General features: G+C 42.5%; 82 protein-coding genes (1 of these 82 cut by a window edge). 39 read left to right on the top strand and 43 right to left on the bottom strand.

What is annotated here, in order from left to right:
• Positions 1–10 precede the first annotated feature (10 nt).
• The 4 genes from icmH to IPZ60_RS06495 form a co-directional block, all read right to left on the bottom strand.
• The gene (gene icmH / locus IPZ60_RS06510; protein ID WP_194197033.1) at positions 11–823 is read right to left on the bottom strand and encodes a type IVB secretion system protein IcmH/DotU; all 813 of its coding nucleotides are present in this window, start codon (positions 821–823) and stop codon (positions 11–13) included.
• 228 nt (positions 824–1,051) lie between these two features.
• Positions 1,052–2,398 (bottom strand): type VI secretion system baseplate subunit TssK, encoded by a 1,347-nt coding sequence (tssK, locus tag IPZ60_RS06505; RefSeq protein WP_194197032.1) that lies wholly within the window; start codon positions 2,396–2,398, stop codon positions 1,052–1,054.
• Positions 2,399–2,407: 9 nt separating this feature from the next.
• On the bottom strand, positions 2,408–3,076 hold the full coding sequence (locus tag IPZ60_RS06500; protein ID WP_110922440.1) for a hypothetical protein: 669 nt from the start codon (positions 3,074–3,076) through the stop codon (positions 2,408–2,410).
• A gap of 43 nt (positions 3,077–3,119) precedes the next feature.
• Positions 3,120–4,154, bottom strand: a complete 1,035-nt coding sequence (locus IPZ60_RS06495) for a M15 family metallopeptidase (RefSeq protein ID WP_320108721.1) — start codon at positions 4,152–4,154, stop codon at positions 3,120–3,122.
• 429 nt (positions 4,155–4,583) lie between these two features.
• On the opposite strand from IPZ60_RS06495, the gene IPZ60_RS06490 reads away from it, so the two are divergent.
• The 12 genes from IPZ60_RS06490 (at position 4,584) to IPZ60_RS06430 (ending at position 21,376) form a co-directional block, all read left to right on the top strand.
• On the top strand, positions 4,584–6,278 hold the full coding sequence (locus IPZ60_RS06490) for a hypothetical protein (protein ID WP_194197031.1): 1,695 nt from the start codon (positions 4,584–4,586) through the stop codon (positions 6,276–6,278).
• A 67-nt stretch (positions 6,279–6,345) separates the two neighbouring features.
• Positions 6,346–10,395, top strand: coding sequence for a type VI secretion system membrane subunit TssM (gene tssM, locus IPZ60_RS06485; RefSeq protein ID WP_194197030.1), 4,050 nt, complete (start codon positions 6,346–6,348; stop codon positions 10,393–10,395).
• Positions 10,392–11,372 carry a type VI secretion system-associated protein TagF gene (gene tagF, locus IPZ60_RS06480; protein ID WP_194197029.1) on the top strand — a complete coding sequence of 327 codons (981 nt, stop codon included), beginning with the start codon at positions 10,392–10,394 and terminating at the stop codon, positions 11,370–11,372. The genes tssM and tagF overlap by 4 nt, the downstream gene beginning before the upstream one ends.
• A gap of 85 nt (positions 11,373–11,457) precedes the next feature.
• Entirely contained in the window at positions 11,458–12,282 is an 825-nt protein-coding gene (locus IPZ60_RS06475; RefSeq protein ID WP_194197028.1) for an OmpA family protein, read from the top strand.
• Positions 12,283–12,379: 97 nt separating this feature from the next.
• Complete coding sequence (locus IPZ60_RS06470; RefSeq protein WP_194197027.1) at positions 12,380–15,055, top strand: DUF2345 domain-containing protein; 2,676 nt, start codon at positions 12,380–12,382, stop codon at positions 15,053–15,055.
• Positions 15,056–15,076: 21 nt separating this feature from the next.
• A complete protein-coding gene (locus tag IPZ60_RS06465) occupies positions 15,077–16,114 on the top strand; it encodes a hypothetical protein (RefSeq protein WP_194197026.1) in 1,038 nt (345 codons plus the stop codon).
• A gap of 98 nt (positions 16,115–16,212) precedes the next feature.
• Positions 16,213–17,322 carry a hypothetical protein gene (locus IPZ60_RS06460; protein WP_194197025.1) on the top strand — a complete coding sequence of 370 codons (1,110 nt, stop codon included), beginning with the start codon at positions 16,213–16,215 and terminating at the stop codon, positions 17,320–17,322.
• Positions 17,323–17,568: 246 nt separating this feature from the next.
• The gene (locus IPZ60_RS06455; protein ID WP_194197024.1) at positions 17,569–18,249 is read left to right on the top strand and encodes a hypothetical protein; all 681 of its coding nucleotides are present in this window, start codon (positions 17,569–17,571) and stop codon (positions 18,247–18,249) included.
• Positions 18,250–18,317: 68 nt separating this feature from the next.
• A complete protein-coding gene (locus IPZ60_RS06450) occupies positions 18,318–18,800 on the top strand; it encodes a hypothetical protein (RefSeq protein WP_194197023.1) in 483 nt (160 codons plus the stop codon).
• A 358-nt stretch (positions 18,801–19,158) separates the two neighbouring features.
• Positions 19,159–19,884, top strand: a complete 726-nt coding sequence (locus tag IPZ60_RS06440; protein WP_320108723.1) for a WG repeat-containing protein — start codon at positions 19,159–19,161, stop codon at positions 19,882–19,884.
• 83 nt (positions 19,885–19,967) lie between these two features.
• Positions 19,968–20,675, top strand: a complete 708-nt coding sequence (locus IPZ60_RS06435; protein ID WP_194197021.1) for a hypothetical protein — start codon at positions 19,968–19,970, stop codon at positions 20,673–20,675.
• 92 nt (positions 20,676–20,767) lie between these two features.
• Complete coding sequence (locus IPZ60_RS06430; protein WP_194197020.1) at positions 20,768–21,376, top strand: hypothetical protein; 609 nt, start codon at positions 20,768–20,770, stop codon at positions 21,374–21,376.
• 67 nt (positions 21,377–21,443) lie between these two features.
• Here IPZ60_RS06430 and IPZ60_RS06425 read toward each other — a convergent pair whose 3' ends face one another.
• Positions 21,444–24,302, bottom strand: coding sequence for a heavy metal translocating P-type ATPase (locus IPZ60_RS06425; RefSeq protein WP_194197019.1), 2,859 nt, complete (start codon positions 24,300–24,302; stop codon positions 21,444–21,446).
• 640 nt (positions 24,303–24,942) lie between these two features.
• On the opposite strand from IPZ60_RS06425, the gene mrcB reads away from it, so the two are divergent.
• The 6 genes from mrcB to purH all read left to right on the top strand — a co-directional run bounded on the left by mrcB (position 24,943) and on the right by purH (position 32,917).
• Positions 24,943–27,411 carry a penicillin-binding protein 1B gene (gene mrcB, locus IPZ60_RS06420; RefSeq protein ID WP_194197018.1) on the top strand — a complete coding sequence of 823 codons (2,469 nt, stop codon included), beginning with the start codon at positions 24,943–24,945 and terminating at the stop codon, positions 27,409–27,411.
• Positions 27,412–27,443: 32 nt separating this feature from the next.
• On the top strand, positions 27,444–28,238 hold the full coding sequence (locus tag IPZ60_RS06415) for a tetratricopeptide repeat protein (protein ID WP_194197017.1): 795 nt from the start codon (positions 27,444–27,446) through the stop codon (positions 28,236–28,238).
• 122 nt (positions 28,239–28,360) lie between these two features.
• The gene (prmA, locus tag IPZ60_RS06410) at positions 28,361–29,287 is read left to right on the top strand and encodes a 50S ribosomal protein L11 methyltransferase (RefSeq protein WP_194197016.1); all 927 of its coding nucleotides are present in this window, start codon (positions 28,361–28,363) and stop codon (positions 29,285–29,287) included.
• Between the two features lie 143 nt (positions 29,288–29,430).
• Complete coding sequence (locus IPZ60_RS06405; protein WP_194197015.1) at positions 29,431–30,615, top strand: DUF3426 domain-containing protein; 1,185 nt, start codon at positions 29,431–29,433, stop codon at positions 30,613–30,615.
• A gap of 205 nt (positions 30,616–30,820) precedes the next feature.
• Positions 30,821–31,183, top strand: a complete 363-nt coding sequence (fis, locus tag IPZ60_RS06400; RefSeq protein ID WP_194197014.1) for a DNA-binding transcriptional regulator Fis — start codon at positions 30,821–30,823, stop codon at positions 31,181–31,183.
• 153 nt (positions 31,184–31,336) lie between these two features.
• The gene (gene purH / locus IPZ60_RS06395) at positions 31,337–32,917 is read left to right on the top strand and encodes a bifunctional phosphoribosylaminoimidazolecarboxamide formyltransferase/IMP cyclohydrolase (RefSeq protein WP_194197013.1); all 1,581 of its coding nucleotides are present in this window, start codon (positions 31,337–31,339) and stop codon (positions 32,915–32,917) included.
• Positions 32,918–33,118: 201 nt separating this feature from the next.
• Here the strand turns inward: purH and IPZ60_RS06390 are convergent, their stop codons facing one another.
• Both IPZ60_RS06390 and IPZ60_RS06385 read right to left on the bottom strand, forming a co-directional pair.
• Positions 33,119–34,993, bottom strand: coding sequence for a SurA N-terminal domain-containing protein (locus IPZ60_RS06390; RefSeq protein WP_194197012.1), 1,875 nt, complete (start codon positions 34,991–34,993; stop codon positions 33,119–33,121).
• A 384-nt stretch (positions 34,994–35,377) separates the two neighbouring features.
• Positions 35,378–35,650 carry an HU family DNA-binding protein gene (locus IPZ60_RS06385; protein WP_045445077.1) on the bottom strand — a complete coding sequence of 91 codons (273 nt, stop codon included), beginning with the start codon at positions 35,648–35,650 and terminating at the stop codon, positions 35,378–35,380.
• A 518-nt stretch (positions 35,651–36,168) separates the two neighbouring features.
• Here IPZ60_RS06385 and IPZ60_RS06380 point away from each other — a divergent pair.
• From IPZ60_RS06380 to fdx, 8 genes are all read left to right on the top strand, one after another.
• A complete protein-coding gene (locus IPZ60_RS06380; RefSeq protein WP_194197011.1) occupies positions 36,169–36,813 on the top strand; it encodes a hypothetical protein in 645 nt (214 codons plus the stop codon).
• Positions 36,814–37,334: 521 nt separating this feature from the next.
• Positions 37,335–37,844 (top strand): Rrf2 family transcriptional regulator, encoded by a 510-nt coding sequence (locus IPZ60_RS06375; protein ID WP_110922417.1) that lies wholly within the window; start codon positions 37,335–37,337, stop codon positions 37,842–37,844.
• Positions 37,841–39,067 carry an IscS subfamily cysteine desulfurase gene (locus tag IPZ60_RS06370; protein WP_194197010.1) on the top strand — a complete coding sequence of 409 codons (1,227 nt, stop codon included), beginning with the start codon at positions 37,841–37,843 and terminating at the stop codon, positions 39,065–39,067. Before IPZ60_RS06375 ends, IPZ60_RS06370 begins: the two co-directional genes overlap by 4 nt.
• 149 nt (positions 39,068–39,216) lie before the next feature.
• Positions 39,217–39,627, top strand: coding sequence for a Fe-S cluster assembly scaffold IscU (iscU, locus tag IPZ60_RS06365; protein ID WP_110922415.1), 411 nt, complete (start codon positions 39,217–39,219; stop codon positions 39,625–39,627).
• A 225-nt stretch (positions 39,628–39,852) separates the two neighbouring features.
• Positions 39,853–40,173, top strand: a complete 321-nt coding sequence (gene iscA / locus IPZ60_RS06360; RefSeq protein ID WP_110922414.1) for an iron-sulfur cluster assembly protein IscA — start codon at positions 39,853–39,855, stop codon at positions 40,171–40,173.
• A gap of 129 nt (positions 40,174–40,302) precedes the next feature.
• Positions 40,303–40,884, top strand: a complete 582-nt coding sequence (hscB, locus tag IPZ60_RS06355) for a Fe-S protein assembly co-chaperone HscB (protein WP_194197009.1) — start codon at positions 40,303–40,305, stop codon at positions 40,882–40,884.
• Between the two features lie 328 nt (positions 40,885–41,212).
• On the top strand, positions 41,213–43,093 hold the full coding sequence (hscA, locus tag IPZ60_RS06350) for a Fe-S protein assembly chaperone HscA (protein WP_194197008.1): 1,881 nt from the start codon (positions 41,213–41,215) through the stop codon (positions 43,091–43,093).
• Between the two features lie 70 nt (positions 43,094–43,163).
• Positions 43,164–43,502, top strand: coding sequence for an ISC system 2Fe-2S type ferredoxin (fdx, locus tag IPZ60_RS06345; protein ID WP_194197007.1), 339 nt, complete (start codon positions 43,164–43,166; stop codon positions 43,500–43,502).
• Positions 43,503–43,608: 106 nt separating this feature from the next.
• Here fdx and IPZ60_RS06340 read toward each other — a convergent pair whose 3' ends face one another.
• From IPZ60_RS06340 to IPZ60_RS06320, 5 genes are all read right to left on the bottom strand, one after another.
• Complete coding sequence (locus IPZ60_RS06340; RefSeq protein ID WP_227669257.1) at positions 43,609–45,030, bottom strand: adenylate/guanylate cyclase domain-containing protein; 1,422 nt, start codon at positions 45,028–45,030, stop codon at positions 43,609–43,611.
• Between the two features lie 334 nt (positions 45,031–45,364).
• On the bottom strand, positions 45,365–45,799 hold the full coding sequence (locus IPZ60_RS06335) for an HIT domain-containing protein (protein WP_110922409.1): 435 nt from the start codon (positions 45,797–45,799) through the stop codon (positions 45,365–45,367).
• Between the two features lie 219 nt (positions 45,800–46,018).
• A complete protein-coding gene (mfd, locus tag IPZ60_RS06330; protein WP_194197006.1) occupies positions 46,019–49,720 on the bottom strand; it encodes a transcription-repair coupling factor in 3,702 nt (1,233 codons plus the stop codon).
• A 218-nt stretch (positions 49,721–49,938) separates the two neighbouring features.
• Positions 49,939–50,472 carry a ribonuclease E activity regulator RraA gene (gene rraA / locus IPZ60_RS06325; protein ID WP_194197005.1) on the bottom strand — a complete coding sequence of 178 codons (534 nt, stop codon included), beginning with the start codon at positions 50,470–50,472 and terminating at the stop codon, positions 49,939–49,941.
• Positions 50,473–50,592: 120 nt separating this feature from the next.
• Positions 50,593–51,300, bottom strand: a complete 708-nt coding sequence (locus IPZ60_RS06320) for an NAD-dependent epimerase/dehydratase family protein (protein WP_194197004.1) — start codon at positions 51,298–51,300, stop codon at positions 50,593–50,595.
• A gap of 503 nt (positions 51,301–51,803) precedes the next feature.
• On the opposite strand from IPZ60_RS06320, the gene rpsT reads away from it, so the two are divergent.
• Complete coding sequence (gene rpsT / locus IPZ60_RS06315) at positions 51,804–52,070, top strand: 30S ribosomal protein S20 (protein WP_110922405.1); 267 nt, start codon at positions 51,804–51,806, stop codon at positions 52,068–52,070.
• Positions 52,071–52,302: 232 nt separating this feature from the next.
• Here the strand turns inward: rpsT and IPZ60_RS06310 are convergent, their stop codons facing one another.
• From IPZ60_RS06310 to IPZ60_RS06220, 19 genes are all read right to left on the bottom strand, one after another.
• Positions 52,303–53,139 carry a histidine phosphatase family protein gene (locus IPZ60_RS06310; protein WP_194197003.1) on the bottom strand — a complete coding sequence of 279 codons (837 nt, stop codon included), beginning with the start codon at positions 53,137–53,139 and terminating at the stop codon, positions 52,303–52,305.
• A gap of 164 nt (positions 53,140–53,303) precedes the next feature.
• Complete coding sequence (locus tag IPZ60_RS06305; protein WP_227669256.1) at positions 53,304–54,101, bottom strand: metallophosphoesterase; 798 nt, start codon at positions 54,099–54,101, stop codon at positions 53,304–53,306.
• Positions 54,102–54,227: 126 nt separating this feature from the next.
• A complete protein-coding gene (gene pyrF, locus IPZ60_RS06300; protein WP_194197001.1) occupies positions 54,228–54,926 on the bottom strand; it encodes an orotidine-5'-phosphate decarboxylase in 699 nt (232 codons plus the stop codon).
• Between the two features lie 73 nt (positions 54,927–54,999).
• Complete coding sequence (locus tag IPZ60_RS06295) at positions 55,000–55,407, bottom strand: lipopolysaccharide assembly protein LapA domain-containing protein (RefSeq protein WP_194197000.1); 408 nt, start codon at positions 55,405–55,407, stop codon at positions 55,000–55,002.
• A 117-nt stretch (positions 55,408–55,524) separates the two neighbouring features.
• Positions 55,525–55,830: an integration host factor subunit beta gene (locus IPZ60_RS06290; RefSeq protein ID WP_194196999.1), complete on the bottom strand. Its 306-nt coding sequence runs from the start codon at positions 55,828–55,830 to the stop codon at positions 55,525–55,527.
• Between the two features lie 353 nt (positions 55,831–56,183).
• On the bottom strand, positions 56,184–57,872 hold the full coding sequence (gene rpsA / locus IPZ60_RS06285; protein ID WP_110922399.1) for a 30S ribosomal protein S1: 1,689 nt from the start codon (positions 57,870–57,872) through the stop codon (positions 56,184–56,186).
• A gap of 300 nt (positions 57,873–58,172) precedes the next feature.
• Complete coding sequence (gene cmk / locus IPZ60_RS06280) at positions 58,173–58,940, bottom strand: (d)CMP kinase (protein WP_194196998.1); 768 nt, start codon at positions 58,938–58,940, stop codon at positions 58,173–58,175.
• A 120-nt stretch (positions 58,941–59,060) separates the two neighbouring features.
• The gene (gene tadA, locus IPZ60_RS06275) at positions 59,061–59,627 is read right to left on the bottom strand and encodes a tRNA adenosine(34) deaminase TadA (protein ID WP_194196997.1); all 567 of its coding nucleotides are present in this window, start codon (positions 59,625–59,627) and stop codon (positions 59,061–59,063) included.
• Positions 59,628–60,365 carry a uracil-DNA glycosylase gene (locus tag IPZ60_RS06270; RefSeq protein ID WP_194196996.1) on the bottom strand — a complete coding sequence of 246 codons (738 nt, stop codon included), beginning with the start codon at positions 60,363–60,365 and terminating at the stop codon, positions 59,628–59,630.
• A gap of 177 nt (positions 60,366–60,542) precedes the next feature.
• Positions 60,543–63,107 (bottom strand): ATP-dependent Clp protease ATP-binding subunit ClpA, encoded by a 2,565-nt coding sequence (gene clpA / locus IPZ60_RS06265; RefSeq protein ID WP_194196995.1) that lies wholly within the window; start codon positions 63,105–63,107, stop codon positions 60,543–60,545.
• Between the two features lie 500 nt (positions 63,108–63,607).
• Complete coding sequence (locus IPZ60_RS06260) at positions 63,608–64,015, bottom strand: ATP-dependent Clp protease adaptor ClpS (protein ID WP_194196994.1); 408 nt, start codon at positions 64,013–64,015, stop codon at positions 63,608–63,610.
• A 169-nt stretch (positions 64,016–64,184) separates the two neighbouring features.
• Positions 64,185–65,018 (bottom strand): hypothetical protein, encoded by an 834-nt coding sequence (locus IPZ60_RS06255; protein ID WP_194196993.1) that lies wholly within the window; start codon positions 65,016–65,018, stop codon positions 64,185–64,187.
• Between the two features lie 101 nt (positions 65,019–65,119).
• Complete coding sequence (gene argC / locus IPZ60_RS06250; protein WP_194196992.1) at positions 65,120–66,187, bottom strand: N-acetyl-gamma-glutamyl-phosphate reductase; 1,068 nt, start codon at positions 66,185–66,187, stop codon at positions 65,120–65,122.
• Positions 66,188–66,272: 85 nt separating this feature from the next.
• Positions 66,273–67,409, bottom strand: a complete 1,137-nt coding sequence (hemE, locus tag IPZ60_RS06245) for a uroporphyrinogen decarboxylase (RefSeq protein WP_194196991.1) — start codon at positions 67,407–67,409, stop codon at positions 66,273–66,275.
• A 186-nt stretch (positions 67,410–67,595) separates the two neighbouring features.
• A complete protein-coding gene (gene proB, locus IPZ60_RS06240; protein WP_194196990.1) occupies positions 67,596–68,768 on the bottom strand; it encodes a glutamate 5-kinase in 1,173 nt (390 codons plus the stop codon).
• A gap of 81 nt (positions 68,769–68,849) precedes the next feature.
• A complete protein-coding gene (gene cgtA / locus IPZ60_RS06235) occupies positions 68,850–70,061 on the bottom strand; it encodes an Obg family GTPase CgtA (RefSeq protein ID WP_194196989.1) in 1,212 nt (403 codons plus the stop codon).
• A 300-nt stretch (positions 70,062–70,361) separates the two neighbouring features.
• Positions 70,362–71,804 carry a glyceraldehyde-3-phosphate dehydrogenase gene (locus IPZ60_RS06230; RefSeq protein ID WP_194196988.1) on the bottom strand — a complete coding sequence of 481 codons (1,443 nt, stop codon included), beginning with the start codon at positions 71,802–71,804 and terminating at the stop codon, positions 70,362–70,364.
• A 399-nt stretch (positions 71,805–72,203) separates the two neighbouring features.
• Positions 72,204–73,370, bottom strand: a complete 1,167-nt coding sequence (locus IPZ60_RS06225; protein ID WP_194196987.1) for a lipocalin family protein — start codon at positions 73,368–73,370, stop codon at positions 72,204–72,206.
• A 427-nt stretch (positions 73,371–73,797) separates the two neighbouring features.
• Positions 73,798–74,934: an NUDIX domain-containing protein gene (locus IPZ60_RS06220; RefSeq protein ID WP_194196986.1), complete on the bottom strand. Its 1,137-nt coding sequence runs from the start codon at positions 74,932–74,934 to the stop codon at positions 73,798–73,800.
• Between the two features lie 295 nt (positions 74,935–75,229).
• Here IPZ60_RS06220 and hemP point away from each other — a divergent pair, with 295 nt between their 5' ends.
• Positions 75,230–75,388: a hemin uptake protein HemP gene (hemP, locus tag IPZ60_RS06215; RefSeq protein WP_227672156.1), complete on the top strand. Its 159-nt coding sequence runs from the start codon at positions 75,230–75,232 to the stop codon at positions 75,386–75,388.
• Between the two features lie 237 nt (positions 75,389–75,625).
• On the opposite strand, the gene IPZ60_RS06210 is transcribed toward hemP, so the two are convergent.
• Positions 75,626–80,620, bottom strand: a complete 4,995-nt coding sequence (locus tag IPZ60_RS06210; protein WP_194196985.1) for a translocation/assembly module TamB domain-containing protein — start codon at positions 80,618–80,620, stop codon at positions 75,626–75,628.
• A 72-nt stretch (positions 80,621–80,692) separates the two neighbouring features.
• Positions 80,693–84,055 (bottom strand): autotransporter assembly complex family protein, encoded by a 3,363-nt coding sequence (locus IPZ60_RS06205; protein WP_194196984.1) that lies wholly within the window; start codon positions 84,053–84,055, stop codon positions 80,693–80,695.
• A 457-nt stretch (positions 84,056–84,512) separates the two neighbouring features.
• Here IPZ60_RS06205 and IPZ60_RS06200 point away from each other — a divergent pair, with 457 nt between their 5' ends.
• The 7 genes from IPZ60_RS06200 (at position 84,513) to IPZ60_RS14375 (ending at position 94,109) form a co-directional block, all read left to right on the top strand.
• Positions 84,513–85,844 (top strand): MFS transporter, encoded by a 1,332-nt coding sequence (locus IPZ60_RS06200; protein WP_194196983.1) that lies wholly within the window; start codon positions 84,513–84,515, stop codon positions 85,842–85,844.
• A gap of 271 nt (positions 85,845–86,115) precedes the next feature.
• Positions 86,116–86,760 (top strand): 2-polyprenyl-3-methyl-6-methoxy-1,4-benzoquinone monooxygenase, encoded by a 645-nt coding sequence (coq7, locus tag IPZ60_RS06195; protein WP_194196982.1) that lies wholly within the window; start codon positions 86,116–86,118, stop codon positions 86,758–86,760.
• A 224-nt stretch (positions 86,761–86,984) separates the two neighbouring features.
• Positions 86,985–88,082: a hypothetical protein gene (locus IPZ60_RS06190; RefSeq protein ID WP_194196981.1), complete on the top strand. Its 1,098-nt coding sequence runs from the start codon at positions 86,985–86,987 to the stop codon at positions 88,080–88,082.
• A gap of 373 nt (positions 88,083–88,455) precedes the next feature.
• Entirely contained in the window at positions 88,456–90,933 is a 2,478-nt protein-coding gene (locus IPZ60_RS06185) for a triacylglycerol lipase (protein WP_194196980.1), read from the top strand.
• Between the two features lie 427 nt (positions 90,934–91,360).
• Positions 91,361–92,857 (top strand): cytochrome ubiquinol oxidase subunit I, encoded by a 1,497-nt coding sequence (locus IPZ60_RS06180; protein ID WP_194196979.1) that lies wholly within the window; start codon positions 91,361–91,363, stop codon positions 92,855–92,857.
• Entirely contained in the window at positions 92,857–93,873 is a 1,017-nt protein-coding gene (cydB, locus tag IPZ60_RS06175; RefSeq protein WP_110922378.1) for a cytochrome d ubiquinol oxidase subunit II, read from the top strand. The genes IPZ60_RS06180 and cydB overlap by 1 nt, the downstream gene beginning before the upstream one ends.
• Positions 93,874–93,992: 119 nt before the next feature.
• Positions 93,993–94,109, top strand: a complete 117-nt coding sequence (locus tag IPZ60_RS14375; RefSeq protein ID WP_370463019.1) for a DUF2474 domain-containing protein — start codon at positions 93,993–93,995, stop codon at positions 94,107–94,109.
• 87 nt (positions 94,110–94,196) lie between these two features.
• On the opposite strand, the gene murU is transcribed toward IPZ60_RS14375, so the two are convergent.
• Positions 94,197–94,931 (bottom strand): N-acetylmuramate alpha-1-phosphate uridylyltransferase MurU, encoded by a 735-nt coding sequence (murU, locus tag IPZ60_RS06170; protein WP_194196978.1) that lies wholly within the window; start codon positions 94,929–94,931, stop codon positions 94,197–94,199.
• Positions 94,932–94,989: 58 nt separating this feature from the next.
• Positions 94,990–96,102, bottom strand: coding sequence for an aminoglycoside phosphotransferase family protein (locus IPZ60_RS06165; protein ID WP_194196977.1), 1,113 nt, complete (start codon positions 96,100–96,102; stop codon positions 94,990–94,992).
• Positions 96,103–96,491: 389 nt separating this feature from the next.
• On the opposite strand from IPZ60_RS06165, the gene lptD reads away from it, so the two are divergent.
• Positions 96,492–99,653, top strand: coding sequence for an LPS assembly protein LptD (gene lptD / locus IPZ60_RS06160; protein WP_194196976.1), 3,162 nt, complete (start codon positions 96,492–96,494; stop codon positions 99,651–99,653).
• 245 nt (positions 99,654–99,898) lie between these two features.
• The gene (locus tag IPZ60_RS06155; protein ID WP_194196975.1) at positions 99,899–101,299 is read left to right on the top strand and encodes a peptidylprolyl isomerase; all 1,401 of its coding nucleotides are present in this window, start codon (positions 99,899–99,901) and stop codon (positions 101,297–101,299) included.
• A 605-nt stretch (positions 101,300–101,904) separates the two neighbouring features.
• On the opposite strand, the gene IPZ60_RS06150 is transcribed toward IPZ60_RS06155, so the two are convergent.
• Complete coding sequence (locus IPZ60_RS06150; protein WP_194196974.1) at positions 101,905–103,020, bottom strand: endonuclease/exonuclease/phosphatase family protein; 1,116 nt, start codon at positions 103,018–103,020, stop codon at positions 101,905–101,907.
• A 430-nt stretch (positions 103,021–103,450) separates the two neighbouring features.
• On the opposite strand from IPZ60_RS06150, the gene asd reads away from it, so the two are divergent.
• Entirely contained in the window at positions 103,451–104,584 is a 1,134-nt protein-coding gene (gene asd / locus IPZ60_RS06145) for an aspartate-semialdehyde dehydrogenase (RefSeq protein ID WP_194196973.1), read from the top strand.
• Between the two features lie 139 nt (positions 104,585–104,723).
• On the opposite strand, the gene IPZ60_RS06140 is transcribed toward asd, so the two are convergent.
• Positions 104,724–105,383, bottom strand: a complete 660-nt coding sequence (locus IPZ60_RS06140) for a heme-binding protein (protein ID WP_194196972.1) — start codon at positions 105,381–105,383, stop codon at positions 104,724–104,726.
• Between the two features lie 371 nt (positions 105,384–105,754).
• On the opposite strand from IPZ60_RS06140, the gene tgt reads away from it, so the two are divergent.
• Positions 105,755–106,906, top strand: coding sequence for a tRNA guanosine(34) transglycosylase Tgt (tgt, locus tag IPZ60_RS06135; RefSeq protein WP_194196971.1), 1,152 nt, complete (start codon positions 105,755–105,757; stop codon positions 106,904–106,906).
• Positions 106,907–107,048: 142 nt separating this feature from the next.
• On the opposite strand, the gene IPZ60_RS06130 is transcribed toward tgt, so the two are convergent.
• The 6 genes from IPZ60_RS06130 to rseP form a co-directional block, all read right to left on the bottom strand.
• Positions 107,049–108,401, bottom strand: a complete 1,353-nt coding sequence (locus IPZ60_RS06130) for a sodium-dependent transporter (protein ID WP_194196970.1) — start codon at positions 108,399–108,401, stop codon at positions 107,049–107,051.
• Positions 108,402–108,708: 307 nt separating this feature from the next.
• Positions 108,709–109,488: an acyl-ACP--UDP-N-acetylglucosamine O-acyltransferase gene (lpxA, locus tag IPZ60_RS06125; RefSeq protein ID WP_194196969.1), complete on the bottom strand. Its 780-nt coding sequence runs from the start codon at positions 109,486–109,488 to the stop codon at positions 108,709–108,711.
• Between the two features lie 179 nt (positions 109,489–109,667).
• Positions 109,668–110,183 carry a 3-hydroxyacyl-ACP dehydratase FabZ gene (fabZ, locus tag IPZ60_RS06120; protein ID WP_194196968.1) on the bottom strand — a complete coding sequence of 172 codons (516 nt, stop codon included), beginning with the start codon at positions 110,181–110,183 and terminating at the stop codon, positions 109,668–109,670.
• A gap of 52 nt (positions 110,184–110,235) precedes the next feature.
• Positions 110,236–111,252: a UDP-3-O-(3-hydroxymyristoyl)glucosamine N-acyltransferase gene (lpxD, locus tag IPZ60_RS06115; RefSeq protein WP_194196967.1), complete on the bottom strand. Its 1,017-nt coding sequence runs from the start codon at positions 111,250–111,252 to the stop codon at positions 110,236–110,238.
• An 86-nt stretch (positions 111,253–111,338) separates the two neighbouring features.
• On the bottom strand, positions 111,339–113,732 hold the full coding sequence (gene bamA / locus IPZ60_RS06110; RefSeq protein ID WP_194196966.1) for an outer membrane protein assembly factor BamA: 2,394 nt from the start codon (positions 113,730–113,732) through the stop codon (positions 111,339–111,341).
• Between the two features lie 264 nt (positions 113,733–113,996).
• Positions 113,997–115,343: the 3' portion of an RIP metalloprotease RseP gene (gene rseP / locus IPZ60_RS06105; RefSeq protein ID WP_194196965.1), read on the bottom strand. Its footprint extends 30 nt past the window's final position; only the last 1,347 of its 1,377 coding nucleotides appear in the window; its start codon lies off the right edge, out of view; its stop codon occupies positions 113,997–113,999.

The following is a 115,343-nucleotide window of genomic DNA, read 5'->3' as shown; positions in this document are numbered from 1 at the left end:
ATAACTGTCATTAAGGTAAGAAAATCGAAATATGAGCCTGCTCTTTGTTCTCTTGAATCACATTATCATAGGCGGACAGCTGCTCGTTAGAGAAACTATTGGTAAATTGCCACATGGTTGCAAATATCACTGTCAATAATACCGCCATCACCGCCAAAATAATCCATAATGGCGTTTCGCTCGTAAGCGTATGTTTGATCTGATCAGGAATCGCCCAAAATGGTGAAAACTCGTTTTTGTTACCGCGTAGATGTTCAATCTCATCACCCAGTCGTGAGATAAGATAGCGGATTTTTTCAGGGGCTTCTAAACGATACTTTCCTTGAAAACCAAGCAGCATTGCGTAGTGGTAAACTTCTAGGGCTGGCAGACGTTTCTCCCCCTGCTCTCGCAGCCCATCTAGACGGTCGAAGAACTCATTACCAGCGACTTGTGAGCCGAACAAATCCAATTGCAACGGATTGAGCTCCCAAGAATCTTTTAGAGTTTGAAACTCTGGCTCTTGCGACGTCATGATGGTTTCATCAATCAGCGCACAATACGCGTACTTGGCTTCATGGATATCCTCTGACAGAAATCCTTTTTTGCGCGCATTCATCTCGAACTTATCTAAAAAATCATATATTTTTTGACGAAATTTGCGTGGCTCTGTACTGAAATAGTGATTCCGCAGTAAAAACACCAAATAAAAGCCGTCATACATGATATCAACCAGCGACTGGCTGCTAATACGTTTATCAAGGCCCGTTGCTGAGACTTTTGAGGCTACCTCACCTGAATCTAATAGCGAAGGCGCAGAACCCATTGAATTATTCCCTGACATGATTGTTCCTAATGCTTATTATTTTGCGAATACTAATTTGCAAATGCTGGTTTTCGAATACTAATTTAAAAGCACTGACGAATAGAAATCCTTAACGACTATTAATATATAGACTAATAGATACATTGGTATATAAATACATTGATAGATAGTCGTTAAGTAGAATCACTTTGCCTGTTTATATAAAGCTGCACTCAAAATTGAAAACGATAATAGTGATTAAAGAGACTACTGTACGATAGCCATCAGTTCAATTTTTAAGTCATCAAAGCCATTCGGCACATAGATACAGATAGATTCAGACTTTAACATCTCGTCATACAGCTCACCTACCGGCTCAATAGTGAAGTAGCTGAATCCAGGTCTCACAGGTATCGCACTAGGCACTTGAGTGACGTGTGACACAGGTGAGCCTGGAAGCGCGGATAAGACTCGTTTCTCTACTGAATCAGGGGTCGCAATCTTAAAGCGGCGCGGTACGATATCGATGAGCTCATGCATTGGTAGCGATGAGCTAATAGACAGATACAGCTGTGAGCCACGCGTAATCTTGTCACTGCCCAGCTCACCAGTATAGTAAGACGGCTTATTCTGACGCAATGGAATCGATATAAAGTTGCTCGCAATGACCGTATTGAGCAGCTCACGAATGATCAGAATAATACTCACAAATGACTCATTGGCATTATCATGGTGATAAGCAGGCAAATCGCCTACTTTATATAATGAGCTAAAAGTCGCTAACTGACTGGCCACATTCAGCAGGGCTTCATAGAGGCGCTCTGGATGCAATTTAGCGTTGTTATATAGATGACTCAACTGAGAATATGCCGTATTCAGCGTGTGTAATAACCAAAAAGAAGCAATATCTGAAGAGCGGAATTCTAGTAAGTCATTGTTGGATTGACGATGATGATCGTACAGCGAAGTAGACTTGGTACTAATCATGGTCATCAAACGATAGACCTGACTCACAAGCGCGGCATTACTCGTAATATGTACGCTCGGCACGATGTAATCATCATCCACTTGATAAACACCTTGGGTCGTACGTACCAGCTTAGCAACCAGTAGAGATACAGTATCTTGACTAGGCGCTTGCACGGAATGACTTAGCTGTAAGCTAGGTGATAACTTAACAACATCAATAACAGCTTCAGCAGCTTGGCTGTACAAATCCTGCGCCTCAACAGCACCTCTGACATAGCGAGCGGGGTTGTCACTGTGGTCGGTCTGTATATTGCTACCACCACTGTGGACAATCTCTAAGCTCAAAAATACAAAAACTTCATCGCCATTGTCTTGAGTATCGAGCGTAATGGCTTTCGGCAACGCATCGGTACGGGGAGCCTGATATATCGTGCCATCTGGCAGTACAGCATAAATACTCTGAAAGCTTAATAGATTGCTTTCCAAAAGTTGCTTGTCAATCTGCACATCCGATACGCCATAAGCATAGGGATGCATCAGCATCATGCTCAATGCTCGCTGCGAGTCATGATAGGTGTCTTGAATCTGAAAATGCTGAGGTCGTAAGAATAGCCCCTCGCCCCATAGTACTTTGTGTTTACTCAAGACAATCTCCTACGAACAGCTGACGAGCGGCTGCTGATAATATTTAAGTTTGGTGGTAAATGTGGGTGCCTGCTCTGGGCTGATACCTTCTACGATACTTACATCGCATGCACCAATATTTAGAGTAAGTGGGGTATCAAAATTGAGACTGGTAATAGGAATAAGGAACTGTGAGCGCTTTTTGGTATATCTCAATCCCACTTTTACTGCGATAAAGCGTGCATCTTGTGGAATATTCAATGTCAGATTACTCTCACGATTAGGCACGACACTGACCTCTTTCGCTGCTAGCGATTCGATATCAGTGAACTCGCTTTCTTCTTCCAAAAACGCAATATAAGCAGTACTCGCTGTACCCTGCTTTGCACGTCCCGCATTGGCATTGGCCGATGGTTTGATCGTCAATGTGACCTGCTGACGCTTTAGCTGTTGCTGCAACGCCTGCTGTTCGGCAAGCATTGTCTCTAGCTGTTGCTGCTGCTTCTCTAGCTGGCCTTTGAGATTCTGTAAATCATCATTGTCACTGCTAATGATGTCTTTTATTTTATCACCAATACCAGACTCGCCAGCCAGCTCAGAGGCTTTATCAGTTGATTGACTAAATCTGTCCGTGCTACATCCTGTGAGCACGCCACTTAACAAACAGGCAGTGGCTATTAACGCTGTCGGCAATGTCATACATCTGTCCATATTTTCAATTTACCTTGAAATATTATTATCATTATTGACTGGTCAAAATCTCTGCCATTTCTGGGCGACCGAGTACGCCTTTTTTACGCAGCTCAACATGTCCGAGATCCATCATTCGCCAGTCACCACCCCACACAAGTCCGGCAGACTTGGCTACTTTACCATATAATTTGTAGCCCCGCATCGCCCAAGGATCCTTTTCAGTTATGACAATCTTGCCGTTTCTGATAAAGGCACTATCACCTGCCAAACCAAACTGATGATAGCTCTTATATGAGCCTGCTTTTGTCACATGCGTTCCTTTTTTGAGCAGTCTACCTTGCCTTTCAGGGCTACGATACCCTTCTAAAAGCACCATGTCATAACCATATTGATCACTCATCACCTTATACACAGTCAACAGCCGTTGAACAAATTCCGAGTTCATTTTTTTCCAATTACGGTCAGCATTCTTGATGTTGATATGACCTCCACTCAAATGTGAAGCCAACATGTCACCTGAATAGCCAGTACTATGATCTAACGCATTTAAGTTAGACAAGTCAGGCTCAGGCATCATCAGCGGTCTATCTATCTGACTCACATCCGTCTGAGCATCCGGCCAATAGTCCACATCCGCTTTACTGGCTTGATAACTCGCAATCTCAGCATCGAGCTCATCGAATAGCTCTTCTGGTGGCGTTGGTGGCGGACGCAATCGCTCTCCTATCAGTAATTGGCTGATTTGTGTGCTGGCAGTGCTGGGTACGGTATCTTTCGCATGGTATACCGCCAACGAGTGATCGTTAATCAGTGCATAGCAAAGACCAGCGGTTGCCATGACAATCAATACCGACAATGCTGATATGACTGGGACACGAGAGACATCGATACGCGAAGCCATACTACTCAGCTGCCGGATACGAGAACGGAATGGTTTTGCTTGTGGTTTGATAGATAAGCGCTTAATTTTGAATCTGAATAATCGCTGAAAACGAACAGCTACTTTATTAAACAGTCGCGCGCACAGCTGCCTATCAAACAGCATGATAATCATGATGATAGAGACAATAGTAAATGCAGACACAGTCCAGTAAATCATAAAGAAGCAGCAACGACAGTTAAGGCGATGAAAACAAAAACAAACAGGCGTTTATTATTGTTGTTACGCAAGTATTATATAGACAAATGACCATCGTTTAAAATAAAGCTGACTTAATTACGTTAATTTTCTTATCTTTCCGTTTAATTTTTTATCTATAAGTCATTTTATATTCAGATAATCTTATAAAATATCACTTATAACCCTTTATCTATCTTATTTTTATAGATATTTTTTGTTTGAGCAGACAGCTATCGAGTACGCACTCCCTCTATAAGCAAACGACATATAAGTAGAATAAAGTCATTAAATATAGTAGAAAGTAGTCTATGAATGCCCTAAAATACTGCCTAGAAAGTCTATCTACATAGTAACAATGATAATAACAACCCAACAAATAGGGAGTTTAAATAAGTGGCTGCAAAAAAAATACTGTCGTACAGTCGCTTTATTTTAGGAGCGTTTTTAGGCATTTATCTCATTTTGGTCTGGATGTACTTCAAAGACAATGCCCGACAGCTGACTTCATCTGGATTATTACTGTGGTTCGTTGCCATTCCTTTATTGTTACTTGGCACTATCATGGCACTCCTATGGTGGCAAAAAAAGTTAGATAAGCAAGTCAGCAAAAACTCAGATTCCCTTGATGACATATCAAATAAAACAGAAAGTGCCAAGCAGCCCGATACTTATCAAGTATTTATATTTAGCCGTGTTTGCCTGCCTGAAGGAGACAGCTGGTCTGAAGTTATTGACAACGACGAAGACCTGACACTATTAAGTGATGAGCTGACAGATTTCGATGGCCTGCCGATACTAGTAAAACCGATTACCAGACTTACCGATGCAGCATCGCTACCATATCAGTATATATCTAAGGATTTGGAAGACGCCGACTGGGATGTTGATACCTCCGATGAAGGCGAATCGAGATCAGAGCGTATAGCCGCATTGAATGATACAACTTTGCGCTTGTGCTCATTGATTCATGAGCAGCTTACTTTGAGCGATGAGATATGGTCCGTACTCGCTGAACATTTTTATCAGCATCATCAGCAAGACAATATGCAGTCCAACTCGGCTGCCCATATTCATCCCGAATGGCAGCAGCATTACTTAGTTAGCGCCAAAGAAGGCAATAGCGATGAGACAATGGCGACCACCCCTACTGTCCGTCTGTCCAATTTGCCTATCTATTTGTGCTTGCCTGTCAGCGCTGACTCAGCATCTCTTATCTCAGTAGTAACAGAACAGTTAGCGACCTACGGTATTCCTGAAGCCGCACTCTCTTTTACCACTATCGCGACTGACGATACCGATGCAACAAGTGACAGAGTAAGTGAGGCAACAACGGCCAATCCTGCCGAGTTTATCAATAGACATATCATCTCCTTGTCGCAATCAGCTGCCCCTGACATTTGCTTGATGCTCATTGCAGATTCGCAGATTAGTGAGGAGTGGTTGGACTCTCATCTGTATTCTAATCAAACGGCCAATGTCATTCCTACTGAGGCTGGCGCTCTGCTGGTATTTTTTAATAAAGCAGCACAGGATCTACTGAATATAGATACCAGTACCCGTGTTCTATTAACTGAGATAGATGCCCCCAAAGCCAATGATAGAGATAAGGAAGGTCATACCTCTAATCGTCTAAGTAATAACCGCCGCTACCTTAATCATCTAACGACGATCCAAAAATTATTAATCGATAATACGCTGTCACTATCACCGACCAATACGGCAGCACTAAATACTGTCAACAAACCGACAACAAAAGCAGATGATGCTGATTCCAAAACTAATGTTGTACTATCAGACCTCAATATTACGGCCATATCAGACATTAATCCATCAAACCAACCTTATGACATGTCGGTATACATGAACTTTCTTGACGCATTTATAGCGCAAGGCGCTCTAGTAAACGAACGTCATTTAGGGCATTATATGCCATTGAATCACTGGTTAAAGCCATTTATTAGCTTATCGCTATTCGTAGACTTAGTCGAAAATGACCAACAAGAGTCAGACAGCGTATTTTTGATTACTCAACATAAGAATTGCACCATGCTTTGGTTAGCAGATACCTCTCAGCAGTCTGAATCATAGCTTTGGGTGACACTTTATAATTGAAAATACTCATTTTATTATCTTAAGACCACACTAGGTAGCACGCATGTTTTCAAGGTTTTTTCATCTTATCTATAACCCAAGAGTGCTATTGGCCTTGGGTATCATAGTCGCCTTAGTCTTGCTATACGACTACGTCCCTATCAAAACCTTTTTCCTTATTATTGGCGTCCTAATCACCTGTACGGTGCTAGGAGCGCTTGCCTACTATCTGTGGAAAAAGCGCAAAAAAGCCTCAGATGATCTGGCAAATTTGGTAGAAGATAATGGTAGTGAGGGTGCCAATGAAAATGGCACTCCTATGGCCAAAGATGAAAACACCCAAGAAGTACAAGCGCTACGTCAGCAAATGCAAGATGCGATCAAGACTATTCGCAAATCAAAGATTGGTGATCAAACGGGCAAAGCAGCATTATATGAATTGCCTTGGTATATGGTTATTGGTAATCCAGCAGCAGGTAAAAGCTCAGCCGTACTGCACTCTGGCTTAAAATTCCCATTTATGGAGCAAACCAACAAACTGTCTGTTAAAGGGGTCGGCGGTACACGTAACTGTGATTGGTTTTTTTCAACTGAAGGCATCTTACTTGATACGGCAGGGCGCTATTCTGTTTATGAAGAAGATCGCTCAGAATGGCTGTCGTTTTTAAGCCTACTCAAAAAGAACCGTCCTAAAGCACCGATTAACGGCATTATTATCGCTGTTAGTATCGCTGAATTGACCAAAAACGATCCAAACTATGCATTGGATTTGGCCAAAAACTTACGCAGCCGTGTCCAAGATTTAACTGAGCAGCTAGAAGTCTATGCGCCGGTTTACGTCGTCTTTACCAAGATGGATTTAATCTCAGGCTTTCGTGACTTCTTTAATGACTATGAGCAAGAGGAGCGTAATCAAGTATGGGGTGCGACCATCCCTTACCCTGAAGATCCAGATAACATCAACATGACCGATATATTCGAAGAGCATTTTGGAATATTGGTAAATGGTCTAAAGGATTTGAGCACGACGAAACTGTCTTTACGCCATCAGCGGACCGTATCTCCTAGCTTGATGACATTCCCTATGGAGTTTCAATCATTACGTCCGATGATACGAACGTTGATGCATGCTCTGTTTGAGGACAACCCTTTTCAGTTTAAGCCTATCCTTCGCGGGTTTTACTTTACGAGCGCATTGCAAGAGGGACAAGTTAGCAGTCAAATGACGCTGCAAATGATGCAGAATTACGACTTGCGTCCACCTACTATCCCGCTTAATGCGCAGCAAGAGGCCGCAGACAAGCCTTATTTTTTACAAGACCTATTTTCAAAAGTCATTTTAAAAGACAAGCATTTGGTCAAGCAGCACAAAAACCGTAATAGACGCAGTCACCGTGCGATTGCAACCTTAGCAGCTGTCGTAACACTATGCGCGGCAGCTGGTCTATGGACGTGGTCTTATGCCAACAACAAACAGCTCACTGAACGCGTCGTGGCTGACTTACAACAAGTCGCAGCGTTACAAAAGAACGCTAATGGCGACCTACAGTCTCAGCTTGAGTCACTTAATATCTTACAAAGTAGAATAGAGCAACTTGAGGGTTATGAAGAAGACAAGCCATTGTCTTTAAGATTTGGTCTGTATCAAGGTGACAAACTCAAAGACAAACTGCTAGCAGAATACTACAACGGTATCAGCATCATCGTGTTGGCACCCACCAAACAGAACATAGAACAGTTTTTGACTGAAGTGAACACCAATACTGACCAGCTAGAAGTGCGTACAGAGGGCTCAACCGCGGACGATGCAGCTGAATCCGCGACTAATGATGCCTATATTCAGTCAGATCCTACGGATGTTGAAGATGCTTATAATGCGCTCAAAGCCTACCTCATGCTTGGCAATCATGACAACTTAGAGACCAGTCACTTGAGTGATCAGATGACACGGTTTTGGCGTAATTGGCTTGAAGCCAATCGTGCAGATATGCCACGTGACAAAATGATTCGCCAAGCTGAGCGTATCTTGAGTTTCACACTGTCTCATGCCGACGACCCTACTTTTCCACTCATCCAAAATGATTTGGGATTGGTAGACAAAACACGTACCAATCTATCGAAAGTCAGCAAAGGTCAACCTGCTCGTGATCGCGTCTACTCTGAAATTAAGATGCGCTCCTCTGCCCGCTTCCCATCGGTTACCGTTGCCCAAATTACGCAAGACACCAACAGTGAAGCGCTACTGGGCAGCTATGTGATTTCAGGTACTTTTACCAAGCAAGCATGGGACTCTTTTGTCAGTGATGAGATAGACAAAGCCGCCACTACTAGAGTGGTAGCAGATGACTGGGTGCTAGCAACCAGCAGCCAGAATGACCTTACATTGACAGGCAGTCCTGAACAAATTCGACAGTACTTGGTCAACCGCTACAAACAAGAATATATCAGCGAGTGGAAACGGTTTTTATCGCAAGTATATGTTCGTGATAGCAAAGGATTCGATGACCATGCTGTGCTGTTGAATCAGCTGTCTAACCCCACAGAGTCACCATTAAAGACACTGTTTGAGACCGTCGATCGCCAGACACAGTGGGATAACCAAGCGGCCAATCCAGCAGCAGCCAATGGTGGCCAATCTCGTAGCTCATTTGTCAATTGGTTCAAGCAAACCATACTGCGTCAAAGCCCTGCGGAGCTGCGACAGGCAGAAGCAGCGCTAGGCAACAATGGTAGCACCAGTGACACAGCGACCCCTACAGCACAAGCACCATCAGGGGTAATTGCTCAAGAATTTTCATCTATACATGCCTTGGTAACACCAAGAGAAGACAATCAAGACCTGTCGCTACTGGACAACTATTTGGCAAGTTTAGGTGATGTTAGAACGCGCTTTAATAATATTGCTCGTAGTGATGATATCGGTCCTGATGCTCTGTTATTTGCTTCGCAGACCCTCAGCCCTGACGGCTCAGAGTTGACCAAATCTCTACAGATTTTGGACGAGCAGATACTAAGCCAAGCCAACTCTGAAATCAAACAACTCGTTCGACCGTTATTAAGTGAGCCGCTAACTCGCTCATTTAATATGCTATTGACTCCCACTAAAGCAGAGATTAATAAAGTCTGGAAAGCACAAGTACGTAAGCCTTTTCTCGATAATTTAGAAAAGAAATATCCATTTACTGCCAATGCAAATTTAGAGGCAACACCCGCAGAGATTGGTCAGTTCTTTGGTGAGGATGGCTATGTGGCAAAATTCGTCAATGAGACGTTGTCGCCCTTTATCATTCGCCGTGGTGATCAAATCTCTAGTAAGATTTGGAATGGTGCAGGCCTAGGCCTTAACCCAAAATTTGTCGCTGATTTTGGCCGTTACTTTACTAACTATACGGGTAGCAATACTGCTGGAACGACAGGTGCCGCTGGCAATGGTGGCTCTACCAATCAAACTACTTTCCAAATCATGCCACTACCCGTTAGCGGCTTGACCGAGTATACGATTGTGGTTGATGGTCAGCAACTACGCTATCGTATGGGCACCCAAGCTTGGACGACTTTTGTATGGCCGAACCCAAGCAGCCAACCTGGTGCGAGCATTCGAGCTAAGGACTATGATGGCAGAGACTTTACCGTCTTTGAAGAAGCTGGTAGCTTCGGTGTAGAGCGCCTCATCAATAGTGCAAGGCGTACTGAGCTTGGCGACGATATCTTTGAGATGGCTTGGTCAGGTGACGGCATCACTATCTCTGTACGCTTTAGAATCATCAGTGGTAATAGCAGCAATGCTACTCAGGGTCGCTCTACCAATCCATTTAATGGTATGAAGTTACCCGATGAGATTATCGCTCTGGGCGTCACACGTACGGCAGCCCCTATTGCTGATAGCAATGCTGCCAATAATAGTACGCCTACCAATGGTTCAACAACCAACACGACAACGCCAAGTGGTGGGCAGAACAATACCCCCCCTACGACGCCATCCAACACCTTGAACTTGACGCCTACTACTGATACCAATGATGCTAGTAATGCGCAAACTGATAGCCCTATTGCGAATAATACCTCTACGGATAATGACTCAACCGAAGCAGAAACTCAGGAGCCAACGCCGTGACTCCTGAATCTTTACCTTTAGTATATTTTGGCAAGCTGCCTGCACGCGGAGACTTTGTGCGGGCACGTGCTCATATCTCAGAGACCAACGCGATTGACGAATGGGTCAGTAAAGCCCTAGCAAGCTCGGAAACACTATTCAGTGACAGATTAGTAGATAAAACGACGACCAATAAAACGGCTTTTTTAAACTTTAGTCATGTGGATACCAGAACCAATGAAATTATCACTGGCGTCCTGATTCCCAGTCATGACAGTAGTGAGAGAAACTATCCGCTGATAGGTTTTGGTGTCCTATATATCGACAAACCCAAGAGTTGGATGAATTATTTGCCCATTAAGTCTGCTAGCATTTGGAATGAGACTTACGAAATTATAAGCATAGCCAAATCTAAGACAGACAACACTGATTTGATGGAGTACCTCGGTCATAGCCAGCTCACGATTGATAATAATGCCAGTACGCACTATTACGATTTTATCAATACCACGACTCTACACGATATCGCCATATTGATGAATATCGATAAGTCGCAATTGATACAGCAAATTATCGCGACTGGACTGTTGTTTTTACCGACATTCACGAAAGGCTTTCATGGTCTAAACAAAGCCATCTGTTGGTCACTCACTTCCGATAGAGCTGCTGCAATACATATGGCTACTTTTTGGCATGATTTGATCAGTGGGTTTTATCAACCACATCAGCTCTATCTGAACACCTATCTCTACCGTGCCTCTAATTGCTATCGCCTGCTACTGAGCTTTACGAAACCTGACGGACATATACTCAGTCAAATATCGGAGAGTGAGGACAACTACCCTGAAGGCTGGGTTGTCATCGCTGATAGTGACTGGACACAAGGATATATTGAAGAAGATATCGGGCTGACCCGCTTCAATAAAGTCTTGTTACAAGACAGTCTCTACCTGTATGATACTAGGCAATTGTTTAAAAAAACCTTTTTGGCACAATGATGATTCATGATTAACTGATGACAATATATATCAGGCCTCTGTATTTAATAACTGCTCAATAATATAAAGATTAAAAGGCACTTCAATGAAAGTCCTCTCCAAAATATTACCATCTAAGCTTGCTGGTCACTCCAAGAAACTACTATTAGTATCCGCGATGATACTTCCTCTCAGTGCGGTTGTATTTGCAGCACAAGATGACGGTCTATCACGCAACGTACCAGTTGTCATCAAAGGTGTGGTCGCGACCAGCTCAGATAAGCAACAGCTTCTCGAAAAACTAAAAGCACAATATCCTAATAAAACGGTCAGAGACGAGATCGAAGTGCGCTCGAACATTAGTATACCGACCAATTGGCAACAGGTAGCCACTGCCATTATCGATAGCGACATATCCAATATTAGCCAAGGCCGTATCGACATCCATGGTACGACCATTAGCTTACATGGCAAAGTAAGCAGCCTTGAACAAAAACAAGCAATTCAAAATCGCATTCATACCCGTCTAACCGACCTCTATCAGTTGGACAATCAACTGGTCGTCGTAGAGGGGGAGCAACGTCTCCTCGACGACACATTAGGCAATCGTATCGTTGAGTTTGAATCAGGTAGCACCACACTAACCCCCATGGGGCTTGGTATTTTAGACGATATGGCAGGCGTGTTGCAGCGGGTCGGTGATAAGCCCGTGACCATCACTGGACATACGGATAATGTCGGCAACCCTAGTTCGAACTTGGTGTTATCAAATAAGCGTGCAGAAGCGGTCAAGCAATACCTCATCGGTCGAAACATCAGTGCAGCACGTCTCAGCACTACAGGTAAAGGGGACGCAGACCCCATCGCCAGTAATGACAATGAAGAGGGGCGTACTCGTAATCGCCGTATCGAATTTACCCTCGCTGAATAACACGGCTGTACGCGTGACAATGGCAGACAAGCAGTTATATTTTGATGCCAGCGCTCAAAAAACATGATGCCATTGCGCAAAGAATAGGGACATAACTATGTTACGCTTGACCAATACTGTACTTCCCATGCATCCTGACAGGCTCTATGCCAGTGAGGGCAGTACACAAGCTCCCTATGCGAGTGCTCATCAAGACATCAATGACCATAAAGCGTGGCAGAATAAGCTGATTCAAGCATCTTCTGAAGATGATATCGTTGCCCAGCTAAACCCCAATGGGAATGAGCAATATCAGCAGCACGGTATCGACACTTACCTGCTTCATGTCTATATTCATGAACGTCACCATCCGCCTTTTACATCGCTCACCTACTTAATCGGCACTCCGCTTACCTTGAGCTTCGATACCCCGAGCGGTCTAAGCTATCGTCATTTATACCTAACGGCCGTACATCAAATGGATCACGATGGCAGCTATGGTTATTATCGTCTGCTCGCACAGCCCATTACTTATCGCCTGCATCAACACCAACGCTGTCATATAGATACTGACCTATCAGTACAATCAATGGTGGCAGAACGCACTGCTACCTTAGAGATAGAGACCGTCGATGATAGCAGCAGTGAAGACGCTAGCTGGACACCTGCACGCATGACCCAATGGCAAATCAGTGACTGGACGCATATTTGTGAGCGGCTTGCACGTCAAGGACTGACAGCCTATCTGCGTCATGAGCAAACGGACGAACATACACCGCCAAAACTCATTATCACTACAGCGAATCCAAGCGATAGCGAGGGCATCAGCGCAAACATTGGTGCGATACGCTACCAGCAAGTATTACACGACCGCGTACATGCGCCAGTATTGGCACTGAGTGAGCAAATCATCACTCAGCCAAGCTCCGTGACAATGCAGCGTTTTAATAGTGCCAGTGTCGCACATCCCACTCAGTCCGCTGACGTTACCATAAACACCAGCACTGATGAAAATAGCGCTGACGAGGACAATCAAGCAAATAGCAAATCACTCACGTTAGACACCCCTGCCGCATTTGCGCCCGTGACAGATACCGAGACCATCGATGAAGCGACTGTCGTAGCAAACAGTCATCAAAGCCATCACAGCGTCTATCATGCACTTGCTCATGCCACTGATTTGAATGTTGCCGATACCTTTATACTGGTCGATCACAACCATCTCAATCAGCACTATCGTGCCACTCATATCGTTCACTTGGCGCGCAACAGTCTGGCACACGTGACAGGACTGACCATCAGTCGTCGGCATCATGAACGCCATGCCTCACAGTTAGAGGCAGGCATTCACTTGACCCAGCTGCGTCTGATTACCGCAGACACGCCGTGGGTGGGTAGTTTATATAGCAAACGCGTGCTACCGCCAATGACTGGTATCACAGATGATCAAAGCGATACCGACAGTCGCAATCACATGACCCCAACCAAAAGCTATCTGCTTGACAGTCCTGCCCAACCTATCAATCGATTAGAAGCCCAAGCAGGTGCCAACTATGGCAGTCACTTCACTCATAGAACTGATGACCAAACCCTGATGCAGTCTATCGGTGATGGCGAGCACTTAATCAATACTGGTAGCTTATTGTCTAACACACGCCCTAGCCTATTCACCACGGACAATGAGCAAGCTGTTGAGAGTGGCTATCGCAATACAGACAATGGACTATCAGAATGGATCAGCGATCATAGAGATGAGCAAGCGTACTCACAGCTGAACGTCGATGATGGTCAAGTAGCTGCCACACTCAAGATGGGGATTATCAATGCTGAAGGTAATGGCGCCAGTAGTAAACGTCAAGGCATCAATGCCAATACTAATGCTCAAATCAATATGAAGTCTGGCGAAGCCCTCGTCCTCACAACCCAGCTGCAAACTCATGCGCAATCTGGACAGCATAACTATCAACAGCATACCCCGACTCTGACTCAAACAGCTTTGGGTGGTCAACATCTGGCTGAACGCTTAACACAATTGGCAACGGGACTGGGACGTCATGTCAACGACCACAAAGCGATTAAAAATCAGTTAGAAAACATCACAGAGGAGCAGCAATCCAAAACCCATCAACAAGTGCCCTACACGCTGATCGATGGCGCTGCTGATACGAGCTATGTCAGTGACGATACGCTGATTCAGCGATCTATGGGTGAGATGGTTACCACTACTCAGCAAGATATGATGGTGAGTAGTGGTGATGATCATCATCAGATCAGTAGTGAGTCTTTGACGATAGTCGCTGATGGTCAGTTCAGTATGACAAATGCGAAAGACCATATTATGCTGTCTGCGCATACAGGGAAGTTTGAAGCGACGGCGAAGCAAGAGGTGAATATGTCATCCTCGACCAAGGAGGTTGAGATAGTGGCAACGAATAAAATTACGCTGACGGCGGGCGGTGCAAGTATCACATTAGATGGCGGTGATATTACGATTGCGGCGATGCAGTTTACGGAGAAGGCTGGTAAGCATAGTCGTGATGGCGGCGGGATGGATGGTAATTACTTATCACGTCTACCTTTCGATAAACTGATGGAAAAAGAGTTTTTTGATGAGCAGATACAATTGATAGACCCCATGGGTAATCCGCTACCAGATATGAAATACCTATTAACGGGAAAAAATACGAATATAAGGTCAGAATCCGATATTGAAGGTAAAACTCCTAGAATAGACTCAGGTGATAAAGAAGATGAATTGCAGGTAAAGGTAGACTTAAAGTACTACGGTAAATAAAAGAATATAGGGAATACAAAGATGGTTAGTAAAATAGGAACCTATAACGCCCCACTTTATTCAGAACTATTAGATAAAGCGAAAACTAACACAACTAGAAACAGCTCTAGAGCTGTAACAGTAACATGCCCTGACTTATGGACTCATGTACAAGAATTTTGTCTTTCTAGGTCTAGATTCGACTCGACAAGAGAAGTTGATCCTAATAGAACTACGAATCACTCAGACCATACCATAATACCGTCCTCTCGAAGGCAGGCCTATGTTAATCGGGCGAGACGTATTGCCGCTACTTATGCTCGGTTTTATTTAGAAACAGAAATAAGCGGCAACCATAGATATAAAGGACGCTACTTTTGGATGGCGCTGGGAGCTTTTGCCAGTAAAGAAGTTAGTTTTGCACTTGATGGCTTTAGAGCACAGCTTGGTGATAGCATTTCAATGACAAGTACGATGAACTGGCTTGGTAGAGGGAACTTTTGGTTATTCCAAGATATTGCTGGTTGGCATTATTATAATAATCGTTATGGCTATTCAAGCTTTACGGCCTGTGAGCCACTACGTAATTGGTCAACCCTTAATGCGAATACAAGAATTAAAGTCAATAATGCAGACGTATGGGCAGCAGAAGCCTTGCCAAAAATAAAAAGCTTACAGACTAATAATTTTATTAAAGTGGCGTTTGCAGCTGCAGAGTCTTGTACGAAAGAAAGCAACCCTGCAAAAAAACAACAATACCAACATATGAACTTATTATCTCTTGCCGATCATGAACAGCGTATGATTCTACAGCCTCTAATCTATGAAACAGAGGAAGCTAAAGCAGATATTGCTTCTCAACGGACATTTTCTGCTGTTGCCCCAGGTTTAAAGCTAACCCTAAGCGCCAATGATCATGGTGATTACGAGTCAAAAGCTCATAAAGGTATTGTACTTGAAAACGTCGAAGACCGAATGAAATGGATTTATGGTATAGCGGATCTTTTTGAAAGTTATATGTTTGGTAAAGAAAAAAGCTATATTCACAAACAGCTTAAAATAATGGCAGGTTGGTTATGATGAAGCATCTAACAAATAAAAGAATCATAGTTCTTATACTAACTTTAATGGGTCTAACTACCTATGTGACCTGCCATAGCAATAACAAGGATTATGTAATGCCTTCTCCAGATCAGTTTTTAGAATTAACGCTACATGTAACTGCCGAGGAGCTATACGACAAAAATGTAGACTTTAAGAACTTCCAAAAGCTGACTAAAGGGCCAATCGGACGTGATCAAAAAGGCTTCGATTTTCCTACAGGCAGTCAAGTTACCGCTCAGTTCAACTATCCAAACGGGCAGCTAATACTGAACAATGTCAGCTTTGTTAACGTAATGGATGATACACGTGTCAAAGAATATCGCCTACCGGACTTTACAATAGCGACCTTTCTTCGAGGTAAAGACCCAAAGAATATTACTGATAAAGAAGCATATGAGCAAGTACAGACTATTTTTAAGCAATTAGAGAAACAAGGTTGGGAGTATAACTTTGATTTTATTGCACCGCGTATTACTCCTAAAACTGCACTTGACTACGCACTAGCGGGTGGTGATGCCTCTTATCTCGATTATCGCTATCCACTGAGTTTTGAGCAATTTAATCAAATCACTTCTTACATTCATCGTTGGTACCTGCGACATGGTACGGATATTTTCTTAAAAATAGAGATGTGGCGAAATGTTGAAGACAGTGGTGATACGACCATTTTGTTCGCTTATGATTTTCATGATCAACTTCATGAAATTTATAGGCACGTTGAACCAGAAAATCATGATAGAGCACTAGAGTCTTTCGCTAAACAATACTCTAACCCACCATTTGTTGCAAAACTGTCTTCTGAATCAAAAGTAGTCGCGAAAGGCTTGACGATTGATAAGTATTTAACCAGCTATACCTTTCCACTCGTAAAACAAAAAACAGGCTTTGATACTCAAAAAATAATCAATACAGATCCTTATAAATTAACTTATGATGAATTTCTTGAGAAAATAGATGCTGGTGAAGACTTAACGCCCTATCTAGAAGAACAACCTGAACCTGAAATCACTAGTCAAGCAAAGGGGCGCTGTCTACCGAACCAGCCCTGCCCAAAATCAGGCTACTGGTTCACACAAGCAAAATATGACAGTCGTGCTTACTTTAAGCAAGGCGAGCGCATGCCAGACTATTCAAACAACAACTGGGGTGAAGTGATTTGGCAGTTTGATGGTGAGCAAGGTTAGTCTTTTATTATTTTACTTAAGCCACCTTCGGGTGGTTTTCTATTATTGTCTTCTCCACCCAGCCGCAAACTCATGTGCAATCTAGACAACATAACTATCAACAGCACACTCCGACTCTCACCCAAACAGCATTGGGTGGTCAACATCTAGCTGAGCGTTTAACACAATTGGCAACGGGACTGGGACGTCAGGTCAATGACCACAAAGTGACTAAGACTCAATATACACAGACTACAAGAGGTCTATATGAAGGTAATGAAACTAACACTTACTCTAGTGATTACTACAATATTTGTCGCCTGTGACTCTACCTCTTCAGACTCACTTACTCCAGATTCAGCTAAAGCAATAAAAACCACTAAAACACCGGATAAAAATAGCCGTGATGAGAGCGTATCGCCCTCTAATACTAAACCTCAAATACAACAGGCGTTCAATACAACAGACCCGACTCCATTTATTACTAGAACACCCGCCAAACAAGCTCATAAACCATTTTTTTTGCCTGAAGAAAATGTAAGGAAGATTAGAAATTCCTTTAGTAAAAACCAAAATGAAAAACAAATAAAAAACAAACAATTTGACGAAACTGAATATGGATTTTTTGCGGTCATTCAATATTATGATGATGCTATTTTAGATTACTCTTTGGATAAAGTGAATAATAAATACTTTGTTAAGATGTCTAACTTAAGAGGTAACTATCAACCACTTGAACCTTTTAATAACATACATAAAGATGCCGTATATAAAATGTTAGATATAAGCGGAGCAGATAACCCTAAAGTGTTTTTTCAGGAGCTCATCAGTAGCCCTAAGATTACTAAATATAAAGGCTGCACTGTTCAACAAAAACAATCAAAGTATGCGATGGTGGATTTAACATCATGTGAGTTTGATAATAGAACAGATTTGTCTTTATATTAATCTCAAGATTAGATAGTAATAGAAGTGTATATCAATATCAGTAATCAAATCAAACAGTGGGCTTTGTTATGTATTTAAAACACCTTCAAGCAATCAGTACTATCATTTTGTTGAGCCTATCGACTCAAAGTAAAGCGCAACCCATAGAACCAGTGTTTGACTCAAAATTTGACGCCTATAGAGATATTTATTTAGATCGTCCTGATTTTACAAACCTAGCCCCCTGCGTCGAATATAAACGTAGTCGCTATGCTAAAGAAAAAGTAAAAGTTATCGATACTGGTGTGCAAAGAGACAAATTTATCGACGTGATGGACAAAGACTTATTTTTAGAGCGGTTTGAGAAATCGCCGTTATATACTCAGCTAACTCATAGAAATCATTTTGATCGGCGTATTGAACTGGGAAAAATAAATGGAGATCTACATTTACTAGATATAGGTGGTAATAATCAACTTAATAGTATTTCTTACCATTTTAACAGCGTGCATGCCAGAAAACAGTATGGTCATGAGCTCATAGCACTCGATAGATTTGGTATGAGCTCATGACCCTCAACCTAGTTTTAGATGACCGCGAAAAATCTGAAGAGATATTAAATGAGTTGTATAGTGACTACAGTGAAAAAGTTAAAAATGATATTAAGTTAAAAGATACTGATATCTATTTCTCTTATATTCGATTTGATGGCTTACTCTTTGAGATGTGGGGGCGAAATACTATTCATGAATTTGAACACTGTAGGTTTGATATGTTGAGTAGCCTAAAAATTCATTAGTTGTATTTTTTACATAACAAAGCGCGTTGTAACTGTGCATAATTTACTATGAAAAATTTGATCTTATTAACCTCCACGTTTATCTTCTGTGGCTGCACAATAGATGATACAAAAATAAATACTAATAATTCATTGGACGCAAACCAAGTTTTAAGTATAGAAAAAATAGCCATGAGGGAACACCGAGCAATGAATCAATCTATCTATACAAATCTCTATCGGTCCCATCTACAATAGATGATTATGATTTCAGACCCTTTGAATCTGAAGGTAAATGGGGCTATAAATATAAGGGAGAAGTTGTCATTGCGCCTGAGTACTCATTTGCAGGAGATTTTATTGAAGGTTATTCCAGAGTGCAAAAAAATGGCAAAATGGGCTATATAGATCGCCAAGGAAACGTCATTATAGATTTTTTATATGAACGCTCCTCTCACTTTTATGAGGGATTGGCAAACGTTCAATTAAATAATAAATGGGGACTCATAAATACAAAAGGTGATGTTCTACTACCTTTTGAGTATGACAATATAGATATGTTCAATGAAGGGTTCGCATCAGTTCAAAGGAATGGTAAACGCGGCTTTATCAATAAGCAATTTGTAGAAGTGATTGAGTGTCAATACGATGAAGGCTATGATTTCCATGAAGGCTTAGCGAACGTTAAGCTAAATAACAAATGGGGATTTATTAATAAAAAAGGAGAAGTCGTTATTCCATTTATATATGATGACGCTGATAGATTCAGAGATGGAGAATCTCAGGTTATCAAAGATGATGAAACCTTTTTAATAACTATGAGTGGAAAACGTCTGGATACTCCAGTTACTACTGATTATTTATATCAGCTTGAATAACAAAAGGTTTGACCTCTGCCGTCAAATCCGTACAGATAAACTTAACTCTTTTAACAGGCTTGACAATTAATTAGGTGTGTTTCGTGGTTAAACTTATTTTTATAGCAATGTCACTGTCATTAGCAAGTTGTACAAGCTTGAGTACTTCAAAAGTCATGGCTAGTGAGCCAGCACTACTGCAAGATGATGAACAGGCAGTAATAAATAAACCTGTAAATAATAAAAAACCAGTAAGATGCTATGAACCCTCAGAATACGACATTAAGCCTGAACTACCTGATACAGGAGTGCGCAGAGAGACTCCCATTGATGTCGTACCGAAAGAGCTATTTATTGAAAGATTAGAAGCATCTCCTTTATGGGAAAAAATAAGTTATTCTAATCACTTTGAACGCGACTTTTTATTAAGTGAGATTAATGGCTTTCTTAAGATCAAAGGTGATGGTAGTTTTTCGAAATCAGAAAAAATAACTAAAGTTACTTACTCTCCCTTAAATGTAAATAAGAGAAAGAAATATGGACATCAGCTATTAGATCAAGAAAAGTTCGGCATGACAGCAACTGTTAATTTAGTAATTAACGATCACGAAAAAGCTGCTGCAATACTGGATCAGCTTTATCAAAAATATTCAGTTAAAGTTGAAAATAATGACGTATTGAGTGATGGAGAAACGCTGCATAGCTATGTTCGCTATAACGATATATTGTTCGAGATTTGGGGCATAAACAGAACCAATCACCCTATTAAAGAGTGCAAATTTTCTTTTTTAACAATCTTATCAATCAGTTAGATACTGAACATGATTAAACTTATTTTTATAGCAATGTCACTGTCATTAGCAGGCTGTACAAACTCACTTAGGTCTGCAACTGCGGATAAACTATGAAAAACTTAATATTAATACTATCAGTGCTATTACTCGGTTGCGATACGACCGACGCTATAGATAAAACACTGAGCATCGAACAAAATAGCCGTAATGTAGCTACTGACTCTAACGTTGAAAATTCTTATCCTTCATCGAATAATTTAGGTAACATTTCACCTGATAGCTTACAAAGAACTCATCAAAATAATAGTAACGCTGGAATATTAGAAACCTCAGACACCCTAGAGTATAATGCACAGAGTTCTCTGAATAATATTTTAAGATTGACTGATCCTAGGAAAGTAGTTTATTTAGTTCATCCAACTAAAGAGATATTAGTTTACTGTTATCATGACGTAAGGTCTGAATGCTATATTGAAGGAGTACATAATAGTCAGTTCTTTAAATACGACATTTCTCAAGTTGAAGGCCAAAACAAAGGCAAACTAACTTCTCCAGGAAATCCTATTGATTCAGCTAAAACGACGCCAATAGAGTGGATGACTGTAAATAATGAATACGCTCAGGTACTCATGACTTCAAAAATAATGTTGAACTCACAACAATATACCTTGCATGAGCCTCTTGTTATTTATTATGAAACTGGAATGATGGTTAGATAGTATGTCATGTTGATTTAAATTGCCCTAGCGCCTTTTGTTAACCATAGTACAGTTTCTATAATCACTCCTAAGCACGCTTCAAGCGTAAAGCATTCAATACCACAAACAATGAGCTGAGTGACATACCAATAGCAGCGAGCCATGGTGGCACGTAACCCAAAGCGGCTGGTATCAACACAATACTGTTATATAACAGTGCCCAGCGAAAGTTTTGCTTGATGATACGCTCTGTTTTATCAGCGATACGTTTGGCAGCAGTAATAGCCTCTATTTGACCATTTAAGATAATACTATCGCTCGATACTTGCGCCAAATCTGCCGCGCCAGCAATCGAGGTCGAGACATCTGCCGCTGCCAGTACAGGTGCATCATTGATACCATCACCAACCATCAGTACTACTGCACCTTCAGACTGCAATTTTTGAATATGGTTAACCTTATCGGTTGGCGATAGACCATTATAGGCAGACTCCATACCCAAACCTTTCGCCATTACTAACGCTTGCGGACTTGGATCACCAGTCAGCATCACAGACTCAATGCCTAGCGCTTTCAGTGTATCAAGCATCGACTTAGCACTGTCACGCACCTTATCATTAAAGTAAAAACACGCCAGCGCCTGCCAATCGTCTGAATCGTCATTTTGACGAGACAAGACTACCGCTGAGCTAGCACGCTGAGCTACTAAATCAATGGTTATATCATTATTTGCACTAGAACCATTGGTGTTGTCTAAGGCAAAATCTACATGACCAATTCGATATAACACACCGTCGATCATTGCTTCTACCCCACCCGCTGGATAATGCTGTAATGCTTGCGTGGCTGGCAGGTGCAATTGATAAGCCGCAGTCAACAATGCATGGGCAATTGGATGGCGACTACCCACTTCTAGAGCAGCGGCGATGGCTAAGACTTTATCTTTTTGGTCTGATAATGCTGAACCTTCTATATCTGTTTGATTCAGAGCATCAGTTAATTCGATATTGAGTAAGTTTGGCTTACCATAAGTCAGCGTACCCGTTTTATCAAAAGCCACATGGGTTATTTCAGCGAGCGTCTGCAGCGTATGTCCACGCGTCGTCAAAAACCCATAGCTCGCCAACCGATTCGTCGATACCGTCAGGGCAATAGGTGTCGCCAAAGACAACGCACAAGGACAAGTTGCAACCAATACTGCGACGGTAGCCCAAATGGCTTGGCTTGGATCAACGATATACCAACCGATAAACACCAAGACGGATAATACTAAAATCCGCGCCACGAACCAGCGTGCCAGCTTATCTGCTTGCTGTGCCAGTTTTGGCTTTTCACTCATGGCGCGGTTCATAAGTCTATCTATCAAGCCTATCTGACTGTCTTCTGGTAGTGCGGTGACTAGCATCTCAAACGGTTGACTGTCATTTTGCGCACCACCAACGATATAGTCGCCTTGGGTCTTGATAATCAAGTCGCCCTCACCCGTCAGTAGACTTTGCGAGACTGTGGCGGTTGGACTGAGTAAGACACCATCACTGATAATTTCAGATCCAGCTTCTACCATGATGATGTCACCCACTTGCAAGCTGTGAGCGGTCACCATTTTTTTGTCTGGTGTACTATTTTTATCTTCGACGCTGATGTTTGTTGTTGGCTCTGGTTTTGATTCTTGTTTTGATAAAGAAAATCGCTGATTGCGTGATTGCTGCCAGTCTTGGGCAATACGTACGGTCAACTCATGAACATTATCGTCTATGCTCTTCATAAAATTGGGCATAGCACTTGATAAATTTTGGTTGCTTATAGCGTCCACATTATCACGTGAAATATCAGCCGTGCCATCTTCTTCACTGCTAGCCGTTTCATTGAGCATATTCTGCGAAATCTGTTGCAAAATACGCTCGGCAGCTTCTTTATCTTCCGCAACTTTTTGAACCAATACTGGTTCAACCACCACCAAATCATTGGCCATAGTCGCAGCTTTTAGGCGAGCATTATGCTCGATGTAACGCCCCGCTAATAAGAAGAAAATAAACATGCTAACTGAATCGTAATACGTTTCCCCTTGCCCAGTAATCGTGGCATAGAGACTGGCGAAAAAAGTCACAATTAGCGCAATACTGACAGGCACGTCCATATTGACTTGGCGGGCACGAACCGCTGACCATGCTGATGTAAAAAATGGTAGTCCAGCATAAAAGAATACTGGCGTACTGACGAACAATGAGACCCAACGTAGAAAATCACGCTGCAATATCAGCATATCGCTATATTCACCAAAATAGAGCGCCACGGCGTACATCATTGCTTGCATCGAACCCAGCGCAGCGATGCCAAGGCGCAATAGCATTTGATTAGTATGGCGTGCCAGCATGGCCTCATGCGTGTCTTGACGATAAGGCTTGGCTTCATAGCCGATCTCATTGATAACGGCCAGAATACGGCTAATCGGTAGCTTATCTTCGTTCCAAATCACCCTCATACGTTGATTCGTCAGATTTACCTGACATTTACTGATACCATCCAACTCGTCGAGACGTGATTCAATCAACCACGTACACGCCGCACAACGTAGATTATTGACAGATAATTCTGCCACCGACATACCATCCTGCGCATACACAAACTGCTGCTTTATCTCGTCATGATCATAAGCCTCAAGGCGTGTCATTTGAGTAGGCAAGCTTGCCGTACGACTAATCTCCGAGCGATCCAGATAATACTGCTCCAGTCCTGCCTCTACGATACTCTGCGCTGCCAATTGACAACCCATACAGCACATCTCACGTGATTGACCCAATATCTCAGCATAGAATGGCGGCTGCGGTACAGGATCACCGCAATGGAAGCAATCGCCCGCAAGTGGCAGCACTAGACCTTCAATGATCGAGTTGTCTTCATAATGATGGTTTGGGGTAGAGGCTATTGATGGAGGGACACTAGACATAATCGCGCTTACTTCCTTTAGACAGATTTGCTCGAACCTTATTCGTTTCGAGTTCGTTTCAAGTAAATTCGCTTCGCGTGCAGCTTGCTATCATTAACGGTACTCAATGCTTATATTATAAAACCAAATAAAACAGCAATTTTAGCTAGGGCGTGTCATCAATTTGATTGTGAGGCTTAAAATGAGAAAAATTGTAGATAAACAAGGAAGAAATTGCCGTTAATATGAACATATTGGCAAAATTTCTGACGATGTTTAGCAAAATTTAGCCATTTTAAGGCCACCAAATGTATTAATGTGCTAATTGATGACACTCCGTAGCTCTTAGCTTTACTAGCATAAAGTAACACGCAACAATAACAGCGGATAATTCATAAAAAACACATCTTTGTAGCAAGATTAAATTGCTATTGTGAACGACTATTCTATATGGCATCCATAAAAGCAATTAAAAGCTCTTGATGCGTTTATATTAATGTGAATATTTTAATAAAGATTATACTATAAGCAAGTAAGGTAAGCAGTCTCAATGCTCATAGTTTAATACCAATGAATGCCGACTTTGACGATGATAGATTGAAAAATTTGTCATTTTGCGTCATTATGAAGCAGTTTTTTATCCCAAAATGGTGCGATATCAGTGCAAAAATCCAATTCCAAGCTACCAAATACCCAGTTGCCACAGTCTGCTAGACCTATTGTAAGCACGCTACCTTCACAGCAGCGCGGCTTGGTATTTAGTAGTCTTATATTAATTGTCATTATCGCGGGTATGGTGCTGCTCGCGCTATACTTAATCAAACTTGATCGTACCATTACCCATAAGTTCGAGGGTAAGCGTTGGGACATTCCTGCCAAAGTATATTCACAGCCACTTGAATTATATCAAGGTGCTAGTGTCGATACAGATACGATGAAAACTTGGCTAGAATTGCTCAATTATCAAAACAATAAAGCTTATGATCGAACTGGCACTTATCACAAGTCAGGCAATACCTACTTTATCCATACGCGTGGCTTTACTTATAGCGCCAATGATGTGGACAAAGAGCAAGTCATCAAAATGACTATTAATGGTAATAAGATTTCATCGGTACAGAGCACTTTACCTGCCAAGAGCGGCATCATTCGCTTAGAACCTGTCAATATTGGTGGTATCTACCCAGACAGTAATGAAGATCGTATGGTCGTCTCATTAGATGACGTGCCACAGCCGCTCATCGACGCGTTGATCGCCACGGAAGACCGTGGGTTTTACGAGCACAAAGGGGTATCTGTACGCGGTATCGCACGCGCCGTAATAAATAACTTCTCTGGTGGCTCTAGACAGGGTGGCTCGACCATTACTCAGCAGTTGATCAAAAACTTCTATCTCAACTCAGACCGTACGCTAAAACGCAAAGCCAACGAAGCATTGATGGCTGTATTACTTGAATTGCATTACAGCAAAGACGAGATTCTACAGACGTATCTAAACGAGATTTATTTAGGTCAGAATGGTAAGCGCTCTATCAATGGTTTTGGCTTGGCCTCACAGTTTTATTTTGGCAAACCACTTAAAGAGCTGCGTTTAGATCAGCAAGCCATGCTTGTAGGTATGGCAAAAGGCCCAAGTATCTATAATCCACGTCGCAATCCAAATGACTCAAAAGAACGCCGTAATATTGTCTTAGGCAATATGCTGGCCGTAGAGTCACTTAGCCAAGAAGACTATGATAAAGCGATAGAGCGACCGCTTGATATTGTGGAAAAACCTGTTGAGGGTAAGAGCCAATTTCCTGACTTTTTGGATATCGTTAAACGTGAACTGAATACTGTTTATTATTCTGATGACCTCAAAAACGAAGGTTTAACTATTATCAGTACGTTAGACCCTATTGCGCAGTTGGCAGCAGACAAAGCCGTTGATAAAAAACTGGGTGAGTTACGTCGCAAGAGCAGCAAAACCAAAGATTTACAAGGTGCTCTAGTGAGTGCCAATCCTGAAACTGGTGAACTGGTATCTGTGGTCGGTAGTGGCAGTGAGTTTACAGGCTTTAACCGTGCCGTCGATGCCAAACGTCAAGTCGGCTCATTATTAAAGCCTGTCATTTATATGACAGCGCTTGAAAGCGGTCGCTACAATCTCGCAAGCTCGGTAGATGACTCACCAATTACGGTCAATCTAAGCGATGGGACTAAATGGAACCCGAAGAACTACGACAATCGTGATCATGGTTATATACCGCTTACCACTGCGCTATCACAATCATATAACCAAGCGGCGGTACGCTTAGGTATGGAGTTTGGGATTGATACTTTTGCCAAACAATTAAAGCGTATGGGTGTCAAAGAGGATATACCACCTTACCCTTCAGCATTGCTAGGCTCTGTCAATCTCAGCCCAATGGATATGCTTGGCGTATACCAAGTCTTTGCGACTGGTGGCTTTCGCACCCCTATTCATAGTATTCGTACGGTGATAGATGATCGCGGCCGTATCTTGCAACGTACCGGACTCAATACTCAGCGCAGCATCCCGCCTGAGACCAACTACCTAACGAATTACGCGCTACAGCAAGTGGTCGCAACTGGTTCTGCTAAACGTGCAAAATCACTTGGTAGTAATTTAAACTTGGCGGGTAAAACAGGTACTACGAACGACTTTCGAGATGCTTGGTTTGCTGGTTATAGTGGCAACTACGTCAGTGTCGTTTGGGTTGGTCGTGATGATAACAAACCTATCGGTCTAAGCGGTGGTACTGGCGCATTACCAGTTTGGGTTGATTATATGGACCGTCTCAAGCTGACGCCTGTGTCATTACCAGAGCCTGAAGGCATTGAATGGTTATGGTTGGAGAATAACTCAGGTAAGCTCTCTAATGAGCGTTGTACTGATGCTCGTTATCTGCCAGTACTGTCAGCACATCTACCAGAAGAGGCTAGTAGCTGTGCGCTTGGTCTATATCAGCAAGACCGTGCACGCGAACAATCACAATTGCAAAACCAGCAAGGTAACTTTGAGATTCCAAATGGTGAAGCCGTTGATAGCGATAATCAAGCTGACAGTGATGAGCAAGATGAAAACGGTGCTGATACTTGGTATGAACGTGCCGTTGAATGGTTCTAACATTGCTTTTAAATATTACAAAAGGTCTCAACATGTTGTTATCTCAGAAGCACGCTATCTCAGTCAAGCCAGCCGTTATTGGTAGTCCCAAAAAGCCTACCTCAGCTAATGCTGTACTGGTAACCAGCGCACTTATCAGCATGTTGGGTTTGAGCGCTTGTCAAACTGCGCCGACTACGATGACGACTGCACCTTCTCAAACTGTCCCATCGTCGCAAATACCTAACACATCTGTGACCCCTGTGACTCAAGCTCCTATCTATGAAGAGGATGATAGCAACGATTATCCAATCGAGCCTGATAGTCCAATTGAATCGACAAACCCATTGACGCAAGAGTCTCCGGTGTTTGTACCATCCAACCCTATACCGACTCAGCCTGATACTGTCTTCGTTATTCCTTCGCGTGAAGAATACGTAGTCCCTGAGCCCTCTATACCGTCACATAGCGAACTGTTAGAACGTGCTAGAAGCAACTCGCAGCAACGAACGCAACAAGCGACCAGTAACAATAGCAACTTGCCAGCTTTTCGCAGTTTAATGCAGACAGGTGTCAATCAGCTCAAAACAGGTCAATTGACCAATGCTGAAAGCAGCTTTACCCGTGCACAGCGCCTAGCACCCAAATCCTCGGCGGTGTATTTTTATTTAGCACAAGTAGCATTGAAAAAGAACCAACCTCGTAAAGCAGAAGCAATGGCACGCCGTGGTCTTAGTGTCTCTCAAGACGCTAATCGCAGACGCGCGTTATGGCAAATTATTTTGCAATCAGGACAGGCACAAGGTAACTCACGTGTCGTCAGTGAGGCAAAACAAGCATTACGTTAATATCAAAACATATCTAAGTGAATAGATGCCAAGTTTATAACTTTGTAATCTATTCACTTTTTATATTCTACACCCCATCATTTATCCAAAATATACATTTAATTTAGCTTAAGGTTATCGTTATGGCATGGCAACAACTACATTTACAATGTGAAAAAGCAAACGTCGATTTGGCTGAGGCACTACTACTAGAGGCAGGCGCACTGTCTATTGCCTTAGATGATGCAGGTGACCAGCCTTTGTTTGAGCCATTACCTGGTGAGTCGCCTCTATGGGACGAAGTTATCCTAACAGGGCTGTTTGATGCAACTACTGATGCTGGCAACCGTCAGGCTGTCGAGCAGTTGAGTCATGAAATCGCCGCTCAAGTACAAGCCACCCGTGTTTGGCTGAGTGCTGTCGATGACAAAGACTGGGAACGCGAATGGATGAGTAACTACCACCCTATCGAATGTGCCAATAATCTATGGATCGTACCCAATTGGCTAACACCACCGAACCCTGACGCGACCAATATTATTATGGATCCTGGACTGGCATTTGGTACTGGCTATCATGCGACCACGCGCTTATGTCTCGATTGGCTAACAGAGCAAGACTTAAAAGATAAAGTGGTCATTGATTATGGTTGTGGCTCAGGTATTTTGGGCATTGCTGCATTACTATTGGGTGCACGCCAAGTATATGCGGTCGATATCGATCCACAAGCGGTATTGGCAACCAATCAAAATGCTGAACGCAATGATGTTGGTGACCGTCTACAAGCATTCTTACCAGAAGAATTTACGGATTACTGTTCACAAAACACTGTATTGCCAGTAGACGTTATCGTCGCAAATATCTTGGCAAAACCATTAATTGGCCTAGCCCCTTATTTTGCGACTTTAATCACGCAAAAAGGTAGAATCGTACTAGCAGGTTTGATAGAGTCGCAAACTGACCAAGTCACTGATGCTTATCAGCCTTATTTTGCCCTTGATGCAAAACATGCTTTTACAGCGCAAGAAGACCAACATTGGCAACGTCTATCTGGTACATTTACAGGCTAGCAACATTTAATTACATCTGTTACGATAGAGGGCAGTCAGATACCCTGTGTTTGACGCCACTCTATGATGGCATTAGCATCATAGGCAGCCTTTATTGAGTGGCTAAGCGGTATTGATAACCATATTTTTTTGGATTCGACCCTATGACTACGCCAATACAGACCCAGTGCCCTCATTGCAAAAATTGCTTGAAAATACAGCAGGATCAACTCAATAAAGACAATGCAACAGTCATCTGCGATCAGTGCCACCAAAGCTTTTTAGTCAACAAACATCTTGTCGTAAACTCTGATGTTTCTAAGATATCAGCTTCTCCAGTAGAGACAGCAACGACCCAAAAAAAGGATATGTCGACTCCACATAACCACTCTGCACAAACATCTAAAATCAATAATAAAAACAGCTCAGATAACACTAAATCAGCATTTAAAAAACCACCTTCAAAAAAAATCTCCTCTGACATATTAATCCATGATGACATGGATACCGATGAGCCAGATGACACCTCTTCAGAATATGATTCTCTAGACAGTATGGATGCGTGGTTGGATCAAATAAACGAAACCAATTATACTTCAACAGTATCTGATGAACCGTCAAACACCACCTCTAAAACAACCAGTAAAAGCATCAGTTCAGCCGTCTCTAATGATATTCACGCCAATATCGATAATACGACTGACAACTCATGGCTCGAAAAGCTTCTTAAAGATCAAAACAAAAGCGAAGACATACTACAAGACGAAACAGACTTATCACGACTGTTACTCGATATGGGCGTGCCACTTAAAGACGAAGACAAATCCATTGATGAGCGTGTGAGAAAGTCTCAAGAGCAATTTATACCAACGCCGAGGAAACGTTCAGCAGCATCGTTACTATGGATACTCGGGTGTTTAGTGTTGGCACTATTACTCTTTGCACAATATGTTATTTTTAACTTAGAAACTTTGGTAAAAAACCCTGCTCATGCTGAAAAACTCCAAGCAATATGTTCAGCTATTTCTTGTAGCTTGCCCAGTGCCGATATAAATGCGCTGACGCTCACCAACGCCAATCATAGATCCAGCAAAATAAAAATGACGGGTAAATTTAGCGATATAAGCGCTACATTAAATAATCAAAGTGCAAGCACGCAGCTATATCCCAATGTTAAAGTCAGCGTCTATGGTGCTGAAACTTTGATTGGCGAGTTTATTGCTACACCAGCTGACTATCTATTAAGTAAGCAAAGCCAACTGGCTGCAGACAGCAACCGTCAGATACTCTTTACTATACCCGTTGCCAATACACAAATCCGCGATGTTAGCATCAGCCCCTTGTACTAAGTTTTGAGCTAAGTTGAAGCTTATAATATTGAGTTAATGTTTATCAGTCAGAAAGGTTTGTATTCATACTATTGAGAATAAGCTTTCGTGAATAGCACCAATGCTAAGATAACTGCCAATATATCAGCGCTAGACGACATTAATTTGATATAATACCTACAATATCTTATGGTTTGATTCTCCCTAATCCCAAGGACATTATCTTATGGCGCCTCATGCACAGCATTATGCTAATCATTTTGCTACAAGCTCTGAGCATCCTGCCGATTATAATAAAGAAAACTACCCTCAGTCGACTCACCACTTTAATGCGTCAGTAGACAGCTATGCGAGTAATACGCATGAGCCGCTACGAGTACATGTTGAGCGTGTGGTACGACAGTATTTTGCGATGCTAGGCGATGAGACACCCACCGATTTATACGAGCTTATCCTAAAACAAATAGAAGAACCGCTCTTATCTGTCGTCCTTGAAAAAACTCGGGGCAATCAAACCAAATGTGCGCAAATCCTAGGTCTAAACCGTGGCACTTTACGCAAAAAACTCAAAACTTATGACTTAATGTAGCCCTTGCTCTATGAGCGCACTTATCTTTAACAACCATCATTATGCATGGCAATTTAATATTCATGACATTATCCATTGTGATACTGTCTGCAATAATTGTCTTCATCACCTTGCCAGACGTTTACGTCAGGCTTTTTTTATGGAAGTTTTTTTATGAGTACTACCCCACTTGCATTGTTATCGGTCTCCGATAAATCTAATATCGTTGAATTTGCTCAGGGCCTTATTAAAGCAGGCTTTGGCTTACTTTCTACTGGCGGTACTTATCGGTTACTCACAGAAAACAACGTTGATGTGACAGAGGTATCAGACTATACCGGTTTCCCTGAAATGATGGACGGTCGTGTTAAAACGTTACACCCTAAAATTCATGGTGGTATCTTAGGACGCCGTGGTAAAGACGATGCTATCATGAATGAGCACGCCATTGACCGTATTGATTTGGTGGTGGTGAATTTATATCCGTTTGCTGAAACCATTGCACGTGCTGATGTCACGATGAACGATGCTATCGAAAACATCGATATCGGCGGCCCTACCATGGTTCGTTCAGCTGCCAAAAATCACGCCCATGTTGGTATCGTGACTGATCCTGCTGATTATGACCGTATCCTTACCGCTTTAGGTGATGGTACTGCATTGACAACGGCTCTACGCTACGACTTGGCAGTGAAGGCTTTTGAACATACGGCACAGTACGACGGGATGATTGCCAACTTCTTAGGCAGCCGTGTGAATGAAAACCAAGAAGCAGAAAACTTCTCACGTACATTCAATGTACAGCTTGAAAAAGTCCAAGACCTACGCTACGGTGAGAACCCACATCAAAACGCTGCTTTCTATATCGAAAATCAGCCACTAAAGAGCCAACAAGCTTCTATAGCGACTGCCAAGCAGCTACAAGGTAAGGCACTGTCTTATAACAACATCGCTGACACTGATGCGGCTCTTGAGTGTGTCAAAGCCTTTAGTACGCCTGCTTGCGTTATCGTCAAACATGCAAACCCTTGTGGCGTCGCAGTTGATAATGACCAAGTAGCTGCTTATAACACAGCTTTCAGTACTGATCCTGAATCTTCTTTCGGTGGTATCATTGCCTTTAACCGCGCATTGACGCTCGCAGCAGCAAAAGCCATTATCGACAACCAATTTGTAGAAGTTATCATTGCACCTAGTATCGAAGATGGTGTGCTTGAAGCGACTGCTGCTAAGAAAAACGTACGTGTATTAGTCTGTGGCGAGCTACCAGCACCAGATCAACGCGATATTCAGCTAGACTATAAACGCGTTAATGGTGGTCTGCTCGTGCAAGAGCAAGATCTTGGTTTGATTACCGCCAATGACCTAAAAATCGTCACTGATGTACAACCAACTGAAGCACAGATTGCAGATCTACTGTTCAGCTGGAATGTAGCAAAATACGTCAAATCCAATGCCATCGTCTATGCCAAAGGGCAACGCACTATCGGTGTTGGCGCAGGTCAGATGAGCCGCGTTAACTCAGCTCGTATCGCTGCCATCAAAGCAGAGCACGCTGGTCTAGCGACTGAAGGTGCTGTTATGGCGTCAGATGCGTTCTTCCCGTTCCGTGATGGTATCGATAACGCTGCTGCAGTAGGCATCTCTGCTATTATCCAGCCAGGTGGCTCTATGCGTGATGACGAAACTATCGCTGCAGCCAATGAGCATGGCATTGCAATGGTCTTCACTGGTATGCGCCATTTCCGCCATTAAACTATCTGGTATCACTTTGAAAACTGGCATTAATAGCCGTACTAAATTGTATACTGCTGTTAATGCTACATTCTTATGATAAAAGCAATATCCATTAAAAAAGCCACTATAAATAGTGGCTTTTTTATACGTCAAATTTCATAAGGGTATTTAGAAAATATGATTTAACAATTACATCATATTCCTCTCAATTCCTGATTTTTAGCGCCCTTGCGCATTTGACATATTGGCTTCGTTAATCTCAACTTTATACACCAAGCGCAGATAATCTAAATAGTCTTGTAGCTGATCCTGACCTAAGTTATCACGGATAATGCTAGCCGTTTGCGCTCTTTGCACATCAGATAATGGAGACTGTGGTTCTGTCTTGATACGATCACCAACCAATAGAGTAGCACCCGTTTCTGTTTCGCTCGCAACAGCAACCACACCATTATTAGCCGCTTGCTGACTGAAAGCCAATCCACGCTCTTTTTCTGTCAATAGCGTCGTTTGACGATTCACTGCACCTAATGATTGAAGACTGACTGGCTGCTTACTAATATCAGCTGACGTTTTAATACCAGCAACTAACGATTTTGCTTCTTTCAATGCCAATGCTGTGGCTTTCTGCTTACGTAGTATCTGGGTAATTCTTGGCGTAGCGGCAGATAATGCCAGAGTTTTAGTAGGACGATAATTGCTTGGCTGCACCCATACTGTACCATTACCCACTTCGATACCAGCGGTCACTGCTTGATCTTGAATAGTAAACTCATCAAATGCTTGCTTGATCACCGCAGGTTGTGACAGTACTGATGTGTTGTTCTCTTTGCGGTAATCTTTGAGACGTTTCAATGACACATTCTCTTGTTGAGCAATGTCTTCAATGCTAAAGCCATCTGCTGCCATATCATTAATCGATGTCACTTTATCAGCATACATTTCCTGACGCTTATACTCGGTCGCCTTGGCTGTTAATTCATCGCGCATGCTCTCTAGAGTTGGTGTTTTACTACCGTTGTCTTCGGTCACCGTAAATATCTGATAGCCAAAGCTGGTCTTGATGGGTGCGGTGATATCACCAACACTCAATCCTTCTAACGCTTTTTCAACTGCTGTCGCGTCATTGCCGAATACAGAAGCGTTAAAGCGACCGATACTACCACCCGTCTCTCCTGATGGGTCATCTGACTCTGATTTGGCCAATGCTACAAATGACGCCCCTTTGTCTAAACGAGCCTTAACGCTATCTGCTCGTGCCTTAGCATTATCACCTGTCAATAGAATTTGACTAACTTGACGCTCATCAACGATGGCTTGCTCTTGCTTATAGGCTTCATATTGCTGCTGCAAATCTTCTTTTGTAACGTCTGTCACTTGGATAGTTTGGGGACTGAGTTGCAGATAAGCCAAATCTACCATTGCTGCACTTTTTAGCGTGTCTTTATTGGCATCATAATAGGCTTGTATGTCATTTTTGCTCAATTTCACCTGATCGGTATAGTCTTGCCAATTAAAGCGATGCAACCAGACGTTGCGCGACTCAAGCTGCAGATCTATCAACTGACTGACCGCTTGCATTGGATATACTGCCGTACCGACGATACTGGCGTTAAGCTGATCCAAGCTTAACTGATTGCGAAATTCAGCAAACAGCTGATTCTTTGTCATACCACGCTGACGCAAAAAGTTCGCAAATTGATCGTTAGAAAAATTACCATCAGCATCCTGAAATACTTCTTCTTGACGCAACAAACGATTAATTGTGTCATCAGAAACTGTCATACCAAGCTTGCCTGCTTGCTGCTCTAGTAGCGTACGATCAATAAGGCCTTTTAGGACTTGCTCGTGTAGCACATCCTCGTTTAATAGACTGGCATCCTCAACTTGTTCTAATATTTCAGTACGACGGCTATTGACAGCAGACTGGTATTCGGTCAGCCCTACGCTTGCGTCACCTACCTGAGCGACTTGGTTGGGATCGACTCCACCGCCAAAGTAACTTTCGACACCCAATAGAGCGAGCGGCGATAGGCATAAAATCAATAAAATGCGACCTGGCCAGCTTTTTAAGAAATCGCGCAATTTATCCATAGTTATCTCTGCTGTATTAACCTATATTGATGAAAAACCATTGTAATATTAATATGAATATCAATGCTATCTAAGCAGGCAATGGTAAAAGTAAGCGCGCGTGCATTTTATATAGAAGGACAAGACTGACTAAAGCAGCCTAGTTTCAACAACACATCTATCGCGCGCCCTATGATACGTGATTTTTGGTGTAGACTCAAAATATTCACGTTGTATGATACAAACTATCGCAATAAAAAAAGCACCCAAATATTAGGTGCTTTTTTATGACTTACAGTACGACGTTAAACCATACTCTAAATCATCATCTATTTTACTATTAGTAAGCGCTATGTTTATTCGTATATTACGTCATGACCCAGCGCTTACTGATAATAGTATGGCTTAGTTCAAGCGCTCTTTTAAGTTTTTACCAGCTTTGAAGCTAGGTACTTTGCTTGCAGGGATGCTAAGCTCTTCACCAGTCTTAGGGTTACGACCAGTACGCGCTTTGCGGTCTTTTACGCTGAAAGTACCAAAACCAACTAATGAGATGCTATCGCCAGCTTCTAGCGCTTCACCAACACTTTCCATAACAGCATTCAATGCATCACCAGCTTGGGTTTTGTTTAGACCACTTTTGTCTGCGATGCTATCAATTAATTCTGACTTATTCATAAAATTTCCTTCAAGTTTAAGGGGGATAATAAACGCTCACGCCAAGCATTGTAACGCTCTCATAGCATTTAAGCAATAAAAACTGCCTGACTGACGCATTAACGGGTTTCGCTTTGTTATCGTCTTTATATCAAGGCAGCATAAGGAGCGCAAGCGATTTTACATATTTTTGTTCACTACACTACGTATTTGACACTCAATGTTACGCAAAGTATCTTCAACGGTTCTATCAAGGCACAATGTTCAACTAATGTGACCTTATCTTAAAGACATATCTATATATTATCTTATCGTCTAGCCCTGGTCAGGTCACATTAATGCACCATCAGTCACAAACACTCGTGTCTTTATTGCCTAACAAATTGTAAAGTAATAATTTACCAACTGACAGAAACTAGCGTTACTTTTTATTATAAAGGCGTTACTATAAGCAAAATATTACTGCACATTTTGCGTCAATTTTGACCCTTGATTGTCTTTTGCCTATAATTTGCCAAATAAAAAAACGGATTATTTACATGAAGCGTTCTACGTTGTCTCACTCTTTTTCTAATATCATTCTGGTGTTCATCGAGTCGGCGCTGACATTATTGTTACGTTTAGATCCTGAACTGCGTAGAGCTGCTTATCCCCTTGCCAAGCAAGGCACTGTTGTAGCATTGCGATTGTACTTGCCGCACGTTGAAATTTTTGCCACTTTTAGTACCAAAGGCGTATTGCTAGATGCCCAGTTACCTATAGATCGTAGCGAACCTGATGTCATCATCAATGCCTATAGCCTTCAGGTTCTCAATGCCATTACCACTCACGACAGTGAAACGACTGAAAAGTTGCAAATGCGCGGTGAGTCTGTACAAGTACAGTTGGTCAAACAATTCATTATGCAACTCGGTCTCGGCAGCTTAATTCAAGGCTTAATCAAAAAGATAAAAGGTGGCAAAGGTAAAACTAAGCCAACTGAAGCCGACCTAGCAGAAAAAAAGGAAAACTATAAGTTACGTATTAAAGAACAACAAACCCAGATAAACACCCTTACTATCAAAAATCGTGAACTTGAAACCACCGTCAAGGAATTACAAAGTAAGCAAAAGATGCTTGTTATTGTGACGGTCGTTGCTCTTGTCATTATGATTGGCACTATCATCGCTTTATTGATGAACTAATCTCATCAGTACATCATAGTTTAAAACAAGAGCTTAATAGAAAAGCGGCTGATACCTCTTACAAGATATCAGCCGCTTTTCTATTAATTAGTTACCTTAGGGTTGAGTCAATTCCATTTTTGACCCCCTCATTTTTTAGAAATATCAACGTAAAGCGCAGACAAGCTTACAACCTTCTATCTCTCAGCACATTCAAAAGCCCTAAGCACAATCTCTATAGTCACCACCACTAAACGGTCTTGTGACATCTTCTGAATACCATTGTTTTTATCAATCATAGTAATAAGCTAGATTAACCATTCAACCACATTTTAATCTTGACTAAATTACTCGGGATTAAGTATAATTGGTCCAATCGTTGCACACATCGGGTCAATCATCTGTTGTTTAATAACGATAAGACACAACTTAGCTGCCCTATGATTTATATCTGTGACTTGTATATTTATACGAATTGTTGCAGATATCATCTCGCTAAGATCGTTGTTAACTAAAATGATATAACAGTTTGGAGATAACACATGCGTTTGACTACTCGAGGCAGGTATGCCGTTACTGCGTTACTAGATTTGGCACTACAGACCAGCCAACAAGAAAGTGCGGTATCCTTATCTGATATAGCCAAACGGCAATCGATCTCTATCTCTTATCTTGAGCAATTATTCTCCAAACTTCGCAAACGTGGGCTCGTTACTAGTATTCGCGGTGCAGCCGGTGGTTATCATTTGGCTAAACCATTGGATCAGATAGATGTGATGAGCATCATATCTGCCGTCGATGAGTCTGTGAATGCGATGCAGTGTGAAGGACGTGGTGATTGCCAAGGTGGTACAATGTGCTTAACCCATGATTTATGGTGTGCACTGTCAAATCATATCGAACAGTACTTGAATAATATAACATTAGCACAATTATTAGACATGGAAAACGTGCAGTCAGTTTCCGAACGTCAGCATAGCTCTACTAAAGAGATTTCCATAAAAGACATCAATACTATTACTCTATCGAACAGCGAGGCAAACCCAGCATGAGCCAACATAACAACCTTATATACTTAGATTATGCCGCCACTACCCCAGTTGCTAAATCAGTAGCTGCCAAGATGAGCGAGTATTTAACGGTAGATGGCGTCTTTGGCAACCCAGCCTCGCGCTCACACGGTTACGGCTGGCAAGCAGAAGAAGCAGTAGAGACAGCGCGTCAACAAGTGGCTGAAGTCATTAATGCTGATCCACGCGAAATCGTCTTTACCTCTGGTGCTACTGAGTCTGATAACCTAGCTATTAAAGGTGCTGCACATTTCTACCAGTCTCGTGGTAAGCACATTATCACCAGTAAAATTGAACATAAAGCGGTACTAGATACTTGCCGTGAGCTTGAGCAAGAAGGGTTTGAGATCACTTATCTTGAGCCGCAACCAAGCACTGGACTAATCTTACCAGAGCAAGTTAAAGAAGCGCTACGTGAGGATACAATCCTAGTATCACTTATGATGGTGAACAATGAGCTTGGTACGCTTACTGATGTGACAGCGATTGGTGAAATCACTCGCGAAGCTGGCGTGGTTTTCCATGTTGATGGTGCTCAATCAGTTGGTAAAGTATTGATTGACCTTGAAGCGATGAAAATCGACTTAATGAGCTTTTCAGGTCACAAAGCTTACGGTCCTAAAGGTATTGGCGCATTATTTGTTCGCCGTAAACCACGTATCCGCTTGAAAGCTGAACAACATGGTGGTGGACATGAGCGCGGCATGCGTTCAGGTACATTGCCTACGCATCAAATTGTTGGCCTTGGCGCAGCATTCGCCCTAGCCAATGACAGCTATAAAGAAGACAATGCCCATGCAGCGAAACTACGTCAAAAGCTGTGGGATGGTCTACAAGATATTGAAGAGATTTACCTAAACGGCGACTTAGAGCATAGTGTTCCTAACATTGTGAATATCAGCTTTAACTTCGTTGAAGGTGAATCACTGATGATGTCACTCAAAGACTTGGCTGTCTCATCAGGCTCAGCCTGTACGTCAGCGACACTTGAGCCATCATATGTATTACGTGCTATTGGCCGTCCAGATGAGTTGGCGCATAGCTCTATCCGCTTTAGCTTTGGTCGTTATACGACTGAAGAAGATATCGATACCGTTATCAAGCAAATGCATGAAGCCGTTGACAAATTACGTGCCCTATCACCACTTTGGGATATGTACCAAGATGGCATTGATTTAGATTCAGTCGAATGGGCTGAGCACTAAAATTACCAAAAACGAAGATATGGCTATCGAACATAGCCATTAACCGATTGATCAGACAATTACGATTAAGTGTTTGACCCCAATTATCAATGAGTAGCAGCGTTCAAATCAATCAGCTACTACTCATTATCTAACTAGGAGAAAACCCCATGGCCTATAGCGACCAAGTTATTGATCATTACGAAAACCCACGCAACGTTGGCAACCTTGATAAAAACGCCAAGAATGTTGGTACCGGTATGGTCGGTGCTCCAGCATGTGGCGATGTGATGCGTCTACAAATCCAAGTCGATGATAACGGTATTATCGAAGATGCACGCTTTAAAACTTATGGCTGCGGTTCAGCTATTGCTTCAAGCTCACTCGTTACTGAGTGGCTAAAAGGCAAAAGCCTAGACCAAGCTGGCGAAATCAAGAACAGTCACATTGCTGAAGAGTTGGCATTACCACCAGTAAAAGTGCATTGCTCTGTACTTGCAGAAGATGCTATTAAAGCCGCTATTAGCGACTATAAAGGTAAGCATGGCGTAGCAGCAGCAACTGAAGAAGCTGTTATCTAAGGCTAAACCTACTAGCTTATGCACTGTGCAGTATTAGCAGCGCTATAGTAGCAACACGTTAAACAGCTGCTGATGCTAAAAAGGTGACAATGACACTTATGTAATTGTCACCTTTTATTTTCTAAGAGCCGCTAGCATATTATCTTGGCAATTTCGTGATTTCAGTTGCCAATCTATACAGATTTTTTTATTGATACTTATAATTAATAGTCAATGGGAGTTGGCATGATTGAAATGACAGAACGCGCCGCTCAGCATGTTCGAGACTTTTTGGACAATCGCGGCAAAGGTGAAGGTATTCGAGTCGGTATCCGCACAGCAGGTTGCTCAGGCCTAGCTTATGTTTTAGAGTTTGTAGATACACCTGACGAAAACGACACACGTTATGAAAGCCGAGACGTTAGCATCTTTATCGATCCTAAAAGCTTGGTATATTTAGATGGTTTGTTGATGGATTATGAAAAAGAAGGTCTCAATGAAGGCTTTAAGTTCAGCAATCCTAATCAGAAAGGCGAATGTGGTTGCGGTGAGTCATTTACAGTTTAATGATTTAAATCTTTCAACCTTTACGCTCGAAAAACAGTAAACAGTCTATATTGCAATCCGGATTGTAGACTCAGTAATAGAGTATCAACAGACAGACATTTCAAACAAATAAAAAGCAAGGCGTATGATATGACAGACATCACACCAGAAGCACAGTTTGATAACTTCTTTGCTTTATTTGAGCAACCAGTACAATTTGAAGTCAATCAAGACAGTCTCGATCAACATCTACGTCTGCTACAAAAACGTTATCACCCTGATAATGTTGCTAAAAACCAGGCTGACATTGCTCAAGCACAACTACAGTCTGAAAAATATTCAGCACTGATCAATCAAGCTTATCAAACGCTTAGATCGCCTGATAGTCGTGCTAGTTATCTATTAGATATAGCAGATCAAGCTCAAAATCTAGAGCATTCAATCGCAGATTTAGACTTCTTAGAAGATGCGATGGAGATGCGTATGGAACTAGATGAAGCGACTGAAGATAAGAATCGTCTGTCCTTACAGCAACTACATCCGCAGATTACAGAACGCCTAGCTAACCAATCACAGCGCTTTAGTAACGCTTACCAAGAGCAAGATTGGAGCACAGCGATTGATGCGACACAGAAACTAAAGTTTTTAGTGAAGTTAAATGCTGATGTCACGACTGGACTTGATGAAATAGCGACGGCTGAGCATTCAGATGACGATGATTTATACGTTTAGATAGCCATGACCAACCTGTATTATTCAAAAGCTAGGTGTTAGATATTTGGTTAAAAAATATTTGGTTAAAATAGTACCGACTATACCGTATAATCGTTTATCCCAAAATTTATTGGCCGTTGTACGACTCTATTTGTATGGTAGAGAACATAGTCGAGACAGTCTAGAATTAATACAAGGCAACCGAGCATATATAGCAGTATTAGTTAACACGCTAGGTTCGCGCTGTATTACTTGATAAATATTTTGACTATAATTGTCAGGCTGTCGTAATGCCTATGTTGCACTTACCCCATTTCACTTATTCATTTTATCTTTGAGTTATTTTATGTCTTTAATGCAAATTGCCGAACCCAATCAAAGTGCCCAACCTCACCAGCATCGTTTTGGTTTAGGAATCGATCTTGGCACCACACGCTCGTTGGTCGCTGTGGTACGTTCAGGCAAGGCGCAAGTATTAGAAGCAAATACTAGCACTGATACCTTGTTACCGTCTGTTGTTTATTACCCAAGCACTGGCAAGCCGTTGGTTGGTTATGATGCCCTAGCCCACTTAGCGGATGATCCAAAAAATACGATCGTCTCGGCTAAGCGTTTTATGGGTCGTAGCCAGGCGGATATTAAATTCTCTCACCCTTACGAATTAAGTGGCAGTAAAGATGACATGCCAGCTTTTGTCACCGCTCAGGGTGAAGTATCTCCTGTTGAGGTTTCTGCCCGTATACTAGCGGCGCTTGAGCAACGTGCAGCAAGCGCATTGCCTGCAGACAGTATCGAAGGTGCTGTCATTACCGTACCTGCTTATTTTGATGAAGCGCAGCGTCAAGCGACCAAAGATGCGGCTCAAGCAGCTGGTATTAAGGTACTGCGTTTACTGAACGAGCCAACTGCTGCTGCTGTTGCTTATGGCCTTGATCAAGCCACAGAAGCTAGCGAAAAAGAAAGCTACTATCTAATTTACGATTTAGGTGGCGGTACGTTTGATGTCTCTATCTTAAAGCTGACTGACGGCGTCTTTGAAGTACTAGCCACTGGTGGTAACAGTGCACTAGGTGGTGACGATATCGATCGATTAATCACCAATTGGCTTATCAAACAATTGGCTATCGATCCAAAAGATGTCAGTCTTCATGACAAATCAATACTTGCGCAACAAGCCAAAGCATATAAGCAAGCACTGACTGATAATGAACAAGTCGATATCGATATCACTGTCAATACTCAACCTTATAAAGGCGTATTGAGCCGTGCAGATATCATGACTATCGTAGAACCAGTTAGCCGCCGTACGTTAAGTGTCTGCGAGCAAGTACTACGTGATGCAAAACTCTCTAGTACTGATTTGGACGAAGTTATCTTGGTTGGTGGCTCAACCCGTATGCCTGCTATTCAGCAAGTCGTGACTGATTTCTTTGCCAAGCAGCCACTGTGCCGTCTCAACCCAGATGAAGTAGTCGCTCTAGGTGCAGCGCAGACAGCACATCAACTAGTCAACGGTGATAGTGACAATAACCTACTATTGCTAGACGTGACGCCCCTATCACTTGGTCTTGAGACTATGGGTGGCCTAGTCGAAGTGCTCATACCGCGCAATACCCCTATCCCTGTTAAAAAACGTCAAGTATTTACGACTTATCAAGACGGTCAGACAGGCATGGTAATCCATGTTGTACAGGGTGAACGTGAAACTGTCGATAACTGCCGCTCGCTTGGACGCTTTGAATTGTATGGCATTCCTTCTATGAAGGCTGGGTTTGCCCGTATTGAGGTTACCTTTAGTATTGATGCCAACGGTCAGCTAACGGTCAGCGCACAAGAGACCACAACCAAAACAGAAAGTAAGATTGAAATTGTGCCTTCTTATGGGTTGTCAGACGAACAAAAAGAGCAGTTACTGATTGCAGGATTTAAGCATGCAGAAGAAGACAAAAATGCACGTTCTTTAATTGAAACCAAAGTAGAGGCTGAACGTGAAATATTAGCACTACAATCGGCACTTAATGAGTTTGCAGCCTTGCTATCTTCTGAAGAGCAGCAATCACTGGCTGATCAAATACAACTAATGCAAGAAGTACTGAGCACTAATGACTTAGCACTTATTGAAGCACAACAAGCACAACTCAAGCCCCATAGTGATGCTTTTGCTGCTCGTATTATGAATCAGAGCGTTAAAACAAGTATGGCTGGTACGAGCGCCCAAGATTGGTAGCATATTTGCTGAATAGCATCTCCATTATATTTTCATTTCTTTAAATTGATTAGCATCGGAAAGACGATTTATGCCAAAAATTACTGTATTACCCCACCACGAGATTTGTCCTGAAGGCGCTGAAGTCGAGCTAGAGGCCGGTAGTAACTTATGCAAAGCACTAGTAGAGAAAGGCATTAAAATTGAGCATGCTTGTGAGATGTCGAAAGCATGTACAACTTGCCATGTAGTTGTACGTAAAGGCTTTAATAGTCTAGAAGAGATGGATGACATTGAAGCTGACTTGCTAGATCGCGCTTGGGGATTAGAGCCTGATTCACGTCTATCTTGTCAGGTCATACTTGATGATGAAGACTTAACCATCGAAGTTCCTAAATATACCCTAAACCATGCCAAAGAAAATCATTAGGCACTTGTAGAAAGCTCTTTTTCATTTTCATATAAAAAGCCAACGATCATTATGATCGTTGGCTTTTATATATATACGTTTAAAAATTATTAATTTTCAACGCGGCTTACTTATTACCTTTATCATTACGTTTATTTTCTGCATCAATTTCATTTTCATTTTTTTCGTTTTCTTGTTCAATACGTCCAAGCGCAAAGTTCAATCGAGCTCTAATATCTTGATAATCGTTATGATTCATGTCTTTAAAGTTTAAGTGTAAATTAAATCCAGGCAGTGTGTAATCGACCCATTTTGATAAATGAGCTTTATTGATGTCAGGATCAAAGACTCGCCATGCTTGTACCTTCTTATCAAATCCTTTTAGATGAAATGCACCAGCATGCTGACACTCATAATTGTGACAAACATAGTCATAAGTACTTTCACTGATCAATATCTCGTCTTTGCCAGCACTAGACTCTAATCTTGCAGCTAAATTGGCCTCTTTACCAATCAATGTATAGCTGAGACGATTGTTACTACCGAAATTGCCCACATGGCAATAACCTGTTGTGATGCCAATACGTATATATAGCCCTTCAAAACCCATAAGGCGCCATTTCTGTCTCAATGTACGCATTTCACGCCGCATGTCTATTGCCATTTCAAGACAGCTCAAAGCATCTTGACGCGTACCTTGACTATTGGGCTCACCGAAAAAGCATACCATGCCATCACCAACAAACTTATCAAGCACTGCACCATGTTTATTGGCAATTAACGTCATGCTATGCATGTAGGTATTCAAGATATCGGCCAAATTATCCGCGCTAAGGCTATCAGACAACTCAGTAAAACCAATAATATCTGAGAACATAATCGTCAGCTTGGCACGTTTATTAGAAACGTTCACTGGTATATCTGCTCTTACGATTGGCTCCCAAACTTGTAGTGGAACAAAGCGTGTTAATTTATTGATAACAGAGACTGCACTAGTCAGTCGCCCAACTGCCTGATGAGAGCGGGCTTCATAACGGATATATTTTCTATAAAAACATGTAAATCGACATAAAACAACGATCATGCTAGCTAACAATATGACAGGCGTTATCCAATCATCATAACCTTCTAGCTTGGGAATATTTAAAATAATACTGACATAATAAAAAATGATAGCTGTTATTACGGATACAATGATCAATTTTATACGATTTTCAGGGCTACTAACAATAATTCTAAGACCTATTAATGCCGCTAGACTGAGCGAAATAATCATATGCAACTGTATCGACCCAATGACCATAGACAATAAAATAATAACAATGTTGGATGTCCAAAAGCTGGCTTGGCGACGATAATTATAAATTAAAATTAGCATACTTGGCAGGCCAACAATGACAAGGAGCGCCATTGCAGTGGGTCTAAAGTCAAAATGTAAAGCGAGGAGTATAACGGTGAGTATTAATACGAAAACTTCTGGGTAATCGACCTTATCGTATACTTCCTCTTTGGTCAGAAGCTCTGGTCTCAATCTGTCTAAAGTAGTCATATGAGCATTCGCTTAAACAAAATAGGCTGTAGGAGAAACCAAGAGGCATGAGTGTAAGTGTATTACCTATTTTTATGACTAATTGGACATAAGTATGGTCTGATACTACATTATACTTCTTAAAGGTTATAAATCCCATGCCACTCATAACCAAAAGAACACCACTTATCATTTACTTTGCCTTAATATCCAATTAAATCAAAATAATACTAACGATTATCTAAGTTAAAAATAAGAAAACCAGATAATAAATATCTGGTTTTCTTAAGTGATGCGAAATATATTTCAAACAGCTTAGTACCTTTTCTTATTGGGGTAGTTATGATTTAAGATTTTATTTCATTTGCCAATCAAAAGGCATTTGATGATGTCCACGTAACGCCATCATCAGAGTCTGCTGCATTTGTGCCAATACTTCCTTGGTATAAGGAACAGCTGGAACACCCCATACTGGGTTTGGCCACTGCATGTCGTTTTGATAGCGTACGATATGATGGAAGTGCAACTGTGGTACTTGATTGCCCAATGCGGCTACATTCATTTTATCTGCTTGGAAAGTCTTGGCCAGTTGACTTGATAACCAGCTCGACTCACGTAAAAACTGTACTTGGTCTGTTTCGGATAGCTCATATAACTCTTTGATACCTGATACACGTGGCACCAATATCAACCAAGGAAACTGGCAATCATTGATTAAACGGCAAGTCGATAGCGGAAAGTCACCCACTAAAAAGCTATCGGCAGCAAGTTTATGATGAAGTTGGAACATAATGACGGTTCTCTTGTTATGGATCTCAAATAAAAGGAATCAAAAATATAGAAAGATAAAATATGAGTAAAATATAGTCTCATTATTTTATCAGTAATCTATCCGATAAAATAGCGCCATGACTCATTGCCTTGGCGTTTTGTCTTTAAACTATCTGTGTGAACGACTTGGCTAATCTTCTCATACATCTGTATAGCAAATAGCCATTATAGAATAAAGCTAAGCAGGCTCTGACACCATATGCTGACTAAAATAGTGCAACAGCTCTTGAATGACCGTAACACGCTGTTGTGGCGTTTCCAGTTTATCAGCATTTTGGTAACGAATACCAGACGCCCCATTCATACGATAGCGCTGACCATCTGTTTGAATCAGTTTAATAATCGCTAAAGCATCGACGGGTGTATCAGGGGCAAACTCTAACGTCATACTACTACCATTGGCATCGATTTTGTTAATCTTCAATGGTTCTGCTTGTAAACGCAGACCATGGATAGCAAAAAGCTGCTTAGTTTGATCTGGTAATATACCAAAACGGTCAATCATTTCAGTCCGAATATCCGTCAGTGCCTCTTTATCATCGGCATTACTAATGCGTTTATAAAATAATAAGCGCTGATGTACATCATGCAAGTACTCTTCTGGTATCAATGCTGAGCTGTGTAGATTGATTTCACTGGTGAGTGACAGCGGTGTACTTAAATCAGGCTGTTTACCCGCTTTAATCGCTTTCGTCGCACGTTCTAGCATATCCATATATAAGCTAAAGCCAATCACCTGCATATTACCACTTTGCTGCTTACCGAGTATCTCACCTGCCCCACGAATCTCTAAATCCTCACTGGCTAGCATAAAACCTGCGCCCAATGTGTTGGCACGTTCAATAGCATGCAGGCGGCGTTTCGCATCACCTTTAAGGCCTTTAATAGACGGTACAAGCAGATAGCAGTAAGCCTGATGATGGCTACGGCCAACGCGACCACGTAGCTGATGCAACTGGGCCAAACCGAATTTATCAGCACGCTCAATGATAATAGTATTGGCATTAGGCACATCAATTCCAGTTTCGATGATGGTCGAGCATACCAACACATTGAATTTTTTATGATAATACTGCTGCATCACTTGTTCCAGCTGGCGCTCCTGCATTTGCCCATGAGCCACGCCTACGCGCGCCTCTGGAACCAACTCGCGTATGGTCTCTGCCATGCGCTCGATACTGGCCACATCATTATGCAACAGATAGACCTGACCACCGCGCAGTAGTTCACGCAAAATGGCTTCTTTCATAAGTGCCTCTGTCTTTTGCATAACAAAGGTTTTAATCGCTAGGCGTCTCGCAGGCGGTGTAGCAATGATTGACATATCACGCATGCCAGAGAGCGCCATATTGAGCGTTCTAGGGATAGGCGTCGCTGTCATAGACATACTGTCTACATCAGTCTGAATGGCTTTAATACGCTCTTTATGACGCACACCGAAGCGATGCTCTTCATCGACGATCATCAATCCTAGATTAGAGAATTTGACATCCGGTTGTAATAGCTTGTGCGTACCAATAACGATATCGACCTTACCAGCGGCCAAATCTGCCAAAACTGTATCTTGATGCTTTTTGCCACCGAAGCGTGATAGTGTTTCGATACGTACTGGCCAATCAGCGAATCGATCACGGAAGTTGTCTTCATGTTGACCTGCCAACAACGTTGTAGGTACTAGTACCGCCACTTGGTATCCTGCGCTAACGGCAATAAAAGCCGCACGCATGGCAACCTCTGTTTTCCCAAAACCAACATCCCCGCAAATAAGTCGATCCATCGGCTGATTTTGCTTCATGTCTTCCATCACCGCATGAATGGCATTCGCTTGATCAAGCGTTTCTTCAAACGCAAATTGACTGGCAAACAAATCATATTGTGATGAGTCTATTTTAAAATGAATGCCTACCTTAGCTTCGCGCCGTGCCTGCATATTAAGTAGCTCAGCAGCAACATCGTGGATTTGCTCCAAGGCTTTTTGTTTGGCCTTATCCCACTTGCCACTACCAATTTTGTGCAATGGCGCCAGTGCTGGATCACCGCCACTATAGCGATTAATCATTTGTAAATTGGCTACTGGGACGTAAATACTGGCGTCACCATCATATTTTAAGTGAATAAACTCTTGCTCTCCATCACCCACATCTAACGTTATCAGGCCGTTATAACGCCCAACGCCATGCTCAATATGAACGACAGGGCTGCCTTCCGTTATTTCAGTAACGCTCTTAACCAAGAACTCTTCTGACACACCGCTTTGACGGCGACGACGCGTTTGCAGTACTTGTCGACCAAATAATTGCGTCTCACTAATCAACACCAAACGCTCAGGAACATAAACACCGCGCTCAATAGGCGCAACGGTTAGACCGACCTGTGGTAGTTTGCTATGACCCGTCCCACTCGTTTTATCGGCTACTAGGAATGCTTCAAAACTGTCATAGGCTTTGATATCGACTTTGCCTTTAAACAACTCGATGAGAATCTCTCGACGACCTGCTGTTTCAGCAACGATTAATACGGGCGTAGACGTTTTTTCTTGTATCTCTAAGAACGCTAATAGTTCAGCAAGAGGTTCGGACTTTTGATGATTTACCGCTAGCTGTGGTGGTGACTGGGCACTTAATCTCACGAGTCCCTGTGGTTTGTTTGATGCATGCTCTAATGATGAACTCTCATTATCCGTTTCAGCCACATCTGTCATCAATGCTAGCTCATCACGTGCGCTTAGAATAACGCGTGGATAACCGTTGAGATGCTCATTGAGCTTATTAGATAACAGATACAGTAGCTCAGGGGCGACGATAGGCTTGTCAATGTCATGACGGCGCTCTTCATAGCGGCGCTGAATTTGTGACCAGTAATCTGCCTGCTTTTCGTTAATCAACTCATCAGTGATAAATAACGCATTACTTGGCAAGTAGGCAAATAAACTACTCTCTGCTTCCCAATCCTTTAAATCAAAAAACAGTGGCTGATAATATTCCAGCCCACTGCTGGCAATACCTGCCATTACATCTTTGTGCAGTTCAAACTTACGGCTACTCGTATTAGGAAATATCGCAGCAAAGTTGGTACGGAAAGTCTCACGCCCTTCATCGAGTGGAAACTCTTTTGCGGGTAGTATTTGAAACTGCTGAATAGGCTTTGATATATCTGGCAGTTTATGTAGTAGCGACAACGACTCTTTGCCCATACTACTGTCGTTACCACTCATCATTGATTTGAGATCATCAATCGTCAGCGTGCGCTGAGTCTGTGGATTGAAGAAGCGAATGGTTTCAATTTCATCATCGAATAAATCGAGACGTAACGGAAAAGGCTGACCCATCGCAAAAATATCGATAATACTACCACGTACGGCAAACTCACCCGGCTCAAAGACGTTTTCAACGGCGCGGTAACCTGCTTTCGCTAGCAGTCCACGTTGGGTGTTGATATCAAATTGATCACCCACACTCAAATCAAAATGCTGTCCAATCAACCAGCTTGGCGGTGCTACTCTGTGCATCAACGCCTGTACAGAAATCAGCAAGACACCCGATGTCGGCATATCCGTCAATAGGTTAATACGCTCGCTAACGATGTCTTGATGCGGTGACAGCTCATCATAGGTCAGCGTTTCCCAATCAGGGAACACGTGGGCATCCACGCCGCAAAATGCCAATTCTGTCTCTATCTGATTGAGCTGATTTTGGTCGCGAGTCACGACAACCTTGAGACGATTAGCAACATCCCATATTTGCCCTTGTACCAAGCTTGCTAGCCACAAACTACTGACAGCACCGTGCACAGGTGCTAGCCAACGCCGCTCGGCATTTTGGATAGGAAATAGCTGCTGGTTAATAGGGTCAAACGCGTCAGTCAAAGCAGTGATAGGCATATAGAATAGGATCAAAGTTAAGAGTCAGATAGCTATTATACGAATATTTCATCAATTACCAAAATTTATGCCGTAACGGTTTGTCACTCAAAACTTGACTATTTATTAAACGGTCAATTAAGCCCTGAAAAATATCCATTACCGCCTAAAATCATCGTGAAATGAAAAAACCTCAACTTATAAGCCGAGGTTTTCAGTTGGTACTCATCGAGCTATTGTTAAACTAATGGTTTATCACTAGCGATAATGCCATTGTTATCTGCATAAACAAACATACCAGAATTTAGGATTAAATCACCAAAGCTGATTTCGATATCTGTTTGGCCTTCGTCACGGCGATTTGATTTACGCGGGATACAACCGAGTGCCTTAACTCCAATATTCATCTGTGCAACGTCATCCACGTCACGGACACAACCATAGATAATCACTCCTGACCAACCGTTCTCAATCGCTGATTCTGCAATCATATCACCCAAAAGAGCGCAGCGCATTGAACCGCCACCATCGACGACCAGCACCTTGCCATGCCCCTCTTTATCTTTACCATCACTGTTTAATAGTGATTTGACACGGCTATTGTCTTCAAAGCACTTCACTGTTACGATTTCACCGCAAAACTTGTCTTTGCCACCAAAGTTATGAAATGACTTACCTTCAATGTTTGGCAAACATACTTGCGACTCAGGATTGGCATCCAATAAATCACAAGTCACAAAATTTTCTCTATTCATCTGTATGGATTCCGGCATAGTGAAACTCCTTGTTTTTGATTATCTAGGGCCTGCCTTCAGCTTTTATCAAATATTAGTATAAGCACTTAGGCTATTTTAAAATACGGTACTGTGATAAACATAAAAGTCATTAACTGCTCAATTTTTTACTCTCGTCATCGCCAGCATCTGCTTATTTTCGATGATTTCTATTTTTTTCAACGTAGGTTCAGGTTCAGCACGGTACTTGTTACGCTCATAGATAGCATGCGCACTCATTGCCATTGCACTAGCGACACGCTTAGCAGAAATAGGATGTAGTGGTAATGACTCTGACAAAAGCGGTGATATGATCTTAAAAGCCTTTTGACCAATAGTTTCAAGTGGTCGGCCTTGGTGTTTTCCTAATAGCAATGAAGGTCGTAAAACGACTAGATGCGCAAAATCCAATGATATAATGGATTGCTCAGTTTCCGCTTTGACTCGATTGTATAGAAAACGACTGTCACTATCGGCGTTCATTGAAGACAACAAAAAGAAGTTTTCGACGCCTTTATCTTGACACAACTTAGCAAAATTTACATTGTAATCGTGGTCGACTTTTCGAAAGGCTTCGTCACTACCAGCTTGCTTCTTAGTCGTACCAAGACAACTAAAAGCATCTGTCTTACGATCAGCACCAACGCTAGCAAAAATCTCAGTTAAATTATCAAAATCATTTACTTGATAAAAACGCATGCTGGCATTGATATAGCGTGGCGGACGCCGTGCAATCACAATTAACGTGTCATAAAGCTCACTAAGCTGCTTAACCAGATACTGCCCTACCAGCCCTGTCGCACCAATTACAATTGCTTTTCGCTGCATATCCGATCCATTTATATATAGTGTTGGAAAATTTATTTTTATAAGAAAGTCTGTCGTGTGAAAGATCTTGAGTCTAGTATCATACCTAATTTAATACACAACTGACGGTATTCTATAGAATATATTGTAAGAGGTTTTATCAGCTGACGCATCTGTGTAGCCAATCATGTCTCCACTAACAATACTGAAAGATGGCTTAACAACAATCCTAATAGATACTAGAGAAATCAGCAGCCCATGTGATATCATAACTTCTTTTGGCATTAATCATCAAATATATTGTTCTAAGCGCAATAATTTGCTAAGATGTCCGGCTTTACACGTCAACGCTGTTTAATTATTCCAAACAGTTCTGGCGCTTGCGATGCTCTATTCATATTAGATACTTTAATATAAGACATCGACATCATGTTTGGCGAGAGGCTGCTCGTCACCGATGATTGTTTAAACCCTTTATTGCAATCAACATTCATATTTTATCTGTCTTTATCAAGGAGATACGCGTGGCTAATACTGCACAAGCTCGTAAACGCGCCCGTCAAAACACCAAACGTCGTCAGAACTCTGCGTCACAACGCTCTATGGTTCGTACTTACTTAAAACGTGTTGATGCGGCTATCGTAGCTAAAGATTATGACGCGGCTACCGAAGCTTACAAAAAAGCGGTACCAGTTCTTGATCGTATGGCTGACAAAGGTATTATTCATAAGAATAAAGCTGCTCGTCGTAAGAGCCGCCTAAACAAAACAATCAAAGGCCTTCAAGCTTAAGATTGGTCGTGTTTAGACCGCATTACGCTTTACAGTGTAATGACTAAGACCTTGTCACTGGTTCTAATACTGGGGCAAGGTTTTTTTATGCCTGTTTAAAACTCACTGATTCAATTTATATAGTCAAAGAAATCTAAGACAGCTACAAGGCAGCCGACCGCAGATTGTACATATAGTACCTCTAGGGAGGGTAACACCTTAGCGGTTTAGTAGTTCGCTGACTATGCTGATATCAAGTCCATTTTACTTCTGGCGGTAGCAACAGGTTGCTAGGATGGTACCCTGCAGCACGATAGCCGTCTAACAAAGTATGAATGGGACGAGTATAGACTTGACCACGCCAAACAAAGTGCGCGTTAGCCTGCTCAAATGGTTTATCATCAAACCATAGAAACACCCCTTCCATCATTTTTGGCCAATCATTCCAGTCAATCTCGACCACATCAAACATCACGGCTAAAAATGCAGACAGTAACGTATCATGACTGACTGCGAGCATGAGGTGCCCGTGTTCAGGCTGGTGTTGATAAAACAGCGATAAGATATCGAGACCACCTTGATAGGCATTTTTAGTACCTTCAAGATTGCCTTGTAAGAATCGATTGATGAAGTTAAGCACACCTATCTCTTTGAACACTGGATTGGCTATCTCAGGTTCAGTCACGAGGCTGCCGGGCTCAACCAACAATGATTGATGTGCAATGTCTCGTCGTAACCCTGCGCCTTCTTGCATCAGCTGCGCTGTATCAATACAACGACCTATAGGGCTTGAGATACTATCAACATCGAGGGAGTACGGCAGATGTCCTGCCAACCAACGACCCCAAGATTTTGCCAACACGCGACCTTTAGAGGTCAATGGCAACTGATAGCTGGCAAAACCATTGCCATCAGAACGCTCACGTAGAGAATGCCTGGTAAACAGAATTAATCGCTTATTTTCAGGCAATAAGCTGACTGATGAAATCATACTATCAGGCAGGTGCGAAGGTGCTGGTGCACTTGGGATGTGAGTCCCAAGCTTTTCAGCAGATAATTTTGATAAAGTATCGTTCGTGTATTTACTCATGACAGCAAGCGTAGCAGATTTTTTGGTAGGAATGAACAAAATATCAGTACAATCATAGTATATGTGCCAATTGTTATACCAAAATCTGCTCAAGTATAGAGTGGTCCGTCTTAATAATGCTATGACATTATTGCTAACAATACCTGAATCTCTACAGATATACTCTAACCGATATCGACCACTCTATTCCATGAGAACTCTAATGCAGTACTGCTTACCTCATTTGGATAAGCACGGGGATTAACAATCACTCGCGTCTTACCAATCTGATAGTCAAATGCTTCATGAGTATGTCCGTGCACCCAAAGTATCGGTGCCCATTCCTCATGCATCCATTCAGACAAGTCACTGACAAAAGCGGCATTACTTGGCAGATTGGCGTACTTTTCAGACACAGAGAGTGCACTGATACTATGATGGCTCATTACTACGGTCTTTTTGCCCAGTTCCTTAGCCGTTATCAATGCTTGCTTTAACCACTGACGATGTGTCGCATGGATTTGCATGGATACCTCAGGTGAAAACAACTCCTTACCGGCATAGATTTGTTTGTAGTCACGCATAAACTGTCGAGCAGCAGCCATCGTATCTTCATTGGCATGATATTGATAATCCGTCCACAACGTACAACCTAGGATTCGTACCTCACCAATATCCATATGCTGACACTGCAAAACCCGAACGCCTTGACTCGACTCGATATTATAATTGTCCCAAGTCGCTAGTTTCTTATCGAAATGCAGCACATCTTCATTGAAGTACTCATGGTTGCCTGCGATAGTGATTAGAGGAACTTGCAGACGCGCAGCTTGCTCCTGTAACCATGGCATACCATTATCACTATTTGCAGTATCTCCCGCTACTAGCACCACATCTGCATCGGTTTTAGGGATATGCCCTATCGGATGTGACTGACGAGCATAACTATCGATATGTAAGTCACTCAAAATCTGTAATTTCATATAAGCCAATATCATTGAATAAACACAAATAGTTTAGCACCTTTTACCTACCCGCAAAAAGCAAAAAAGACAGCGAGTTAGGCTGTCTTTTTATCGTTCAGGCATTACAAGTTATTAAGGCGTAGCCTAAATACTTTGTAGTATCTTCTGTAATTTCACAGCAGGGTCTTTTGCTTGTGTAATTGAACGCCCAATGATCAAGTAATCCGAACCATCACTAAGTGCCTGTTTAGGCGTGCAAATGCGTTTTTGATCATTTGCATTGTCTTCTAACAGACGAATACCAGGAGTAATGAGTTTAAAATCTTGACCAAACAATGCTTTAAGCGTTTTAGCTTCTTGTGCTGAGCACACCACACCATCAAGTCCAGCTAGCTTAGTCAATTGCGCCAGTCTACTCACGTGCGCATCCAGACCGTCAGTAATGCCCGTTTGCATCAGCGCTTCATTGTCCATAGAGGTCAATACAGTGACTGCTATCAGCAAGGTATCAAAACCATTATCTAGTAAACGCTGCTTGGCTAATGACATTGCTTCTAGACCTGCACTTGCATGGACGTTCACCATCCATACACCCAGCTCAGCCGCTGCCAAAACTGCTTGTGCAGTAGTGTTAGGAATATCATGAAATTTCAAATCTAAAAACACATCAAAATTACGCTGATGCAGTGCTTTGACAATGTCAGGGCCACAGCGAGTAAAGAGCTCTTTGCCTACTTTTAATCGACATAATGCTGGATCTAATTGATCAGCTAGTTCTAAAGAGGTTTCCATGGTCATATTATCTAGAGCGACGACGACTGGAGACTTAATTATATTATTCATGACTTAGCCATATTGGTATCGGAGTTATTAAAGAAGTATATCTAACTTAACCGCAGATTCATTGCGAGATAATTTAATCTCGCTTATGTTTAGTGAGCGTAGTACTTTCATCTAAGTCGCTAACTGCTCCATCCTGTACATTCGTCGCCGTAGAGCCATAAACGGCTTCTTCTACCGTTGGCGAATTCGCTTGACGATCGATGACTATATTGGCTTGTGTGAGTTGCTCTTGTAGATTGGTTTTTGCTTTTTGCAAACGCGAAATTTCCCACTTGTTTTGTAAAACGCGGAAAATAAGCAGTGCTAGCAAAATACCAATAACGATACCCAGCATCAGACACAGTATCAGTAGCAGCCCTAAATTCATCGTAGGCGCTTGCGAGAACAGTAAATTTACACCAACTTCAGTATTATTTGCCAACACCAAACCAAGCGCATAGGCAAAGCTCAGAAACAGTAATACAAACAGTAAAAAGCGCATGAGACGGTTACCTTAGTTGGGAATGCCGTTAATGTATCCAGAATAAATAGGTGATATGAGCGACTGATAAACCATTTTATGAAAAATGCTTATTCAATAAATGGTTTATGACAACATTTAACCAGTTGCAACCGTGTCATTAACCGCTTCACGCAGTGCTTTTCCTGGTTTAAAATGAGGTATAGCCTTAGCAGGTACTGGCACGCTTTCCCCCGTTTTAGGGTTGCGTCCTAGACGTGCACGGCGATGATGTAGACAAAAGCTACCAAACCCACGAACCTCTACTCGGCCATCGTTGGCTAAAGTATGGGTCATCAAAGTTAATATTTCGCGTACTGCATCATCGACGACTGTATCAGTCATATTGTCACAGTTCGCACTCAAATTACTAATAAATTCGGACTTGTTAATCGCTTGCTGCATTATTACGCTTGCCTTGTAAATTAATGGATAAGATGATTGTGAGTCGAAACGATATTTTAGGTTATTCAAATAAGAGTTATTTATTCCAGTAACTGCGACTAAATTGGCATATCCTGAAAAACCATCAGGATAAAAACTTGGTCTTTAGAACAACACATCGTTTTGAATAAGTAGTGACTCACATCTTGTTACTCAATGTTGCAAATGATAGCGGATATTACCGTAAATGAAAATAAGAGTTTGCCTCTTTGGGCAAAAACATCACCTGTTAATAGTAATATCAAAATTTATTCATAAAAAAAAGCGACCGGAGTCGCTTCTTTTATATTACTTTATATCAATAACTTAGCAGCTTACTGCATTTGTTCTTTGATCAAGTCACCAATAGTTTTTGGTTGAGCTTCAGAACCGGCAGCGGCAGTAGTACTTGTGCTGCTTAGTTCTTTAATCGCTTGACGCTCTTCAGCTTCGTCTTTCGCTTTGATAGACAAGTTGATGTTGCGTGTTTTGCGATCAACACTAATGATTTTAGCTTCAACATCATCACCAACAGTTAGATGCTTAGTAGCATCTTCAACGCGGTCACGTTGGATCTCAGAGGCACGTAGATAAGCTTCTACTTCGTCAGCAAGTTCGATAGTAGCACCTTTAGCGTCTACTTCTTTCACTTTACCATTAACGATAGCACCACGGTCATTGTTGACTAGGTATTCGTTGAATGGATCAGAGCTTAACTGCTTAACGCCTAGGCTGATACGGTTAGCTTCTGCATCTACTGACAATACCATTGCTTCAACGGTGTCGCCTTTGTTGTAGTTACGGATAGCATCTTCGCCAGTTTCGTTCCAAGAGATATCAGATAAGTGAACAAGACCATCAATACCACCGTCTAGACCGATAAAGATACCGAAGTCAGTGATTGATTTGATAGTACCAGTGATTTTATCACCGCGCTCATGTTTCTTATCAAACTCATCCCATGGGTTAGCAAGAGTTTGTTTGATACCTAGGCTGATACGGCGACGTTCTTCGTCGATATCAAGAATCATTACTTCAACTTCATCACCCACTTGAACAACTTTAGATGGATGGATGTTTTTGTTGGTATGATCCATTTCTGATACGTGTACTAGACCTTCGATACCTTCAGAAATCTCAGCAAAACAACCATAATCAGTTAGGTTAGTTACGCGTGCTTTAACAACACTACCTACTGGATAAGTTCCGCCAACGTTATCCCAAGGATCAGTACCAAGTTGTTTTAGACCTAGGCTTACGCGATTGCGCTCACGGTCAAACTTCAATACTTTAACTTTTAGGTCTTGACCAACTTCAACAACTTCTGATGGGTGCTTAATACGGCGCCATGCCATATCAGTGATGTGCAATAGACCATCAATACCGCCAAGATCAACGAATGCGCCGTAATCAGTAAGGTTCTTAACGATACCTTCGATTTCGATGCCTTCTTCAAGCTTGTTCAATAGCTCTTCGCGCTCAGCTGAATTTTCAGCTTCCATAACTGCACGACGGCTAACTACAACATTGTTGCGTTTTTGATCAAGTTTGATAACTTTGAATTCTAGCTCTTTGCCTTCAAGATGCGTCGTATCACGGATAGGACGTACATCTACCAATGAACCTGGTAAGAATGCGCGTACTGAACCGATATCTACAGTGAAACCGCCTTTAACTTTGCTTGAAATGATACCTTTTACGATTTCATCATTGTCAGCAATTTTCTCAAGGAAGTTCCAAGTTTCAACACGCTTAGCTTTTTCACGTGATAGCAAGGTTTGACCCATGCCGTTATCAACTGCTTCAACCACGACATCAACGCTATCGCCAACTTCAACTTCAAGTTCGCCTTCTTCGCTTAAAAACTCTTCACGAGCGACAATACCTTCAGACTTAAGACCAGTGTCAACAGTGATCCAGTCGCTATCGATGGCTACAACAGTACCAGTGATAACCGAGCCACGCTCGATATCCAGACCTGTTTCTTCGATGCTCGCTTCAAATAGTTCAGCAAATGATTCCATTATGTCTACCTTTGTATAGCCGTATCCTGTCCAGCACAGTACGGATCAAATTTATGATTGCATAAAACGAGAATACTGGTTTTTTATCCCATGCAATCATATATAAAAACGTTTGTTGTTAATAAGCGCATGTTTTACTGAAATTATTAACAACAACTGTCTTACCTAAAAATTTCGTTATATATTCTATCAAATCATGTTTTTTTAGGGCCTAGTAAGCCCTATAAATTTCACTACTACAATTTTATACTAAAACCAAACCTCATAGCAAAGCTTTTAATGCTTAATATGTTGTTTTTATTAACTATTAAAGAATATGCCTTTAGCTTGACAGTGTTTCTTCACTTGTTCGTATACAGTATCAGCATCTAGTACTGAGCTATCAAGCAGCAAAGCGTCCTCTGCAGGTTTCGACGGTGCAGTGCTACGATTTTCATCACGATCATCACGGGCTTTAATCGTTGTTAAGATTGCGTCAAAGTCTGCTGTTTGCCCAGCGTTCGATAACTGTGCCACACGGCGCTCAGCACGCGCTTCAGCACTGGCTGTCAAAAACACCTTAACATCAGCATTTGGGAATACTACCGTTCCCATATCGCGGCCATCAGCAACCAAACCTGAACGAGTGGCCATGTCCTGTTGTAACTTTAACAACGCTTCACGAACTTTTGGAAAGATTGCTATCTGTGATGCATAGCCTCCAACTGTTTCGTTACGCACCTGCTCACCGACCACATCATCATTCACGAGAATATCAACACGTCCTGACGCATTATTAGGCACAAATGCAATCTCTAAGCTTTGTGTCAACTTTAATACCGCCATTTCGTCAATGGCTTGACTGGTATCTGCGGTAACCAAACCAGCTTCGAAAGCTTTAAGTCCTACAATACGATATAGAGCACCCGAATCAAGCAACTGATAGTCCAATGCTTGAGCTAAGCGCCATGTAACCGTACCTTTGCCTGCGCCACTCGGCCCATCAATACAAATAACAGGATAACGCAGTGGTTGCGTTTGACCATTATCATTGTGAAGTGCGGTGTTATCAGTTGTAGAAACAGTCATAATAATCACTTAATCGGAGACAATACTCATATGGCTGACAACTTCGCCATTAAATAGGGCAATATTATAGCAAAGAAACATCCCTATCACTAGCGACAAGTCCGATATCTTGTTAACAGATTATTTTGATTTCATTTTGGCCAGTTTTCGTCGTTCGCGAAAAAAGCTTTTGAGTATTTGACTACTGTGCTCGCTACAAAGACCTCTGTTTACTTGAATACTGTGATTATAAAAAGGCTGCATCGGCAAGTTCATCTGACTACCAACCATACCTGCTCTTGGCTCACTCGCCGCATAGACTAGCCTTTCTACCCGTGCGTGAATCAGCGCCCCAACACACATTGTGCAAGGCTCTAAGGTAACATACAGCGTTGTCTGTAATGGCAAGCGATAGTTGTTTAAACGGGTACAGGCATCTCTCAATGCGATAATTTCGGCATGTGCAGTCGCATCATGGCGGCCAATTGGCTCATTGAATCCCTGCCCTATGACCTGCTGATCGTGTACTAGTATCGCCCCTACTGGCACCTCTCCATGCTCAGCACCTTGCTTAGCAAGCTTGAGCGCTTCTTGCATCCACTTAACGTCTTCAGTTGACCAAAATGTACTGGCCTGAATGCCTTCGATATCTGGCTGATGATTAAAGAGTTGAGATGGTTTCAAGCTTGTATCCGGTATATTTGTCATTTATTGCGGTAACTGCCAGTCAATCGGTGTTTGGCCGTACTGTACCAAATAATCATTGGTCTTAGAAAATGGTTTAGAGCCAAAGAAACCACCACGGTTAGCAGCAAGCGGTGAAGGATGCACAGCCGTCAGAATAAGATGCTTATCTGTATTGATATACTTGCCCTTTTTCTGTGCTTTACTGCCCCATAATATAAACACTGTATGCTCCGTTTGTTCATTGACCACATCAATCACCGCATCAGTGAACTGCTCCCACCCTTGATTTTGATGGCTATTCGGCTCACCCTCTTTTACAGTCAATGAGCTGTTTAATAACAATACTCCCTGCTGCGCCCAATACGTCAAATCGCCATGCGCTGATGGTTTTAGCCCAATATCAGTAGCCATTTCTTTCAACAGATTATTAAGCGATGGCGGTTTTGGAATAGCTTTTGGCACAGAAAACGATAACCCCATTGCCTGTCCTGGACGATGGTAAGGGTCCTGACCTAATATCACAACTTTGACTTGTGATAAAGGCGTCAGGTTAAAAGCATTAAACATCAACGGTGCTGGCGGATAAATGCTTTCCTCTGATTGGTACGCTTCTTTTAAAAACGCACGCAGATTATCCATGTTATCAGAGGTTAGCTCATCTGCTAATGCTGTTTTCCAATCTGTTGGAAGGCGTACATTGTCTAAAATCGATTGCTTTTGCTCGGGGGTTTTGGTCGTCTGCTCATCAAACAGTTCCATAATATATCCTTTTTTATTTGTTATACATCATATAAATACTGCATCGGATTGCATGAATAAGTCTTTCACATTCGAATGAATGGACTCATGCATTGGCTTTATGATGAATTATAGCAATAAAAAAACGGCTACCGTAGCAACATGGTAACCGTTCTTGTCTTATTGATAATAAAAGACTTAGCTAGCTAACGACTCAGAGTCCGGATATGGCTCATGCGTTTCAACGACGGTCAAAATAATACGACTGTCTGACGAACCTTTATCTGACGTTTTACCATTGGTTTTTTCAATCTTAACAGACTTGTCATCTTGCTCAGTACTGTCTTCAGGCTCTAGCGTTAGATGTACAACCCCACCATTGACCAAGTCACCAAACAAAATCATGCTCGCCAATGGCTTTTTGATCTCGTCTTGAATCAGACGCTGCATAGGACGTGCACCCATTAGGCGATCGTAGCCTTTATCAGCTAGATAGTTACGGACATCATCGTCAATCTCTAAAGTCACTTGCTTATCATCAAGCTGCACTTGCAACTCAACCAAGAACTTATCAACAACTGACACCACTACTGAAGTATCCAATGGATTGAACTGAATGATAGCATCAAGACGATTGCGGAACTCTGGCGTAAAGACACGTTTGAGCGACTCTGTGTTATCACGACTATGGTCTTGCTGAGTAAAGCCCATAGATGAGCGGCTAATACTGTCAGCGCCAACGTTGGTGGTCATAATAACAATAACTTGCTTAAAGATAGCAACACGACCATTGTTGTCCGTCAAAGTACCGTGATCCATCACTTGTAGTAACAAGTTGAATACATCCGGATGGGCTTTTTCGATTTCATCAAGCAATAACACGCAATGCGGATGTTGATTGATCTTTTCCGTCAGCAAACCACCTTGATCATAACCAACATAGCCTGGAGGTGCGCCAATCAGACGTGAGGCGGTATGGGCTTCCATATACTCTGACATATCAAAGCGAACTAATTCCACGCCAAGTAGATTGGCTAGCTGACGTGATACCTCTGTTTTACCAACACCTGTAGGACCAGCAAACATAAACGAGCCGATAGGCTTGTCTGGTGCTTTTAGACCTGCACGAGACAGTTTAATCGCATCCGCTAATGTCTCAATCGCTTCATCTTGACCAAATACTAAATGCTTAAGGTCGCGATCTAGATACTTGAGAATACTCTTATCATCGCTAGACACTGACTTGGGTGGAATACGTGCAAGCTTGGCAACGATGGCTTCAATATCGGCTACATCGATTTTCATCGGTGGTCTTTTTTTCGCAGCTTTTGAATCTTTAGATGATTGAACGCGATCATTGGCTTTAGCAGTATCTGCTTCATCCTGCATTTCATTACTGTCAATTTCGCTGTGAGTCACACTGTCAAAATCTTCTTCATCAGCATCAATCTGAGCATCAAAGTCTTGCTCTAAATCAGCAATGAAGCTTTCTTCTGCATCGATATCATCCGCATCTGGAATCACCCCCAAACGCTTGTAAGCACCCGCTTCATCAATCACGTCAATGGCTTTGTCTGGTAAAAAGCGCTCATGAATGTGCTTAGCAGATAACTGAACGGCAGTAACCAATGCTTCGTCTGTATATTCGACGTTATGAAATTCTTCATAACGAGGCTTTAGACCGCGTAAGATGTCGATACTGTCATCAACGCTTGGTTCTTTTACATCAATTTTTTGGAAACGACGTGATAATGCATGATCTTTCTCAAATACCTGACGATACTCGGTAAAGGTCGTAGAACCTATACAACGTAACTCACCATTAGCAAGTGCCGGTTTGATCAAGTTTGACACATCCATATTGCTACTCATTGACGACCCTGCGCCAATAATCATATGAATTTCATCAATGAATAAAATCGCATTGGGTTTATTCTTTAATGCGTCAAGCAACAACTTCATACGTTTTTCAAAATCACCTCGGTATTTTGTCCCAGCGATCAATGAACCAATATCTAGGCTATAAATAACGCAACCATTCAACGGTTTTGGTGCTTTGTCATTGATAATTAACCATGCCAAGCCTTCAGCGATAGAGGTTTTACCAACACCAGGCTCACCGACGAGCAACGGATTGTTTTTACGGCGACGACACAATACTTGAGCAGCACGCTCAATTTCAGAGGCACGTCCAATCAATGGATCCGTTTTACCTTCAGCGGCGCGCTGATTTAAATTGGTGGCAAACTCAACCAATGGATCTTTGCTGGTTTTCTCTGAGGCATTACGGCGCTCACCAGTCATCGAAGCACGCGGCTCAGAGGGTTCTTCTTTATCTTGACCATGTGATAAATACTGAGTCAGCTCAAGACGGCTGATACCTTGCTTTTTAAGCAGGTAAACAGCATAGGTGTCATGCTCTGAGAACATAGATACTAAAATATCCGAGCCTTCTACCAAACGGCCACCACCAATAGATTGCACATGAAAAATAGCACGTTGCAAAATACGATCAAAACTTTGGGTAGGCTGCGGTGATTGCTCTGTATCTGCATCTATCGTTGGCGTATGCTTATTGATATAAGCTTCCAATTCAGTACGCAGCGTTGAGACATTTGCATTGCAAGCAGTCAATGTATTGGCGGCGTGCGTATTTTCTAGCAATGCCAGTAGTAAGTGTTCAACAGTTAGATACTCATGCGACTTTTGACGCGCAAGGGTCATTGCTAAACGCAAAGAAACTTCAAGATGACGACTTAACATAACAACTTCCTACGGTTATACCTATCTTTATAATTGATAGCTTTATGAATGAGTTAGTAAGTAAATCAGGGCGATAGATGGATTGTTCAAGGGTAATATCTGTATTATTGAAATATCTTACTAAATGACACTGTCTAGGCATTGTATAAATAACAGTACTGTCTATCATCAACCAAGAGTGTTGATAACTCATACTTGCTGTTCTTTATATCAACACGATACTCAATCAGAGTCAATCTATTAAAAACGACTAAAGTGTATCAAAGCGTGCTGTACACCAGCCGTGTTAGAGATAATAAATGATAAAAGCTTAGAGAGTGAAACAGATAAAAGAGAAATTGAGCGAGGCAGCAGAGGATTTGGATAGTGTTTGTTTAAACACTAAAATAAACAAGATTCTAAGAAAAATAGCTATCTAGCTCACTGTAGAAAGTGAGCTTTTTATCAAAACTAATAATAGATAAATAAAAAATCAAGGTCAGCATTACAGTGAAACGTAGTTATTCGCCTTGATGCGGCTCTATTTGAGTCAATAGTGGATAGCCTTCACGATGCGCCAAACTATTTACTTTTTTGGCCTTGGTCTCAGCAATGTCTTTTGGATAAATACCCGCGATTCCCTTGCTAGCATTATGAATCGTTAGCATAATTTCAACAGCAGAGTCCATACTGTGACGAAACTCTGATTGCAGAATATAAACGACAAATTCCATAGGCGTGTAGTTATCATTGTACATAACGACTGCATACATCGGCGGCTTAGCCACTTCCGGCTCTGCCACTAGTACGTCTGCTTGCGGTGACGTTTCGCCATCCGTATCCCCATCTTGCGCACGGTCAGCAGGCATGTTTGGGAGATGCCAATCAGAGACGATTGGCGTAGTCTGTAATATTGTTTGATTTATCATAATTATGGTACAAATTAATAGGTATGTTTATTACGAAATAAAGGATAGTAAAGAGAGGTAATCGCTAGTTTAATACAATTAGATTTAACACTTTCAGATATAGTATCAAGCTCGCTGAGTCTACTGTTTGTAGTACTGTTACTCTCATATATCAGTTATCTAGAACCGGCTAAGGCTTAATAGGACTGTCATCGACTTCTGGTAAATCTAAAAGTGATAGTGGCATGTTATCAACTCGCGCACCGAGCTTCCAATCATAGAGCTGTTCTACTTCCTGCCCGCCTGCTTTCAAGCTGAGTTTTACTTGTAACGGCTTAAAGCTAGATGGCATAATAAAGCGACCACGAATACGAACAATGCCTTCAATCGTATCAATTGGATGATCTAGAGGTACTTCTACAAAGTCATCATCATTGAGCAGTGTCAATGTTGGCGTTAGACGTTTTGACATGCCATCACTGGCAAGCATTCCAACATCAAACATATACTCAAAAGCATTTTCGGGTAATGGTTTAATATGAGCGCCAAGCACCTGTAACGGCATGCCGCCGTTGCTACTAACGATATCAGCATATAACTCATTGAGCTGCGAAAGCTGTCTGTTTTCAACCGTCAATTCTTGCTTGTTTTCACTCAGCTCTTTTACATTTGCTAAGCTTATCGCCAACTCTTGCTTGGCAGTAGCCGCCTGATTGATCGCTATTTTATGACTAAGACGCGTGTCTTCCAGCTCTTTGGTCGCCTCTTCACTATTGATTAGTGCTTGCTGGGTTTCCGTCTCCATAGAGTGGTAGCCGCGCTGATAGCCGAGCTTATGACCAAATATCAATCCAACCATGGCCGTTACCAGTATGACAACCACGAATAGCGCCAATACCAATGTAGACGCTCCTTGCTGCTCGCGGCCCATAGAACTTACTGGGCTAAAACGATGGCGAGTGGCGTCTGTACACGATGAACGTGCTGACTGTGAGCAAAAGCGTAATACAAACTTAACACGCATTTAGGCGGTATCTCTTAACAATAAGTACCTGTTATTATAGCGGAATTTATAAGCAATACCTAGCAACATAAGTGCCAACAGTTCAATGTCAGAAATTTATATTATGGGACGATAGGAGCGAAATTCAGCCCCATTGACTCATCAAAACCAAACATAACATTCATATTCTGTACGGCCTGTCCTGCTGCCCCTTTGACCAAATTATCTTGTACTACGATGACAGTCAACTCATCACGATCATTGTCTTGATGCACAGCAATACGTAAACGATTACTGGCACGTACACTACGTGTATCAGGGTAAACACCTTTTGGCATCACATCAACGAACGTCTCTGATGCATATGCGTTTTCAAACGCCTGTTGCCAGTCGATAGCAGCCCCAGCATCCGTCAGTTCCATATGAATTGAGCTTAGCATACCGCGTATCATCGGTACTAAATGCGGTAAAAAACGAATACGATGGGTAAACTGACTGTCTAATAATTGTGCAACACCCTGCTCAATCTCAGGTAGATGACGATGCCCCTCGACGCTATAAGCTTTGAAGTTATCTGTTGATTCAGCATAATTTAGCGCAAGCGAGGCTTGGCGACCCGCTCCAGACACACCAGACTTTGCATCAATGACAATACGAGATTCAATCAAGCGTTCTGCTTGTTTATTTTGTCCTTCAATGATCGGCTTCAAACCCAAAATTGCAGTAGTTGGATAACAGCCAGGGTTGCCCACCAACAATGCATTTGCAAGTTTATCGCGATTGACTTCAGGTAGTCCATAAACAGCGGTCTTTAACAGCTCAGGACATGCATGTGACTGTTTATACCATTTCTCAAAGTCAGTCAATGACTGCAAACGAAAGTCAGCAGCCAAATCAATGACCTTGACGCCTGCTTGAGTAAGCGCTTCAGCTTGCTGCATTGCCACGCCGTGTGGTGTCGCAAAAAACACCACATCACACTTTTGTAGCGTCGCAAGCGTATCGTCACCTAAATCGCTAAAGACGATATCTGATATACCGCGTAGGCTTGGGAATATCTCATCAGCTCGAGTACCAGCTTCACTACGCGAGGTTAGCAAATCAATAGATACTTCAGGATGAGCAGATAATAAGCGAATCAGCTCAATACCCGTATAACCTGTACCACCAACAATCGCTGCTGAAATCATAAGATATCCTTTTTTCTTTTACTCAGTAAATAGCAGATAAATATAACGTCTATCTTGACGCTTATAAGCTTTGCCTGTCTAAATTTTAGATTTTGTAATCGTGCACCGCATCGATAAACACTTTTGCATTGTCAGGGTTGACCCACTGAGTGATGCCATGACCTAAGTTTGCGATATAACCTGTTTTTTCGCCGCTAGCATACGCACTATCTAGCATTGCATTTACTTCAGCGCGAATCGTCGCAGGTGAACCATACAAGGTTGCTGGATCCAAGTTACCTTGGATGGCTTTGCTACTTTGTAGTTTTTTATGTTGCTTGGTCAGTTGACGCTGACTGTCAGTCAATACCTGACGTGCACGGTCAATCGGCATCGTCCAGTCTAGACCTAACACATCGGCTTCGCTATCAGCTTGAATGTCTAACCATAGCCCACCACCTTTCGTAAACAATACCACTGGTATTTCTGGATGGCGTACCTTTAGCTCAGCGACGATACGCTTATTATAAGCATGAGAAAAGTCAATAAACTGACGATGACCAAGCGCGCCGCCCCAGCTATCAAATATCTGTACAATCTGAGCACCAGCAACGATTTGTGCATCTAAATAATCAATAACAGACGTTGCCAACTTATCTAATAATTGATGCAAAAACTCAGGATTGCTGTATAAAAAACCTTTGGTATAACGATAATCTTTTGAGCTGCCGCCTTCAATCATATAAGTGGCTAGCGTCCACGGGCTACCAGAAAAACCAAATAATGGTACTTGACCATTTAGCGCTTTACGGATGCTCGTCACAGCACGCATGACGTAATCAAGAGAGTCATTAGCGTCTAGCACAGGCAATCGATCAAGATCTGCTTGCGTACGAATAGGATGCTTAAACTTAGGACCTTCGCCCGCCTCAAAGTATAAGCCCAGTCCCATGGCATCAGGAATGGTCAAGATATCACTGAATAAGATAGCAGCATCTAAATCATAACGACGTAATGGCTGTAGAGTTACTTCGGTGGCACGGTCTGTATCTCTACACAGACTCATGAAATCGCCGGCTTCAGCACGGGTGGCTTTATATTCTGGTAAATAACGGCCTGCTTGACGCATCATCCAAACTGGGGTGGTATCTATCGTCTCAAATCGTAGTGCTCGCAGCAATCTGTCGTTTTTTAATGGCGCAAAGTCGTGCTGAGTCGAGTTACTATTGTCTGAAGCACTCATGTACAAATCTCCAAAACAACAAAGTATTCATACTTATCGATGAATACTTTGTTGGATAAAATACGTTAAATAAAAGAATGATAAATATTTATAGAATGGTCGTAGCAACATCTCAGTTTCAATATTATTAATACATATTTAGACTGAGACTATGTACACACCAAGCGCTTCTATATTATTAATGTACTATACGGTTAGTGCCAAGTTGTCACGATGTACCATGACAACACGCTCTTCACTGCTACCAAAAATCCTATCAAACTGCTCTGTACGCTCACGTGCTACTCGATGTGCATCCTGCGATGAGAAGTTGACTTGCCCAACCGCGATACGTTCACCAGTATCTTGATGGATGATTTCAACCACATCACCTTCATCAAAACCACCACGGACTTCGACAACACCGACCGGTAGTAGACTTCTATTAAGCTCAGTCAATGCCTTGGCAGCACCTGCATCTACAACCAAGCTACCTGACATGCGTAAATGCGCAGCAAGCCATTGCTTACGGGCGATAATCTTATCTTCATCGTTAGTCGTCAATAGCGTACCAACCGCTTCACCTGATACTACACGAGTAATGACATCTTCAATGGCACCGCTCACAATAACAGTTGGACAGCCACCCATTGCAGCAAGGCGACCAGCACGGATTTTGGTTAACATACCACCGCGTCCTAGCTTACCGCCATCACCAGCTATATCAAATAAATAATCAGCCATCGCGCGCTCTTGACGAATCATTTTTGCATTAGGATTGTCACGTGGGTTATCTGTGAACACACCATCTTGATCGGTGAGGATGATATACAAATCAGCATTGACCATCGCAGCAGCCATTGCCCCTAATGTATCATTATCACCGAATTTGATTTCATCAATGGTAATAGTGTCGTTTTCATTGATAACAGGTAGCACGCGCCATTCTAATAATTGCGTCAATGCACCTGTCGTATTGAGATAACGGCTACGATTAGACAGATCATCATGAGTCAGTAGCAGTTGCGAGCTTTGGATACCATGTTGGATCAATGCTGACCACCATGTTTCGATCAAACCCATTTGACCAATAGAAGCACAGGCCTGTAGTGCGGCTAATTTTTTAGGGCGCTCCTCAAGGTTCATACGTACCACACCTTCAGCAACAGCACCTGACGATACTAACAGCACTTCGACGCCTTGCTTGTGCAGCTTAGCAATCTGCTTGGCCCACTCGTATATGGCAGTTCGATCCAGTCCTCGACCGTTATTGGTTAACAACGATGAGCCAATCTTGACAATAACGCGCTGAATATCAAAGTTGCGATTTTGCTTAACAAATCTTGCTTCTTCGATCGTGTTTTCTATGCCATCTGCCATATAAACTCCTTTTTATCTTATGAATTGATTAGGGGATTGATTTAAAAAATTCAGGTATATCAGTTCAAGCTTGTTCACTTACTACGGAACGTAAACCACTTCGACACCATCTTCATCATCGAAGTCGTCATCATCGTCATTTAAGTCTAGTCCTTCACGTGCTGCTTTACGAGCTGCACGATAGGCTTCACGCTGAGCTTCAGTGTTGAGACGCACTTCTACTTCTAAGCGCTCAAAACGTGTTCTTTGTGCTTCAGCGAAGATAGGATCTTCTAGTTCACGCTCACGCTCTAGTTCAATCTCATTCATTAAATGATATTTAACCGCATCAGTCCCTTCGCCCATTAGTGTTGACGTGCGAAATACATCTCCTGTCCAACCAAGCTCGGCAACAATATGGGTACAGAGCTCATCTAACTCTTCTTCAGGCACCTGATCGATTTTGTTTAATACCAAAATCTGAGGCAAGTTGGATAACTCAGGCGAAAAACGTTCAAGTTCATTTAAGATAACACGAGCGTTGGCTACTGGATCGCTGCCATCAACTGGCTTTACATCAACCACATGTAACAATCGACGTGTACGCGCCACATGCTTTAAGAAACGGATACCAAGTCCAGCACCTTCTGAAGCACCTTCGATCAAACCTGGAATATCTGCCATTACAAATGAGCGATGACGACCGATATCGACTACGCCTAGATTCGGAACGAGTGTGGTAAACGGATAGTCAGCAACTTTTGGTCTAGCAGCAGAAACTTGACGGATAAAGGTAGATTTACCAGCATTAGGCAAACCAATCAAACCAACATCAGCCACTACTTTTAGCTCAAATTTAAGAACTTTTAACTCACCTTCAAAACCAGATGTCGCTTTACGCGGTGCTTGGTTGGTAGAGCTCTTGAAATGGGTATTGCCCAGACCACCATCACCACCTTTGGCAATTAGTAACGTCTGACCAAGTTCAATCAAATCACCCAATACTTCATCTGTTTCGGTATCAACTACCGTGGTACCGATAGGCACTGGTAAGAACAAATCATCAGAACCCTTGCCTGAACAGTTTCTACTGTGACCGTTCTCTGCTCGCATGGCGTCATGACGACGGGTATAACGATAGTCAACTAGGGTGTTGGTGTTGTCTTCTGCAATGACATAAACATCTCCGCCTTTACCACCATCACCACCATCAGGGCCACCACGTGGGACATATTTTTCTCGGCGAAAACTGGCGATTCCGTTACCACCGTCACCTGCTTTTACCGTTACGACGGCTTCATCAATAAATCGCATTTTACTTTCCTTAATTCACAATCCAGTTTATATACTGGTTACAACCAACGGTTATATTATGGGGTTTTACTGTGTTGTCACAAAAAATATTGTGACAAAATAAGCGCTAAAAGCACGCTACTTGTATTTGATATTCAATATGAAAATAACACCCGATAATCAATCGGACTATCGGGTGTTTAAGTATGACAGCTAACGCAATGTCAAGCTATCCAAACCAGCCGCTATTATGGCAAATTTTGCAGTATGACCGCACCAATTTACACAATATCAGATAACTGGTTTGTTATGCTTAACGTTCTATGCAGGAACCTGAGCGTAGCTGATTCCGGCCATCTGTGTCGCCAGACGCAATACCTGAGTACTATAACCTACTTCGTTGTCATACCAAACATACACAATAGCTTGATTACCAGTCAGAATAGTCGCTTGCGCATCGATGATGCCAACATGAGTCGTGCCAACGAAATCTGTTGATACGGCTTCTGTAGAATCTGTATAAGCAATCTGCGACTGCCAAGTGCTGCTGTTGGCAATTTTACGCAAGAATTCATTCAACGCTTCAGCACTTTCTGGTGCCGTTTTAAGCGTTAAGTTCAAAATTGCTAAGCTGACATTTGGTGTTGGTACACGAATGGCGTTGCCCGTTAGCTTACCACTCAATTCTGGTAATGCTTTACCAACTGCTTTTGCTGCGCCTGTGCTCGTGATAACCATATTCATCACTGCACTACGACCACGGCGGTCTGCTTTATGGTAGTTATCAACCAAGTTTTGATCATTGGTAAATGAGTGAATAGTCTCTACGTGACCGTTTTCGATACCGTACTCATCATTCAATACATTTAGCGTTGGTGTAATAGCATTGGTCGTACAGCTGGCAGCACTAACGATAGTGTCATCACCAACCGTGTCATTGTTCACACCATAAACGACGTTTTTGATATCACCACCAGCAGGGGCAGTTAGTAGTACTTTTTTCACGCCAGTAGATTGTAGATGCTTGCCAAGGCCTGCTTCGTCTTTCCAGATACCCGTGTTATCGATAACGAGAGCATCGTTGATACCGTAAGCGGTGTAGTCGATTTCACTAGGATCTTTCGCATAGATAACTTGTACAAAACGACCATTAATAATCATGCCATTGTTGTCATCATCGATGCTGATGCCACCCAAAAATCTACCATGGATCGAATCACGCTCAAGCAATGAAATACGTTTGGCCAAGTCACCAGCTGCTGCTGGACGTACGACGATAGCTTTTAATTGCATACCTTTTGCACTTGACGCTTGCGCCAGTAATAAACGGGTCAAGATACGACCAATACGGCCGAAACCATATAATACTACATCTGTCGCGCCATTCACGGCACCTGCATTATTAACAGATTTTAGCGCAGCTTGTACGTCAGTGTCATTAGCAATCAATTGACCAACATCGATACGAGTGGCTTGGATATCTTTGCTCTCTGCGATGACTTTTACCATCGCTAACGTATCAGCGATATCAATAGACTTAGCACCATGGTCACGCAACGCAACTTTTTGATGCAAAGCGAGTATTTGACCAACTGAGGTAGAGTCTAGCGTTTCGCCGAACAAAGTCACTTGTACGTCTTGCGCATTATAGAGCTTATTCAATAACCCCATTAGCTCAATCGCTTGTTGCTCTTGATTGTTATAGTTGCTTAAGTGGTCTTGATGTAATTGGCGTAAGGTATCAGCGTTGCTCACGAGAAACATCCTTATGGTCAGTAATGTATGATCAATAAAATATGAAGAAATATGAAATAGATAGGTTGTGTATGCTCTAAATGGTGACTCTAATATGATAATCAACCACTATCAATATGGGTTATTGACACTAGAGTATTTGAATCGCATAGATTTTAGCCTAAAACGCCTCATTTTGCCAGTAGTAACCGATTAGCTAGTGTGCATAATAGGTTTCATTCTCATATACAGACTCATATATAAATAAAGATAAAAATAAAGGCAGCCATATATGCTGCCTTATTAGGTTTTTTGAGTAAGAGTTGCTATGACTTTTTATTCATTGAAATAACCTGATAATAACCAGTTGTCTATCAGATATACAAACTCATTCTGCAATTAGAATTTAACTTTTTATATTTATATTAACTATGGCGTTAAATTTACCGTCTGATTGGTTTGCGGCGTAAGCTTAAATTCTTTTAAGTCATAACCTTGTTGTTGTGCAATCTGACGATATTTAGAATAGGTTTCTTGGCTGACATTAGGCGAACGAGCCAACAGCCATAGATAATCTTTGTCAGGTGTACCGACCAATGCCGTTTTATAATCAGCATCACGTGCTAGTACCCAATAATCGGCACGGCCGACTGGTAACCAACGAATCCATGAGGGCAAGAAAGTTACTTTTAGCTTACTACCAGTCTCATCCGCTGGCTTAGCGAGACCTTCAGCAACAATCTCCGAGCCATCTTCGGCCATACACTTGTTAGTGACGGTTATACCTTTACCATCAGCTTTTTGGGCGTAATTGGCCGTAACATCACCTGCGCATTTACGTTGAAAATACATCGGTAGACGCCCTATCTCGTACCACGTTCCGGCATATTTTTCGAGGTCGACGCTATCGACTGTCGTTGGGGTACTTGCAGACTTATGAATGATGGCGCTTGGTTCGATAGACAGCGTCTCTGTTGTCGTCTTATCCATCGTTGCATTGGTAGCAGCCATAGACGCTGCATTGACTGGAGGCGTAGCAGCATAAGCTGAGAACGCAGCCAATGGTATAATAATCGCTAAGGCAATACCTGTATGCTTGATCAGTCCATTCATAAATATGCGCTCCGGTATTTCTTTGTATGATGAGTGAGTGGTATCCGATGACGAATCGGTTTCTTGTTCAGAATCTCTATGCTCAGACTTATCTTTTGATGTTTTTATTTGATCATCTACAGATGCTGAGGTCAGTGGCGCAGACAGAGTTAGTCCTTGGGACTGTTCAAGACTGCTTTTCGAATCATTATTTTTCGTAATGTCATCATCAGACATAGCAGACTCTTTTGCCTTTAGCAGGCTTTTGACAGCGCTCTTGTACCCAAAATAGCTGTCTTGCGAAGACGTGTCTTTTACCGAATGGCTCGGATACTCATCATTCGATTCGTCATGGTTGTAGCTAGCATCATTGCTGGCATAGCCTGTCTTTTGCGCATTATCTTTATCCAGATAATAACTGCTTGACTGGCTAGTCTGCTGAGATTGAGAACCAGCTTCCTGTGAATCAGACCATCCTGACTTAGGTAACTTGTTGGCTTTCATAGAATTACCGTTATTAATAATGACTGTGAAAATTTCTTTGTGTATTTATCCACCTAGTCTAACTCTCTGAACGTCGCCAAATTCAAAAAGCGTGTCTAATAAGTAAACCAGCGCTACAGAATTTGATGTTATTGCAAGGGTCAAAATATATTTTCATAGGCAATTTGCTAATGAATAATAGGCAGCTTGCTTACGAATGATAGAGTAAATACTCTTTAATTAAGTATTCTATATTAAGGACAACTTGACTATTAAAACAGTGTCGCAATGTAGGGAAACGCAACGGTTTGTAAGTAACTATGTGTTTATACAGTGGAATAAACACCTAATAAAAACATAGTTACTTACTGGATAAATATCAGAAAATTCAGTGATGTCCCTGTTAATTTTCAACAAATAATAGGCTCAATATAAGTCGAATTTCTTCTCATTTTTCACTGTTAAAAAACTGACGAATACCAGCAACGCTGACACCGCCATGTGCTAATGCTTGATCTATTATCGTGGGTGATAGACCGCCCAAACCAATGACTGGCATATCGGCCAGCTGTGCTAAGGCAGACCATGCCTCCCAACCAAGTGGTACAGTATCAGGATGCGTGTGAGTGGCTAATACTGGTGAGATAAAAATACCGATCACTGGCGGTAGCTGTTGCTGTATTCGAGCACTGGCGAGTTTGTTGGCCGCTTCAATACTGGCAATATCGTGACAGCTGATTATCAATGGAAAGTCATCCGATAAACAATTCTCAGATACAGAAGTGTCTGAAACACTTTCAAGCCATTGCATTAATGCCGTATGGGTCAAATGATTTGCAACGATTTGATGAGAGATATTTTCATCTTTAATCAGTATTGACTTATCAATGTCTATAACCTGACTATCAGTACCATAAGGTACAATTACTTGAACGTCTGGACGACCATGCATCAATTGCGCTGCTAGATTGCCTGAGCGCTCTGCATCAGCTTCTTTTGTTCTGATATAAACCAAAGACTCTGGTGCTAAATGGGTTTGATGATACTGTAACCATGCTGCCGCTGGATCAGAACATTCGCTAAAATGTGATAATGGATAGGTAATCGTTATCTGCGTTGGCAATCTCAGCCACTCTAGAATCGTTTTATTCGCAGCGGGCAAGGGATACTCACCTGCCAATAGCTTAGATTTATCCACCCATGTCAGCGCCTGCCCTTCTAATCCATATTCGCAATGCTTATGCTGCTCGTATTGCTGCGCTGTCAGCTCAATCTTGTAAACCTGTAGTACAACCTGCTTGTCACCATAGTCATGATGCAAACGACCAAGCTTGACAATAATGTCCTTATCTATAGCAATCCCTGTTTCTTCAGCGACTTCTCGAACCAGTGCCTGTTCTGCACTCTCATTGGCATCAATCTTACCGCCGACGAACTCATAACGATTGCCTTGGTGTTGGGTAGCATTTCTAAACCCAAGGAAATATTGCTCTTTATGATGAATAACAGCGACGGCAACGTTTACGATGACTGCTTTTTTATCTATGGTTTGGTTTATTTCTTGGTTATTTGGTTCACTTGGCATGGTTTTGTCCTTCGTTGTTTATTTTTATTAGAGTATATTCAGTCATACGAAAATGTTAGGAAATAGCAGTTACTTAACTTAAATTACTGATTTTAAATATAATATTCATAGTTTATTTCGAATAAGACAAACTTTATGACAACTGCTTTAGATAAGTTTACATAATAACTGCATTTTATTTTATCAATTGTCTTGCAAAATCATTCAATCTAAATGATAATTATTATCGTTAAAGACGATTACTTACTGTTATCGCTACTCAGCTATTTTTTATCAAAAGGATTTTATTATGAGCATGGTCATCTCTCGTTATCTAAACTGCCGCGAAAACCGTCTACCTACTCTACAATCACAACACTTATTTGCCCTAACCAAGGAAGTACGTATCGAGCATGAAGGTGAAGAATACCGCCTACGCCTGACACGTAATAACCGATTAATCCTAACCAAATAGAATAAACATCACTCGATGCCCACTTATAAAAAAACGCCTTCATTAAAAGGCGTTTTTTATTGGCTGAAAATTACTGTGGTCATCGTTAATGGATATAGGTTTTAGATATTGATAATAATTTATAGTCAAAAAAATCTAAAATTGCTACAAGGCAGTCGACTGCAGATTGTACAGGTAGTACATCTAAGGAGACTAACACCGTAGCAGTTTAGTAGTTCTCTGACTATAGCGTTGCGTTTAGAACTGCCAACTATAAACCACATCTACTGCATTCTCTGCAGCGGCGCTTGCTTCAACATAGATACGACGCGTCAACTGGTAACGAACCGACAAGCTATTCTGAGCATTAAACACACCTACTCCGTAGCGGATATATAAATCAGGGGTCACGTAACCAGTGACATTGACATTGGTGTCTTCACTGCTGCCGGAGGCATCCACGGTGAGAGATTGCAAACCAAAAGCCTGACCTATCTGATTGGTTAAGCTGCGCGTGCCACTCAGTCCGAAACTCAATCCAGCCGCTGCTAAGTTATTGGTAACCTGCGATTTAAATCCTTGCTCACTGATTTGGGTCGCACCTGTATTAGTAAGGCGGCCTGTGACCAATGCATTCATCGCTTGCTGCTGTGTCAGACCAGCATTGTTAAAGACGATGATATTTGGTGATTCAGTATCACCTTTGACGCGTAGGCCTACTATTTTCCCTTCAATGCTTTTAACTGCTTCGACACTTAAGGTCGGATTCATGACATCACCGTCAAAGCGTACTTGACCATAATTGAGCTCTAAACTTTGACCAAAGGCATTGATATCAGTACGACGTGAGACCTGCACCACACCTTTTGCACGCATAACCCCAGTACCATTTTGGGTGATATTAATCGCCCCTGCTAAAGGAATCACGGCACCAAAGCCACGGAAGTTGATATCCTCACCCAAATCAATACCAATGTTTGCATTAATAGACCAAGGCTTCGAGATGGCCAAGACTTCATCAATATTACCAATCAAACGACGATCGAGCACGACTGCATCTTCAGTTTGCGTCACGATATCTTCACTGGCTTCTGGTGGACGGATAGTCGCTGACGGTACACTAATGGCACCTTTAATATCAACATAGCGATCGCCTGGGCGCACAATAATATCAATATCTGGATCGATTTCAGCTACTAGCAATGGCGGCTGAGTAAGCACCAATCCTTCGCCGATAACACTTAGCTTAGCCTGTAACTTTTGTTTCCAATCAACCGTTCCTGTTAAAGAGCCTTTACCGGTACCACTGTTAAACGTGCCATCCATCGTTGCTTGAGTGCCACGAATTTTGGCGGCAGCATTCACATTGGTCAAGTTAATCGGTAAATCCAACATGGCGATACGGCCATTAGAAAGCTTTACGTCACCATAGAACTGCGGCTTATCTAGCGTACCGCCAACGCCACCTGCCATCGTGACATTTCCTCGCAGGACTCGCATCCCTGGGAAGAAAGGCTTAAATATCGCTAGATTAAGCTCATTGAGTACCAGTGCACCCGAAATTGGCTTAGGCGCTTTATAAGGATCAACAACGACCTCAGCATAGCCACGAGCACCGCTTCCAGTATTGATGTCTGTGCGTAGCTTGAGGCCTTCTGGAACGGATACAGCAATGAGAGAAACCCGCTTATAAGGTAAAGTAACAGCAGCGCTATCACCCTCTTGAGCTAAGCCAATTTTGCCATTATCCGAATACAACGTTGTATTAATAGTCGGCGGACGACCACGTTGCCAGCCGACAATGGCTTTACCATTAATCTTGCCATGCCAGTCAATATCTTTGGGCAAAAACACTGAGAATAATGAAGTATCCAGATTTTGTAAGGCCACATCGACCTCACCTTGGTCTGGTGATGCGACTAGTTTTTTGCGTAAACACAGCTTGCCAGTTTGATCAGCAGCTTGCCAACAGTGCGCGGCTAGCTGTACTTCGAAGTCTGTGTTTTTCCCGTTCTGTTCGTTAGGTAGATTCACAATCAACTGCGCTGGTTGCAACTGGTTTAAGGTCGCGTATTTAGACTGAATGCGACCCTCACCGATGACTCCAGACCAGCTCACGTTATTGCGATTGAAACCGCCTTTGACTCTTGCACCAATAGTTAGCTGTTCATTGGCCACATCGAGATCGACCACATGTGCCTGCTCTGTCCCATTAAATGAAGCCTTAACACTTTTAAAACTCTGTCCAGCAGCATCTAAGCCTTCGGCAGTAATGATAAGCTGACTTGGGCTATTTGCCAGATTAACCAGTTTTCCGCGGACACGACCCTGACGTAAAACAAAGCCTGGTAGCGCAAGACGCTCACCCACCAAATCAATATAAATGGTTGGCAACGCTTGTCCTACTGGCTGCGACAAAGTGGCACCGCCAGTTACTTTACCAGCCAGCTGATCTGAGAGCTGATCTAAGCTGGTGATATTAATTTTGGTTTGTAGCTGCTTAGCATTACCGTTAGCAGTTACGTAATTATCACCCCAACGCAGTACGAGGTTTTTGGCATTCAAGCTATCAATTAAGGCATTTACTTTTTTGTATTGCGCTTGAGCATCTTGCGTTTGCAGACTTTCAAAGTAGCTTGCCAAGTCTTTTGGTAAGCGCATTTTCGCCGCCAAGCTGCCTTTAGCGCTCAACGTCTGCCCTTTTAACATACCGCTCAAATTAACTTGCTTGATATTGATAATTTGCTGCGAATCACTCCAGCGTCCATCAGTATCTATCGTACCCGTGATAAGACTTGGTGTGTCTTTTAGGAAATACCCTAGGTTAAAACGATCCATTACCGCATTGATATCCCACGCAACGCCTTGACGCACATCTACGGTACCTTTGGCATCGATGCTGCCGGCAGCACCCACATGACGGAAGCGTTTGATACGAATCAATTGATCATCGCCACTGGCATCAATAGTCAGCTTACCTGCTGGCAGTTGCTCAGCATCCAGTACACCATCGAAATTTACGGCAAAACGTTTTAGCTTACCTGGCGTGTTTTTACTATTGCTAGGCGGCGTTTGCCATTCACCACTGGTGGTTAGATCGCCCGTCAGAATTGCTGGATTATTGGGTAGAAAATAACCCAAATTGAAATCGTCAAAGCGGCCATCTACCGTCCAACCAATATTTTTGCGTAAATCAATGACACCCTTTGCTGCCACTGCGCCAGCCTCGCCATTATAATTTAATTTACGGATACTAATCAGATTTGGCGTGCCAGCAGCATCAATAGATAGGCGGCCTTTTGGTACATCTGCCGTATCAATTTGGCCATCAAAGCGCGCATCAAATACAGACAGCTCACCACCGACGATATCGACGCTGGCATCACCACCACCTGTTATACCGATGGTACGACTGTCTTGTGTGGCATCAAGCTGCGTCTGCAAATCAGTGTTATTCAACGTAATGATATGTCGCTGACCACTAACACCGCTTTTGGTGATATTTAACAGACGACCACGGGCGTTAATACTACCTGTCAAACGCTCAAGTGGTAAGTCGCTGCGGTATTTTTTCGGGAGCAAGCCTTTGGTACTCGCATCAACTTGCCATGTGAGTGGTGTATTTTTACTCGCTAGTCGAATCTGTCCAGTACCAGATAGGTCGCCTACGATTCCTTCATAGTTAAGACGATTGATATCAATGACGTCACCAGCTTTACGTAGACGCACATCATAGTTACCTTTGGGAGCAGCATTGAGCTCATTGATAACCGCATTGGCATCAACGGATAGCTGTGAGTCACGAATGATGACATTCGCCTGTCCACTCGGGCTATTAATATTGCCGACATCAGGCACATCACGGCGGACTAGGTTTTGCCATTTAGCATCAATATACCAAGGAGCCGCCTGTTTAGATTTTGCTGAAACTTTGCCACTGGCAATGTTGGCATTGACATGCTCGCCATCACGTTGACGTAAATCTGCATCTATTTCTGTATTACCAGCGCTATTCTGCTGCTGATAATGTAGCGACAGTCTGCCATTAAGCCTTTGCGGTGCATATGCTTTGAAGTCAGCGTACTCATCAGGAATCGCTTGGCGGATATCAAAGTTACTGCCTGTCGCTCGGATTTTTGCATCAAAGCTGTTTTTCCAATCCAAAATACCCTGCAACACCAGACGTCCAGCAGGCACATCAGCATCTAAACGATCAATACGCAGCTGACTATCAGCAATAACCGCACGGCCTTGATAGTGACCTGAAGGAATGTCTTTGGCCGTCAGTTCAGTATTGATGCGTAGACGTATTTCAGAGATGACACCCTCTGCTGTGGCCGTACCGCTTTTTAGGCGAATATCTTGATCTTCTGCATACGGGATTAAGATATCATCCCATTGCAGTTTTGCCCGAAACGGTGAATCGCTGTCCAATCCCTGCACAATAAAATCACCGGTAACATCACTATCATTATAGCGGCTGCTTACTTTACCAACCGTGCGCTTGAGCGTACCTGTTGCGGTAATGTTTAGTGGATCAATATAGGCTTGTTCTAGTGCACTTACTTCTGCAATAGCACTTAAATCTAGCGGATAATCGCCTTGTAAATCAATTTCACCTTTTAAAGCACTGATATTGACGATATCAGCATACTGCAAATCACCACGAGCAATGGATACCGTGCTGCCGACCCAAGTCAAATCACGGGCAACGACATTAAGGACGATGACAGGCTCTTTGGTCACTTGCTTATAAGTGATGCTTTTAATTTTAGCTTGATCAAAGCGTAGATTGACGGGTAACTGCAGGGTTTTATAATCGAAGGGCTCACCCGTTGGTGGCTCATTATTGATAATTTCAATGGTCTGTATCTCGGCTTCACGCAAATGCACTTCTTTGGCAAATACAGCACGCCAGCCTATCTTTACATAGGCTTTATCAACCAATATCTCAAGGTCTTCAGTCGCCTTGATATCGATGTCGGTCACCCAAATACCGTCACGCAAGTTACCTTGCCCATATTCGAACTCTATGCCTGTCTCGGCACTGACTTTCTCTAATATAAACTTGGTACCTGACTCTGTGCCAGCCGCATAAAAGAACACCGCAAACATAATCGCGAGTACGATTAAAATCAGCACCAGTAGTTTGAGCAAAAATGATAACGGATACAAGCGCCTGACTGCACGAGCGTCACGCTGTGCCGGATCTTCATCTGGTGAGTTACTAGGCGGGTTGTTTTTTGTCAGCATGGCACTCAACTACGTTAAAGAATGATTACCGGCAATCGGTACGATAAATAAATAACAGAACGAATCAAACAATTATAAAGGCGAACCAATAAAGAAGTGCAGTCTAATGGGAATACTCTCCTCTGTCACGCCAGCCGCCACATCGACTCGCACCACGCCCACAGGTGACGACCAACGAATACCGACGCCAACACCGACCTTTGTCTCAGTATCAAAGTTTTCGTCATAAGCATTACCCACATCCGTGAAGAATGCTGCACGAAGACCCGGTTTGAACTCATAGTTATACTCTGCACTACCCACCGCAAGAATTTGACCACCTGTCAGATAGCCGTTCTCTAGTGGTGATAAGCTCTCATAGTCATAACCACGGATGCTCTGGTCACCACCTGCAAAGAAACGTAATTTATAAGGCACTTCGTAAAAATCATCTGCCCAGATATAGCCCGTATTCAGACTGCCTAATACTTGATGCTTATCGGCATCGCCGAAGCTATAAAGACCACTAACACCTGCACGAACGATTGCCATATTGGTATCACTAGCAACTGATTCACTGCCTGCTTCAATAGAGTAAGACTGACGTATGCCCTGAGTCGGATTAGTCACACTATCTATACTGGTTTTACTCATGCCATAGCCAAATAACAACGCTTGCTGACTAGGATTTGAAGACGTAAAACGTATAGGCAGATCATCCAACTCTGTTTCATCGACCCCTGTTTCTAACTCATCCAAACGGTAGCGCACAGAGTAGCTACGATTCCATCCGTTATCTTGACGGATATTACGTGCCAATGCTGCTTTTAGTGTTCTGGTAGACAGATCAAAGTTACCTTCACCTTGGTCGATCACTTCTTCCTCATAAGTCAGACGTGCATCTAGCTTATCATTCAGCGGGTGCTTCCAAGGTCGACTGGCATAGACCGCCACATTTTTAGCAATTCTTGAAACTTCCGTTTCTGCACCAGCCTGATAGCCTTGACGATTTATCAAGTTGTAATCTATTTTTGCCGTTGCTCGCACGCCAGTATCTGTACCGTAACCAAGACCGACTTGGGCGTCGCGCGGTTTGTCAGAGGCAACAAAAACATACAACGGCACTTTTTTACTTTCTGCCACTTCTTGCGGTGTTTTACGTCCTGCTAATGTCGGTGGCACAAAGCTTTCATCGGAAAGCAGGCTTTTTTCATCAGGCAGTATTTTTTGAGCAACATTACTGATTGAGTCACTGATTTTACCTAACAGGTTGTCTGCCTCTTGAGGTTTTTCATCTAATACCCGATCGTTCGGCAAACGGCTTAAACGATCTGCTTTTTGTTCAATGGCTTGCAGCTTATCTAGGGTTGCTTCATCAGCCTCGAACTCAATAGCAGCAATATCGTCTTCATTGACTGTGTTTTCACTAACCACGCTGCCGTTATTAGAATCGCTGGCGCCACTAACAAGTGCCTCGTTCGCCGTCATTAGAGAGTCATTACCATTATTAATAACATCAGTAATGCTACCGCTACTAACGTCTTCATCTGACTCTGACGTACCGTTGCTATTCACTGGAGTATTATCAAAAGCCAATGTACTGGCCTCACTACTCTCATTTGGTGGTAGTATCGACTCAACGTTCACTGTATTAAAGTAACGAGTCGCTGATAAATCATTACTAAATTTGGTCACATCAGGCGCATAAAATGGATCGCCGGGTTTGAAATCAAGCAGCTGCTGCAATAATGGCAGCTCAACAGGCAGCTTATCAGGGTCTTCCGTTAACGTATTGGTCTCTCGGTCATAGGTAAAAAACACAACGTCATCAAACTGGTAACGACTGCCCGTGTCATAAACCAAAGAAACATCTGCTGTGTTATCCGGCAAGATAATATCAACCGATTTGTTTAGCCAATATTGGTCAAAATAACCATAGGTATTACTCAGTGACTCTAGCGCAGCTTTGCTGTTTTTGTAGACACGGTGATTAAAGATATCTTCTTCTTGTGGTGGGAGTTCGTTTTCAAAGTTTGCAAATTCCTCTTGCTCACTACCTTCGCCACGAATCTCAATAATACGGCTATCGACACGTACTGGCTCACCCAACTCTTCAATAACCACATCCAGAGTATCGCTACTAGGCTGGCGCAGACTCAACGTAACCTCATAGTAGCCCACGGCTTTTGCAGCATCCAGTGCCGTCTGACGCAAGCGCGGTAAAGCAGCAGTAAAGTCAGCAACGGACTGAACTGTGGTGTTATCCAGTGCGGCTTTAATGTTTTTCATTGGCTGGATATCATTATCCGCCTTGGTTTCTTTTGGTTCGCTATCGTCCGTATCTTCAGACGTGGCTTCCTGTAAGTAGATGGTCGTTTCAACATTAGGTATGGCAATGGCGCCATCATTAAAGAAACGATTATAAAGGCGCTTTACAATGTTGCCTTTGTTACGCTCTCGAGGCCCAGGTCTATTGGTTTGTTCGACATTTTCAACGGCTACCTGAGTATCTGTTTGATAATCTGGCAGATAATCACCTGGATCGATAATATTTGCTGTCGCACCCTCTACATCCTCCACATCACTGTTGTTCGCGACTAGCTCATTACTATTATCAATAGCATCGCTGTCGCTATTACCATCACTATCACTGTCACCATCCACACTTTCAGCACTGACAGAGCTGCTGACATTTATCGGATTCGACACCAATTCAGTCGTGTCTGTTGGCTCAGTGGCATTTTCACTCTTACCCAATGTATCAAGATTACTAGGTAATGGTAGGCTGTCAGCATCAAGATCCACATCTAAGCCAATAGGCGGTGCGGTATCATTCAACGTCGCGATTGGCGCTGTAAAATCGCTATCAACGTCACTACTACTGATGCCATTGGCATTATTACGGTTATTACCGCTATCTATCGTATTAATGTCTTGGGTATTTTGCGTATTCAATTCAGCCAGTTCACGATCTATCTGCGCAGGCGTCATCATCTGATAACCCTGCTGCTGTATCGCTGTGGCTTGTTGCAACAACTCATCATCCGAACTATCAAAAATATTGCGCTGAGCATCATCATTTGAATCTAAAAGTGTGGCTAACTGACTGGCCGCTACTTGATTGGTCATGGATTGAGCAGGAGTATTTGCATTGATAGCAGTATCAGCCAAAGCTGCAGGTGCGATACCAAAACCGACAAAGCTGGTCGCTAAAGCAGAAAAAAGCGCAGAGCGTGTAAAGTGAATGCGCGGCGCATCACACGTAGTCATACGAGGGCCGTTTTGAGTCTGGCAAGGTTGAATATCGCAAGTTTGAGTCTGGCAAGGTTGAATATCGCAAGCTTGAGCATGGCAAGTTTGCATGCGTTGGGCACTGATACTATCTGGCACATTTATAGAGATATCACACGGATTAACCGATACAGGACGCGCTAGAGTTGAAGGCTGGTGGTTCATGTTTATTTCCTATCACCTCACGCGGCACAATGTCATTAACGAGGGCAATCGCTAAGTCTTACCGGTGAATAAACTTATTAACAGTTGGCTGAGATTCTGATTGACTACCTTTGCTCTTGATAATGACAGTCTACGGCCTATAGTGCAAACTTTAGTCCTGAGTGCCGTTATCGTATCAATAGGTAGGTAGACCGTATTGCTAGCGGGGCTTGCCATCACTTATATATAACAGTAAAACCCTGTAAAATTCACAAATCATAACGTAGATAATTATGAAATCATAGCGTTGGGCGCATGTATTTATACCAAAGCCTTGCTATTATACGTCCTAATATTGATAAAACCTATGCTATATTTCGATAAGTTTTTGATACTATTAATAATTACCTTTATCTTAAAAGCCCCACTCCGTATGTCCTTTTAATCTATCAGCCGCGATCTATCTGTAGGAACTTTCATGGCAAATCAGTTTCAGTTATTTAAGCACCGCCGGTTTAGTGCCATGTTTTTTACCCAGTTTTTGGGCGCGTTTAATGACAATGTTTTTAAGCAAGCGCTCATACTGGTTCTGACTTACACCGCTGCAAGTCAGTTGGGAATGGAAGTCAGTATTTTAAATAACTTAGCCGCGATGTTATTTATCTTGCCCTATTTTTTGTTTTCAGCGCTGGCAGGGCAAATTGCGGATAAATACGAAAAGTCAAAGCTAACGCAATTGATCAAACTGCTTGAGCTTGTGATCATGGCGATCGCTGCGGTTGGTTTCGTGTTTGAGTGGTATGCCCTATTATTTGTAGCATTGTTTTTAATGGGTACCCATTCAACTTTTTTTGGACCGATTAAATACGCCTACTTGCCGCAAGCGATGAAAGAAGACGAGTTGGTTGGTGCCAATGGTTTGTTTCAAATGGGCACCTCATTAGCTATTCTGCTGGGTATGATTATCGCGGGCGTCCTCACACAACTGTCGCAGTCGCTATATTGGATTAGTGTGACCGTTCTGATCGTAGCCGTGTTGGGCTATTTGGCAGCACGTTACATTCCAACCATGCCAGCGATGCAGCCCAGTCTAAAAATCAACTGGAATATTTTTACCACCAGTTTGGCCACGGTTCGCTACTTATATTCATTACCTTTTCTATTCTGCGTCATCCTTGGCAACAGCTGGTTTTGGTTTTATGGTGCGACGTTCTTGACCCAAATGCCAGAGCTTAGCAAAGTCATTTTGCATGGTGATGAGTCAGTGGTGATTTTCCTATTGACGCTATTTTCGGTTGGCGTATCGATTGGTTCATTACTGTGTAAATCATTGACCAAAAACCAAGTCAGTTTGCGCTTATTACCTTTTGGTATTGCTGGATTGAGTATTTTTGCGATCGATTTATATTTCTCACTATCAGGCCTCAATATCAACGTGAGCAATGACACCTTCCTCAGTGTCAGTGATTTAGTGGGTATGAGTGGTAGCTGGCGAGTATTTGCAGACTTGTTCTTTTTGGGCTTTAGTGGCGGTCTATATATTGTGCCTTTGTATGCGTCTATGCAGGCATATGCACCCAAAAGCCATCGTGCGCGTATCATTGGTGCTAATAATATCTTTAATGCGATATTTATGGTTACCTCAGCGATTTTCGCGATTGTTATCTTAAATACGTTGGCGTTGAGCATGCCTCAGCTGTTTTTGGCAACAGGACTACTCAATATTGCATTTGGCGCGTTTTTATATATTAAGCTCAATAGGCATATCAAAAGTGCTGTGATTCAAACGCATGATGAAGTCGTTCCATAAATATGCTAAAGCTGAATTGAGTATTACTATAGTAATCAGTATGTTTTTGAGCCGATAATATTCGTGCTGATAATTTAGATTGTTTGCTATAGCAATGCTTGTGAAGCTGAGACTATAATTGTCTCAGAAAAACAGACAACCTTATTTGTTGATAGTAACTCTTAACAATAGCACTTTAACAACAGAATCTTTTAACAGCAGTACCTTTTAATAATAACATCTTTTAATAACAGTACCTTTTGATAGTACATACAGCCATTAGGAGTGAATTATGGCCTTACATCCCTTATCCAAAATCGACCAGTTCTTACTCGGCGTCGATAAGGCATTACGAGCTGTCGTACCGCACTCAAACCCTAGTACGCGTCCATTACCAGTCAGCAACGATGAGATTCCTGAGCTGACCATCACTGAGGCACGGCATGTCGCAGGGCTGATGCGTATCAATCATACTGGTGAAGTATGCGCGCAAGGGCTTTATCACGGTCAAGCCTTTGCGGCGAAAGATCATGGCGTCAAGCAAGCCATGCAACACTCTGCCGAAGAGGAAGTTGACCATCTGGTATGGTGTGAGACTCGTCTAAGTGAGCTTGGTAGCCACGCCAGTCTCTTTACGCCACTATGGTACGGCATGTCTTTTAGTCTTGGGGCAGTAGCTGGTGCTATCTCTAATGAATTCAGCTTGGGGTTTGTCGCAGAGACAGAAGCACAAGTCAGTGAGCACTTGCAAGATCATATCCAGCAACTGCCTGAGCATGACAAACGCTCAAAGGAGATACTGGCACAAATGGATATCGAAGAGTTGCACCATCGTGAACTCGCACTTGCCAGCGGCGGCGCTGCATTGTCACCGCCTGTACGCAAGACGATGCGCTGGATGGCCAACCGTATGAAAGCCACTGCTTATCATTTGTAGTAGTAAACGATGTAGTTGCCAGCTCTAGGTTAATAGAGACTATAAGCTTGATTATCGCGTCTGCTATCGAGTTTTTGACGTTTGCTATTAACAATCCTACTACTGATAGCGTAAAGCTTAATTTGCTACGGTATGAGAAATTTGTACGATTTTGCAGTAAAGACACAACTTATATGACCATTTAATTGCTAAATAACGACTAAATAAACAAGGTAACAATCTTTATGAAAACCATTAAAAAATCAATGCTCTCTAGCAGTGTGTCTACCAAGTCTTCGAAACTGGTCACGATGACCGCACTAGCAGCCGCATGCACAATGTTGCTATCAGCACCTGTCAATGCAGCTGAAACCAATGCAGCAGCCACATCCGTCCCTAGTGCTGTAGACTCTAGTAAACGTGTGATTCGTCTTGCTCAACCCAAAGCAGACAGTACAGCTCAATCAAGTACTCAACCAGCGCCACAAACTAATGCACCTGTCGCTGCTACTCAACAAAGCGCTCCTACGCAAAGTCTTTTTCCAATGAGTTCTGGGCAGCCACAAACCGTCACACCTGCCCCAACCAAGCCGGTGTACACAGGTAGCACTCATGTCTATGAGCCAGGTCCAATGACGACATCTGGTATCGACCTGCGTAGTGGTCAACTTGCAAACATTCCAACGCCGAAAGTACAGTTGTCAGACGTGAGCTTTTTAAAGACCGTATTGATTCCACAACAAACAACCGCTAACTCTGATAAATTAGACGTGAGTCTGCTTGATGACTTTATCCAAGAGGCATCACCTAATGCCCGCCACTATCCACCAAACTTCCCTAACCGTACACAACGATATAATGTTCGCGAAAAAATCAAAGTATTGGCTGAGTGGATTGAACCTTATGCCCTGTCACCAAATGCCTCTTATGATGTGCTGCTTCGTGCAGCCAAGCTTAACGGCATGGGACGTAACCTAGATTTGGGTTCAGACTATACGATACGCGGTGGCAAATATGTGGACCGTGCCATCAAACTGCAACCTGATAGCGGTGAAGCCAACTTCTTGTATGGCATGATGCTATCAGAAGGTGGTGGTTTTAAAGAAGGTCAAAAATACTTAGATAAAGCCGTCTCTCTAGGCTATACGGAAGCAGAGCAAAGCTTGGCACAGTCGGACGTCTTAAGTGACCGTCGTGATAGCGCGTTAGAGCGTCTGCGTCGCCTTGAGAGTAAAAATCCCAACAATGCTATGATTGGTCAGCAGATAAAACTTGTTGAAGAAGGTAAGTTCTACATTTGGGACATACCAGCACCTGACATCAACGTTAAACCAGGTGTCTAAAATGGTTTTACGTATTGATCAAAATGATTGATACATAATCTACGACCAAAGCAGTCAGCGTCTTCATTTTATATCGATATTATTTCAATATAAAATGGAGACGCTTTTTTGTGTCCACTAATAAACCAGTTATTCTAATTAGCTTCTTATCCCGCTTAAATGAATAATATATTCGATTGGTGAGATGTAAATACAACTAAGCAATACCAATAGTAGTATCAACGATAGATAGCCTTATTCCTTCGAAATTACTTAATGAAAAAGCCCTAACGATAGAGCTTAAAATAAAAAAGCTTAATCGCAAAAGTTACGCTACACTCTCTCTTGTACACCGCTTACTGACTTATACCTTGATGACTAACTGGACTGAACTATGACTTTCGTTAACCCTATAAAAAATATGGTAACGCACGCCAATAAAAAAAGCATACCGATCACTTCAGTCGCTTTGATAGCAGCGATGGCGTTATTGCCGGCATGTAGTACGGTCTCGGTAAATAAACAAGCGTCAGCAAAGACCATTACGGCACAGCGTGGCAACATTGTCACGGACAACAAGCTCAGTAGTGACACCGCATCAGCACTCTTATCAGCAGGGCTCAATGAGCAAGCTTGTATGCAGCAGTTTGATTTATGTTTGACCCAGCTCACCGATAGCATCTTAGATGAACACCACCGTTCCTCACTGGCTATTTTTTCTGAACTACATTATGCAAAGGCTCGGCAGCTTGCCAAATCGCAAGACTGCCTCAATGCGCTTTCTCGCCCGCCACTCGACCCTTATTATGCCAATGCACCGTTAAGTGATACCGAGGCCAATGTTCAACAAGAAAACACCGGTCGTTGCCTAACTGGCTACCAAGAGCGATTGTTTAATGCGATAAAATACAGTTATACCTATCTATTTTATGACAGCTTAGCGCATGATTTTGAAGGTAGCGCTCAGGATAGTAGCCATTCTAGTACACCAAACCGCATTCCAAATGATACTGATATTCAGACCCAAGATATTTATAATGCGGCAAGCAATGATGTCATCACTCAGCTCTATAAGGCAGTAGATGGTTCAGATAAACTGATGGGCGACCCACAGATAGAACATTTACCAATAGCCTCCACTGAACGTGATAATAGCGCGCAGGCTGCTATTGCTAACCGTGCACCTCTAGAAGGCAAGACTACCGACCAAGTCAAAGTCATGAAGATACAAGTCGATGGCTATGACCTCGGCGTTTATTTGCCCAATGAAAACAGCTATTTGCAAAATGCACATAAGCAAACCTCCGCTTTGGCAGACTTGGTCTCCACTTATGATTTACGTCTCTCTGGGCTCAACTCAATCAGTAAACGTCCAGGCTTGGGCATTAGCTTGGTTGCGTCATTGGATGATCGCTATACCACCACGATTCGCCAATTATTGGTATCCTCACTGTCAGGTCAATCGGATGATAAAAAAGATAATATCGATGATAGCAAACCAAGTTCGCGAATTTATCCCACAGGCCATTTACTATTAACGGGTCTGATTGAGCCCAGTGGCGATAGCGTGCTAGAAGTACTAGACAGTCGTAAACTCGATATCCACCTGTATAATCCGTATCAAAGCGAAAGTGTTAATATCCTCAATAATGACTATCCACTGGCCGCCAACTTCTCTGCCGGTTACGGCTTGTGGCTATCAGAGAACCAATTAGATGGCGTCGGCTATCTAAATTTGATTACTCGCCAACCAGAAGAAAGACTGCCCAAACTGTTTATGCTCGAGCCTTATGATCCCAATAAACGCGTACTGATTATGTTGCATGGCTTGGCCTCTAGCCCTGCAACATGGGTGAATTTGACCAACGATATTCTCAATGATGATAAGTTACGTGACAACTATCAGGTTTGGCAAATATTTTACCCAACCAACTTACCTATTTTAGAAAACCGTTACCAAATACAACGTCTGATTGACAGCACTTATCAGCAGACGGATCCGACAGGACAAAATCTCGCGAGCAAAAACAGTGTGATTATCAGTCATAGTATGGGTGCTGTGATCGCTCGCATGATGCTATCTGATGAAAACTTAGTCGATGACCTAGACAATCTCGATGATCAAAACATACTCTCTAATAGCGAAAAACGTAAAGTCCGCGACGCACTCAAAGCTTCTTTTGGTGAGGCACAATTACAAGAACGTTTTAAGCTAAAAACATTACCACAAGTAGATACCGCTGTCTTTTTGTCTGCGCCGTTTCGCGGTACTGATTATGCAGACCGCTGGTTCACGCGCGCCCTACGCCGTGTTGTCTACCTACCCGTTGGTTTAGTGAAAACTGTCACTGAAAATTTAGCAACGATTGCAACGAAAGGCGATTTGGCAGACAACCCATTAGGCGCACTATATCTACAAAACGGTGCTAGCCAGCTCAGCGATAAATCCTCCTTTATACAGCTCACCAAAGATCTCACTATCAATGACCGCATTACTTATCACTCAATTATTGCCAATAACGATGCTGACATCACTAAAGGACTGGCAGAAATGCAGCCGGGCGGTGCGAGAATCGACTTGTCACAAGCGATAGAAGAAGACGCAAGAGGTGAAGCTATTAGCGCAAGTGAGAACGCTGATTCTGATAGCGCTAAACTGACAGACGAATCGCTTGTAGCGGCCGTTACCATCGACGAAAATATCAGTCAGGCATTAACTGAACGCCTATCTGATGGTATCGTACCTTATACCAGTGCCCATCTAGACGGTGCAGCTTCCGAAACCGTTATTAATGGTGGTCACAGCATTCAAGAAAACCCTCAAACTATTTTGACATTAAGGCGTATACTGCATCAGCAGCTCAATCAATAGTTTAGGGTCTGTTGAACATTGACGATATTGAACACTGCTAAGTACGATAAAACACCTTCTTTATACTTTATTACAATATATAATATTGTATAAGGAATATAGCATTAACTTATTCTTACTAATTTATATTTACTAGTAAGTATGCGTTACATGGCCTTACTTGTAGCGATAAAGCTGCAGGCGCATAATGAAGCATCAGTAACAGTAATTGAATGAACGACTATTTCTTAATTTGTATGGATATAAATTATTTATTCAGTTGAATCGCTTTAGTCATAGCATAAATAAAACGGTTTAACTCGCTAATATTCACAGCTAAAGAAAACCTGATTATTGACCGCGATACTCGTATAAAAGGTTGCGGGCAGTTACTTGAGCGTATCATGGAAGCTTGCGCTACTTGGCTAACAAATAAAGGTAAGCGCTTATGTTCGCTGCATTTATGATCGACCAAATGGACGCGTTGTTACTCGCGCGTATTCAATTCGCTTTTGTTATTTCATTTCATATTGTATTTCCTGCTTTTTCTATTGGACTAGCCAGTTGGTTGACGGTGCTTGAATTCCGTTGGCTTCGAACGGGCGATCCTATCTATGCCGAAGTTTATAAGCATTGGATTAAGATATTCGCTGTCGTATTCGGTATGGGTGTCGTATCCGGTGTGGTAATGTCTTATCAATTCGGCACCAACTGGGCGGTATTCTCTGACAAAGCCGGTAACGTCTTAGGCCCACTACTCGCCTATGAAGTACTGACTGCTTTCTTCTTAGAAGCTTCTTTCTTAGGGATTATGCTGTTCGGTTGGGGACGTGTGAGCAAACGCATGCATTTTGCTGCAACTGCAATTGTCGCCATCGGCACACTGATTTCAGGTTTTTGGATTTTAGCCGCCAACAGCTTTATGCAAACGCCGCAGGGCTTTATGGTGGGCGCAGATGGCTTGCTATACCCAACCAACTGGCTTGAGATTATCTTTAATCCATCTTTCCCTTACCGTTATGCTCATATGATGACAGCAGCATTTTTGACAACTGCATTTGTCATTGGGGGTATTGGTGCTTATTATTTACAATCCAAAAAACATACTGAGCACCGCAAACACGGTCGCGTCATGCTAGGTATGGCGATGATTATGGCCATATTTGTCGCGCCAGCTCAGGTGTTGATTGGTGATGAACATGGTCTAAATACTTTAGAGCATCAACCAGCCAAAGTCGCTGCGATGGAAGGTATTTGGGAAGATGAGCGCGGTGCCGCCTTACGCTTATTTGCGATTCCTGACCAAGAAAACCAAACCAATAAATATGAAGTTAAGATTCCATATGTCTCTGGTTTGATTCTGACACATTCATTAGATGGCGAAGTTAAAGGTCTCAAAAACTGGGCACCTGAAGACCAACCACACGTTATGATTGTGTTTTGGGCGTTCCGTATCATGGTTGCTATTGGTATGTTAATGGTGCTGGTCGGTTTATTTAGCATATACAAATACTTCAAAAAACAGCAATTCAATCCCGAAAGCGTCTGGTTCCACCGTGCGTGGATGATGATGACACCGCTTGGTTTTATTGCATTATTATCTGGTTGGTTTGTGACTGAAACCGGTCGCCAACCATGGACCGTGTATGGCGTTATTCGTACTGCTGAAAGTATGTCACCAGTCGCTGCACAGCAAGTCGCGACCACATTGATTGGTTTCATTGTGCTGTATATTTTTGTCTTTGGTGCAGGCAGTTTCTATATCCTACGCTTGATTGCTCAAGGGCCAAAACCCTATTCAGACCCTTCTGAAGATAACTTCTATGAGCATTCTGTCACAGAAGGTCAAGGTCGCACGTTGACTGGCGATACCAGTGCTGGCGACAGAATGAGAACAGACCTTGATGAACCTGCAGATGACATCGATGAAGGAGGGTTACGCTAATGTTTAACTACGGTGATGTATTAGACTTACCTTTGATCTGGGGCGGACTTATCGCTCTCGCAGTCTTTGTCTATGTTTTACTAGACGGTTTCGATTTAGGCTGCGGTATTTTATTTCCATTTGCAGGCTCCGATAAAAATCGTAGCCGCATCATGAACTCTATCGCACCGTTTTGGGATGGTAATGAGACGTGGTTGGTACTGGGCGGTGGTGGCTTGTTCGCCGCTTTCCCAGTCGCTTATGGCATCATTATGACGGGTCTTTATTTACCTGTGACAGCGATGTTATTTGGTCTTATCTTGCGCGGCATAGCATTTGAGTTTCGATTTAAATCTTCGACACGTCGCCATGTCTGGGATACTTGCTTTTTTGTCGGTTCAGTACTTGCTACTTTTTCTCAAGGGATTATGCTTGGGGCATTGGTACAAGGGCTTGAAGCGAGCAATCGCTTGTATACCGGTGGGCCGTTTGACTGGCTAACGCCTTTCTCTATCGTCTGCGGTTTTGCGATGATTATCGGTTATGCCCTACTTGGCTCTACCTGGCTTATTATCAAGACAGAACACAAATTACAAGTTTGGGCACGCAGAGTTTCTGGCTGGATGCTATCTGCTCTAGTTGTCGCCATGATTGTCGTCACAGTATTTATGTATTTTTCAGATATCAATGCACTCGACGGATGGTTTCACTTCCCAGACTTATTATATCTGGCTCCCATGCCTATTATCGTCATGGTGTTATTCTTTATTATGCGTAAAGACTTGAACACTGAACGTGAATATCGTCCATTCCTATTGACTGTCGCGTTATTTTTGATGGGTTATATCGGTGTTTGTTCTGCCATGTTCCCTTATATCGTACCGTATCAAATGACGATTTATGAAGCAGCAGCAGCAGATACATCACTGTCCTTTATGCTCGTTGGTGCTGGTATTATGCTACCCATTATTTTGAGTTACACCGCTTTTGCGTATTACACCTTTAAGGGTAAGACGGATCATGAGCATATGTACTGATAAATAAGAACGTTAAGCATGGACATATGAATTGATAAAACAGTCACTGGCTATTGCTGTTATTAGCAGTAGCTATACTGATGTTCAAAAGCGTATTGACACGTAAATGGGAGACGAGCATGAAAAAGCTCAGTAAGAAAAAGTCACAATGGCTATGGTTTGTCGGCCTATATGTGGCAGGATTTTTGGTCGTGTTTACCATTGCACAGCTAATCAAACTAGCAATGGGTGTTTAACATTCCCCGAGATACACGCATAAAAAAGCAGCGTTGATTAAATCAACGCTGCTTTTTTATGCATACTTATATAAGAATTTATCGAGCTTATACACCTAAGTGGTTTTTGGCACCTTTACTTTCAATAAAATCGTTTACCTGTTCCAAGCGTTCAGGCGTGCCCACATCTATCCAATTGTCAGTAATGACTTCAGCAGTAATCTGAAACTTGAGCATTGCTTGTTTGAGCAATGGTGCCAACGCCGCTGGCTGACCTGATACCAAACCATCAACCAATCTAGGAGACATCACACTGATGCCAGCAAAGGTATATTTATCACCATCACCTACAGGTTGCTCACTAGCAAGCCCATTATTAATCGCAAAATCCCCGCTATCATTGTGCGCCGGATTATCAATCAAGAGTAAATGTGCACGCTGATCAGCACCCAGTGTATAGTCTTGCAACTGGGTAAAATCATAGGTCGTCCAAACATCAGAATTCACTAAGATAAACGGCTCATCACGCAGCTTACCAGTTTGTAGTGCCTGAAAAATACCACCCGCTGTTTCTAAAGGTTCATCGCCTTCTACTGACCAATGCAGTTTTACGCCATATTGAGTGCCATCACCCAACGTATCGATGAGCTTATCAGCCAACCATGACGCATTGATCGTAATGTCAGTGATACCTGCCGCCTGTAGCGCTTTGATATGCCAAACGATAAGCGGCTGACCCGCAACTTCCACCAAAGGCTTGGGCGTCTCAAGCGTCAACGGGCGTAGACGAGTACCCTTGCCCGCTGCCAAAATCATGGCTTGTGTAATCGTAGAGGTAGACATGTACACTCCTATAATGTGTGAGTTTTAAGCTCTCGAGATGCTAATATGATAAATAAATTTAGATATACTGTTGCACAAACTTATGCTGATATGCAGGCAGCACGGTATCCACAAACCATTTATTAAATGGTAGTAGTACTTGTTGCAAGCTATCACTCCCGTGTTTGCCAAGCCACTCTAGCTCAAAAACTAGATCACTCATTACTTTAGGAATATCTGCTAAATAGCGGTCTTTGCCATCACGCTCAGACAAACGGATAAAAATCCCCAGTACTTTTAGATGACGCTGCACGCCCATCACATTGACATCATTTTCAAACTGTTGCGCACTGGCAGCTGTGGTTAGCTCTGCTTGCTGCTGTAATTGCCAAAAGTCTTTCATCCATTCAGATATTTGACGCTCCGGCCATTCAACATAAGCATCACGTACCAATGACACCAAATCATAGGTGTAAGAGCCAACCACTGCATCTTGAAAATCAATCACACCCAAGCGCGAATGGTCTGCTTGATCCTGCATCAGATTGCGACTGTGATAATCACGATGGACGATGACTTGTGGCTGCTGCAAAATCTCTTTCGTCAATGCTACTTTTAAATTGTCCCACAACGTCTTATCAAGTGCTATTCCGATATAGGGTATAAACCAATCCGTAAACAGATCCATTTCACGATCCAACAACGCCGTATCATAATCTGGTAATTGGTGCTGAGATTTTGCTGTCTCAACAGGTACGGCCTGTAGTGCGACCAACGTCTGCATTGCCAATTGATAGTACTCGTTCACTTGAGTAGATGGCGCATCAACAAGTAAATGGGCGAACTCTACCGCACCAAAGTCTTGTAAGACCAAAAAGCCTTTGGTCACATCTTGCGCGACAATCGCTGGTACATTAATAGCAGGTGCCATCAATTTTGCGACGTTAATGAACTGACGCATGGCATCTTGTTCATCAGCAGAATCCATGACAATATAATTCAACGCTCCATTACCATCATCTTTTGGTAGTTGAATACGGTGATATTGGCGGGCGCTGGCATCACCAGGCAGGCTATCTAAGTTAAATCTTTTACCTGTAAATATCTGCTGCAACCAGCTCTCTAGCTGCTGTAAGCGACTATTTGTTTCGGTATCAGTCATGTTCGGCTCTAAAGTTAGTTTGTCAGTCATAATGGGCATCGCAGGTTAAATATAAGTCGTAAACAATTAAAGTAGTGATAAGTCAGGCAAAACCTTGTTAAAATGGTGAAATCTTGAGCCACAATAACTGCTATAACAAGTATATTGAGTTATCATTCAATATTTAGCGCTAAGCATAATCTCGGCAATCATTCGAAAAGCAGCCTAGCTATATTATAAATTTTGGTAAATAGTGTAGCTGATTTGGTTTTTTTTGACTATGATTAGTCGTCATTATATGTAAAACACTCAAATTCTTGAGATCGCTATTAGCAATTAGTGATTTTTTAGTCGTTTATTAACTGCTATACCTTGTTCAATAATGCGGCTACTAAGCTCAGTATCGCAATCCAATAGGCTCTGCAATCATAGGTGTGCCCTTGTTATATTCTCCGCTTTACCAAAGCATTCGCGTGATCTTATTTGGCGCCTTAGGCTTATCTAGCCTAGCCGTTAATGCTGCAATCAGCGATGCTGACACACAAAAAACTGCGCCGATCCTCACCGATAGTAGTACACGTTACATATCTAAAGCAGCGCCTAATGCTAATAGCAATATCAATCAAACGCCTGATTATAGTGATATCAACTATCAAGCGAGTCAGAGTCCAAAGACTACTGCTGCAAACAAACAATCGCAACAGGCAGCCGTCGCTGCTAAAACTACTATTGATGACTCAACTTTAACCAACGGCATTAATAGTATTGATACGGCTGCAAATGTTAGCACTTTAGATAGCAGCTCTTTTAACAATAGCGGCCTCAGTGATAGCTCTGTCAATAATGACAGCTTTTTCAATACTGGGAGCGCCATTAGTCAAGACACCCTAGATGACAGCTCTCTAGAAGTCACTGCCATTAAAGACAGCGACAATAAAGACGGCGATAATCAAGACAGTAACAATTCCGCTTTTGTACCAGCACTCGATACTCAGAAAAGCATTGCCGCTACACAAAGTAATGATACCAGCACGCCTAAAGCTGCAAAAAACACCAACAAGCTTGATTTAAATGATGAAAGCATTCAAGACAGCTTAATGCGCTTGGCAGAGTTCTATGAGCTAACACCTGATACTGAGGTTCCAACCGCTGATAGTATGGTCGACACAACCAGTCCTCAAGTCATTCCTAAAGTCGGTAAGAACTTACAGATACCGATACGTACTGTAGATAGCTCACAACGCTGTGAAGGCCAATGGGTATATCCACATAGCAACCCTAATTATCAGCGTGCTGTCAATGAGGCTGGAGCAACTAATAGCCTAGAAAATAACCGAGCACCTCTGTTTACAGAATCGGACTATGGTTATTACGACAGCGTTGACTATGCTGAGCTCTCGGGTAATGTCATTATTAATCAAGGCACTCAGCAAATAGCAGCAGAAAAAGTCTCGCTAGATTTGAGCAAAGGTGTGGCAGCAGCCCAAGGCAACGTCATGTTTACTGACCAAGCGACAGGGCAAAAAGTACCACGGAATAATGTACCCAATCAGGCTATGAATAATACTCAAGCCAGTTTAAGTGAAAGAGCGTCACAAGGTGGCCTAATTGGCGTTGCAGACAGCTTGAACTACAACACGGAAACGGGACAATCAACCGCTGAGAATGTGGCTTTTGCTAGTGTCGATCTACAAGCACATGGCTATGCCAAGCGCTTAAACAGACCCAATGACAGTCACTACGAATTAGATGATGTCATGTTTAGTACCTGCCCGCCTATGAATCGAAAATGGCAGTTTGATGCCAAAACTATTGATTTAGATACTGAAACAGGCCGCGGTGAAGCTTACGACACAACGTTCCGTATCGCTGACATACCAGTATTCTATCTGCCCTATTTTAACTTCCCAATAGACAGTCGCCGCAGTAGTGGCTTCTTATTACCGAATGTCGGTATTAGTAGTGAAACCGGTCTTGAAGTTGATGTACCTTATTACTTAAATTTGGCACCCAATTACGATGCCACGCTCAACACCCATATCTACACTGATCGCAATCCCATGCTATCAGGTGAGTTTCGTTATTTGACCGAAAACTATGGGAAAGGTACGGTAACTGGTTCATACCTCCCTAATGATAACGAGTACGATGACGAAAATCGTAGCAGTCTGTTTTATGATCATACTTGGGAATCCAAGAGTATTCCGCGTTTGAGCGGGGATCTCAAATACAGCTATGTCTCGGATTCGGACTATCTGGATGACTTTGACACCCTTGGTTTATCCGATAGTACGGTAAATTTACCGAGACGTGCCCGCCTCAACTATTATAACGACTATGTCACTGGTGAGCTAAAAATCGAGACCTTTCAAACACTGGATGCTTTTGATAGCGATGGTGACGCACTAGAGGATAAAGACAAACCTTACTCTCGCCTGCCACAACTAATGCTGAACTACCGCATACCGACAAACAATAACTTTGAAATTACGGGTGTTAGTGATTCAGCATACTTTAAAAAATCTATCGATGATGGTTCTGAGACTGAAAAAAGCGGTACACGTCTTTATAATAAAATTAGCGCCTCTTACCCAATCGAATCTTCGTGGGGCTACATTAAACCAAAGCTGAGCCTACAACATCTCTATACGGCATACGACGAAGACAGCTTAGAAGATAGCTCGCTAAGTGCAGAAGATGGCAGTCTATCAGCGTTTGTACCGCAAGCGAGCATTGATGCCGGACTACATCTATACCGTGCCGGTTCACCATTTGGTGCGTTTGACGATACCATGGGTGGCTATCAGTTGCTCAATCCGCGATTGAAGTACACTTATGCACCATACGAAGACCAGAATGACATTCCTAACTTTAATACCCGTATTGCCTCAACCAACTATGAGCAGCTATTTTCGGACAGTTGGTTTTTAGGTCATGACCGCTTGCAAGACTTGCATGCTGTTACGCCAGGGATTAATTATCGTTACATCGATGCAACGGGTGTGACACGTTTCGATGGTAGTATTGCAGAGCAGTTTTATATCGATGATGGTCGCGTCACGCTTGCTGATGATGAACCTGTGTTTACCACGTCATCATCAGGCATGGTTTGGGATGCGAGTATCCAACCATATAATAACGTTTGGGTCGATGTGAACGGTGCATTGGACAATAGCTATGACTTAAACTTTATCACAACTGAGCTACGTTACCAGCCAACAGACAACAGCTTATTTAATGTCGGCTTTGTAAAGCGTCAAAGTGATACGAACACCAATCAGCTACCATTATCTGCCGTTACTGCATCAGCTATATTCCCTATCAATAGCAAATGGCGAATATTGACACAAGGCCAATACGATTATCGTAACAGCAAAATGCTTGATGCGCTTGTTGGGGTCGATTATGAAGACTGCTGCTTTGGTTTTGCCGTTTATGGCCGTCGTTATTATAATGACTTGGATGTTACCAATGAACCAACACAAGCAATCATGGCAGAGCTTAGACTAAGTGGTCTTGGTAGCGGTAATGGTAGTTTGACGCGTTTACTGTCTGAGAAGGTACGTGGCTTTGATACTGTGCAAACTGCGTGGAAAAACTAAGGTTTCTTACAAGGTCTGTTATAAAGCCAAAACTTTATGACAGACCGATAAGCTACTTAGCTGAACAAATTAAGAATGAGCGGCTAAATAAAGTCAGCCTATCCCATTACTCGCGTAGCTATCTATTTACGTGATACTATTTATCACATTATTATGGACAAGATTATTCAGTATATGATTATTAAAATATAATGGATATGGTTGACCAACTACCATCCGATGCGATGACATTGATGAGGAGCATCATGAGATTTTTTTCTGTACGTCAAACCAGCCGTGCTGTACTGTTTTCGATGGGTATGAGTGCAGGCCTTGTGCTTAGTCTCAGTGCCCAAGCTGCCACCGTAAAGCCTGCAGCGGCTAAAGCGACAACCAATGCTGAACAAAGCAACGTGAATCGCCTGACCCCAGCCAATAGCACAGACGGCATCATTGCATTGGTCAATGAAAATGCTATCTTAAAAAGTGAATTGGTTGCTGCTATTACGCAAGCTCAAGCACGTGCTCAAGCTGCTGGCGAGCCAATTGCCAACTCAGCTCAACTACAGTCTGAAGTGTTAAATGCACTTATCTTACGCGAGCTACAGCTGTCTATGATCAAGCGCTCAGGCCTAAAACCTGACGATGCCGCTATCAATCAGCGCCTAGGTCAAATTGCACAAGCAGAAGGACTGGGTAGTATCTCAGCATTGCAGCAACGTCTAGATGCAGCAAGACCTGGTAGCTACGCTGCTCTGCGTGCTCAGTTGATCGAAGATGCCTCTATTCAAGCATTGCAGCAACGTCAAATCAGTGATCGTGTCCGCATCAGCGAACAGGATATCGATGCATTTTTGGCATCTCCTGAAGCCAAGCGTTTGAACCAAAGTGAATATCAAACCATTCATGTACGCGTGCCTTACATCGATGACTATAGCCGTTTATCAGAGGCGCAGCGTGCAGAAGCATTAAAGGTAGCGGAAGCATTACGCACTCGCCTGCTCGTATCAGATGTCAATGTCACGGAAGCTGTGGCTGCTAGCCAAGGTAGCTATCCTATCCCACTACAAGGTGGCGATATGGGCTTTCACAAAGCGGCCTCATTGCCTACAGAACTATCAAGCCAAATTACCAAGCTTGACGTCGGTGCGGTTAGCGAACCATTAGTTACCCCTGAAGGTATCGATATCATTAAGCTTGCTAATAAAAAAGCCAGTGATACCATGCTGATACCGCAATGGCAAACTCGTCACATCTTGGTGAAAGTTGATGAGCTTCAGACTGATGCGCTTGCTGAACAAAAGATCAATGATTTATACGAACAGCTACGCAGTGGTGCTGACTTTGCTGGTTTAGCATCGACCTATTCAGATGATCCAGGTTCAGCTGGTCGCGGTGGTGATCTTGATTGGGTTAGTGAAGAGGACATGGTCGGTCCGTTTGAAGCTGTCATGAAAAATACAGCGGTTGGTGATTATTCTGCGCCTTTCAAGACCCAGTTCGGTTGGCATATCTTGAAAGTTGATGGTAAACGTGATCAGGACGTTAGTGAACAATATCGTCGCAATATGGCACGTCAAGCACTGTACCAACGCCTAGCACCACAAGCTCAAGAAGACTGGCTACAAGAGTTACGTTCTAGCGCTTATATCCAAGTACTTGGATAAGAAGCTACCGAATAGATTAACAACATAAATAGTTTTTTCGAAAAAGGGTACATGCCAATGCATGTACCCCTTTTTATTGATAAGCTCTCATTTTTAGAAGCTATATCAAAGAACTCTAAAATGGGTATAAGGCAGCCGACTGCAGATTGTACAAGCGGTACATCTAAGGATGGTAACGCCGTAGTGGTTTAGTAGTTCACCGACTATATCGTTTGAGAATGTTTTCTGATTCCTGATATTCTAATTTTCTATAAAACCCAAAAAATGAATCTTCAACGAATGAATTTTGTACACAAAGAAAAGCCCCGAACCTAGGGCGATTGGTTCGAGGCTTTAACGCTTCATGTTGTTATTATTTCCGTGTTGACTCATCCTAAGTCATGAACAGTAAACTATAAGACAGCGGGCTGACCTGAGCTTTTATTGATACTGTCTCAACACTGCATCCTTGCATATCCTTGTGTTGATGGTCGTATTGTAAGGCAATCAGTTTGATACAACTAGAGGCTAAAGACCTTATTTGACGTAAGCATATGCTTACGTTTTTAGACAAAGCTAGACAGTACAATAACTTATAACGTTAGTGCCTATTAGTCCAAAATCATTTACTCTTCTGCGTGTTCTTTTGATACCTTTTTACCTTCTTTTTTACCTTCTTCTATTTTATGATCCGTCTCTTTAATATCTTCTGCGTCCTTAGTAGGCGCATTTTGTGCTTGTTGACTGGTCTTTTCTGGCTCATATTGTAGCGTTGTCATAACAGGAAAATGGTCAGAGCCAATAGAGGGCATGCGCTTTATATTTACAACGGTAAAGCAGGCACTATGGAAAATATGATCTAATGCCCAACGCAGAAATGGGTAATTGACGTGGAAAGTATTGATAAAATGTCGGCCAATACGCGGGTCTAGTAACCCAGATATACGCTGAAAACGTCGAGTAGTCTTTGACCATGCCACATCATTGAGGTCACCTGCCAATATCGCCGTTTGGTCGTTCTCTTTTATGTGTTTTCCGACCATGAGCAGCTCGGCATCTCGAGTGGTAGATTTGTCTGCTTCGGTTGGACTGGGCGGCATAGGATGCAAGCAATACAACCAAATGACGCGACCACTTTGCAGGCGCAGCTGCGCATGAATGGAAGGAATATCATCAATCATCAAATATTTGACTTCAGGATCAATCAATTCAAGCTTAGAATAGAGATGCATACCATATAAGTTATCTAATGGAACCTTTACGGTATAAGGATAGTCAGATTCAATCTGCTGTAATGCCTTTTCCCATTTTCTATCACTTTCTAGCGTAATTAAAATATCAGGTTTTTTTTGCTTAACCAAATCAACCAGTTTTTGCGTATTATTGTTAGGCGTCAAAACATTTGAAACCATTATTTTTAGATGATTATCCTGCCCTTCTGGCTTGTCTTTTGCTTTCTCGACTTCTTTTTTCCACAATCTAGTATAAGGTAGTATCATTCTCAGCTGAAATGCTAAAGTGATACTTAAGACTAAGAACAGCAGCCACTGACCTAATGCCCACTCTGACCAAAATAGCAGCATCCCAATCCAAGCAATAGCACCTAGCACCATAATTTGAATGCGTGGAAACTCAACACCGCGCACCCACCAATTATCAAGTGGTATCCAACCCCAAATCGTTACGAAGGCGATGAATCCTGCTAGCCCCTGTAGGCTGTAATATAGTAGTGAGAGATCCATAATGTGTATTAACCGTCTATTAGGAGGATGACTGAAGAAGTGGCCCTGCTCATGACTTATTCAATAACAAAATATGGCATGGCTTGGTCTGAATTGAAGTTCTCTTCTAACCTTAGCATTTCACAATATTATAGACTACTAATGAGCAATCATGATGCGACAACTATCATAAAACATTACAATATTTGCAAGCTCATAATAACCATTATCGTATATGTCTTTTCTATAGTCATGATTGCTAGATATTATTAATATACGATGAGTTGTCTAAGGCATCGTGAGTGTCACTATTATGCTAATAACTTAAAGTTATAACGAACATAGTTAATAGTATATAGAAAACCGCTAAAACGCCTTGCTTTTTAGCGCTATTCACGGCATTGTTATCGGTTGGTGATGCAACAAATAATTGTAAATAGGATTGGATTTCATGAGTAATTTAACAGTAGGCTTGGTAGGCTGGCGCGGTATGGTTGGGTCAGTATTGATACAACGTATGCAAGAAGAAAATGACTTCAATGGCATCACACCTGTGTTCTTTTCAACCAGCAATGCAGGCGGAGATGCGCCAAGCTTTGAAGGTATTGAAACTAGCCAATTAAAAGATGCTCATTATATTGACGCACTTGCTGCTTGTGATGTCGTTATTACTTGCCAAGGTGGTGATTACACGTCAAAGGTACATCAACCATTACGTGATAGCGGTTGGAATGGTTATTGGGTTGATGCAGCGAGCACATTGCGAATGAAAGATGACAGCATCATCATTCTTGATCCGGTCAATCGCGCTGTCATCGATAGTGCCTTAGCCAATGGTAAAAAAGACTTTATCGGTGGTAACTGTACCGTGTCATTGATGCTGATGGCTATCGGTGAGTTGTTTAATAAAGGCTGGGTTGAATGGGTCAGCGCCATGACTTACCAAGCCGCAAGTGGTTCTGGCGCTAATAACATGCGCGAGCTCATCAGTGGTATGGGCGTATTACATGATGCCGTCCAAGACGAATTAGCTGATCCTGCAAGCGCGATTCTTGAAATTGATAAAAAAATCGCTCAGACTCAGCGTTCAGCAGACTTTCCTACTCAGTACTTCGGTGTGCCTTTGGCTGGTAGCTTAATCCCATATATTGATGTTCAACTAGAGAACAAACAGTCAAAAGAAGAATGGAAAGGTGGTGTTGAAACCAACAAAATCCTTGGTAATTCTGAAGCTGATAAGATTGCTATCGACGGTATGTGTGTTCGCGTTGGTGCCATGCGCTGCCATGCACAAGGGCTGACTATCAAGCTCAAAAAAGACATTCCACTAGAAGAAATCGAAGCAGCACTTAAAAGCAGCGGCAACGAATGGTTGGACTTGGTAGAAGATGACAAAGAAGCAACCATGAACCGTTTAACGCCAGTAGCTGTCACTGGTACTTTGACTGTTGCGTTAGGTCGTTTGCGTAAGCTGAATATGGGTCCTGAGTATCTAGGTGCATTTACCGTCGGCGACCAACTGCTATGGGGCGCAGCTGAACCATTACGCCGTATGCTTAATATCATCCGCGAGCAAAAAAACTAGACCAACTATCCAAAAATTTGAATACAAAAAAGACAGCGATTGCTGTCTTTTTTTATGAGCTTAGTTTTTATAACCCTATGAATTGTTAAAACAGATAAACAACATACTCATTAAAAATGATATCTTTGAACTGCGGCTACTATTTTGACTCGTAGGCGATCATCACCTCATTGCGGCGCAAAAATGGTAACGTCCAAGGTGGGTTATAACGTGCCAATTCGGGCTCACCTGTAGGCGTCAGATTCTGGTCTTGCATCCATGTTTGCAACGCTTCAGTTTTTTCCGCTACTTTGTCCTCTCCTGCGAGCCAAGAGAACTTAATCACACCATAAGTCTGTGCAGGCACTTCAATAATCTCAACATTTGGATTATTAGGCTTTGGTAACGTTTGCATGGTGTATTGACTTGGCATAGTGAACTGCACACGCCACTTTCCATTCTCCTGCTGCATGCTCACTGGTGCTGTCATCGCGATTTTCTGTGAGTCGGTCTCACTTTTTTTATTATTAGACTGCATGGTCACAGGCGCCGTCATGCTAATTTTACTATTGCCGCCCGTTGGTGCTGTATTATTACCAAAGATATAATCGGCTAACACTTTGAACCCTTCTCGACTAGCGGAATCTTGATCACCACTCACCCACGTTTGCGCCACGAGCTGCTCGTCATAACGACGCAGCTCAAAGTCGCCTGTTTGCGACAATAACGTGTACTCTGGCTCTTCTGTCTCAGCGGCCATCGCCCCTTTTGATATCAATAATAATCCGCCCATTAATAATAAATAACCTGTCTTTTTCATATTATTTCCCTAATTTCTTAAAATGTCGTCTAATGACGGTCTGATGACTTTGCGTGCGCCACCTGTATGATTGGTACTTTATCAATGACGACACTTGCTGTCTGTGTCTTTTGGGGTGCTGTCTGTGTTTTTTGGTTATGACAAAGCGATATTGACCAAAGTGTGTATCGAGCGTATATCGATGACACCCAATATCTATAGTTAAAGAACGCTAAAACGGGTACAAGGCAGCCGTCTGAAGATGGTACAAGTAGTACATTTAGGAAGGGTAACGCCGTAGCAGTTCAGTGATTCTCTGACTATATGTCCAAAAAAACCGCTAACAATGCTATAATTATCGCCATTTTCATAGCGTAAATAGCGATAATCATATGCAATTTGTCTTACACAAAACGGCCAGCGGTGACACGCGTGCACGCCGTGGTACAGTTCATCTCAATCATGGCGATGTGCAAACGCCTGCTTTTATGCCTGTTGGTACTTATGGTACAGTCAAGGGTATGCTGCCACGTGATATCGAGGCCATCGGTGCGGATATTATTTTGGGCAATACCTTTCATCTGTGGTTACGTCCAGGTACCGAGGTGATTGATAAGTTTGGCGGCTTGCATAAGTTCATGCATTGGGACAAACCTATCCTGACTGATTCAGGTGGTTTCCAAGTATTCAGTCTGGGTGCCATGCGTAAAATCACCGAAGAAGGTGTCGACTTCAAATCTCCTATCGATGGTGCTAAAGTATTTTTGTCTCCAGAAAAATCGATGCAAATTCAGTACAGCTTAAACTCAGACATCGTCATGCAGTTCGATGAGTGTACGCCCTATCCTGCCACTCATGACGAAGCCAAAAAGTCTTTAGAGTTGTCGCTACGTTGGGGACAACGCTGCGTGAATGAGCATAACAGACTGGGCAGTACCAATGCCTTATTTGGTATCGTACAAGGCAGTATGTATCCTGATTTGCGTCAGCAATCACTAGAAGGTCTGCTAAATATTGGCTTTGATGGTTATGCCATCGGTGGTCTGTCTGTTGGTGAGCCAAAAGATGAGATGATGGATGTCCTAGACTACCTTCCTGATGATATGCCAGCAGATAAGCCACGTTATCTGATGGGCGTTGGTAAGCCTGAGGATTTGGTTGAAGGCGTACGTCGCGGTGTCGATATGTTCGACTGTGTGATGCCAACGCGTAACGCGCGTAATGGACATTACTTTGTGACGGGCGATGCAGACAATGCTGGTGTGGTACGTATTCGTAATAGCCAATATCGCAACGATGAAGGCCCATTAGATCCTGAATGCGACTGCTATACTTGCCAAAACTTTAGCCGCGCTTATCTGTACCATCTTAATAAGTGTAAAGAGATGCTAGGTGCTCAGTTAGCGACTATTCATAATTTGCGCTATTACCAACGTTTGATGCAAGGTATCAGAGATGCTATCGAGCAAGATAAATTTGATGAGTTTGTGAACGAGTTTTATGCCAAACGCGGTCAAACGGTTCCTGAGTTAAACTTGCGTTAATCCTGTTTAATATTCACGACCGTATAATGATATCTGTTGAAATAAAAAAGGGCTTAAGAATAATCTTAAGCCCTTTTTTCTGCGCTGCTTTTATCACTTAATGATTATCGCCTAATGATTCAAATAATGTCAATTCTGACTATTATCCCATCAATGACGTCACAAATACTACAATAACAGCGATTGGCGCGATGAATTTCGTAACGATTTGCCACAGCTGCCATGTACCATTAGATAAACCAAGCTCTTGCTGAATGTTACGTTGATCCATTTTCCAACCAACAAATACAATTGCAGCTAGACCTGTTAGAGGTAATAGGAACTTACTTGTGAGTTTATCTAATGCATCAAAGATACCATTACCCATGATAGTAAAGTCAGACCATAGGTTGAACGATAGCAATGCTGCAATACCTAACAACCAGATTACTGTACTTGCCACGATAGTCGATACAGTACGACTCATCGACGTACGCTCTTCTAACAACTCAACAGTTGGCTCGAGTAATGAGATAGACGAGGTGATAGCAGCAAAGGTAATAAGCAAGAAGAACAATGCACCAATGATAGTACCCGCACCCATGCTACCGAAAGCAATTGGTAAGCTCACAAAAATAAGACCAGGACCTGATGCAGGATCTAGACCATTGCTAAAGATGATTGGGAAGATGGCAAGACCAGCAGCCAACGCAATAACCGTATCCAAAATAACAACGGTACGTGCTGTTTTTAGCAAGTTTACTTCACGGCCCAAATACGAACCATAAGCAACCATGATACCCATACCAATTGATAGGGTGAAGAATGCATGACCTAATGCTGCAAGCATAACATCAGCCGTTAGTTTGCTAAGATCTGGGGTAAACAGGTAAGCAACTGCTTCACCAAACCCACCGTTCATCACGTTATAACCAACAATAACGAACAGAATTACACCCAATAATGGCATTAAGATCTTAGCTGTTTTTTCGATACCACTTGTTACACCAATACCAACGATGACAGCGGTCAAAATCATAAATACCGTGTGCCAGATCGTCAATGTACCAGCTGATGCAAGCATAGCATCAAAGGTTGCAGCAACAGAGTCACTGTCTTGACCGGCAAAGCTACCTGTTGCAACTTTAGTAATATAGTTAAGCGCCCAACCACCGATCACACTATAGAACGATAGAATTAAGAAGCCACCCAAAATACCAGTAGCACCAATAATACCCCAACTACGTGACTTACCTTCAGACGCTGCTACGTCTGAAAAAGTATTGACTGGGTTTTTTTGTCCGCGGCGACCAATCAGCCATTCAGCAACCAAGATTGGAAAGCCAACTAGTGCAATACAGAATAAATAAGCAATAACAAAAGCTGAACCACCACTTTCACCCACCATATATGGAAATTTCCATATATTTCCCAAACCAACTGCTGAGCCTACTGCTGCCAACACGAAGCCAAAACTTGAGCTCCACTGTGCGTGTTCTTGTTTATTGATAGCCATTTTTCCATCCTCGTGCTTCAATTAATGTCACTGATAATCCTCCTTGATTATCATAAAAGCCATTTATAATAGTAGGCTATTTAATAAGCGCATCAATGCGAAACGCCCAGTAACATTAAGAAAGAATTGATTACAATACCGTAAACGCTCAGTTTCTGCTAAGCGACCAAAAAAGTCAAGTACTCATAAACATAAAAAACCATAACTAATAGTTATAGTTTTTTATGTTTTATTTAAAGTTAACAAGCGTTTGGCTGATTAGAAGATTTACACTATTACTAACTCTTAGCGTATTTTTATCCTACTTTTAACGTACCACGCCGCGACGGCTTTTCTGTAGTGAGTCAATGAGTAGTTGAATTTTTGGCTCTTTCGGCAACAGCTCATTGTTCAAAACTTCTAGCGCTTTTACGGTCGTCAAACCCGATCTGAAAATTGTACGATAGGCTTCGCGTAAAAAGTTGATAGTCTCTTTTGACCAGCCTTTACGGCGCATACCCTCGATGTTCAGACCATGCGCTTTTGCCGGATTACCAGATACCATCGTAAAGGCAGCCACATCTTTCAAAATCAGACTCGCACCACCAATTAAACTATAGTCGTCAACCGTACAGAACTGATGGATACCCGAGTTACCACCGATGATAGTATGATCGCCAATTGTGACATGCCCTGCCACACCGACATTATTAGCCAGCACATTATGATCGCCAATCACACAGTCATGAGCCACATGCGTATTGACCATCAGCAGATTATGGCTGCCAATTTTGGTCAGCTCACCATCTTGTGCTGTTCCACGATGTAAGCTACATGCCTCACGAATGGTATTATGATCGCCAATCTCAAGCCAGGTGCGTTCACCTGCGTACTTCAAATCTTGTGGATCTTCACCAATGCTGGCAAACTGGTAAATCTGATTGTGCTGACCGATACGAGTTAATTTAGTGACAACTACATGTCGGTGCAGAACAGTATGTGCACCAATGGATACCTCATCACCAACGATACAATATGGACCAATGGTGGCAGTCTCATCAATCTGAGCGGACGGTGAGATGAGTGCTGTTGAATGGATCTGACTCATAATGTGGGCCTTTGTATCATCTGATGCAAGTAAATGGTAAAAATACAGCCAATTTAGCGTTGTTTAAAAAGCTAAAACTGGCTCTGCTATTATATAAAATATTCAATGGTCATTCTGATTGTCCATCTCAACATAGCTATTTAGATGCTATCGCTTACTATGGACACTATCATTATCAATTAGTGCTGTTGCTCTTGACGAGCAATCATTATTTGAGCGCTAGCTGCCAGCTCATCGTCGACATGTACGGTACAGTCGAACTTATAAATGCCACGCTTTTGCATGACTGTTTTGGCACGAATAGTTAGCTGATCACCAGGGATAACACGGCGCTTAAAGCGAACCTTGTCTACGCCTGCAAACAGATATAGATAACCATCTTCTGCCGTAAGCCCCGCACTAATAAATCCAAGAACACCTGAAACTTGAGCCATGCACTCTACCATTAATACACCTGGCATAATCGGCTCATCAGGAAAATGACCATTAAAGAATTCTTCATTAATCGTCACGTTCTTCACGCCAGTAATGCATTCTCCAGGTATACAATCAATAATTTTGTCTACCAAGAGAAAAGGATAACGGTGTGGCAAATAATGCTTAAGCGTATGATAAGTTAATGGTAACTTAAGACCTTGCTCATCTAAACTTTTGATATTGTCATCATTTAAAATATTTACGTCTTGGCTGCTCATAATGGCGCTTCCTTGCTATGTGTTGAATCTTTATGATTTGTTTGTAGTGGCGCTAATCATGGCCAAGCTGACGAAAACGTACTGCAGCACGTCGCCAGTTAGCCGTCGGCATTGCAGCCGTTCCAGAGGAGTATGAACCAGCAGTTTTGATAGATTTAGTTACCATCGTCATTCCAGACAAAGTCACATCATCTGTGATCTCAATATGACCCGTAATGCCAACAGCACCACCAATGATGCAGCGCTTACCTATTCGAGTACTACCAGCGATAGCCGTTTGGGCAGCAATCGCACTACCGTCACCGATATGCACGTTATGAGCAACTTGCACTAGATTATCAATAATCACATGATCACCGATAACCGTATCATCAATGGCACCGCGATCAATACAGGTCTGGCTACCAATTCGTACATAGTTACCGATCATTACACGCCCTAGCTGAGCGATACGCTCCCAGCCTGTGGTGCTAGGGTCAGTGGTTGGTGCAAAACCAAACCCTTCTGAGCCCACGCTTACACCTGCATGCAATCTGACATGATTACCAATGATGCAATCATGTCCAATAACCACGTGTGATTTTATAATACAATCATTGCCTATTGCAGTATTTGCCTCGACGACCACATGAGCAGCCAATGAACTACGCTCACCAATGTGCACATGATCACCGATCACACAAAAAGGACCGATGCTGACATTATTACCAATAATCGCACTATCAGCAATCACTGCACTAGGATGAATCTCGTTAGACCGTAGTTCTCGACTGAATAGCTGACTGGCACTCGCATAAGCCAAATACGGACTTGCGACCACTAGCGCTACCGCTGATGACGGTACTTGATCACTATACTCTGCAGTGACTAGCACTACTCCTGCCTGACTACTAGCAAGACTAGAAGCATATCGAGCACCCGCCAAAAAACTCAACTGCTGATGATTAGCAGTGGTTAGACTACCCACACCTTCGAGCTCTTGACGTAATTGTTCAGCGTTAATTTCAGTCTTGTTGGTAACCAGCTGACGCTGCTCAACCCGAGTGATAATTTGCTCTATCGTTATCATAGTGACTATTAATATTGTTATGAATAAGGCAATTGCCAAGCTGAAAAATCATCTTGGCAATCTATTACTGTCTAACGGGTATGGCGTTAGAACGTACTACCAATCTGGAACTGAACTTTTTCAGTCTCATCGCCTTCTTTATCACCGATAGGCATCGCATAACTGAGTGAGATAGGTCCAATAGGGGTATACCAAGTGATACCCGCACCCGCACTATAGCGTAAGCTATTATCTTGAGTGATTAAAGACACACCTGTATCCTCAAAAGTTTCATCTTCTTTACCAGTAGTATCAAAGACTTGTCCACCTTCAGCAAACAGTACTGGACGTACTTGATCTGCCCAATCGCCTTTAAATGGCATTGGTAAAATCAGCTCGGCACCGAAAGTTGCCAAGGCATTACCACCGACCTCTTCACCCTCACTTTCTATGCCATTCTCAGCATAATAATAGTTTTCTGACCTAGGGCCAAGCGTAGAAGACTCATAACCACGGACCGAACCATAACCACCAGCATAGAAGTTTTCATAGAATGGCAAATCATTACCATAGCCAAGTTTGGTATAGCCGCGGGCGATAACATCTTTATATATAGGATAATAAACATTACCGCTATAGGTTAATTTCTGGTAGCTAGAATCACCAACGCCAATCGTTGCATCAATTGCGTGGCTCATACCTTTCGTTGGAAACACAGGGCGATCTAGCGTGCTGTAATCCCAACCAAATAGTAAATTATAAGTCGTATAGTCATTTTTAAAACTGGCATCGCTTAAATCTGTATCATCATAATATGTTGCCGTGCCACCATCTTCTAACAGCTCTTGAACATTGGAAATACCAAGATATTTACCGCCACGTACGGTCGTATTATCAACGTTCAAACCCGCACTGACTCGCTTGGTTTCGTCAATTGGATAGCTATAATTAAGCGTAGCACCAAGGGAATCTGTCACATAGTTACTGACATTATCATCATCATATTTGGTCTTACGATAATAAGCACTCAGACCCTGAGAAACACCATTTTCCGTAAAGTACGGATCGGTATATCCTAAGCTATAAGAGTCAACAGTTTCTGAGCGTGATAGTGCGGCTTTTACACGGTTACCAGTACCCATAAAGTTATTTTGCGTCAAATCTAACTGGAATGTCACACCGCCGCTTTGTGAATAACCTGCGGCAATAGTTGAGCTACCAGAAGGCTGCTCTTCAACCACATAGTTCACATCAACTTGGTCTGGCTGATTAGGTACTGGCTTGACATCGACCGTCACACTTTTAAAGAAACCAGTACGCATCAAACGTGTGCGTGACAGCTGAATCTTGTCATTAGAAGACAGTGTGCCTTCTAACTGACGCATTTCACGGCGAAGCACTTCATCTTGGGTTTTAATGTTGCCCGTAAAGTTAATGCGACGAACATAAATAGGACGTGCAGGATCAATGAAGTAATCAATCTCAACCATTTTGGTATCATCATTGATACGTGGCACAGGTCTGACCTGCGCTAAATAGTAACCTTCATTACCATAACGACTCTTAAGTGCTGCGGTAGTCGCATCTAACTTGGCTTGCGAGTATTTTTCGTTAGGGGCAAAAGTAACCAGCTCTTTTAGCTCATCGTTATCAAACGTCGGCTTGCCTAAGAAATTAACGTCGCCAAACTGATATTGTTCACCTTCATTAAGACTCACTTCAATAAAGATACTGTTTTTATCTTCACTGATATTAAGCACAGCATTGTCTACGGCAAAACGCACATAACCATCATTTTGATAGAGCGCTTTTAGGTTTTCTAAACTAGCGGCTAGCTTCTCTTGAGCATAGCGGTCAGATTTAGAGATCAGATTTTTCCAAGACGATTCTTTTACTGCAAATACGTCTTTGATTTCTTCATCGCTGAAGTGTTTATTACCAATAACATTAATATCAACAACTTTAGCAGGATCACCTTCGATGAAGCGTACCTCTAACTTGACACGATTGCCGTCAAGTACCGCTTGATCCACTTCAATATTACTATTGTAGTAACCTTGGCTAATGTATTGCTGCTGTAGCTCGTTAGCGACGCCCTGTAGTGTGGCTTGTTTAAGCACATCACCTGCAGTTAAGCCAGCATTCTTCAGTCCCTGCTCAAGCCCTTCTTTTGGAATAAGCTTATTTCCTTCAAAAGTCACCTCAGCAATGGTTGGACGCTCAACGACATCAAATCGTAGCTGGCCACCTTCGACACGGCTTTGAATGTCAGCGAAATTTTCAGTCGCATATAGCGCCTTAATGCTGGCTGCTAAGCTACTATCACTCACCGTGTCTCCTACCGAAATAGGCAGAACCGGATAGAGGCTATCGGGGGTTAGGCGTTGTAGACCATTGAAACCGATGTCAGTGACTACAAACTCTGCAGCATGTACTGGCATACTCATCATCGCTACAACTAACGGCAACCCTGCCGCGCTCATAAATAAAGGCGTACGCATAAACACTATCCGTCAATAAAAAACTTGCTTAAGTTAAGTTAAAAAGCACGTATTGTCTAGCCCATTGCATATGAAATTTTCAACTCATACGGGGGAGACTCAGAACACTTTATATAAAATGCATCACAAAATAAACTAAAAATTACGATTAGTACAGAGACTATAAGATGAAGCACTATCATCTATCATAGCAACAAACAGTCTATGATAGGCGTAAAGCCATTAGTACATAATGCCTTATCATTTATATTAGCTATCATTTAATCAAAATAGCCGACTGATATCATTACCAATTGCTAACACCATGAAACCTGCCAGCAAGAGTAAACCGATATTTAGACCGACCATTTGCACGCCTTCTGAAAGCGGCTTACCGCGAACCAGTTCAATGAAATGATAGACGATATGACCACCATCCAATACAGGGATAGGTAAAAGATTCAATACCGCCAGACTCAAGCTAATCAAAGCCGCAGTGGACAATACCATCTGCCAACTGATATCAAAACTCTGTTTGGCAACTTTGGCAATCGTGATAGGACCTGACAAATTATCCAATCCAATCATACCCGACAGCATTTTTCCCATTGAGCTAACCGTCATTACTGCTAGCTGTTCTGTCTTCTCAAATGACTTTACTAACGACTCGCCAGGACCATAGACGACTGTGGTTTTATACGCATCAGGGACCACAATCTCAGACTGTACCACCATAGCACCAATTTGGCCATAATCGTTACCTAAGTTATCTTTTTTACCTTGCGGCATAATCTGCAATTGCACAGATTTTCCGTCACGTAGGACGGTAAAATTAAGCAGCGTTTCAGGACTATCGCGGATGATACGGGTAGCACTGATCCAGTCTTTGATTTCTGTATCATTGATAGCCGTAATGCGATCACCGACTTTTAGCCCCTGCCGACTGGCAGCACCATCAGCACTCAGATCACCCACTATCGGGGCAATATCTGGTTGCCACGGCAGCATGCCAAAGCTGGTCAATGCATCTTTGCCTTGTGCGGCGCCTTGCATAAATTGCTGCACGGGCGCTTGATACGTTTTGGTCGAGTTATCAGTTTGGACAGCTGATTGCACCGTGATACTCACATCATCTGTTTCGCCCATACGTCCAGCCAAACGATAGTTGATACCTTCCCACGTTTGCACGTCATGACCATCAATCGCCACAATCTTACCACCAACGGGTAGCTGTGCCATAGCAGCAGGCGTATCAGGCAATACGCTACCAATTTTAGTCGCTAGCTGCTCTGATGGGGTCATAAACAGTACCCAAAACAGCGCGATAGCAATAACAAAATTCATGATAGGGCCAGCAGCGGCAATCGCAATCTTCTTTAGCGGATGCTGATGATTAAACGCCAAATGTTGCTCATCTTTGGCCACCTCACCTTCACGCTCGTCGAGCATTTTGACATAACCACCCAGTGGCAATGCCGAGATTCGATAATCGATACCACTTTTTTTGCTGGTCCAACCAAAGAGCTTTGGCCCAAAACCAATAGAGTAAGTCAACACCTTAACGCCGCACATACGTGCCACGATATAGTGACCCCACTCATGCAAAGCAATAAGCGGACCTAAGACAAATAT

Origin of the sequence: Psychrobacter sp. NG25, assembly GCF_015234355.1 — a bacterium.
GTDB lineage: Bacteria > Pseudomonadota > Gammaproteobacteria > Pseudomonadales > Moraxellaceae > Psychrobacter.
The sequence above is the reverse complement of the archived record's forward strand: the minus strand, read 5'-3'. Positions and strand labels throughout refer to the sequence as shown.

Coding starts and splice junctions, on each gene's coding strand:
- icmH (WP_194197033.1), bottom strand. CDS start 823: ATGTCAGGGAATAATTCAATGGGTTCTGCGCCTTCGCTATTAGATTCA.
- IPZ60_RS06500 (WP_110922440.1), bottom strand. CDS start 3,076: ATGACATTGCCGACAGCGTTAATAGCCACTGCCTGTTTGTTAAGTGGC.
- tssM (WP_194197030.1), top strand. CDS start 6,346: ATGTTTTCAAGGTTTTTTCATCTTATCTATAACCCAAGAGTGCTATTG.
- IPZ60_RS06475 (WP_194197028.1), top strand. CDS start 11,458: ATGAAAGTCCTCTCCAAAATATTACCATCTAAGCTTGCTGGTCACTCC.
- IPZ60_RS06470 (WP_194197027.1), top strand. CDS start 12,380: ATGTTACGCTTGACCAATACTGTACTTCCCATGCATCCTGACAGGCTC.
- IPZ60_RS06465 (WP_194197026.1), top strand. CDS start 15,077: ATGGTTAGTAAAATAGGAACCTATAACGCCCCACTTTATTCAGAACTA.
- IPZ60_RS06460 (WP_194197025.1), top strand. CDS start 16,213: ATGCCTTCTCCAGATCAGTTTTTAGAATTAACGCTACATGTAACTGCC.
- IPZ60_RS06455 (WP_194197024.1), top strand. CDS start 17,569: ATGAAGGTAATGAAACTAACACTTACTCTAGTGATTACTACAATATTT.
- IPZ60_RS06450 (WP_194197023.1), top strand. CDS start 18,318: ATGTATTTAAAACACCTTCAAGCAATCAGTACTATCATTTTGTTGAGC.
- IPZ60_RS06430 (WP_194197020.1), top strand. CDS start 20,768: ATGAAAAACTTAATATTAATACTATCAGTGCTATTACTCGGTTGCGAT.
- IPZ60_RS06425 (WP_194197019.1), bottom strand. CDS start 24,302: ATGTCTAGTGTCCCTCCATCAATAGCCTCTACCCCAAACCATCATTAT.
- IPZ60_RS06415 (WP_194197017.1), top strand. CDS start 27,444: ATGTTGTTATCTCAGAAGCACGCTATCTCAGTCAAGCCAGCCGTTATT.
- prmA (WP_194197016.1), top strand. CDS start 28,361: ATGGCATGGCAACAACTACATTTACAATGTGAAAAAGCAAACGTCGAT.
- IPZ60_RS06405 (WP_194197015.1), top strand. CDS start 29,431: ATGACTACGCCAATACAGACCCAGTGCCCTCATTGCAAAAATTGCTTG.
- fis (WP_194197014.1), top strand. CDS start 30,821: ATGGCGCCTCATGCACAGCATTATGCTAATCATTTTGCTACAAGCTCT.
- purH (WP_194197013.1), top strand. CDS start 31,337: ATGAGTACTACCCCACTTGCATTGTTATCGGTCTCCGATAAATCTAAT.
- IPZ60_RS06390 (WP_194197012.1), bottom strand. CDS start 34,993: ATGGATAAATTGCGCGATTTCTTAAAAAGCTGGCCAGGTCGCATTTTA.
- IPZ60_RS06385 (WP_045445077.1), bottom strand. CDS start 35,650: ATGAATAAGTCAGAATTAATTGATAGCATCGCAGACAAAAGTGGTCTA.
- IPZ60_RS06380 (WP_194197011.1), top strand. CDS start 36,169: ATGAAGCGTTCTACGTTGTCTCACTCTTTTTCTAATATCATTCTGGTG.
- IPZ60_RS06375 (WP_110922417.1), top strand. CDS start 37,335: ATGCGTTTGACTACTCGAGGCAGGTATGCCGTTACTGCGTTACTAGAT.
- IPZ60_RS06370 (WP_194197010.1), top strand. CDS start 37,841: ATGAGCCAACATAACAACCTTATATACTTAGATTATGCCGCCACTACC.
- iscU (WP_110922415.1), top strand. CDS start 39,217: ATGGCCTATAGCGACCAAGTTATTGATCATTACGAAAACCCACGCAAC.
- iscA (WP_110922414.1), top strand. CDS start 39,853: ATGATTGAAATGACAGAACGCGCCGCTCAGCATGTTCGAGACTTTTTG.
- hscB (WP_194197009.1), top strand. CDS start 40,303: ATGACAGACATCACACCAGAAGCACAGTTTGATAACTTCTTTGCTTTA.
- hscA (WP_194197008.1), top strand. CDS start 41,213: ATGTCTTTAATGCAAATTGCCGAACCCAATCAAAGTGCCCAACCTCAC.
- fdx (WP_194197007.1), top strand. CDS start 43,164: ATGCCAAAAATTACTGTATTACCCCACCACGAGATTTGTCCTGAAGGC.
- IPZ60_RS06340 (WP_227669257.1), bottom strand. CDS start 45,030: ATGACTACTTTAGACAGATTGAGACCAGAGCTTCTGACCAAAGAGGAA.
- IPZ60_RS06335 (WP_110922409.1), bottom strand. CDS start 45,799: ATGTTCCAACTTCATCATAAACTTGCTGCCGATAGCTTTTTAGTGGGT.
- mfd (WP_194197006.1), bottom strand. CDS start 49,720: ATGCCTATCACTGCTTTGACTGACGCGTTTGACCCTATTAACCAGCAG.
- rraA (WP_194197005.1), bottom strand. CDS start 50,472: ATGCCGGAATCCATACAGATGAATAGAGAAAATTTTGTGACTTGTGAT.
- IPZ60_RS06320 (WP_194197004.1), bottom strand. CDS start 51,300: ATGCAGCGAAAAGCAATTGTAATTGGTGCGACAGGGCTGGTAGGGCAG.
- IPZ60_RS06310 (WP_194197003.1), bottom strand. CDS start 53,139: ATGAGTAAATACACGAACGATACTTTATCAAAATTATCTGCTGAAAAG.
- IPZ60_RS06305 (WP_227669256.1), bottom strand. CDS start 54,101: ATGAAATTACAGATTTTGAGTGACTTACATATCGATAGTTATGCTCGT.
- pyrF (WP_194197001.1), bottom strand. CDS start 54,926: ATGAATAATATAATTAAGTCTCCAGTCGTCGTCGCTCTAGATAATATG.
- IPZ60_RS06295 (WP_194197000.1), bottom strand. CDS start 55,407: ATGCGCTTTTTACTGTTTGTATTACTGTTTCTGAGCTTTGCCTATGCG.
- IPZ60_RS06290 (WP_194196999.1), bottom strand. CDS start 55,830: ATGCAGCAAGCGATTAACAAGTCCGAATTTATTAGTAATTTGAGTGCG.
- rpsA (WP_110922399.1), bottom strand. CDS start 57,872: ATGGAATCATTTGCTGAACTATTTGAAGCGAGCATCGAAGAAACAGGT.
- cmk (WP_194196998.1), bottom strand. CDS start 58,940: ATGACTGTTTCTACAACTGATAACACCGCACTTCACAATGATAATGGT.
- tadA (WP_194196997.1), bottom strand. CDS start 59,627: ATGACAAATATACCGGATACAAGCTTGAAACCATCTCAACTCTTTAAT.
- IPZ60_RS06270 (WP_194196996.1), bottom strand. CDS start 60,365: ATGGAACTGTTTGATGAGCAGACGACCAAAACCCCCGAGCAAAAGCAA.
- clpA (WP_194196995.1), bottom strand. CDS start 63,107: ATGTTAAGTCGTCATCTTGAAGTTTCTTTGCGTTTAGCAATGACCCTT.
- IPZ60_RS06260 (WP_194196994.1), bottom strand. CDS start 64,015: ATGATAAATCAAACAATATTACAGACTACGCCAATCGTCTCTGATTGG.
- IPZ60_RS06255 (WP_194196993.1), bottom strand. CDS start 65,018: ATGCGTGTTAAGTTTGTATTACGCTTTTGCTCACAGTCAGCACGTTCA.
- argC (WP_194196992.1), bottom strand. CDS start 66,187: ATGATTTCAGCAGCGATTGTTGGTGGTACAGGTTATACGGGTATTGAG.
- hemE (WP_194196991.1), bottom strand. CDS start 67,409: ATGAGTGCTTCAGACAATAGTAACTCGACTCAGCACGACTTTGCGCCA.
- proB (WP_194196990.1), bottom strand. CDS start 68,768: ATGGCAGATGGCATAGAAAACACGATCGAAGAAGCAAGATTTGTTAAG.
- cgtA (WP_194196989.1), bottom strand. CDS start 70,061: ATGCGATTTATTGATGAAGCCGTCGTAACGGTAAAAGCAGGTGACGGT.
- IPZ60_RS06230 (WP_194196988.1), bottom strand. CDS start 71,804: ATGTTTCTCGTGAGCAACGCTGATACCTTACGCCAATTACATCAAGAC.
- IPZ60_RS06225 (WP_194196987.1), bottom strand. CDS start 73,370: ATGAAAGCCAACAAGTTACCTAAGTCAGGATGGTCTGATTCACAGGAA.
- IPZ60_RS06220 (WP_194196986.1), bottom strand. CDS start 74,934: ATGCCAAGTGAACCAAATAACCAAGAAATAAACCAAACCATAGATAAA.
- hemP (WP_227672156.1), top strand. CDS start 75,230: ATGGTCATCTCTCGTTATCTAAACTGCCGCGAAAACCGTCTACCTACT.
- IPZ60_RS06210 (WP_194196985.1), bottom strand. CDS start 80,620: ATGCTGACAAAAAACAACCCGCCTAGTAACTCACCAGATGAAGATCCG.
- IPZ60_RS06205 (WP_194196984.1), bottom strand. CDS start 84,055: ATGAACCACCAGCCTTCAACTCTAGCGCGTCCTGTATCGGTTAATCCG.
- IPZ60_RS06200 (WP_194196983.1), top strand. CDS start 84,513: ATGGCAAATCAGTTTCAGTTATTTAAGCACCGCCGGTTTAGTGCCATG.
- coq7 (WP_194196982.1), top strand. CDS start 86,116: ATGGCCTTACATCCCTTATCCAAAATCGACCAGTTCTTACTCGGCGTC.
- IPZ60_RS06190 (WP_194196981.1), top strand. CDS start 86,985: ATGAAAACCATTAAAAAATCAATGCTCTCTAGCAGTGTGTCTACCAAG.
- IPZ60_RS06185 (WP_194196980.1), top strand. CDS start 88,456: ATGACTTTCGTTAACCCTATAAAAAATATGGTAACGCACGCCAATAAA.
- IPZ60_RS06180 (WP_194196979.1), top strand. CDS start 91,361: ATGTTCGCTGCATTTATGATCGACCAAATGGACGCGTTGTTACTCGCG.
- cydB (WP_110922378.1), top strand. CDS start 92,857: ATGTTTAACTACGGTGATGTATTAGACTTACCTTTGATCTGGGGCGGA.
- IPZ60_RS14375 (WP_370463019.1), top strand. CDS start 93,993: ATGAAAAAGCTCAGTAAGAAAAAGTCACAATGGCTATGGTTTGTCGGC.
- murU (WP_194196978.1), bottom strand. CDS start 94,931: ATGTCTACCTCTACGATTACACAAGCCATGATTTTGGCAGCGGGCAAG.
- IPZ60_RS06165 (WP_194196977.1), bottom strand. CDS start 96,102: ATGACTGACAAACTAACTTTAGAGCCGAACATGACTGATACCGAAACA.
- IPZ60_RS06155 (WP_194196975.1), top strand. CDS start 99,899: ATGAGATTTTTTTCTGTACGTCAAACCAGCCGTGCTGTACTGTTTTCG.
- IPZ60_RS06150 (WP_194196974.1), bottom strand. CDS start 103,020: ATGGATCTCTCACTACTATATTACAGCCTACAGGGGCTAGCAGGATTC.
- asd (WP_194196973.1), top strand. CDS start 103,451: ATGAGTAATTTAACAGTAGGCTTGGTAGGCTGGCGCGGTATGGTTGGG.
- IPZ60_RS06140 (WP_194196972.1), bottom strand. CDS start 105,383: ATGAAAAAGACAGGTTATTTATTATTAATGGGCGGATTATTATTGATA.
- tgt (WP_194196971.1), top strand. CDS start 105,755: ATGCAATTTGTCTTACACAAAACGGCCAGCGGTGACACGCGTGCACGC.
- IPZ60_RS06130 (WP_194196970.1), bottom strand. CDS start 108,401: ATGGCTATCAATAAACAAGAACACGCACAGTGGAGCTCAAGTTTTGGC.
- lpxA (WP_194196969.1), bottom strand. CDS start 109,488: ATGAGTCAGATCCATTCAACAGCACTCATCTCACCGTCCGCTCAGATT.
- fabZ (WP_194196968.1), bottom strand. CDS start 110,183: ATGAGCAGCCAAGACGTAAATATTTTAAATGATGACAATATCAAAAGT.
- lpxD (WP_194196967.1), bottom strand. CDS start 111,252: ATGATAACGATAGAGCAAATTATCACTCGGGTTGAGCAGCGTCAGCTG.
- bamA (WP_194196966.1), bottom strand. CDS start 113,732: ATGCGTACGCCTTTATTTATGAGCGCGGCAGGGTTGCCGTTAGTTGTA.